This window comes from Treponema brennaborense DSM 12168, from assembly GCF_000212415.1.
Classification (GTDB): Bacteria; Spirochaetota; Spirochaetia; order Treponematales; family Treponemataceae; genus Treponema_F; species Treponema_F brennaborense.
The window spans coordinates 1903163-2018505 of the sequence record NC_015500.1; the positions used below are offsets into that span (position 1 = coordinate 1903163).

The 115343-nt window shown below is 50.6% G+C and carries 107 protein-coding genes (1 of these 107 cut by a window edge); 31 read left to right on the plus strand and 76 right to left on the minus strand.

Annotation, left to right across the window (positions count from 1 at the left end; genetic code table 11):
• The 3 genes from TREBR_RS08285 to TREBR_RS08295 all read left to right on the plus strand — a co-directional run.
• A protein-coding gene (locus tag TREBR_RS08285; RefSeq protein WP_013758737.1) for a class I SAM-dependent methyltransferase crosses the window boundary here: on the plus strand, positions 1–754 show its 3' portion. The gene continues 326 nt to the left of window position 1, outside the view; 754 of the gene's 1080 nt are visible here — the last part of the coding sequence; its start codon lies off the left edge, out of view; its stop codon occupies positions 752–754.
• A gap of 48 nt (positions 755–802) precedes the next feature.
• A complete protein-coding gene (locus TREBR_RS08290; RefSeq protein WP_013758738.1) occupies positions 803–1834 on the plus strand; it encodes an MBL fold metallo-hydrolase in 1032 nt (343 codons plus the stop codon).
• Between the two features lie 199 nt (positions 1835–2033).
• Positions 2034–2429, plus strand: coding sequence for a DUF3276 family protein (locus TREBR_RS08295; RefSeq protein WP_013758739.1), 396 nt, complete (start codon positions 2034–2036; stop codon positions 2427–2429).
• Between the two features lie 225 nt (positions 2430–2654).
• Here TREBR_RS08295 and TREBR_RS08300 read toward each other — a convergent pair whose 3' ends face one another.
• The 5 genes from TREBR_RS08300 to TREBR_RS08320 are packed head-to-tail and all read right to left on the minus strand — an operon-like array spanning position 2655 to position 8422.
• Complete coding sequence (locus TREBR_RS08300) at positions 2655–3248, minus strand: ribonuclease HII (protein ID WP_013758740.1); 594 nt, start codon at positions 3246–3248, stop codon at positions 2655–2657.
• The gene (locus TREBR_RS08305) at positions 3248–4531 is read right to left on the minus strand and encodes a hypothetical protein (protein WP_013758741.1); all 1284 of its coding nucleotides are present in this window, start codon (positions 4529–4531) and stop codon (positions 3248–3250) included. Before TREBR_RS08305 ends, TREBR_RS08300 begins: the two co-directional genes overlap by 1 nt.
• A 1-nt stretch (position 4532) precedes the next feature.
• Positions 4533–5573 (minus strand): hypothetical protein, encoded by a 1041-nt coding sequence (locus TREBR_RS08310; protein ID WP_013758742.1) that lies wholly within the window; start codon positions 5571–5573, stop codon positions 4533–4535.
• Positions 5570–7804 carry a chitobiase/beta-hexosaminidase C-terminal domain-containing protein gene (locus TREBR_RS08315; protein WP_013758743.1) on the minus strand — a complete coding sequence of 745 codons (2235 nt, stop codon included), beginning with the start codon at positions 7802–7804 and terminating at the stop codon, positions 5570–5572. The genes TREBR_RS08310 and TREBR_RS08315 overlap by 4 nt, the downstream gene beginning before the upstream one ends.
• Positions 7805–7819: 15 nt before the next feature.
• Complete coding sequence (locus TREBR_RS08320) at positions 7820–8422, minus strand: phosphoribosyltransferase (RefSeq protein WP_013758744.1); 603 nt, start codon at positions 8420–8422, stop codon at positions 7820–7822.
• Between the two features lie 129 nt (positions 8423–8551).
• On the opposite strand from TREBR_RS08320, the gene TREBR_RS08325 reads away from it, so the two are divergent.
• Complete coding sequence (locus tag TREBR_RS08325; RefSeq protein WP_013758745.1) at positions 8552–9010, plus strand: hypothetical protein; 459 nt, start codon at positions 8552–8554, stop codon at positions 9008–9010.
• Positions 9011–9092: 82 nt separating this feature from the next.
• Here the strand turns inward: TREBR_RS08325 and TREBR_RS08330 are convergent, their stop codons facing one another.
• The 4 genes from TREBR_RS08330 to kduI are packed head-to-tail and all read right to left on the minus strand — an operon-like array spanning position 9093 to position 12853.
• A complete protein-coding gene (locus TREBR_RS08330) occupies positions 9093–9734 on the minus strand; it encodes a DUF6062 family protein (RefSeq protein WP_052296169.1) in 642 nt (213 codons plus the stop codon).
• A 54-nt stretch (positions 9735–9788) separates the two neighbouring features.
• Positions 9789–11231 carry a sensor histidine kinase gene (locus TREBR_RS13690; protein WP_013758747.1) on the minus strand — a complete coding sequence of 481 codons (1443 nt, stop codon included), beginning with the start codon at positions 11229–11231 and terminating at the stop codon, positions 9789–9791.
• Positions 11228–11962 carry a response regulator transcription factor gene (locus tag TREBR_RS08340; RefSeq protein WP_013758748.1) on the minus strand — a complete coding sequence of 245 codons (735 nt, stop codon included), beginning with the start codon at positions 11960–11962 and terminating at the stop codon, positions 11228–11230. Before TREBR_RS08340 ends, TREBR_RS13690 begins: the two co-directional genes overlap by 4 nt.
• A 48-nt stretch (positions 11963–12010) precedes the next feature.
• The gene (gene kduI, locus TREBR_RS08345) at positions 12011–12853 is read right to left on the minus strand and encodes a 5-dehydro-4-deoxy-D-glucuronate isomerase (protein ID WP_013758749.1); all 843 of its coding nucleotides are present in this window, start codon (positions 12851–12853) and stop codon (positions 12011–12013) included.
• 249 nt (positions 12854–13102) lie between these two features.
• On the opposite strand from kduI, the gene TREBR_RS08350 reads away from it, so the two are divergent.
• From TREBR_RS08350 to trpA, 5 genes are all read left to right on the plus strand, one after another.
• A complete protein-coding gene (locus TREBR_RS08350; protein ID WP_013758750.1) occupies positions 13103–14617 on the plus strand; it encodes an anthranilate synthase component I in 1515 nt (504 codons plus the stop codon).
• A gap of 184 nt (positions 14618–14801) precedes the next feature.
• Positions 14802–16409, plus strand: a complete 1608-nt coding sequence (locus TREBR_RS08355; RefSeq protein ID WP_013758751.1) for a bifunctional anthranilate synthase component II/anthranilate phosphoribosyltransferase — start codon at positions 14802–14804, stop codon at positions 16407–16409.
• Complete coding sequence (gene trpF / locus TREBR_RS08360; RefSeq protein ID WP_013758752.1) at positions 16402–17994, plus strand: bifunctional indole-3-glycerol phosphate synthase/phosphoribosylanthranilate isomerase; 1593 nt, start codon at positions 16402–16404, stop codon at positions 17992–17994. Before TREBR_RS08355 ends, trpF begins: the two co-directional genes overlap by 8 nt.
• An 18-nt stretch (positions 17995–18012) precedes the next feature.
• Positions 18013–19419 carry a tryptophan synthase subunit beta gene (gene trpB, locus TREBR_RS08365; RefSeq protein ID WP_013758753.1) on the plus strand — a complete coding sequence of 469 codons (1407 nt, stop codon included), beginning with the start codon at positions 18013–18015 and terminating at the stop codon, positions 19417–19419.
• A gap of 24 nt (positions 19420–19443) precedes the next feature.
• Entirely contained in the window at positions 19444–20265 is an 822-nt protein-coding gene (trpA, locus tag TREBR_RS08370) for a tryptophan synthase subunit alpha (protein WP_013758754.1), read from the plus strand.
• Between the two features lie 86 nt (positions 20266–20351).
• Here the strand turns inward: trpA and TREBR_RS08375 are convergent, their stop codons facing one another.
• The gene (locus TREBR_RS08375) at positions 20352–21908 is read right to left on the minus strand and encodes a beta-N-acetylhexosaminidase (protein WP_013758755.1); all 1557 of its coding nucleotides are present in this window, start codon (positions 21906–21908) and stop codon (positions 20352–20354) included.
• A 217-nt stretch (positions 21909–22125) separates the two neighbouring features.
• Between TREBR_RS08375 and TREBR_RS08380 the strand changes: the two genes are divergently transcribed.
• Complete coding sequence (locus TREBR_RS08380; protein WP_041610385.1) at positions 22126–24375, plus strand: hypothetical protein; 2250 nt, start codon at positions 22126–22128, stop codon at positions 24373–24375.
• Positions 24376–24617: 242 nt separating this feature from the next.
• Positions 24618–26231 carry a hypothetical protein gene (locus TREBR_RS08385; protein WP_041610386.1) on the plus strand — a complete coding sequence of 538 codons (1614 nt, stop codon included), beginning with the start codon at positions 24618–24620 and terminating at the stop codon, positions 26229–26231.
• Positions 26232–26571: 340 nt separating this feature from the next.
• Here the strand turns inward: TREBR_RS08385 and TREBR_RS08390 are convergent, their stop codons facing one another.
• The 17 genes from TREBR_RS08390 to TREBR_RS08470 all read right to left on the minus strand — a co-directional run bounded on the left by TREBR_RS08390 (position 26572) and on the right by TREBR_RS08470 (position 42898).
• Complete coding sequence (locus TREBR_RS08390) at positions 26572–27162, minus strand: DNA-3-methyladenine glycosylase I (RefSeq protein WP_013758758.1); 591 nt, start codon at positions 27160–27162, stop codon at positions 26572–26574.
• A gap of 88 nt (positions 27163–27250) precedes the next feature.
• Positions 27251–28456, minus strand: a complete 1206-nt coding sequence (locus tag TREBR_RS08395; protein ID WP_013758759.1) for a UDP-N-acetylglucosamine 4,6-dehydratase — start codon at positions 28454–28456, stop codon at positions 27251–27253.
• Positions 28457–28541: 85 nt separating this feature from the next.
• The gene (locus tag TREBR_RS08400) at positions 28542–29207 is read right to left on the minus strand and encodes a sugar transferase (protein ID WP_013758760.1); all 666 of its coding nucleotides are present in this window, start codon (positions 29205–29207) and stop codon (positions 28542–28544) included.
• Positions 29204–29578, minus strand: a complete 375-nt coding sequence (locus TREBR_RS08405) for a hypothetical protein (RefSeq protein ID WP_156786637.1) — start codon at positions 29576–29578, stop codon at positions 29204–29206. Before TREBR_RS08405 ends, TREBR_RS08400 begins: the two co-directional genes overlap by 4 nt.
• Positions 29499–30326, minus strand: a complete 828-nt coding sequence (locus TREBR_RS08410) for a glycosyltransferase family 2 protein (RefSeq protein WP_013758762.1) — start codon at positions 30324–30326, stop codon at positions 29499–29501. Before TREBR_RS08410 ends, TREBR_RS08405 begins: the two co-directional genes overlap by 80 nt.
• Positions 30327–30345: 19 nt before the next feature.
• Positions 30346–31491 carry an acyltransferase family protein gene (locus tag TREBR_RS08415; RefSeq protein WP_013758763.1) on the minus strand — a complete coding sequence of 382 codons (1146 nt, stop codon included), beginning with the start codon at positions 31489–31491 and terminating at the stop codon, positions 30346–30348.
• A gap of 2 nt (positions 31492–31493) precedes the next feature.
• On the minus strand, positions 31494–31922 hold the full coding sequence (gene rpiB, locus TREBR_RS08420; RefSeq protein WP_013758764.1) for a ribose 5-phosphate isomerase B: 429 nt from the start codon (positions 31920–31922) through the stop codon (positions 31494–31496).
• The gene (locus TREBR_RS08425; RefSeq protein ID WP_013758765.1) at positions 31919–32632 is read right to left on the minus strand and encodes an IspD/TarI family cytidylyltransferase; all 714 of its coding nucleotides are present in this window, start codon (positions 32630–32632) and stop codon (positions 31919–31921) included. Before TREBR_RS08425 ends, rpiB begins: the two co-directional genes overlap by 4 nt.
• Before the next feature lies 1 nt (position 32633).
• Positions 32634–33695: a pyridoxal phosphate-dependent aminotransferase gene (locus TREBR_RS08430; protein ID WP_013758766.1), complete on the minus strand. Its 1062-nt coding sequence runs from the start codon at positions 33693–33695 to the stop codon at positions 32634–32636.
• Between the two features lie 106 nt (positions 33696–33801).
• On the minus strand, positions 33802–34959 hold the full coding sequence (locus TREBR_RS08435) for a CDP-glycerol--poly(glycerophosphate) glycerophosphotransferase (protein WP_013758767.1): 1158 nt from the start codon (positions 34957–34959) through the stop codon (positions 33802–33804).
• Between the two features lie 13 nt (positions 34960–34972).
• On the minus strand, positions 34973–36097 hold the full coding sequence (locus TREBR_RS08440; RefSeq protein WP_156786638.1) for a polysialyltransferase family glycosyltransferase: 1125 nt from the start codon (positions 36095–36097) through the stop codon (positions 34973–34975).
• The gene (wzy, locus tag TREBR_RS08445) at positions 36078–37502 is read right to left on the minus strand and encodes an O-antigen polysaccharide polymerase Wzy (RefSeq protein WP_013758769.1); all 1425 of its coding nucleotides are present in this window, start codon (positions 37500–37502) and stop codon (positions 36078–36080) included. Before wzy ends, TREBR_RS08440 begins: the two co-directional genes overlap by 20 nt.
• Positions 37499–38653 (minus strand): acylneuraminate cytidylyltransferase, encoded by a 1155-nt coding sequence (locus TREBR_RS08450; RefSeq protein ID WP_013758770.1) that lies wholly within the window; start codon positions 38651–38653, stop codon positions 37499–37501. Before TREBR_RS08450 ends, wzy begins: the two co-directional genes overlap by 4 nt.
• Positions 38654–38661: 8 nt before the next feature.
• Positions 38662–39537, minus strand: a complete 876-nt coding sequence (locus TREBR_RS08455) for an N-acetylneuraminate synthase family protein (RefSeq protein ID WP_013758771.1) — start codon at positions 39535–39537, stop codon at positions 38662–38664.
• Between the two features lie 3 nt (positions 39538–39540).
• Complete coding sequence (locus tag TREBR_RS08460; protein WP_013758772.1) at positions 39541–40998, minus strand: flippase; 1458 nt, start codon at positions 40996–40998, stop codon at positions 39541–39543.
• Between the two features lie 596 nt (positions 40999–41594).
• The gene (gene nusG / locus TREBR_RS08465) at positions 41595–42122 is read right to left on the minus strand and encodes a transcription termination/antitermination protein NusG (protein ID WP_013758773.1); all 528 of its coding nucleotides are present in this window, start codon (positions 42120–42122) and stop codon (positions 41595–41597) included.
• A gap of 53 nt (positions 42123–42175) precedes the next feature.
• Entirely contained in the window at positions 42176–42898 is a 723-nt protein-coding gene (locus TREBR_RS08470) for a hypothetical protein (RefSeq protein WP_013758774.1), read from the minus strand.
• Positions 42899–43012: 114 nt separating this feature from the next.
• On the opposite strand from TREBR_RS08470, the gene TREBR_RS08475 reads away from it, so the two are divergent.
• Both TREBR_RS08475 and TREBR_RS13695 read left to right on the plus strand, forming a co-directional pair.
• Positions 43013–43339 (plus strand): helix-turn-helix domain-containing protein, encoded by a 327-nt coding sequence (locus TREBR_RS08475; RefSeq protein ID WP_013758775.1) that lies wholly within the window; start codon positions 43013–43015, stop codon positions 43337–43339.
• Positions 43340–43658: 319 nt separating this feature from the next.
• Complete coding sequence (locus tag TREBR_RS13695; RefSeq protein ID WP_013758776.1) at positions 43659–44594, plus strand: Rpn family recombination-promoting nuclease/putative transposase; 936 nt, start codon at positions 43659–43661, stop codon at positions 44592–44594.
• 72 nt (positions 44595–44666) lie between these two features.
• On the opposite strand, the gene TREBR_RS13700 is transcribed toward TREBR_RS13695, so the two are convergent.
• The 12 genes from TREBR_RS13700 to TREBR_RS08535 all read right to left on the minus strand — a co-directional run bounded on the left by TREBR_RS13700 (position 44667) and on the right by TREBR_RS08535 (position 55676).
• Positions 44667–45395, minus strand: coding sequence for a glycosyltransferase family 4 protein (locus TREBR_RS13700; protein WP_052296170.1), 729 nt, complete (start codon positions 45393–45395; stop codon positions 44667–44669).
• Positions 45370–45840 (minus strand): glycosyltransferase, encoded by a 471-nt coding sequence (locus TREBR_RS13705; protein ID WP_052296171.1) that lies wholly within the window; start codon positions 45838–45840, stop codon positions 45370–45372. The genes TREBR_RS13700 and TREBR_RS13705 overlap by 26 nt, the downstream gene beginning before the upstream one ends.
• Complete coding sequence (locus tag TREBR_RS08490) at positions 45837–47060, minus strand: glycosyltransferase family 4 protein (RefSeq protein ID WP_013758777.1); 1224 nt, start codon at positions 47058–47060, stop codon at positions 45837–45839. Before TREBR_RS08490 ends, TREBR_RS13705 begins: the two co-directional genes overlap by 4 nt.
• Positions 47057–48025: a glycosyltransferase family 2 protein gene (locus TREBR_RS08495; RefSeq protein WP_169310633.1), complete on the minus strand. Its 969-nt coding sequence runs from the start codon at positions 48023–48025 to the stop codon at positions 47057–47059. Before TREBR_RS08495 ends, TREBR_RS08490 begins: the two co-directional genes overlap by 4 nt.
• Entirely contained in the window at positions 48015–49205 is a 1191-nt protein-coding gene (locus TREBR_RS08500; protein ID WP_013758779.1) for an EpsG family protein, read from the minus strand. Before TREBR_RS08500 ends, TREBR_RS08495 begins: the two co-directional genes overlap by 11 nt.
• Entirely contained in the window at positions 49202–50371 is a 1170-nt protein-coding gene (locus TREBR_RS13710; protein WP_013758780.1) for a glycosyltransferase, read from the minus strand. The genes TREBR_RS08500 and TREBR_RS13710 overlap by 4 nt, the downstream gene beginning before the upstream one ends.
• 44 nt (positions 50372–50415) lie before the next feature.
• The gene (locus TREBR_RS13715; RefSeq protein WP_013758781.1) at positions 50416–51462 is read right to left on the minus strand and encodes a polysaccharide pyruvyl transferase family protein; all 1047 of its coding nucleotides are present in this window, start codon (positions 51460–51462) and stop codon (positions 50416–50418) included.
• Between the two features lie 178 nt (positions 51463–51640).
• The gene (locus tag TREBR_RS08515; RefSeq protein WP_041610389.1) at positions 51641–51826 is read right to left on the minus strand and encodes a type II toxin-antitoxin system RelE/ParE family toxin; all 186 of its coding nucleotides are present in this window, start codon (positions 51824–51826) and stop codon (positions 51641–51643) included.
• On the minus strand, positions 51816–52028 hold the full coding sequence (locus TREBR_RS08520) for a hypothetical protein (RefSeq protein ID WP_013758783.1): 213 nt from the start codon (positions 52026–52028) through the stop codon (positions 51816–51818). Before TREBR_RS08520 ends, TREBR_RS08515 begins: the two co-directional genes overlap by 11 nt.
• Positions 52029–52073: 45 nt before the next feature.
• The gene (locus tag TREBR_RS08525) at positions 52074–53309 is read right to left on the minus strand and encodes a Coenzyme F420 hydrogenase/dehydrogenase, beta subunit C-terminal domain (RefSeq protein WP_013758784.1); all 1236 of its coding nucleotides are present in this window, start codon (positions 53307–53309) and stop codon (positions 52074–52076) included.
• On the minus strand, positions 53299–54849 hold the full coding sequence (locus tag TREBR_RS08530) for a lipopolysaccharide biosynthesis protein (RefSeq protein WP_013758785.1): 1551 nt from the start codon (positions 54847–54849) through the stop codon (positions 53299–53301). Before TREBR_RS08530 ends, TREBR_RS08525 begins: the two co-directional genes overlap by 11 nt.
• Positions 54846–55676, minus strand: a complete 831-nt coding sequence (locus tag TREBR_RS08535; RefSeq protein WP_041610390.1) for a hypothetical protein — start codon at positions 55674–55676, stop codon at positions 54846–54848. Before TREBR_RS08535 ends, TREBR_RS08530 begins: the two co-directional genes overlap by 4 nt.
• Before the next feature lie 133 nt (positions 55677–55809).
• Between TREBR_RS08535 and TREBR_RS14110 the strand changes: the two genes are divergently transcribed.
• The 3 genes from TREBR_RS14110 (at position 55810) to TREBR_RS08550 (ending at position 59932) form a co-directional block, all read left to right on the plus strand.
• Positions 55810–56130, plus strand: a complete 321-nt coding sequence (locus tag TREBR_RS14110; protein WP_013758787.1) for a helix-turn-helix domain-containing protein — start codon at positions 55810–55812, stop codon at positions 56128–56130.
• Between the two features lie 209 nt (positions 56131–56339).
• Positions 56340–57296, plus strand: coding sequence for a ribosome small subunit-dependent GTPase A (gene rsgA, locus TREBR_RS08545; protein ID WP_013758788.1), 957 nt, complete (start codon positions 56340–56342; stop codon positions 57294–57296).
• A gap of 23 nt (positions 57297–57319) precedes the next feature.
• A complete protein-coding gene (locus TREBR_RS08550; RefSeq protein ID WP_013758789.1) occupies positions 57320–59932 on the plus strand; it encodes an endonuclease MutS2 in 2613 nt (870 codons plus the stop codon).
• A gap of 100 nt (positions 59933–60032) precedes the next feature.
• Here TREBR_RS08550 and TREBR_RS08555 read toward each other — a convergent pair whose 3' ends face one another.
• Together TREBR_RS08555 and TREBR_RS08560 are read right to left on the minus strand one after the other, a co-directional pair.
• Positions 60033–60683, minus strand: a complete 651-nt coding sequence (locus tag TREBR_RS08555) for a PTS sugar transporter subunit IIA (protein WP_013758790.1) — start codon at positions 60681–60683, stop codon at positions 60033–60035.
• An 84-nt stretch (positions 60684–60767) separates the two neighbouring features.
• Entirely contained in the window at positions 60768–61175 is a 408-nt protein-coding gene (locus tag TREBR_RS08560) for a cytidine deaminase (RefSeq protein ID WP_013758791.1), read from the minus strand.
• Positions 61176–61295: 120 nt separating this feature from the next.
• Between TREBR_RS08560 and TREBR_RS13725 the strand changes: the two genes are divergently transcribed.
• Entirely contained in the window at positions 61296–62378 is a 1083-nt protein-coding gene (locus TREBR_RS13725; RefSeq protein WP_013758792.1) for a hypothetical protein, read from the plus strand.
• A gap of 25 nt (positions 62379–62403) precedes the next feature.
• Positions 62404–63279 carry a M23 family metallopeptidase gene (locus tag TREBR_RS08570; protein ID WP_013758793.1) on the plus strand — a complete coding sequence of 292 codons (876 nt, stop codon included), beginning with the start codon at positions 62404–62406 and terminating at the stop codon, positions 63277–63279.
• Between the two features lie 116 nt (positions 63280–63395).
• Here TREBR_RS08570 and TREBR_RS08575 read toward each other — a convergent pair whose 3' ends face one another.
• From TREBR_RS08575 to TREBR_RS08590, 4 genes are all read right to left on the minus strand, one after another.
• Complete coding sequence (locus tag TREBR_RS08575) at positions 63396–63992, minus strand: iron-sulfur cluster assembly scaffold protein (RefSeq protein ID WP_013758794.1); 597 nt, start codon at positions 63990–63992, stop codon at positions 63396–63398.
• Between the two features lie 23 nt (positions 63993–64015).
• Entirely contained in the window at positions 64016–65182 is a 1167-nt protein-coding gene (locus TREBR_RS08580; protein ID WP_013758795.1) for a cysteine desulfurase family protein, read from the minus strand.
• 4 nt (positions 65183–65186) lie between these two features.
• The gene (locus tag TREBR_RS08585; RefSeq protein WP_013758796.1) at positions 65187–66545 is read right to left on the minus strand and encodes an MnmA/TRMU family protein; all 1359 of its coding nucleotides are present in this window, start codon (positions 66543–66545) and stop codon (positions 65187–65189) included.
• Positions 66546–66698: 153 nt separating this feature from the next.
• Positions 66699–67562 (minus strand): pyridoxamine kinase, encoded by an 864-nt coding sequence (locus tag TREBR_RS08590; protein ID WP_245523709.1) that lies wholly within the window; start codon positions 67560–67562, stop codon positions 66699–66701.
• A 101-nt stretch (positions 67563–67663) separates the two neighbouring features.
• Between TREBR_RS08590 and pdxR the strand changes: the two genes are divergently transcribed.
• Entirely contained in the window at positions 67664–69193 is a 1530-nt protein-coding gene (gene pdxR, locus TREBR_RS08595) for a MocR-like pyridoxine biosynthesis transcription factor PdxR (protein ID WP_013758798.1), read from the plus strand.
• 126 nt (positions 69194–69319) lie between these two features.
• On the opposite strand, the gene TREBR_RS08600 is transcribed toward pdxR, so the two are convergent.
• The gene (locus TREBR_RS08600) at positions 69320–70807 is read right to left on the minus strand and encodes a CapA family protein (protein ID WP_052296174.1); all 1488 of its coding nucleotides are present in this window, start codon (positions 70805–70807) and stop codon (positions 69320–69322) included.
• A 119-nt stretch (positions 70808–70926) separates the two neighbouring features.
• On the opposite strand from TREBR_RS08600, the gene TREBR_RS08605 reads away from it, so the two are divergent.
• Positions 70927–72585 carry a Na/Pi cotransporter family protein gene (locus tag TREBR_RS08605; protein ID WP_013758800.1) on the plus strand — a complete coding sequence of 553 codons (1659 nt, stop codon included), beginning with the start codon at positions 70927–70929 and terminating at the stop codon, positions 72583–72585.
• A 66-nt stretch (positions 72586–72651) separates the two neighbouring features.
• Here TREBR_RS08605 and TREBR_RS08610 read toward each other — a convergent pair whose 3' ends face one another.
• On the minus strand, positions 72652–74076 hold the full coding sequence (locus TREBR_RS08610; RefSeq protein ID WP_013758801.1) for a lyase family protein: 1425 nt from the start codon (positions 74074–74076) through the stop codon (positions 72652–72654).
• Positions 74077–74220: 144 nt separating this feature from the next.
• Between TREBR_RS08610 and TREBR_RS08615 the strand changes: the two genes are divergently transcribed.
• From TREBR_RS08615 to TREBR_RS08635, 5 genes are all read left to right on the plus strand, one after another.
• A complete protein-coding gene (locus tag TREBR_RS08615; protein WP_156786643.1) occupies positions 74221–75444 on the plus strand; it encodes a sensor histidine kinase in 1224 nt (407 codons plus the stop codon).
• Positions 75437–76129 carry a response regulator transcription factor gene (locus TREBR_RS08620; protein WP_013758803.1) on the plus strand — a complete coding sequence of 231 codons (693 nt, stop codon included), beginning with the start codon at positions 75437–75439 and terminating at the stop codon, positions 76127–76129. The genes TREBR_RS08615 and TREBR_RS08620 overlap by 8 nt, the downstream gene beginning before the upstream one ends.
• A 249-nt stretch (positions 76130–76378) precedes the next feature.
• Positions 76379–77617, plus strand: coding sequence for an ABC transporter substrate-binding protein (locus TREBR_RS08625; protein WP_013758804.1), 1239 nt, complete (start codon positions 76379–76381; stop codon positions 77615–77617).
• 197 nt (positions 77618–77814) lie between these two features.
• Entirely contained in the window at positions 77815–78732 is a 918-nt protein-coding gene (locus TREBR_RS08630; RefSeq protein ID WP_013758805.1) for a carbohydrate ABC transporter permease, read from the plus strand.
• Positions 78733–78736: 4 nt separating this feature from the next.
• Positions 78737–79570: a carbohydrate ABC transporter permease gene (locus TREBR_RS08635; protein WP_013758806.1), complete on the plus strand. Its 834-nt coding sequence runs from the start codon at positions 78737–78739 to the stop codon at positions 79568–79570.
• A gap of 49 nt (positions 79571–79619) precedes the next feature.
• Here TREBR_RS08635 and TREBR_RS14415 read toward each other — a convergent pair whose 3' ends face one another.
• The 4 genes from TREBR_RS14415 to TREBR_RS08655 are packed head-to-tail and all read right to left on the minus strand — an operon-like array spanning position 79620 to position 83271.
• On the minus strand, positions 79620–79850 hold the full coding sequence (locus TREBR_RS14415; protein ID WP_041610391.1) for a hypothetical protein: 231 nt from the start codon (positions 79848–79850) through the stop codon (positions 79620–79622).
• A complete protein-coding gene (locus TREBR_RS08645; protein WP_013758808.1) occupies positions 79835–80596 on the minus strand; it encodes an ABC transporter ATP-binding protein in 762 nt (253 codons plus the stop codon). Before TREBR_RS08645 ends, TREBR_RS14415 begins: the two co-directional genes overlap by 16 nt.
• Positions 80586–82241: an ABC transporter permease gene (locus TREBR_RS08650; protein ID WP_013758809.1), complete on the minus strand. Its 1656-nt coding sequence runs from the start codon at positions 82239–82241 to the stop codon at positions 80586–80588. Before TREBR_RS08650 ends, TREBR_RS08645 begins: the two co-directional genes overlap by 11 nt.
• Positions 82242–82254: 13 nt before the next feature.
• Positions 82255–83271, minus strand: a complete 1017-nt coding sequence (locus tag TREBR_RS08655; RefSeq protein WP_013758810.1) for a thiamine ABC transporter substrate-binding protein — start codon at positions 83269–83271, stop codon at positions 82255–82257.
• A 297-nt stretch (positions 83272–83568) separates the two neighbouring features.
• Between TREBR_RS08655 and TREBR_RS13730 the strand changes: the two genes are divergently transcribed.
• Together TREBR_RS13730 and TREBR_RS08670 are read left to right on the plus strand one after the other, a co-directional pair.
• Positions 83569–84165 (plus strand): TetR/AcrR family transcriptional regulator, encoded by a 597-nt coding sequence (locus tag TREBR_RS13730; RefSeq protein WP_013758811.1) that lies wholly within the window; start codon positions 83569–83571, stop codon positions 84163–84165.
• 9 nt (positions 84166–84174) lie between these two features.
• Positions 84175–85575 (plus strand): alpha-amylase family glycosyl hydrolase, encoded by a 1401-nt coding sequence (locus tag TREBR_RS08670; RefSeq protein WP_013758812.1) that lies wholly within the window; start codon positions 84175–84177, stop codon positions 85573–85575.
• A 153-nt stretch (positions 85576–85728) separates the two neighbouring features.
• On the opposite strand, the gene TREBR_RS08675 is transcribed toward TREBR_RS08670, so the two are convergent.
• From TREBR_RS08675 to tpiA, 22 genes are all read right to left on the minus strand, one after another.
• Complete coding sequence (locus tag TREBR_RS08675) at positions 85729–87114, minus strand: sodium ion-translocating decarboxylase subunit beta (RefSeq protein ID WP_013758813.1); 1386 nt, start codon at positions 87112–87114, stop codon at positions 85729–85731.
• Positions 87115–87128: 14 nt separating this feature from the next.
• Complete coding sequence (oadA, locus tag TREBR_RS08680) at positions 87129–89195, minus strand: sodium-extruding oxaloacetate decarboxylase subunit alpha (RefSeq protein ID WP_013758814.1); 2067 nt, start codon at positions 89193–89195, stop codon at positions 87129–87131.
• Positions 89196–89212: 17 nt separating this feature from the next.
• Positions 89213–89455 (minus strand): OadG family protein, encoded by a 243-nt coding sequence (locus TREBR_RS08685; protein ID WP_013758815.1) that lies wholly within the window; start codon positions 89453–89455, stop codon positions 89213–89215.
• A 160-nt stretch (positions 89456–89615) separates the two neighbouring features.
• Entirely contained in the window at positions 89616–90395 is a 780-nt protein-coding gene (gene dapB / locus TREBR_RS08690; RefSeq protein ID WP_013758816.1) for a 4-hydroxy-tetrahydrodipicolinate reductase, read from the minus strand.
• Positions 90392–91738 carry an aspartate kinase gene (locus TREBR_RS08695; protein ID WP_013758817.1) on the minus strand — a complete coding sequence of 449 codons (1347 nt, stop codon included), beginning with the start codon at positions 91736–91738 and terminating at the stop codon, positions 90392–90394. The genes dapB and TREBR_RS08695 overlap by 4 nt, the downstream gene beginning before the upstream one ends.
• Before the next feature lie 90 nt (positions 91739–91828).
• Positions 91829–93310, minus strand: a complete 1482-nt coding sequence (locus TREBR_RS08700) for a Do family serine endopeptidase (RefSeq protein ID WP_013758818.1) — start codon at positions 93308–93310, stop codon at positions 91829–91831.
• 137 nt (positions 93311–93447) lie between these two features.
• On the minus strand, positions 93448–94197 hold the full coding sequence (map, locus tag TREBR_RS08705) for a type I methionyl aminopeptidase (protein ID WP_013758819.1): 750 nt from the start codon (positions 94195–94197) through the stop codon (positions 93448–93450).
• A 1-nt stretch (position 94198) separates the two neighbouring features.
• Complete coding sequence (locus tag TREBR_RS08710) at positions 94199–95023, minus strand: J domain-containing protein (RefSeq protein ID WP_013758820.1); 825 nt, start codon at positions 95021–95023, stop codon at positions 94199–94201.
• A gap of 23 nt (positions 95024–95046) precedes the next feature.
• Positions 95047–95457 carry a hypothetical protein gene (locus TREBR_RS08715; RefSeq protein WP_013758821.1) on the minus strand — a complete coding sequence of 137 codons (411 nt, stop codon included), beginning with the start codon at positions 95455–95457 and terminating at the stop codon, positions 95047–95049.
• A 14-nt stretch (positions 95458–95471) separates the two neighbouring features.
• On the minus strand, positions 95472–95972 hold the full coding sequence (locus TREBR_RS08720) for a universal stress protein (protein ID WP_013758822.1): 501 nt from the start codon (positions 95970–95972) through the stop codon (positions 95472–95474).
• Positions 95973–95982: 10 nt separating this feature from the next.
• A complete protein-coding gene (locus TREBR_RS08725; protein ID WP_013758823.1) occupies positions 95983–96606 on the minus strand; it encodes a V-type ATP synthase subunit D in 624 nt (207 codons plus the stop codon).
• Positions 96607–96617: 11 nt separating this feature from the next.
• Positions 96618–98015, minus strand: coding sequence for a V-type ATP synthase subunit B (locus tag TREBR_RS08730; protein ID WP_013758824.1), 1398 nt, complete (start codon positions 98013–98015; stop codon positions 96618–96620).
• The gene (locus tag TREBR_RS08735; protein ID WP_013758825.1) at positions 98012–99778 is read right to left on the minus strand and encodes a V-type ATP synthase subunit A; all 1767 of its coding nucleotides are present in this window, start codon (positions 99776–99778) and stop codon (positions 98012–98014) included. The genes TREBR_RS08730 and TREBR_RS08735 overlap by 4 nt, the downstream gene beginning before the upstream one ends.
• Entirely contained in the window at positions 99775–100416 is a 642-nt protein-coding gene (locus TREBR_RS08740; RefSeq protein ID WP_013758826.1) for a V-type ATP synthase subunit E family protein, read from the minus strand. Before TREBR_RS08740 ends, TREBR_RS08735 begins: the two co-directional genes overlap by 4 nt.
• 18 nt (positions 100417–100434) lie before the next feature.
• Positions 100435–100773: a V-type ATP synthase subunit F gene (locus tag TREBR_RS08745; RefSeq protein WP_013758827.1), complete on the minus strand. Its 339-nt coding sequence runs from the start codon at positions 100771–100773 to the stop codon at positions 100435–100437.
• A 23-nt stretch (positions 100774–100796) separates the two neighbouring features.
• Complete coding sequence (locus tag TREBR_RS08750) at positions 100797–101108, minus strand: ATP synthase subunit C (RefSeq protein ID WP_041610769.1); 312 nt, start codon at positions 101106–101108, stop codon at positions 100797–100799.
• Between the two features lie 43 nt (positions 101109–101151).
• The gene (locus tag TREBR_RS08755; protein ID WP_013758829.1) at positions 101152–103128 is read right to left on the minus strand and encodes a V-type ATP synthase subunit I; all 1977 of its coding nucleotides are present in this window, start codon (positions 103126–103128) and stop codon (positions 101152–101154) included.
• 15 nt (positions 103129–103143) lie between these two features.
• On the minus strand, positions 103144–104193 hold the full coding sequence (locus TREBR_RS08760; RefSeq protein WP_041610393.1) for a V0D/AC39 family V-type ATPase subunit: 1050 nt from the start codon (positions 104191–104193) through the stop codon (positions 103144–103146).
• Positions 104194–104212: 19 nt separating this feature from the next.
• Complete coding sequence (locus TREBR_RS08765) at positions 104213–104518, minus strand: hypothetical protein (protein ID WP_013758831.1); 306 nt, start codon at positions 104516–104518, stop codon at positions 104213–104215.
• 42 nt (positions 104519–104560) lie between these two features.
• On the minus strand, positions 104561–105034 hold the full coding sequence (locus TREBR_RS08770) for a PTS sugar transporter subunit IIA (protein ID WP_013758832.1): 474 nt from the start codon (positions 105032–105034) through the stop codon (positions 104561–104563).
• Between the two features lie 20 nt (positions 105035–105054).
• Entirely contained in the window at positions 105055–105411 is a 357-nt protein-coding gene (gene secG / locus TREBR_RS08775) for a preprotein translocase subunit SecG (protein WP_013758833.1), read from the minus strand.
• A gap of 141 nt (positions 105412–105552) precedes the next feature.
• Entirely contained in the window at positions 105553–106302 is a 750-nt protein-coding gene (gene tpiA / locus TREBR_RS08780; RefSeq protein WP_013758834.1) for a triose-phosphate isomerase, read from the minus strand.
• A gap of 159 nt (positions 106303–106461) precedes the next feature.
• On the opposite strand from tpiA, the gene TREBR_RS08785 reads away from it, so the two are divergent.
• A complete protein-coding gene (locus TREBR_RS08785; protein WP_052296175.1) occupies positions 106462–107589 on the plus strand; it encodes an FIST signal transduction protein in 1128 nt (375 codons plus the stop codon).
• A gap of 15 nt (positions 107590–107604) precedes the next feature.
• Positions 107605–110196 (plus strand): EAL domain-containing protein, encoded by a 2592-nt coding sequence (locus tag TREBR_RS13735; protein ID WP_013758836.1) that lies wholly within the window; start codon positions 107605–107607, stop codon positions 110194–110196.
• A gap of 64 nt (positions 110197–110260) precedes the next feature.
• Here TREBR_RS13735 and TREBR_RS08800 read toward each other — a convergent pair whose 3' ends face one another.
• Positions 110261–111010 (minus strand): pseudouridine synthase, encoded by a 750-nt coding sequence (locus TREBR_RS08800; protein WP_013758837.1) that lies wholly within the window; start codon positions 111008–111010, stop codon positions 110261–110263.
• Positions 111011–111083: 73 nt separating this feature from the next.
• On the opposite strand from TREBR_RS08800, the gene TREBR_RS08805 reads away from it, so the two are divergent.
• Positions 111084–111887, plus strand: coding sequence for an IclR family transcriptional regulator (locus TREBR_RS08805; RefSeq protein ID WP_013758838.1), 804 nt, complete (start codon positions 111084–111086; stop codon positions 111885–111887).
• A gap of 44 nt (positions 111888–111931) precedes the next feature.
• Here the strand turns inward: TREBR_RS08805 and TREBR_RS08810 are convergent, their stop codons facing one another.
• Both TREBR_RS08810 and TREBR_RS08815 read right to left on the minus strand, forming a co-directional pair.
• A complete protein-coding gene (locus TREBR_RS08810) occupies positions 111932–113290 on the minus strand; it encodes a citrate/2-methylcitrate synthase (RefSeq protein ID WP_013758839.1) in 1359 nt (452 codons plus the stop codon).
• An 83-nt stretch (positions 113291–113373) separates the two neighbouring features.
• Positions 113374–114066 carry an RluA family pseudouridine synthase gene (locus tag TREBR_RS08815; RefSeq protein ID WP_041610772.1) on the minus strand — a complete coding sequence of 231 codons (693 nt, stop codon included), beginning with the start codon at positions 114064–114066 and terminating at the stop codon, positions 113374–113376.
• A 60-nt stretch (positions 114067–114126) separates the two neighbouring features.
• Here TREBR_RS08815 and TREBR_RS08820 point away from each other — a divergent pair, with 60 nt between their 5' ends.
• Positions 114127–115299, plus strand: a complete 1173-nt coding sequence (locus TREBR_RS08820; RefSeq protein WP_013758841.1) for a hypothetical protein — start codon at positions 114127–114129, stop codon at positions 115297–115299.
• Positions 115300–115343: the final 44 nt, after the last annotated feature.

Here is a 115343-nt window from a genome sequence, read left to right on the forward strand (position 1 = left end):
CGCGATGGCGGACGCGGCGGCTTCGGTGCTCGGTCTTGCACGGAACCGGATTATCGTCAAAACGAGGAGACGGCAGCGCGGCACCGATTCGCAATATGAAAAACGTGAAGCGGAAACGAGCGTAACGGGCACCGTTCTGGAACAGGGGCAGCTTTTTTACGTAAACCTGACCGATTATCTCGATACGGGGCTGTTCTTCGACCACCGGCCGCTGCGCAAAACGGTGCGCGACACGGCGGACGGCAAGCGGGTGCTCAATCTGTTCTGCTATACCGGCTCTTTTTCCGTGTACGCGGCGCAGGGAGGAGCGGCTTCGGTGGATTCCGTCGACCTTTCAAACACGTACCTCGGCTGGGCGCGGCGGAATATGGAACTGAACGAATTTACCGACCAGGCGCGCTACCGGTTCGTCAGAGCCGACGCGGCGTCCTTTTTGAAGACGGCGAAAGAAAAGTGGGACATCATTATCCTCGATCCGCCGACGTTTTCAAATTCCAAAAAAACCGAAACGGAACTCGACGTAAACCGGGACTGGGCGGCGCTGGCAACGGATTGTCTGAATTTGCTGAGCGGCGGCGGCGTATTGTATTTTTCGACGAACAGCCGGAAACTGGTCTTCGACGCGGCGGCGCTCCCGTCCGTAACCGAACAGCGTAAAATAATCCAAATCACGGATATCACCGAGCAAACGATTCCGGAAGATTACCGCAATACGAAAATTCACCGGTGCTGGAAACTCGCGATCGGCCGGTAAAAGATTCGCTTTTATTTACACGCAAAGTATTCTGTTGTATAGTACGGTATGGACATCTCAAACAAACAGCCCGTGCCGTTGTGCGCCGGCGTGCACGTGATCACCGGCGTTACCAATATCGGCGTTATCGCCGATTATCCGGCGGAACCGGCCGACGGCGGAAAATCAGCGGCTGTTCCCGATTTATATCTGATAGACAGCGGCGCGGACGGCGACGCGGCGAAAAAAATATATAAAACGCTTGAATCGCTCTATCCCGAAGGGTTTACGCTGAAAGCCGTGATTTGCACGCATTCAAACGCCGACCATATCGGCGGCAACGACTGGTTTCAAAAGCACACCGGCTGCGGCGTCTGGGCGAGTTTGGGCGAACGCGGTTCCATCGAGCATACCGTTATTGAAGCGGCAATTATCTGGGGCGGTTATCCGTTTGCGGAAATTACCGGCAAACGGTACGTGGCCCGGCCGTCGCGGGTAACGCGCGTTATCGGCTGCGGTGAAACGGTGCGGCTTGCAGGCGGCGCGGAAATTTCGTTTATTTCCCTGCCCGGCCACTATCTTGACATGATAGGCGTTTTATACACCGCAGGTGCGCCGATTACCGGAGCGCAGACGGATAACGAGCCGCCGCGCCGGGTTCTGTTTTTGGGCGACTGCATATTCGGCCGCCACGTGATAAAAAAATACTGGATACCGTTTTTGTTCGACGTCGGACAGTTCAAACGGACGCTGGATACGATTAAAACCGTTCCCGCCGATGCGTACGTTCCCAGCCACGGAGACGTTCTCGATTCGGCCGATTCGCTGGAAGCGCTTGCGGAACTGAATATGATCGCCATCATGGAAACCGAAGTGAGTATTCTTGCGGTTTTGAAAGAAGAAAAAACGGCCGAAGAACTGCTGCAGGCGGTAGCCGATTTAAACCGAATCGAACTGGCCGACGGGCAGTACGTTCTGATAGGCTGTACGCTGCGTTCGTATCTGTCGTATTTGCACGGTCAGAAAAAAATCGGCCATTACATTCGCGGTAACAAAATGTACTGGAAGCGGCTCGAATCAAACGGGTCTGAAAACGACTAGCCCGGATGCGCAGGGCGGAACCCGGTAAAAAAGCCCCGCGCGGGCTTTTTTACGGAGGCGAGAGCCGAACCCCGGAGCAAGCCGGTCAGCGGTACGGTGTGCTCCGCAGGAACCGTCCATCGGTATCTTGCATAATACCGCAATATATGGTACTGTTTGCGCACAGGCATTCTGCACTTGCAGATTAAGGAAGGATAACATGGGCGCACGCGGCGAACTCTTTACCACTCAGGTTATGTTGGAAAACAGATCGTATTTTTTCAACGTAAAAGAAAACAGGACCGGCGATGTGTTTTTGCAGGTTGTAGAAAGCAAAAGCAAAAACGGTGAAGATTTTGACCGGCACGCGATCGTCGTATTTGCCGACGACATGCAGAAATTCTTCAAGGGCCTTGACGAATCGCTCACGTTCATTGAAAAAGACCGAAAAGAACGCTCGAAAGCGGCGGCCGAACGGAAAGCGGCAAAAAGTGCTGCCGGCGGAAAACGCATATACAAAAAACCCGCCGACGATCAGGAGCGCAAAAGCGACGGCATCAAGCGAACGGGAAAAGTGCACGTCGTTTCAAAACGCCAGAAATCGAAAGAAGAATAAACGTACCGCAGGTCGCGTTACCGCGCCCGCGAAACGGAACGCACTGCCGGTTTTCGGCGGTGCGTTTTTTTTACGGCCGAGAGGAACGCCCCGGTGCCGGGGGCACGGCGGATATCGTCGGATATCGTTGGGAGCACGCAGCGGGAACGTCCGGCGGATGACTGGTGCTCGGCAGATGTCGCCGGATATCGTCGGGGGCGTGGCAGATGCCGAAAATTGCGCGGTTCAGTAGTGAAACGTCAGCCGCTGAATAGGCGACGGGCCGAGCAGTTTGCACAGTTCGCGATGCGCTTTCGTCGGATAGCCTTTATGTTTTTCATAGCCGTACTGCGGATAGAGCTGTCCGTACGCGATCATGACGCGATCCCGTTCCGTTTTTGCCAGAATGGAAGCGGCCATAACGGCGCTTTCCGTCGCGTCGGCTTTCGGGCGGGCGACGCAGGGGACGCGGATGTCCGGGCAGAACGTGCCGTCGGCGATTGCCGAAACGAGCGGCTGCGCGCAGCTGCCGAACCGGGAGGCGCAGAACGCGGGTAATTTTTGCCGCATCTGATCGAAAGCCAGTTTCATGGCAAGCAGGCTTGCCTGCAAAATGTTTATTTCATCGATAACCGTATGATCTACGAGCGCAACGCCCCAGCACGCGCGTTCTTTTATGAGAGATTCAAGAACGGCGCGGCGTTTTTCACTCAGTTTTTTTGAATCGTTCAAAAGCTCGACCGGGAAGTCCGGCGGCAGAATAACGGCGCCCGCCGAAACGGGACCGGCGAGCGGACCCCGGCCGGCTTCGTCAAGGCCGCATATCAGCGGAATTTGCATCACGGGGCCTTTTTGACTTGGAAATACGCAGGCACTTCCGGCAAATCCGCCGCCGCGGTATCTTCGGCTGTTGAAGCCGGAACGTTGTTCATAAAACCTGCGCACACATAATACATTTCCGCGTCGGAAAGATGCATCGTAATCTGCGGACGGTCCGCGACGTAATCGAGACTGACCGAACGCATCTCGCCCGTTCCGATAAACACGGCGACAAACGCGGTGTCTTTTATCCAGGCACCGTCGGCACTGCACAGGCCGAATGTATACACGCCCTGCTCTGCCGGAGAAAAAACAATCAGCGGCGAAAAAACGCCCCGATCGAATCGGCGCACGCCGTCGGTTTCCGTATACGTAAAGTCGCCGGGCACGGGCTGCGGCGGTTCCGCCGAAATCAAACCGTTCAGTTTGGCCGTAATGCCGGCGAGTACGGCGGAATCGGGCATAAACGATTCGTGCAGCGCCAGATCGAATCCGGCGACAGGCTGCGCGGCGGTTCCGTGTACAGAGGGAAACTCCGGTGAGGCGGCGGTTCCAGGCGCCACCGTGTCAGCAAAGTTCGAGCCGGCGGTTCCGGGCGCCGCCGTGTCAGCAAAGTTCGAGCCGGCGGTTCCGGGCGCCGCCGTGTCAGCAAAGTTCGAGCCGGCGGTTCCGGGCGCCGCCGTGTCAGCAAAGTTCGAACCGGCGGTTCCTGAGGCGGCGGTTTCCGCATCGGAAAGTCCAAAATACGCCGCATACCAGCCGCCCGCGGCGGCTTCAAACACGTACGAAGCGCCGTCCGCGTACGCCGCGCCGGCCGGATAGACGGGACACGCCGCTTCCCGGACGAGAACGCCGGTAACGAGGTCGAGACAAACGAGCGTACGGGAAGCGTCGATAAACACCACCGCATCGGCGAACGCACCGGGTTTGCTGACGATCGGATACCGATTCCCGTACGACCAGCCGTTTTCCGAACTGCGCAGAACGTAGCCGTCCGCGCTGATAGTAAAACCGGCGGCGGTTCCGGATGCCGCCGTATCAGCGAAGTTCGGCACGGCAGAAGCGGCGAACGACGGTACCAAAGCGGCTATACGGGCGCCGGCCGGTTCCGAGGGAACGTCGGCGGCGGAACTTTCAGACACGGCGACAGAATTCCGTGAAATGAAGGGAAACAGCGAATCGACCGCCGCGTTGAACGCCGGAAAAGATTCCGCCGCATATAAAACGGCGCACAATGCAGCGATAAAAATCAAAACCAGCACGCACACGGCGATGATGCCGGCGAGACGTTTTTTTCGGGCCATATCAGTTTTCCTCCGTTCCGGCCGGCCGGTACAGCAGCGCCGTAAAACGATTCAGATAAAGCGGAACGGCGTCCGAAAGCCACGCAAGATCTGAAACGAACAGCGACGCGTCGCGGGCCGGAATATAATACGGCGCGAACTCGTCCTGCGCCGTGAGTTCGGCGATTCCGGCCGAATACGGCGGCAATACGGAAGCGGGTACAAACCCGTACGCAACGCCGAGTGCTCTGAACCGTTCAAAAAGCGCTTCCGGCTCAGCTACGGCTATTTCCGCGGCGAGCGGCTCCCCCGCTTCGGAGACAGCCGCTTCGGAACGCAGCAGCGCGCGGTATACCGGTGCGGCCGATTCCGAACGGCGCAGCACGTAGCGCAGCGCCCCTTCCGAAAAAACGGCCGAAACCTCGGCGGGTTCCAAAACGGCGGTTTCGATATCGTCGTATCGGGCAGAAACCGATTCGCACAGCCGTTCGAGTTTTACCTGCGCGCGGTACAGCGCGACTTTGCGCGCTTCCGCGGACGGTTTTGCAAAACCGCCCGCCGCGTCGAAAACAGGCATGGCGGGAACCGGAGCGGCGGCGGCGGGCCGGGGACGAGCCGCGGCAAGCCATGAAAAAAAGGCGTACGCGGAGTCCGACTGAACGTGCGCAGATACGGTGCCGGAACCGACGGCGAAGATAAAATCGGAAACCGCCGTCTCAAGCGTGCGCCGCAGTTCGGAAGCGGCTTCATCGGGAGAAAGGGACGGCTGCACGAAACACGCGTACCACAGGCATTCGGCCAGCGCGTACGGCTGGGCGTCGGAAGCCGCGGCGGCGGCAAGATACGACGTAAACAGTTCCACGTATTCGTCGCCGTTCAGCTGTGAGAGCCGCTTCCAGTCTTCGATCGAAGCGGCCGGTAATGCGTCGGAATCAGCCGGCAAAGCCGTTTTGCCGGCGGTTTGCACGGGAGCGCCCGTTTTCCGTACTGCAGACTGCGCAAACGACGGCGGCACCGTACTCAGCGCCGCACACAGACAAATACACACACACACCTTTTTCAAAACAGTCCTCCGGGAAATCCTGAAACGGTATTGCCGTCGTCCGCCGTCAGCTTCGAGCGGCCGTCGTACCATACCGGAGAAACGCGGGCGGCAGCGGCGGAGTTGCCGTGCAGCTCGGCCGCAAACGCATTACGCTTGAGCGTCGCGGTAACGCCGGTCAGTTCGGCGATGCGTCCAAGATCGGCGATCACCTTGCAGCCGCTGCCTGTCAAATCGAATATACCGGCGGACAGTGAAAATAAAACCGCAGTGGGCGCTACCGCCGTAAAGCGGCCGCCCGTAACGGAAACGTTTGATCTGACGCCGGAAAAAAGCGCGGCGTACCGTCCGCTCGTAACCGTAACACCGCAATTGTCGAGCAGTACGCTCGCCGAATCCGCGGTAAAAACGGAGCCGCTGGAACCGAAGCCGGCGACCAGTTCGCAGTTGGTAAACGAGACGGCGGCGTTCCGCACCGCGACGAGCGGTTTTCCTGCGGCTGCAGCTGCGGCGGCGGAACGGTTCGCTTCGGCTGCCGCCGGCTGCCGTTTTTCAAACACGCAATTGTTCACGTACAGCCGCGCGGCGTCCTGTACGGAAAAAGACGCGCCTTCGGCTAAGATGAACCCCGAATCGTCGCCGGCGCCGTTGATTTCACACGTACCGGTAACGGTCACCGTCTCCGGCACGGCGATCATGCCGTTCACGTGCAGCCGGGTAAACGACGCGTCGTTGATAACGGAATACGCCTGTTCGATACGGAAAAAAGGACGCGCCAAACTGCCGTCGGGACGGTCGGAAACGGCGTCCGCCGCAAGATAATAATTGAATTCGTCTATAATCACGCGAAACACGGCGGGATCGCTCACGTTTCCGGCGGCGTCCCGGCCGTACGCCGTAACCGTGTACAGGGACGCGCTACCGCTGCGCGACGGCAGACTGACGCGCGTTCCGTCGTAGACGGTAAACGAAGGCGACAGCGGTGCGGCCGGAATCGAGGCGGCGTCGAGTGAAAGCTCGTTAAAACCGGTCGCCGCCTCCGAAGTCAGTTCGACGGCGTACACGATATCCGCGTCCGCGCTTTCGGCGAACGAAAACGACACGGGGCGGCGGCTGTAAAACGAATCTCCGTCGGAAACGAAACGCGGCACCGCGGGCGGACGCTTATCGATCGCGACGGTATACGCCAGCGAACCGTGCCGCACGCCGCCGTAATACGCGTCGAACTCAACCGAAACACACAGTTCTTCACCGTAGAACGCGTCGACGGTAATCGCCGGTTCGGGCGGCAGCGCCGAGCCGCGCGGCGACAGCAGATACCCGTTTTCCGCCGCCAATACGACGGGAGTATTGCCCGCTTTTGCGGAATTCGGGGACGGCAGCGGTTTCGGCGGCAGTTCGGCCGTATAAACGGGATTCGACGGATCGTACGCGACGCTCTGCCATGAAATGCGATGCGGAATCGAACGGTCGAGCAGGAAACTTCCCGAAGCGGCGGCCCAGTCGCCGCCGTCGAGCGAATAAATGAGTTTTTTCCGGGTAAACGTAACGGTCGTCCAATCTGTAACGGTAAACGGCGGTTCCGCGTTCGGATCCGCCGGAGCGGAAATACCCGCCGAGCCGGCAATATCCGCCGGAGCGGCGGTGCGCGAATCAGGCGAGTTTATTCCCGTATCCGCCCGCACGGTACCGTCGGGAACGATCACGAATCGCCAATACAGCGAGCCGTCGGTTACCGTGCACGGAACGAAGCGAGCGGGAAACGCTCCGGCTTCCAGTGAAAGGGAACGGTTTGAAATAAAAGGAGACGGCTCGATTCCGAGCGCGTAAGAAAACGACGAGGGAAAAACGATCGTGTCGCCGGGATGATACTTTACGAACGGCGATTCGTCCGAAACCGGCGGCTGCCACGCGCCGCTCCGTTCCGAAACCGTAAACGGAATCCGCCGTTCACTCGTACCGCCGTCGGGCGACACGGTCACGATCCGAAGCGGAACCGAACCGGTCGCGTCCAAAAGCACGGGACCGTCGTACGCAAAGCCGAAATCCCGCGGATCGGAACCGGTGAACGAATAATACGCTTCGCACCCTTCCGGTACTTCAAGAATCAAAGCCTGTTTGTTCGCCCACGTTCCTTCCGCAGGGCTTACGACGCGCGCGCCGGCAGACAACGGGGAAGTTTGCGCATACAATCCGCAAACTCCGCATAAAAGAATCACCGACAGCTGTATATACCGGAATCGATCTCGCATAATACATCCTCAAAGCTAGAAAAGAGAATCGAAAACTTCCCTGAGTTCGGGATCCTCTTTATAGTAGTATTCTTCAAGCTCTTCTTTCGACAACCCGATCAATTCATGACTCATGTAATGAATCCATCGATCTTCTTCAGGTTTGGTGATCGTAAACTTACGGCACCAGTAATCGGGCTGGATCGGAAGCTGCTCGTCGTGAAAAGTAAAATATTTATAATCGTGAACGGCCACTTTTATGTCTTTGCGCGGAATGCCTTTTTCAAGCAGGACTTCGACCAGATAATTGATCGTCTTGCCGGTATCGAAAATATCGTCCACCAGCAGGATTTTGTCACCGGGGCGCAGATGTTCGGGAGAATACGTCCAACCGTCGACCATAACGCGGTCCCGTTGCCGGATATCCGAATACGAGCGGGCGACAACGGCCGCATACAATACGGGGTGCACGTCTTTACGTGCGATTTTGAAATATTCGCTTACGACGTTCGCAACGTACGCACCGCCGCGCAGGGAAACGTAAATGACGTCGGGAACAAAGCCTTCTTTATGAATCCGATGCGCCATTTTAAGCGAATTGTTGCGTACTTTATCATAAGTCAAAAATTCTTTGATCATATAAAAACCTCTGTAATCGTATCATACCGCATATTTTGCGATAAGACAACCGGCGGCCGTTGAAATCACTTTCGGGAGAAATCGATTCCGGGACTTGTCCGAACGGCTGCGGCGGAGTATACTGCAAAAATGAAACAAGCGGATAAAACGGCATTTTTAGAAGAATTCGAGCAGGCGACCGGAGACACCGTGCAAACGATGGTGATGGCGCGCCTGTACAGCAGTGCGGTTACCGTCCGGCGCGCGGGGCTTGAATTTCCGCCGGGGCAAACCTTTTTATGGGGCCTGCTCATATTTGGAACGCAGGACGTACATTTTTTCGTGCATCCGTCGCAGCACGCGTTGCTCGCGCTGTTCAACGCCGGTTCGCCGTCGAAAACGCAGCAGATACGGATTGAGCGCCGCATGCTGACGCGGATAATGCCGCCGGAACAGGCAAAAAACAGATTCGCCGCGCTGTTTTCGTCCAAACCGAAAACGCTCTCCATTACGTACGAGGCGGCGGACGGAAAACCGATAACGCTTGACTTTGAAGTGCTCGCGAATAATCAGGATATCGCCGGCGCGATCGAACGGTACGGCGTGTAAAGCAGCGGCCGTGCTACTTCGCGGCTGAGCTGAGCTCAGCTCAGAACTCTCCGCGCTACCTCGCTGCTCCGCTCCGCTCAGCTCAGAACTCTCCGCGAAGCGACGCGGCGAGTTCTTTCCACACGACTTTATCCGCTTCCGGCAAAGCGGCGAATTCTTTCTGTTTACCCCAGGCCGAACAGTCTATGAACCGCTTCGTCCGTTCATATAACGAGGAAAAACGGGCCTCTTGAAATTCGGAAAGCCATTCGGGAATTCTGCGTCCTGAAAGCCGCACCAACCGGGCATAATGGGAAACGCACAACCCGTCCGAGCGACAGAAAAAGGCGTGCAAATCCGCGTCCGCCGCCGCGTCGTCGTGCGCTTCGGCTATAAACGACAGAAACTCTTTTTCAATACGGGTACGCTCCGCGCAGGCGGGACACGGTTTTTTGTAAACGCGCATTTTCCGTTTTTTAAAATCTTCAATATAACCGCCGAGCGTTTCGTTGCCGAGGATCGCGACGGCAAGTCCGTCCCGGTACGTAAGCAGTTTTTTCGCGTGATCGGCGCAGAATCCGCCGGCTTCACGGTACTGAGCCCGGAACGTCCGATCGGAAATATGCTCGAACAGCATACCGTCTATGTACCGGTCTATGCGTTCTTCGATAATACGGCACAGCGGACAGCCGTCTTTTTCACAAGCCTTTTCGAGGGCAAAATAATTCACATGTTTTTCAGCCATAGAAAAAGTGTACGGGCACGAGCCGTGAAAGTCAAGCAAAAACGACGTTCCGGACTATTTTAAACGAAGCGTAAATTCGATCCAGCGGCCTTTTTTGCCGTCGACGGTGATGCATCCGTTATGCGCTTCAGCGATCGATTCCGCGATGGGAAGCCCCAGTCCGCAGCCGCCCGTTTCGCGCGTACGGGACGCGTCGCTGCGGTAAAAGCGGCGGAATATTTTTTTCATCTCGGCGCGGTCAAGTCCTTCGCCCTCGTTGAAAACGGAAACAGAAATCGGCTGACAGCGTGCACCCGTTTTTCCCCGGGAACGGCCGGATTCGGTTCGCAGTGAAACGCGGATGAGCGCGCCCGGCGACGCGTTTTTAACCGCGTTATCGATGAGCACGACGACGGCCTGTATAATATGGCGTTCGTCGCCCGTATACCGGATACCGTCGGGAATCCGCAGTTCCAATTTTTGACCGTGTTCGTAGACGATGCTTTCAAAAGGAAGCACGGCGGCGGTAACCGCACGGCTCGCGTCGAATTCGGAATGAACGAACGGTTCGCGGCCGGCGTCGCTTTTAGCCAAATACAGCAGGTCTTTGACCAGTTCGCCCATTCGGATATTTTCAGACACAATGTATCCGAGCCATTTGTTTTCACCGATTTCCCCGGCGAGCGCGTCCGCATTCGCGCCGATAACGGCGATGGGCGTTTTCAATTCGTGGCCGGCGTCGGCAATGAAGCGTTTCTGATTTTCAAAAGCGTCCCGCACCGGACGAACCGCGCGGTCTGCAAAAAAAGCAGCGGCGGCGAACGAAACGAACATGGCGAGCGCGTAAATTCCGGCCGACGCGACGAGCAAACGCCTGCGCACGGCGAATTCGTCGGAGCAGTCGCTGAACACGACGAGCGCGCCGTACGGCCGCGCTTCTTTCAGGTAGCGGAACGCACCCTGTACGCCGAAGACGGGCCCGTCTGCAGGCGCGGCTGCTGACGGCGTTATGCTTGAAACGAGCGCGGCGATTTCGCTTTCCGTGTATCTGAGCGGAAATCGGGAAACGATTGCGCTGAACGTACCGTTCTCTTTCAGTTTTACCCCGAACACGTTCCGCTCCGAATGAGTTACACCGGCGCCCGGTAATACCGTTCCGCTCAGAAAATGCCAGAAACGGGATGGTTCTTCCGGCGGCGGTGAAACGGATTCAGCCGGCGAGGCGGCAGGTTCCGGCGGCTCAGCGGCAATCTCCGTCCGCATATCGGGTTCAGGCGGCTCAGCGGCGGCGTTCCGTTCCCGGCTTGTCAGCCGGCCGGTTTCAATACGATCGGGGGGACTGATTTTCCGCCCCTGCCGTTCATACGCCGCGAAATCTTTCATCAGCCGAACGGACTGCATTTTGCCGCCCCGATATACGGTGAGATTCAGTGCGATCAGGACGACGGCGAAAACGACCGCCAAAATGGCGACGACGGTCACGATCAATTTACGTTTCAGCCGGGCGATTACGTTCATACCAACGAATATCCTATGCCGCGGCTCGTTTTGATTTCGGCTTTGGATCCGATAAACCGCATTTTTTTTCTCAGAAACGAAATGAATACTTCCAGATTATTGTATTCGGCATCGGAATCGCCGCCCCATACTTTTTCGAGAATACGTTCTTTCGTCAAAATCTGATTCGGGTTCTGGACGAGCATTTCCATGATGCGGTATTCTTTCAGTGAAAGTTTTATTTTTCCGCCGGAAGGAATCTGGCAGTCGTCCCGCGCATCTATACCACTCCGCCGCGCATCTATACCACTCCGCCGCGCATCCGTGCACAACTCGCACGTTTTGGGATCGAGCGCCAAATCGCCGTATTCCAGGCAGCCGGTGATTACTTCGCCCCGGCGCCGGGTAAGCGCCCGAATGCGGGCAAGCAATTCATCGGTGGAAAACGGTTTGGTCATATAGTCGTCCGCTCCGTGGTCGAGACCGGAAACTTTATCCGCTATTTCATCCTTTGCAGTAAGCAGCAGAACGGGTACGTTGTTTTTAGCCGCCCGCAATTCACGCAGAACGGACAAACCGTCCAGTCCCGGCATCATGATATCGAGAATAACGGCATCGTACACGCCGGACGCGATATACGCCAGCGCGCTTTTTCCGTCATACACCGCGTCGACGTCGTACGTGTGCTTTGAAAGGATTTCGCACAACGCGCAGGAAAGCCTTTTTTCATCTTCCGCAAGTAACAATCGCATACCGACAGTATACCACGGTTTATTAAAATAATCTTAAAATGAAACCGTTCAGCGCAGATCTTCCGTCTTGATCCAATCCTGATCGTCGTACGCACGGTTTTCACCGGCCATCGACCAAATGAACGTATAATTACACGTTCCGCAGCCGGAATGAATTGACCAACTGGGATTCAGCACGGCTTGTTCGTTGTGCATAACGACGTGCCGAGTCTCGTTCGGTTCGCCCATATAATGGAACACGACGTTGTCTTTTTTGATATCGAAATAAAAATACACTTCCATGCGGCGTTCGTGCGTGTGCACGGGCATCGTGTTCCAGACGGAACCTTCGGCGAGCGCCGTGCAGCCCATGGAAAGCTGGCACGTTTCCAAAACGTCGGGATGAATGAACTGATATATCGTGCGTTCGTTTGAAGTGGCGAGTGCGCCCAATTTTACCACTTTGCAGGTGTCTTTGGTGATCAGTTTTGCCGGGCACGGTTTATGCGCGGGAGTGGAACACATATAAAACTTTGCCGGGGCCGAAGCGTCGCCGCTGGCAAATTCGACGTTTTTAGTGCCCATCGGCAGATATAATCCGTTCAGATTCGCCAGTTCGTATTCGGTACCGTCCGCATATACGGTTCCGCGGCCGCCGATGTTGATGATGCCCAATTCGCGGCGCTCCATAAAAAAATGCACGCCGAAATTTTTCCACGGATCGATATTCTTTTCTATATTTATTTTTCCGGTTACCGGCATCGCGCCGAGCACGACGATGCGGTCGATATGGGAATAGACGACGGAAACGTCGTCCGCACGGAAAATATCCTGAATCAGAAATTCATTGCGGATTTCATCGGTATTGTACCGCTGAAAATCTTTTTGATTTGCCGAATAACGCGTATCCATATAAAAACCTCCATAAATACGAACATTATGATGTATCAAACGGAATATATTGTCAAACGGAAACGCGCGTAAAACCATTTTTGAACAAAATGACGACGGAAAAGGACAAAACGCCGATTCGGCCGTGCTCGCGAAAAAACCGCACAAAATTAAAAAAAACACAAAATTACTATTGACAGAAACACAATTACTATATACAGTAACATTAAAACAAACTGATACTATAAAAAGAAACAAAGGAGATAAAATATGGCACACCGAAGCGACGCGCTGTACCTGTCCGTACCCGGCGACCGCTACACGCCGTTTTCACTCGCAAAAAAACTCGGCGCGCGGGCGATTCTGGAATCCGCAAGTTTTTCGCACGGAAAAGAACGGTATTCGATACTGCTGACCGAAGAGGCCTTCCGCATCGTACAGGACGATAAAGGAATCGCGTTCATCGTAAACGGCGAACGGAAAGCGTTCGGAACGCCGAACGCAGCGGCGGCTTCGGATTCGTGTAACCGATCGGACGCGCTTAGCGGCTTGAACACGTGCGACGGCGCGCCCGCACGGCAGAGACCGGCCGGCAGACAGCCGGACATACTCGACGCGCTCGAATACGTCGCGTCCCAAAACGCGGCCGTGCCGGGCGACGTTCCGCTCCCCGCCGCGGGAATCGGCTACCTCGGCTACGAATTCTGCGCGCGCTGCGATACCGTCGCGCTCGCTCCGCAGACGGACGAACTCGCCATCCCCGAATCCGAGTTCATCGTCGGCCACGTGTATATCGTTTTCGACCATTTTACCGAGCGGCTGCACATCTGCGCGCTCAATTATGCGGAACACGAAATCGATCTGCAAAAGGCGACCGATACGCTGCAAAAAAGGCTTTCCGATCTCGATTTTTCGTATCTTGCCGAGCCGGAAACGCCGGCGCCGTGCACGACCGTAACGGATCTTGCCGAATCGCGCGCCGCGTATATTGAAAAAGTGAACGCCCTGAAAAAACACATCGTCGCCGGCGACCTTTTGCAGGCAGTGCCGTCGCGCAGGCTCCGACTGGAATGTGAAACGGGCGCGCTCGAAATATACCGCCGCCTGCGCTCGGTAAATCCTTCGCCGTATTTGCTGTACCTCGATTTCGGCACGCATCAGCTGGTCGGCTCCTCGCCGGAAAGCCTCGTCCGCGTACGCAGCCGAACGGCGTCTATCAGGCCGATCGCCGGCACGAGGCGCCGAGGCAAAAACGCTGCGGAAGATGAAAAACTCAAACGGGAACTGCTCGACGATCCAAAAGAACGGGCGGAACATCTGATGCTGGTCGATCTTGCCCGAAACGATTTGGGGCGCGTCTGCGAAGCCGGTTCCGTCGCGGTCACGCGTTTTATGGAATGCGAACCGTTCAGCCACGTCATGCATTTGGTGTCCGACGTTGAAGGAACGGTCGCCGGCACGGGTGCGGACGGCGTTTCAGCCGTGCAAGTGCTCCGCTCGGCGTTTCCCGCGGGAACCGTGAGCGGCGCTCCGAAAATCCGCGCGATGGAAATTCTTTCCGGACTCGAAAAAACGAAGCGGAATTTTTACGCGGGAGCCGTCGGCTATATCGACGCAAAAGGCGGCCTCGATTTCTGCATCGCAATCAGATGCGCCCTGAAACAGGGAGCGCGCTGGACGCTGCAAGCCGGCGGCGGTATCGTGTACGACTCGGTTCCCGAACGCGAATGGGAAGAAACGAATGAAAAACTGGGCGCCATGCTCGCCGTGCTGCGCAACGCATAAAAGAGTGTAAGATAAAAACCGCCCACACTATCGTCGGTTTTTATCTTTTATAAGTTTGTGTTTTTATAAGTTTGCGTTGCAAACTTTCTTATCAAGTGCAGCTTCTCACTTTGCTGCGAAGCTGCGTAAAAAGCCAAGTCGGAAATTGACAGTTCCTCCGTGACTTTTTATGGGAGAAATCGACATGATTGCAGTAATCGATAATTACGATTCGTTCACGTACAATATCGTACAAGTGATTTCACGGCTGAGCGGCGAACAGGTCGCCGTGTTCCGCAGCAGAGAATGCACGCTCCAAGATATAGAAAACGTGCACCCGTCCGGCCTGATAGTGTCGCCCGGCCCGGGAAATCCGGCCGATGCGGGAATCAGCGTGGACGCAATCCGCCGATACGCGGGAAAAATCCCGATTTTGGGGATATGTTTGGGACATCAGGCGATCGCTTACGCGTTCGGAGCCGATATCGTCGGTGCAAAGCGGATAAGACACGGCTCGGCGGAAAAGATCGCGCTCGACGGCAAAGGACTGTTCCGTTCCATCGGAACTGAAAGAACGTTCACCCGATATCACAGCCTCGCCGTAGATGAAAAAACGCTCCCCGCCGATTTTGAAATCACCGCCCGCTCCGACGACGGCGATATCATGGGAATCCGCCATAAAACGTACGTACTGGAAGGAGTGCAGTTTCATCCCGAATCGATCGCATCCGACGGCTGCGACGCGTTTTTTACGTCGTTTCTGAACTATCGGCGCGAAAATCTTCCGGCAGCGGCCATTTTGGGCACGCTCGCGAACGGGAAAAATCTCACGCAGGAAGCCGCCGAACTTTTTATGGAAGACCTGACGGACGGCTTTCAGGATCCGCGCCAGACGGCGGCCATACTGAGCGCGCTCGCCGTCAAAGGTCCCTCCGCAGCCGAAATCGCCGGCTGCGCCGCCGTACTGTGCCGGAAGAAAAAAACGCTTCCGCTCGCCGGCGGCGTCGAACTCACCGATATAGTCGGAACCGGCGGCGACGGCAAAGGCAGTTTCAACATCAGTTCCTTTGCGGCGCTGATCGCGGCGGCCTGCGGTCTGCCGGTCGCAAAACACGGAAACCGCGCCGTTTCAAGCAAATCAGGTTCCGCCGATTTTTACGAATCGCTCGGCATCAAAATCGACAATCTGCCGGAAAAAACCGCCGCCGTTATCGAACAGTCGAACTTCGGCTTTTTATACGCGCCGGTCTATCATCGCGCGATGCGCCACGCGGCTCCGGTCAGAAAATCGCTCGGTATCAAAACGATTATGAATCTGATAGGACCGCTCTCGAATCCTGCCGGCGCGCGCTGTCAAATGCTCGGCGTGTACGACGAATCGCTGCTCGACCCCGTTGCCGAAGCGTCGAAACTGCTCGGTTCCAAACGAGTCATGACCGTGTGCAGCGAAGACGGCTTCGATGAACTGTCTCCGTGCGCGCCCACGCACGTTACCGAAATCGACGAAGACGGCGTAAAGCGTTCGTACACGGTCGTTCCGGAAGAGTTCGGCATTTCAGGCTGCACTCCGGACGGTCTTGCCGGAGGAACCGGCGCGGAAAACGCGCGGATTGCCCTCGACCTGCTGGCCGCTCCGGAAACGTCCGCACGCACAACGGTAGCCGAAGCGTGCTGTCTGAACGCGGGAGCCGCGCTCTACATCGGCGGCAGAAGCGCCTCCATCAGGGACGGATACGCGCAAGCAAAAGCCGCGCTGAAAAACGGACTGGTCGCGCAAAAACTTGCACAAGTACGGGAGCTGAGCAATGCCTGACATTTTAGCCGAAATCGTCGCACGGCGAGCGCGCGACCTTGAAACGCTCGGCGCAACCTTCGGAAGTACGATTCCCGAATGCCGGCAGCGGCCGATCGTACCGTTTCTGGCGCGGCCGGGAACGATTCTCGAAATAAAAAGGGCTTCTCCTTCCAAAGGAAACATCGCGCCGGAGCTGAACGCAGCGGAAACGGCGAGGCTGTATGCGGATGCGGGAACGCAGGCGATTTCGGTACTGACCGAACGGAACTTTTTCGGCGGTTCGCTTGCCGACCTGACGGACGCCGCACGGGCCGCTCCGCGGACAGCGATTCTCCGCAAGGATTTCATTCTGCGCAAAGACGAAATCGGCGTTTCGTTCCGAGCCGGAGCGGATGCCGTGCTGCTCATTGCGCGGATACTGAGTGCGGAAAAACTCCGCGAGTTCGCACTCGAATGCCGTTCGTTCGGCATAACGCCGTTTATCGAAATACGCGGCGAACACGATATCGAAAAATTCAGGGAAGCGTTCCGTGCGTGTTCCGAACGGGACGGAAACGCACAGACGGAACGGGACGGCGCGACGCCCCACCCCGTTCCCGTTGCAGGCGTGAACGCACGGGATCTTGCAACGTTCGCGACAGATCCGCTCGTACCGCCGTCTTTTACCGAACTCGCCCCGTACAAAGTCGTCTTCGAGTCGGGAATCCGTCATCCGGCAGCGGCGGCGTTCGCGGGAAGCATGGGTTTCGACGGGATTCTGGTGGGAGAAGCCGCGGCACGCAGCCCGGAAACGGTCGACGCCATAGTAAAAGCTTTTACGCTTCAGGCTGAAGCGGCGGCTGAAGTAAAGGCAAAAACGAAAGGTGAGCACGGCCGAACGCAGCGGTTCCTATCAGAAAACGCCGCGTTCTGGGAACGGATCGCCGTAAAACTCCGCACGGAAAAAAGGCGGCCGCTGATAAAAATCTGCGGACTGACGAACGAAGCCGACGCGAAATACGCAGCGCACTCCGGAGCGGATATGCTCGGCTTCGTATTCACACCGGAAAGTCCGCGAAACGTGAGCGCGGAACGGGTGCGCGCGATACGTGAAGCACTGTGCGCCGCCGGATTGCGCCCGCCGTGTATCGGCGTGATAACCGATCCCGATTCAGCCGAAGCGGCGGAAGCGGCAAAGCTCGTACGGGAAGGCGTGCTCGACGCGCTCCAATTTCACGGCTGCAGCGTACCCGACCCTGCTTCCGAAACCGCCCGGCGGATCGCCTGTTACGGCGCGGTGCGCCCCGAATCCGTGTCTGGCTTGGGCGAACTCGAAACCCTTTTGGAACACGGACAGCCGCGCGTACTGCTTGACGCGTTTCATCGGAATCTGAACGGCGGAACGGGAACGCAGGCGGCACCGGCTATCGTACGTGCGGCGGCAAAAATGACGCCGCTTTGGCTTGCCGGCGGCATTACGCCTGAAAATGTTTCTTCTATTATAAAGGAATACGATCCGGAATTGATCGACGTTTCGAGCGGAACGGAACTGTCGCCCGGAAAAAAAGATTACGCGAAAATAGACGCACTGATGAATACTATCCGCCGAAATACGGCGGAATAGCAAACGAAAGGAGCATACATGAACGATTACCGTAACGACGGATATTTCGGCAGATTCGGCGGAAAATACGTTGCCGAAGTACTGCGCCGGCCGCTCGATGAACTTGAAACGGCGTTTTATGAAGCGATGAACGACGAAGCGTTCCGTGCCGAACTCGACGAATTGCGCCGCGACTATATCGGACGGGAAACACCGCTTCTGTTCGCGGAAAACGCCACGCGCGAACTCGGCGGCGGCCGCATTTACATAAAAATGGAAGGACTTGCACACACCGGCGCGCACAAAATCAACAACGCGCTCGCGCAGGCACTCCTTGCCAAACGGATGGGAAAAACGCGCATCATAGCGGAAACCGGCGCCGGACAGCACGGGCTCGCCACGGCCGCCGCCTGTGCGAAACTCGGGCTCGCGTGCACCGTGTATATGGGAGAAGTCGACGTCAGACGGCAGCAACCGAACGTCGCCGCCATGGAATTGTACGGCGCAGAAGTGCGCCCGGTTGCTTCGGGTTCGCGCACGCTGAAAGACGCTATCAACGAGGCGATGCGCGACTGGGCGGCGCATTTCGAGACGACTCATTACCTGATCGGTTCCGCGCTCGGCCCGGCGCCGTTTCCCGATATCGTGCGCACGTTCCAATCGGTCATCGGTGAAGAAGTCAAAAAACAGGCGGCCGAACGGCATATCGACATTGCAGCGTTGTGCGCATGCGTCGGCGGCGGCTCGAACGCGATCGGCTTTTTTGCACCCTTTATCGGCGGAGAATCGGCCGCACGGCTGAATCCCGCATCCGCACGAACGGTTTCCACTGCCGAATCGTTATCCGGTGAAAACCCGCTGCACCCGAACGCACTGCCCCGGCTGCTCGCCGCGGAAGCGGGCGGCATCGGTTCCGGTATCGGCGAAAACGCCGTACGCATGAGCGGAAACGCCGCGCGCGACGGAATCGTGCACGGCTACAAAAGCCGGTTTCTGCTGACGCCGGACGGGCAAGTTGCCCAAACGCGCTCAATCTCGGCAGGGCTCGACTATCCGGGAATCGGTCCGCAGCTCGCCGCGCTCGGAACTTCCGGCAGAATCGAATTTTCGGCAGTCCGGGACGATGAAGCGCTCGCCGCGCTTGCGTTTTTTGCAAAACACGAAGGCGTTCTGTTCGCGCTTGAAAGCGCGCACGCAGGAGCGCTCGCGATGCGGATTGCACAAGAAATTCCGCGCGATAAAGCGATCATCATAAACATGTCCGGACGCGGCGACAAGGACATTTTCATCACGTCGCCGGTGTTCCGCCCCGCCGAATGGCGACGTTTTTTGAAGAGCGAACTCGCGCGGCTCGAAAGCGGAACGGATATTCATCAGGCCGAATCGCCGGCCGATTCGTGCGAACGGGCGGCAGCGGATACTGCGGACCGCCCGGTGCGGCAGTAATTTTTTTACAAACGGAAGGATACTATGGAAACGATACGAAATATAAAAATACCGGCGCGCGCACCGATCACGTTGATGGCACACCTCGTCGCAGGATATCCGACGGACGACGCGGCGTTTGAAGCGGCGCGGGCACTCGTACGGGGCGGCGCTTCGATTCTCGAAATACAGCTGCCGTTCAGCGACCCGTCTGCAGACGGGCCGGCAATCCAGAGCACCTGCGCTTCGGTGCTGCGGCGCGGCTACAAAACGGCGGACGGATTCAAACTGATCGATCGGATACGGACGGCGTTTCCCGACGTTCCGGTTTTCGTAATGACGTACGCGTCCCTCGCCTACGCGCCCGGAATCGAAACGTTCGTCCGACGCGCGGCGGAAGCGGGAGTCGCGGGGATAATCGTCCCCGATCTGCCGTTCGACGCCGACGAGGGACTCGCCGAAGCCTGCCGGAGAAACGGCCTGCATATGATTCCCGTCGCCGCTCCGTCGATGAGTCCGCACCGGCTTTCACAGCTTGCACGTGCGGGTTTCCCGTACCTGTACGCCGCACTCCGCGCCGGCATCACCGGAGAAAAAACGGTTATCGGCAGCGGCACCGTCGATTTCATCAGGAACGTGTCGGCGGGAGGATCCGCCGTATTCGGCGGCTTCGGTATTGAAACCGGCGAACAGGCGGCGGCGCTCGCACCGACGGTAGCCGCGGTCGTCGCCGGTTCCGTGTTCGTGCGAACGATAGCCGCCTGCACCGCTTCCGGCGGTACGGACGCTATGGCCGCGCTGAATGCGGCGGTTTCGGCCAAAGCCCGCGAACTATCGGGTCAGGCGCCGGAACACAAGCGGCAGTAAGCGGCAACCGACGGGCGCCGGAAAGCGGGCGCCAGCGGCAGCACTCGCCTCGGCAGTCTCTTGTCCGGGGGAGGAAGCAAAAACTGCTACCGCAGTTTGCCCCGATAATACCGCAAGTCGAGCGTCTCAAGCCGCTTTTTGTGGCAGTCGAGCCGTCCGGCGAAACCGTCGAAATCTTTTTCCCGTTCGGGAAGCCACAAACATTCGGCCAGCGCGCACAGCCGCGGAAACATCATATATTCCGCGATACGGGACGCGTACACGACTTCCGTCCACAAATTGCCCTGCCCGCCGAGCACGAACGACGCGTCTATGCCGCTGCCTTCCGGTATCGGTGAAAACCCGTAAGACGTTTCGGCGGTGGCCGAATTGATCCAGCCGGGTTCGCTGTCGTCGTCGTAATTTTTGTAATCGAGGTAGCAGCCGTTCGTCTGCGGAGACATGATCACTTTGTGTCCGAGCTTAGATGCTTTCACCCCGCCCTGAATGCCCCGCCACGACTGCACGATCATGGATTCGGGCAAACCGAGCCGTTCGGTTCCGTCGAGAACTTCGTCCCAACCTACCGGAATTTTACCGCGTTTTTCAAGCATCGAGGCAAAACGGACGGTCATCCAGCTTTGGATTTCATCTTCATTCCGCAAGCCTTCGGCTTTCATGCGCGCCTGACATTTCGGGCACGTTTTCCAATTGGTGCGCGGGCACTCGTCGCCGCCGATATGCACGTACGGCCCCGGAAACAGGCGGCACACCGTGTCGAACACGGCGTCGTACAGTTTGAAAACGTCGTCGTTTCCGGCACATAAAACGTCGTCGAACACGCCGAATCGCTGTTCAACCTGATACGGGCCGCCCGTACAGCCCAGTCCCGGATAGGCCGCAAGTACGGACGACGAATGTCCGGGAGTTTCGATTTCGGGCACTACGATGATATTGCGCAGGCGCGCATATTCGACGATCTCCGAAACCTCCGCATCGGTATAAAAACCGCCGGTTTTGCCGACCCATTTCGCACGGAAATCGCCGCGAAACCCGCCGATCCCGGTCAGCAGCGGATATTCGGGTACGTACAAGCGCCAGCCTTGGTCGTCGGTCAAATGCCAATGAAAGCGGTTCAGTTTGTGAAAAGCAAGCGCATCGATAACCTTTTTGATAAACGACGCGGGATAAAAATTTCGGCTCGTGTCGAGCATAAAGCCGCGCCATTCGTACGCCGGTTCGTCCGCAATGCGGCAGCACGGCAGCCGAACGGGAACCGGGTTCTCCGCAGGACGTCCGTTCCCCTCCGCCGCGCATCCATACCATTCCGCCGCGCTCATAACCAGCTGACGCAGCGTTTGAAACGCGTAAAAAACGCCCGCGGTCCGGGACGCACGGATCGTAATACCGTCAGATGCAACGACGAGGACGTATCCTTCACCGTGAGCAACGCCCGCGTCTTCACATATACGGATGTTCGCCGTTCCGGTTCCGTTCGCGCCGGACGCGCACGCAAGACCTGCTTCCGTCAGCTGAGCCGCGCATACCGCCGCGGTTTCGCCGAACTCGGCAGCACACTCGATAAAAGCAGCAGAAACTGCAAAAAAACCGTCCGCAGCGGTCACAGACCGGGGGCGCGGAACCAACCCGTAATAATTATCCATAATTTCGGATTATACTCCAGTTCGTACAGAAATGCAACAATAGAAAAACCGCTGAAACAACGAAAAAAAACTGGTATACTACTTGCCTTTTCCTGCCGGATTGCTTATTATTAAACTGGTTAAGTATAACCGTTTCACAAGAGTGTCTATGACTTTTTTAAAGAAAACCATATTAATTTTAATATTTGGAGTATTTTTCAGCGCATGCTCGAATCAGATGCAGGCTCCGCCGGCTGCGGAAAGCGGGCCGATAACGATGTTTACGCAGGAACAACTTGCGGCGCTGAGCGCTTATTTCGGCATTTCGCTGCGTACACCCGCGTCCGCGGAACAGACGAAAATCGTTCCGGGTGCGGCGAAAAACGGCATACAAGTAACGGCAGCGTCCGTTCTTTCATACGCCGACACGAAAGGAACGGAAAGAGCCGGCAATATCACTGCCCGCCTTTCGGGAACGTACGACGGACGGCAGTTTCAAAACGTACAAGCCGTATTCACCGGGTTTGAGGACGTGTACGGCAGCAACGTCCGGAAAAATCGGGGAACACTGAAATTGAACGCGAAATCGCTGCTCGCCCAATCGAAGAGTATCGACGAGTTCATCGCTGCGGCAAAAGCCTCCCCCGCGACGTACTTGGATACGTTTACGTTCATTCTTGAAAACGGCACGAATATCAACGCGCTCGACATGGGTATCCGCAGTTACACCGTGGAAAACATTCTGTTTGAAAAAACGGACGACGCCGTTCCGTCAGTAAAAGTGAGCGCTCAGTACAAAGTACACTATTTCAGCCGGGAACGGGATAAAGACGAAAGGGCGGAAACCGTAGATAAAGACAGTTTCATTATGAAAATCGCGTATGCCGCGGAAAACCCGAAGTCCGGTGACGAAACACCGCCCGCTGCGCCCGAAATCGTACCGGGAGCAGAATCGCCCGCTGCGCCCGAAATCGTACTGCCCGCTGCTCCGGGAACCGAACCGATAACGGCGTTCACGCAGGAACAGCTTGCGGCGCTGAGCGTCTATTTCGGCATTGCGGTGCGTACCCCCGCGTCCGCGGAACAGACGAAAATCGTTCCGGGTGCGGCGAAAAACGGCATACAGGTAACGGCGGCGACCGTTCTTTCATACGCCGACGCAAAAGGAACGGAAAGAGCCGGCAGTATCACGGCCCGCCTTTCGGGAACGTACGACGGCCGCCCGTTTGAAAGCGTTCAGGCAGTTTTCACCGGGTTTAAGGACGCGTACGGCAGCAACGTACAAAGCAAAAATGCTTTTAAACTGGATTTTACTTCCGCAATAAAAAACGCGCAAAGCATAGACGACTATATTGCCGCAGCGAACGCACGGATCAAAGACTACGTGCAGGAGTTCAGTTTCGGACTGTACAACGGTACGCAGATCGACGCGCTTGCCATAGGCAACCGCAGTTACAGTGTGGAAAACATGCGGCTGACCAAATCTGCGGATACGATTCCCCAGATAAAAATCAGCGCTCAGTATAGCGTGCATTATTTCAGCCGGGAACAGGGCGAAGCGGAAGTAAAAGAGACGGTATCGAAAGATTTTGTCTATTACGATATCAAAACGGAATTTTACGCCAAAAAAGACGTTTTCAACTATATAATAGAAGACGCCGATTTACTGCTGCCCGATTCGTCACTCTATTCCGACAAATACGCGTCGGAATTGTACGCCCGTCACACGTTCGACAAGCAAGCTGTGTGGGATCTTATGTTCAGCAGCGAGACGATAGACAAGTACCGTTCTTTATATCCGGCGTATAAAACGATTATCGTGGCGATACGGGATTTGGGTGCGAACGACATTACGGGAGAACTGCACGTTACGTATTACATTGCGGCAAAAGAAGATATCGACGCCGAAAATTACACCGACGTAAGCGCTGCAAAAACCCGGACGTTTACCGGATTCAAGAAAATCGACAAAACGGCACTTGAAAAAAACCTGTTGCCGGTAGTCTTGCCGGCAGATTTCGATTCAACGAAAAAACTGTTCGCCTACTACGACGCTAAGTTCAAAAAGGGTTTGGAGAACGGTACGTACACGGACGCCGACGCGACGTACGACCTCGGTACAAAGGACCGTTCCGCACCGTATCCCGTTCTCAGGGAAATAAATCAGGGGCTCCAGATAGGCGACGGCGGCGGTACTAAAGACGGCTTTTCAAATAACACGCGAAAAATCACTTTCCGCGGAAAATCGGTTTTTGAAACATTCTCGTCCAATCCGCCGTTTTTGACAAACGGTGAACAGTATATCAGCTACGTCCAAGTACGGCCGGTATCGGTCACGGTCAATCCGACGGTAAAAGCACGCAACCGTAAAGATTATCTGTATCTGTACAATTACGAAGTATCGTTCGATATTCCGGCGGCGCAGTCACCCGGTTCATCCGAAACGGCAACGATAACGCTCGACACGGCGATGCGCAGCGACTGGTAATCGGCTTCTCAAAATCGTACGGCGAAAGGGCTGTCCGCGGGCAGCCCTTTTTTTGACCGTTTTTTTATCTCCGCGCATCCGAGCTTCCGCGTCCCCAGGTTTCTTGCACATTTGTCCGGCTAAATGTAGTATACCACTTGACATATATGACGAATTAAAGTAGTAATAAGTAATAAAACTTAACATAATCTTTTTTGGAGACATCTGTGACTTTTTTAAAGAAAACTATGCTAATTTTAACTATGTGTGTTTTGAGTGCGTGTTCAAACGAAACGCAGTCCTCACCGACGGTTCCGGTAACCGAAAAGGCGGCTGTGAATAAACCGGCTGCCGGCAGCAATACGCCTGCCGCTCCGAAAGCCAATGGCAAACCGTTAACCGCCTTTACCCCGGAACAGACCACCGAATTAGCGGCATATTTCGGCATTTCGCTGAGCGGCATAGCGTCCGCCGAACAAACGAAAATCGTCCCGGGCGCGGTGAAGAACGGCATACAGGTAACGGCGGCGGACGTCCTTTCATACGCCGACACAAAGGGAACGGAAAAAACCGGCAGCGTTACGGCACGGCTTTCCGGAACGTACGGCGGACAGACGTTTGAAAACGTCGAGGTCAGTTTTACCGGTTTTATGGATTTATACGGCAGCAGCGTGCAAAGCGCCGGCAAGTTTACCCTCGATTTTGCCGACGCAATACAATCTGCACAGAATATCGACGCGTATATCACCGCGGCAAACGAACAGCCGCAGAAATATATAAAAGAGTTTTCGTTCGGCTTGGAAAACGGAACGCTGGTCGACGTGCTCGACACAAACAACCGCAGTTACAGTGTGGAAAATATTCAGCTGAAAAAAGCAGCGGATGCGACGCGGATACAGGTCGACGCGCAGTTTCAGGTTCACTATTTCAGCCGCGAACCGGGGAAAGACGAAGCAAAAGAAACAGTTCCGTATGGTTGGCGGTACAGACTTCCAATTGAAACGCCGTATTATACGAAAACGGACGTCCTTAACTACATATTGCAGGATCCTTGGCTGATTCCCGAAAGCGGAAACACGAATTCCCATTATGCATCGGAACTTTACGCCAAGCATAGTTTTGGGAAAACGCTCGGTTGGGGACAGCTGTTTAACAGTGATACAGTTGAATTGTACCAAAAATTATATCCGGCATACGGGAAGCTTTTCGTAGCAATACAGGATATCAGTGCGAACGATCTGACGGGCGAACTGCACGTTACCTACTGCGTCGCCTCGCATGAAGATTCCGAAACACACGGATACCGGGATAGCAGCCAATACGAAACTCGGACTTTTACCGGATTTAAACAGGTTGATGAGAAGGTGCTTTTAGAAACGATTGCTCCGTATATCACGATTTATCCTGATGAGCAGAAAATACTGTACGAAAAATATGACAAAAAATTCAAAGCGGGCATTAAAGCCGGTAACTACCAGATTACCGATACCCAATATAAGCTGGACACCATTATAAATCCGCAACCGGTCGCGCTCGTTCGTGACATAGAAAACGGCATTTTGGTAGGCGACGGCAAAAACAAAGACAATTTTTCAAACAGTAAGCGAAAAATCATGTTCGGCAGCAATCAAAGTACGATTTTCGATATATTTGGTATAGAGCCGCCGTATCTTGCAAACAAAGAACTCTTTATCAATCAGGTCGAAATACAGCATATATCGGTCACTGTGAATCCGACAGAGAAGCGCAATGACGACGATGACTACGTATATCGGCATAACTACGAAGTGTCGTTCTATATTCAATCCTCCCAAACGGTAGGTTCTACACAAACGGACAAATTGACGATTCCGGTGTCCATACCAATCTGGAAATAAGAACAAAACCGGACCAGAAATCTTTTCCGGCAGGGAATCCTTCACACCCTGCCGGAAACTTCCCCCACTTTCGTTGAGAGTTTCTCCCTTACGGAAAGTCCCATCCCTTATGCGGAAAGGCGTTTACCGGTTCCGTGCATTGCAGCGGCCACAGTACTCGCGCCTTGCACGCACAAGCGACCGGGGCAGCCGTTTTTGCTGACCTTTTTTTATACAAAAACTGGTCCAATAGTCCGATTTGTGTGCATGTCCAGATAATCAAAGCAAAACTTATCATGCCCGTTCCTAATTGTGAAACAGTCTGACCGGTAAAAAGCAAAATAAAATTGATTTATTACTCTCAATCATCAATATATCTCACGTTTCCCATCCTAACCAGCTTATTATACATAAAGCAAGTAGGAGTATGATCATTGATAATTCCACACGCTTGAAGGTGAGCATAAACTGTAATTGAACCTAAGTATTTAAAACCACGTTTTTTCAAATCTATACTTATTTTATCCGATAAGTCATTCTTCGTTTCCGGCTGTCCTTGCTGATGTTTCAAATAGATCAAACTCTCATTATTTGAAAAAGACCAAATATAGTGATTAAAACTGCCATATTCCTGAATTATATTTCTAAAAGCAGCGGCATTTCCTATAATAGCTTCTATTTTTCGTCTTGATTTTATCATTCCATCGTGATTCAATATTTCAACAATATCACTTTCCGTATATTGAGAAATTTTTTCAAAATCGAAATCAGAAAAACACTTTTTAAATATTTCCCTTTTATTTAACATCATTGTCCAATTTAAACCGCATTGCATAACTTCCATAGATATAAACTCAAAATGTTTTCTATCATTATGTAAGGGCATTCCCCATTCTTCATCATGGTATTTTTGCACTATGCCATCGTCACAGCACCACTTACACCGCTCCATTTAGCACCTCTTCGCATTTTCCTTTAGTATATCCCGTGAAACAGGCTTTTACAAGTAAACGAAATCGGAACGGATTTATTCAGTTTTATCACATTCTGCCGTCAAGAAATTTGCCAGTTTCCTTGTGGTTAAAGTTCGGAATCATCTCGTTAAAAAGAGCGATAAGCTCGCCGCGCGTCCACTCGCCTTTTGCACGCATTGCTTTTATCATTTCGATGAATATCTCAAGTTTTTTCTGCTCAAAAACCGGCTCGTTCTTTATAACTCCAAGATTTTTAAAGCGATTCATATCAAGATTTTCTTTATCCGTAAAGAATTCTTCAAAATCTTTTTCGCCGGTAGTATCGCTTTTGAAAAAATACACCGGATAGTTTCCAACGGCTTTTAATTCGCTGACCTTAGCACGCGCCTCGTCCTCACTTTCGCACTCATAAGGCTTGTAACCGCGACTTTCAAGATATTTTACCGCTATCTGACTGAATGTAATAAGGTTTAAATCGTAATCAAGCTTAGGAAAGAACACGTCGCGGTTTTCACCGAGCAAACAGCTCATCAGACACAGCTCGCCGGATTCTTTCGGCGTAACAAAATAGCGGCGCACGTCATTCGGCGCCGAAAGAGGCTGATTCTTTTCCAGACGACGGTTGAAGCCGTACAAAAGCGAGCCGTCGCTGAACGCGACATTTGCAAAGCGAGCCGTTGAAACAGGCATCTCAAGAGAACGCCGCATCAAAAACATCTCCATGATACGCTTAGACGCACCCATCATGTTTACCGGATTGGCCGCCTTGTCGGTCGAAACGCAGAAATACTTTTTTGCCTGCATATTGCGTGCCTGACACATCGTTTTATCGGTATTGAATACATTTACATCTATCATCCGCATCAGGGTATACGGGTCTTTTTCCGAGCGTACGTGTTTCAAAGCGGAAAGGTTCAGGACATAGTCGTATCCGCCGTTTTTCTTAATCTGCGCCTGTATAAAGTCGTCGAATATGTCCGAGCCGCAGTCAATGGCGAACGTTGCAAACTCTCCGTCCGAATATCCCATAGACGAACGTATGTCGCGCACCAGCTCAACCATATTGTTCTCGCTTATATCAACCACGTGCAGAAGCCGGGGATTGCGCCTGAAAATCTCTCGGGTAACGGCAGAGCCAATCGAGCCGGCGCCGCCGATTACAAGAAATTTTGACGAAGAAATAATAGAAGAAAGTTCTGCTTCGTGTGCCGCGATGTCCTTTTCAAACAGGGGTGCAGTACGCCCGATAAGGGGAAGAATTGAGTCCATCATATTTGTCCTTAGATTGTGATATTTGATTAAGAATTATTTAGGAAATGATTTGAAAAGAATTGCCAAAAAGTGATTGTAAATGAAATTAAATATACTGCTCAAGTTCAGACGGAACAGGAGGCAAGTCCTTAAAAGCCGTCCGCCACTTTTTTGAAGATGGATTCAGTACAGCTTCTGCTGTCATAAAAATTAATTTGAGGTATAACCACAATGTTTTATGTTGAATATACCAAACCTCAAGTGCCGCTTTGTAAGGTGCAATACTATTCTGATGAAAAGATTTTTTATCTTCAAAGTTCTGTAGAATTTCTTCTTCATTCCTAAAAACAATTGAACCAATTCCAGACAATCCCGGTCTGGATTTTTCCAAAACAACTTTGCAGTTTTCAGGATATCCTTCAAAGTGTTCTCTTACTGTAGGACGATAGCCAATTATACTCATCTGTCCCGCAAAAATATTCAACAACTGAGGCAACTCGTTTATTTTAGTTTTTCGCAGGAATTTTCCCATCGGAAGCATACGTGGATCATTCTTACTGGTATATAAACCTCCGGCAAGATTGGGGGAATCACGAAGCATTGTAGCGAACTTCAACAACTTAAATTCTTTTCTCCCCTTTCCGATTCTTATTTGACTATAAAAAACATCATGCTCGCCGGTGAGTTTAAGCGCAATCATTATAGGAATCATGAATGGCAAAAGGATAATGATGGCAATACCCGAAAAGAGAATATCAAAGAAACGTGTCATGCCGCTCTCCTTCGAAAAAACGGTACAAAGCTTATATACTGTCTTCGCCAGTTTTCTAAACCCACAAATAATTGCAATTCTCCAGAGTCTTTAAGACTATAAAGTTTCACTTCTTCCGATGGAATTTCAATAATATTGTTAGAAACAAGGTTTGCTAAATCCAACTGCAATGCTTTTATCATGCTTATGCCGTTTTCTTCTACTTCTAACAAAGCTTCAAACAAATATCCATTTTTTATAAATATCTGTTCATCAATTTTTTTGTTTCCCATTTTACCCATACCGTTTAATTTAGAAATTTGATCCAGGGAAATTAAAGTCGAGAGCCTCGTCATTAATTCTTTTTCTTTCGGAATCAAAGAACCACCCATATTTGTTAAAATAATAAATTGCTGATTTTAATGTCTGTATGAACATTTTTTTTGACTTATGCGACTCTCTATTCCACTTATGAATAATTGAAACTTCTGGATACATCACCGTTTCATAACAAGATGCAACTCTCCTAGAGATATCTGCATCTTCCATATTCATGAAAATATTTTCATCAAATACCCCAACATTTTCAAAGACAGAAACCCTAAAAACCATGAAACATCCGCTTATATAGGGAACATGAATGACTCTATTGTATCCAGTTTTTCTTAATTCAAATCGTTCATTCATTTTTTCAGCTATCTTTGTCCTTGAAAGAAAGCCTCTTAAAAACATATTTGTAAGTGTTGGCAATAATTTACAAACATACTGTAAAGAACCATCTGTATTTAGAATTTGAGGCATCAATAAGCCAACTCTCACATTTGATTCCATGAAACAGACTATTTTATTTATTATTTCAGAATCAAATTCAATATCAGGGTTCAGAACAAAATGAAAATCTGACTTATTCGTCATAGCTTGTTTTATTGCAATATTATGCCCTGCGCCATAGCCTTTATTAGAATTTAGGAACATATAAAAAATATATTCATTTTCAGATATTTCTTTTGGCAAAGGAAGGGCCGCTGGTGAGTTATCTATAAGATATAATAGTTTATCTGCACTTGGGGCATATGATTTTATAGCGGTTACTAGTTCAGATATATTTGTTTTATAAAGGACGATGCTTGCAGTTATCATATTTATGATTTCTCCCCATCTAGAATTTAAATATTTTTCGTAATAATTTTACATGTCCTAATAGAATTGAAATTATAATTGGAATTGCAACACCAACCACCGTATAGGCAAAACACCAATACCATTCATTTTTCCAAACAGGAAACAATGAAAAAACAATGTGATCAGCAGAATAGATTTTCATTTGTACAAAAGTAATTATTTTAAAGCTTAATATATGCAATGCCAAAATCGGTATGGTATGAGAGCCAATATAAAGTAAAACTTGCACAAAAAATTTTGAGTACATAAGAATCACCTGACTCAAAGACCATAAAAATAGAAAACCAGTGAGAGAAGATACTATAAAAAATAGCGGATTTACAAGATTAACGCTCGCAATAGAAATTCTACCGTATCTAGTCAAAAATAAAAGGATAAAAAAAGTAATCCCCAAGAGAAGAAAAACATTTACTTTTTTCAACAGTTCTAAAAAATTATATTGTTTAATGTATACACCTGCAGCAAAGAGTACTTCAGTACACATTACAATCAAAATAGGCTTAAAAGAAGGATAATGATTTTTTATCAAAAAACCTGTAATTAAAAATAAAACAGAAAAAATAATATGAAATTTTTGAGAGTTTATTTTTTTTAGGAGCCAGTCGATACCTGCATAAAAAACAGTTACATAAAATAGTCCCCCCAAAAACCATAATGCCCCCATAAAAGGGCGCGAATGTATAAAAAAACACATCTTTAAAAGAATTGTCGCTGCTTGTTTTAGAGTTATTAATTTACAAAATCCATCTGGCAAAAGAGGATTTAGTTCAAAGTATAAATGATCATCAGTTAATACCCCCCCCCCTACAAATGCATTCTGTAAACATAAAAATACTATATTATACGCCATATAAGGAATCCATAAGGAATATATTCTTTTACGCATCAAAGTCAAAACGGATTTAAAGCTTTCAGAATATTTTTCGTTATAGCAAAAACCTGCTGCAATATAAAAAGCTGACACATGGAAAAGATAAACAAACTTATTACAAAATGGGTCGTAAGTATGTCCAAGAACTACAAAGATTATACTTATTGCTTTTATGATATCTATTTCTTTATAATGAGAAGGTAACGTACAACTTTTTTCAATTTTATTTTGAAAAACAAATCTTTCGTTCATTTTTAATTCTCCAACATATCAAGCCTAACTTTATGCTTTCCGCTAACAAAAGAATTAGATAAAAATGTTTTTACTATTTCACGAGCTGTTATAAATCCAATAATCTGAGCTCCCATACACAATACATTTGCATCATTATGCTGGCGAGTAAGTTCCGCAGATTTTATATCAGAGCAAGCAGCAGCACGAATCCCTTTTACTTTATTCGCGGCAATACTCATTCCTATTCCAGTTCCACATAGAAGGATTCCAAAATCAACTTCTTTTGAAACAACTTTATGACAAACTGCTTTCGCATAAATAGGGTAATCAACAGACTCCAATGAAAAGGCTCCTACATCTTCACATCCATACCCATGCTCAACAAGCCATACTTTTAACTTTTCTTTATATTCAAATCCTGCATGATCACAGCCTATTGCAACTTTCATGAATACAATTCCTCCTCTGAAAAAGTCATTAATGCTTTGCATAACGAGATATCTTCTTTTTTTGTAATTTTGATGTTATTAGTAAAACCTTTTGAAAAATATACAGTTTTTCCGTAATAAATTAGAACTAAATCCGCATAAATAAAATCATGCTTATTGTCGTTCTCTGCTTTTTCATATAAATTCAAAATATCATCATATTTATAAGTCTGTGGAGTTTGAATTCTCATGATGGAACTTCTATCCAGTTGTTTTTGACCAGATAATCCATCATCTGTATAAATGACAGTTTCATAGCAAGGGATAGCTAAAGAGGCATTTCCTTTTTCATGTGCAACTTTCAGCATGTCGTTAATTGCCGCCTGAGGTAAAATAGGCCGAGCTGCATCATGGATTACAATAAAATCCTCAGAACTAAGAATTGAATGCAGCGCAAAGATTCCATTTCTCGTAGAATCATGACCCGTTTCTCCTCCTTCAACAATGCCTATGATTTTTGAAATTTTATACTCCAAAAGTATTTCTTTGAGATGCGGAATCCAATCTTTAAGGCACACGATAATAATACCGTCGATATTCAGATTTCTTTCAAAATTTTCTAAAGTATGAATAATTACCGGTTTATCATTTACATATAGAAACTGCTTAGGCGTAGTTCCTCCTAATCGAGAACCTACGCCGCCGGCGAGAATAATCGCATAATTTTTCATATTAATTCTCTATATCAATTTCCAACAAAGTACTGATAAAAAGTTTCATATACTTTCTATCCCAAATTGTTACACGCAAAAAACCTGCACTATCACCCTTACCACAAAAAATAAGAATGTTTTGCTTTTTCAATTCTTCTGTAATATATTCAGCCGTTTTATGTTTTGGTCTTATACAAATAAAACAGCCTTCCGTAGGAATATACGAATATGCAGCCTCGTCCAAAGCTTTCAACAAAGCTTTTTTACCATCTTTAAATTTTTTCTGCAAATCGCCATATAATCTGTCAAAATTATCAACAATTGTTTCCCCAAATGTTAATGCAACATTATTAACAGTATAATGAGGCTTATAATTTTTAACATATTGAATATTTTTTTGGTTTGAAATAACTGCTCCCATCCTAAGGCCAGGAATTGAAAGAAATTTAGAAAAAGTACGAAGTATTATAAGATTATCATATCTATCGATTAAATTAATTGAGCTTTTTTCATAAAAATAATGGTATGCTTCATCTATTATAACCATAGCATTAACTTCTTTTGCTTTTTCTATTACACGAATAATATCCTCTTGTAGATAAACATTTCCAATCGGCATGTTTGGATTTACCAAAGAAATAAGACTAGTCCTTTCATCAATTCTTTTAATAAGTTCATCAATATTAAAAGTATAATCATCTTTGTAATGTACAAATTCAGTTTCCATTTGTTGCATATCGGCATACACTTTATACATTCCGAATGTCGGGGTTACACACAGCAGTTTTTTTCTAGATTCACCGAAAACTTTTACTACGTATCCCATTGCAACAACAGATCCATCTGTAAGTGTAATATTTTCATATTTAAGTCCAAGCAAATGCGCATATTTAGCTGTAAACTCTATTTCTTCTGGATACAGGGATAGATATGACGGGGTTATACGCTTTATTGCCTTTTTAAATAGCCATTTTGGAAGCCCATCCGGATTTTCATTTTGATCAAGTCGAATATAACCACCTCTATTTTCCGGTTGATTCGTCCGAATGAAATCTTTAATAACAGGATTGATATAATACATAATGTATTTACTCCTTGAATTTATAAAATTAGGGTTGATTAACAAAAACAGATACACGTTTATATTCATAAAATGAGAAAAAATTATAGCTAATCAAATTGAGATGTTATTTTATGATAGCGTTTTTTATTAGATTTATTGTAACTTCACATGCATGTCCTTCTTCAAAACTGCCGCATTCTTCATGATGAAGTTTTATATCTTTCTTGTATTTTTCATAATCAAAAGTTAATATCAAATTAACCATTTCATCGTTATTCCGAGCTATTGGATACGGCCATTTTTTACTTGGCATGTAAAATCCATGTTCTCTTTCATATTCATCAATATCATCAGCATAAAGAAAGCATGGTTTTTTAGTTAACGAATAATCCCACATCAAAGATGAATAATCGGTTATCAGAACATCTGCAGAATACAACAATTCTTGAATATCCGGATAGGCTGTAAGATTTATTACATTGCTTATATCTAATTCAACATCTTTTAATTTTGGATGCAGTCTAATACCAAATTGCCAATTATAATCTCCGAAACGCTTCTTTATCGCTTTTATAGTTCGTTCCATATCTAAATCGGAAACATGATATTTCTTTGAATCTGTAAAATCTTTTGGATCAGTTCTAAAAGTAGGAGCAAATAAGATAAGTTTTGAATTCAAATCAATGCTACAGTAATCAAATACCCTTTTTCTGATTGACACATCATTTTTGAAAAAAATATCATTACGCGGCATCCCCGATGAAATACAAGCAGCTTCATTAAACAACATTGCTTTTGCTTCTATATCTGTAAAATATTTACAACTAGAAAGAATAAACTTTGTATTCTTTCTGTGCATTCTCATTTCTTTTTCATACCATTTGTTATGGTACAATGCATTCCCAGTTTTTTTATACGGACCGCCACCGTGCCATGTACTAATTGCAAATTGCCCTCTTTTGAAGGGTAAATAAGAAATTCCACCAGCATTAGTGATAACAACAGAACTTGTCAAAATATAATAAAAAAATAAAAGAGTATTTTTCTTTACAGCAATACACCCCTCACCAACAGAGAAAGCTAATTCATGTACAGGAAAAATAACTTCATAATCATTAATTTTCTGATCACGAAGGTATTGATTAAGATATTTCATGCTATCACCATATGTATAGGACATATCATTAAGCAAAGTAATCCGATTTTTTTTTACGGGAAAAATCCAATATATATGCAAGATAAAATGAATTATTTGTTTTATTAAATAGTGGATAAAAGACATATAGAACCTCGATTTATGTTAAATATTTTTTTAGCTCCTCAAAAGTGTTTGGAAGCATATAAATATCTTTATGTGCAAGAAATATTTTTCGTTCAATAAAATCCAAAAGATACTTGTAATAATCGTTATAGAAACTTTTGTCATATAGATGAATTAATGAAATAACTTTATTTTTCAAACCAAAATATATGTAAGGACTTACAATAGCCGTTGAAAAAATACTTATTAAAACTTTATTATTTAATTGTTCCGGCTCTAAGCAATAAATTTCCCATGGTATAGAAAGATTTGTATTTATATGGTATCCGTTCTGTATGTAATATTCTATTGAGCTCCTTGGATGTACTTTCACTAATAAATTTTCTTTACCAACACATTCCGCAACTAATGCAAGCAGTTCTTTGTCATTTCCATACAGACCATCTGCATCACCAGCTCCATCAAAATAAATATATTTTTCTTTTATAAAATTATTTTCAGTACAACCAAATATCTGCTTAAAAAGCAAAGCATTATCAGAGTTGCTATTTAGTAATGATATTTGCTTTCTTGGGAATGGAACTTCATAATCTGCAATTTCAGGTCTATATAAATACTGGAAATTTACTTTATTAATTAAATAATTTATTCCAAAAAGTTCTTTTAATAATTGATTTGGATTTAACCGAAAAAGAACTTTCTGAAACCAATTTTTTTTCCAAAATAAACCATGCGTAGAATATGATGCAGTTCCTTCGTCTATCCATGCAAACTCACATTTCTTATTTTTACGAATTTGTTTAGCTACAAAATTATTGAGCCAATTTTTCCCCCCAAAAAAAATTCTGTCATATATTTTTTTTGTATCATATTGAGCTTTTAATCTTTTTCTATATTTATTTAATTCATATATTTTACATAATAAGTTCTTTTGTAGAAAAACAGTTGTTTTGTAATCCTCATTTACAAGATATACATTCTCAAAAAAATTAGATTTTCTTATATTTTCTATAAGTATTTCACAATTTCTTATTTCATCAGTAATCAGTAAATCTCTTTTTTCATTTTGATAGTCTGAAGAAATTACGTTTATCATATTAAGAAGCTGTAAAGGTGTATTACAAATACAAAGTATCCTTTTATTTTCCATTAATTTCATATCTCCAAATTTGTTTTGTATTTATCAATGGAATAAGCATACACAGAACAAAAAGTTTTACAAAATGAGCATCAAATATCGTAAACAAACGATTACGAGGAAGCATTGCAAAATTTAAAATCACTAAAAATAAAAACGGTATATATTTATTTCTTATGTTTAAATTTGTAAAATCACAAAATGCAATAAATATTGCCAATATAATCCCCCAAAAAATTATTCCAAAAAATCCACCGCAATCATATGCTTCTGCAATAAAAGCACCACCATAGCCTTTCCCAGCAAAATGTGCACTCGGCGAAATAGAATACATTACAACTTGTGAAATATCATTATATTTTTCAACAGAAACAACAGTTTGTCCTTTTGATGGATAAAGGAAATAATTTAAATATGAAAAAAAAGGGGAAAAAATAAAAGGATAGTTATGATATGGTAAATCACCTTCTATAATTTTCATAGGAACACACCGTGAAGTTGTTTGAGAATACAATACATCACTAACTAAATCCAAGACCCTCACATCAGAACTCGATACGTCCGAATTATGACCATATAAGTTCCGTATCGTTCCTAAAAGATATGTAAAAGAAATAATAAAAACAAAAAGAGAAATTAGAGTTCTTATTCTTATTTTTTTTGAGTACTTCTTGAAATACCAATATAGAAGCCCTACAAGCGGACCTAACACTATGCCTCGTTGACCTTTCATTCCACTAAAAATCATGATAAAGAAAACAAGAACTGAATAAATAATAAATTTATTTTTAGACGGATTTGAAGCAACAAAAAGACTATATCCAGTTATAAATAAGAGATTTGCCCCTGCTGTCCAAATCGGATATTTTATTAAACTCAAATCTCCCGTAAATACAGTAAGATATCCATATTTTTGAACATATATTAATTGTATATATAATTTTACAATACTTGGTAAAAGAAAAATAAGCATAATGCCTATACCTACTTTTTCATAATTCAGTTGATGTTTTACAATTTGTAAATCTTTTAACCGTTTTTTATTAATAAGACAATATGTAATATGCATTACATAAGTCAACAGAATACAACAAAAAATAAATTTTACTCCTACACTGATATCTATGAAATGCCGTATAGGAAAAGTCTGCATAAGGAAGTCCTTGCTTTTATCAAACAAAGAAAACCAAAAACAATTATATAAAAAAAAGGTACTTGTATATAAAAAAATTGAATATAACGACATTATTCCAAAATAACGTATTGCATACACAACCGTAATAGTAAATATAAAAAGAAAACCTGTCATTAAAGCGTAAATATTATCATCAAAGAATACATAAAAAAATAAACTTAGCAAAAAGATAATAGGCATTCCAACTAAATATAGTTGAAATGCTAAATTTTGATTTTTTTGCAATTTCATACCAATAGAAATCCTACTATTTCCCGAATTACACCCTCTCCACCCTTTGCAGAAAGCTCACATACACTACATACAGCCTTTACCGTTTCCGCCGCATCTGCCGGGCAAAAAGCAAAGCCAACATGCTCTAAAAGTTCAATATCGTTCACATCGTCACCAACAAACGCTACCTCAGAAAGACTTATTCCTAAATTCCGACAAATCTCTTGGGCAGCTTCAAGCTTTCCGCCGTTTCTTTTTCCCTGCTTCAGAAAATCTATATTCAGTTTTTTTGCCCGGTATTCCACCATTTTCGTATTCTCACTTGTAATTATGGCTGTCTTTATGCCATGTTCTCGCAAAAGTTGAAAAGCCATACCGTCACGAGTATTAAATTTTTTGAGTTCATCGCCATTTTCACTGTAATACATACCGCCATCTGTTAAAACTCCGTCCACATCGGAAATAAGAAGTTTTATTTTGGAGTAATCTGAAGTTTGCTTAACAAGTACATGTCGGCGCATAAGATTTTCCAACACAATCCAGTCATCCGGTTCATCAATTTCCGTTGCGGTGTATTCCGGCATTTCATAAATACCGATTTTCCCAGAAAGACGATTTCTAAATTTTTTAATATTTGCAACAGAATTGATGTAGAAAGCTCCATTTTCCATAAACATACCGTCAAAGTTTTGTCTTCTAGGACGATTCATATACTCATAATTCTTAGAAGTACCGTCATCATTCCAAAAAAAACGGTAGTTACGAATACATGTCAAAATCGAATCAAATTTGCGGGAATTATAAAGTTCCAAACCGCCTTCAAAATGCAGTGTTTCCGTAAGTGGAGAGGTTGCCTGCACAAGCATAAAAGTCGTGTCATCAGAAAGTGCAACAGCTTCAATATATTCAAGCATAACACTTTCTGTGCTTGCAGTGTCACAAGCATTTTCTGCTTTTCTGTCATAAAGTTCAACTTTTGAAAAACCGAAACTTGCGACTGATTCTTTTATCTGCAAAGAATCAGTTGCAACAACAATCTTGTTTACAGAAGATGTCGCTTGCAAAGCAGCCACATTCCAATATACCAAAGGCTTACCACAGAACAGTTTTATATTTTTTAACGGAATCGATTTACTACCGCCGCGAACCGGAATAAAAGCTATCGTCATTTATTATACTAATCCCATTTTATAGAGTTTTTCTTGAGTTTATTGCGCTGTGCTTTCTCAATCTCAAGCACATCTTCTTTCTTGTATGTCAGTGCTTTGTACACTGCACGACAGTCGCGAGCCAGTTTTCGGACACCATCTGGTTCAAGACTCGCTGCATGGTCTGTACCTTTCCATGTACGATCAAGGGTATAATGACGTTCAATATATTCTGCACCTAAAGCAATAGCAGCAGAATCAACGGCTATACCAAGATGATGACCGGAAAATCCTATCGCCTTTACCCGTTTTTCAAACTGCTGTCGTAGACGCGTAATTTCCAACAAACAAATATCTTCAAAAGGAACAGGATAACCTGATGTACAAGAATAAATAACTAAATCTTTTGCTCTCTTTTTATCCTCAAAAAACAGTACGATTTGTTCTTCTTCATCTTTTGAAGTCATCCCGAATGACAAATGAATCTCACCACCAAAATTATCACAAAGATATTCCAAAACAGGTTTATTCAAATTTATTGCCGATGGAATTTTTATAAGCTTTGGTTGCAAAGTTGTAATTTCTTTTGCACTAGTCAAATCCCACACTGATGTAGAATACTCAATTCCAAATTCATTGCACCATACCTTGAGCTGCTTATGCTGCTCAAGAGTAAACTCCAAAAATTCCCGATGTTCACCGTAGGCCTTACCGTAAGAATTTTCAGGATGGGGATGAGGCGCATTAAATTCTTCAGGTGTAAGCAATTCGCGGTTGCAACGTTTTTGAAATTTAACACAGTCTGCTTTACAATATGTAGCAGCTGTTACAATAAGCTCTTTGGCGATATCCATATCTCCTTTATGGTTACAGCCAATTTCAGCAATAATTTTTGGTTGATTCATTTGCTATCTCCTATTGATGTAAATTTTATTTTTAAGTTGCCTTGAAAGTTCCATAAAAGTCTTATCACGCATAAAAAAAAGTAACATGCCATAAATGCACATTCCGCTCAAGACAGCACAGAATGTTCTAATAATTAAATGAAACTTAATTGTGTTTATAAAAAATACAACAACAGTCATAATCAAAGATGCAAAAACATAATGCACAAGAGGTTTTATAGCAACTATAAAGATAGATTTTTTTATAGCTACAATTAAGTAAAAAATTGTAATTGAAGTTTCTGCAATTACACTGGCAACTGCCACTCCCAAAACTCCTAACTTCTTAATAAACATTACACTTAACACAATATTTACAGCAGCACCAACAAGCATTGCATATAACGAAATCTTTTCCTTTCCTAGTGGAAGAAAGATTTGATTACCAAAAAAGCTACTTAATGAAATTGCAAGTATTAAAAGAGACAAGACCTTCATTACGGGAACAGCTGGCAAAAAGAGATTGCCACTGATAAGCAATATGATATTTTCGCTCAAAACAAAAAGTCCTGCGGACATGGGGAACGCAAACATCATTGTTACTGCAAAACTTCTTCCGGATAAATCTTTAAAAGACTTAAAATCTTGTTTTTCTATGTAAAAAGAAAGCCGCGGCAACATAACCGCAGTAACACTAGTTATTAATGACACAACAATCCGTGTCATTTTATTTGCTGATTCATAATAACCGACCTGCCTATCATCTGTAAAAAAACCAAGAAGAGTTGTATCAATAGATACATATAAACTTGCTGCTATCCTCATTCCAAAAAGAATGAATACAGATTTTAAATGCTGTAATATTTCAAGTTTTACAGGAAACCGCCATAATACATATTTTCGGGAATGACACAAATTGCAGATATTCGCCCCAATATTTGCAAAGACACTTATTAGTGCATATTTTGCAGTATCACTAGGTTGCTTAACAAGAACAAACAGTAAGATAAGACTTATAAGCTGAAAAACAAATTGTCTTATTGTTATATATGCATATTGTTCCAAACCGCTATACAACCATTCAACGCCCAAAGTTGTAAATAGTATTGTAGCTGAATAAATTATAAGAAGTTCCCTATAGCTATTAAATTTTGGTATAAAAACAAAGGCAATTCCTAATAGTATATAAGCAATAACCGTTGGTATAAGATTCAGTAAAAAAAGCTCTTTAGTTACTTTTGCAAGTTTTTCTTCATTATCCCGTTTTTTTGCAGTTTCTCTAATTCCATAAGTTCCTATACCTAAGCCAGCAATCATAACAAAGTATGATATAATACTGGCTGAAAACTGGACCTTACCGATACCTTCCGGTTGTAAGATTCTGGTAGCATACGGAAATGTTATTAATGGAAATATTATTGACAATAATGTCCGTACCATATTTAGAAATGCATTGCGCTTTATAGAATTGTGAGTGATCATTGATTATTTAGTTATTCCATTATTTTATAGTTTGTAATCTATTAGGAAATAATTCATTATATTTAGTATTTGCCCTTTTTACGGCAGCATACGTTTCTTTTTTCTTCTTCGCAAGTTTCACTCGATCATACCGCAAACTTTACTTGCTATCCGCTTCAACTCGGAGACACGCTGCAACATAGTGGAACTGTATCACTCTCCGTTATAGACCATCTTATCACACCAGCCTATCAGAATCCTTCGGATAGGCTATTCAAAGGATTCCCTCTAGCCTATGCAGATATTTTTGTGTAGTTTTTACTAAAAAAATCACGCCGCGTTTTTTCACCGGCTTATGGAATTTCAGTTTCCTGTGACAACAGCGACACGCTTCCAACAGGACGTCCCCGCCCTCTAACAGGAATATGTTTTTTCTAACGACTATCGTTGTAACAGCTAGTCCGTTTTGCAAGTAAATTTGTAAGTAACCGCAAAAATCTCATTTAAAGACACCTTCTCCGTTGAAGACGAAACAGTCGTTCCGTCCTCCCTGAAAAAAGATGATCGCCGGCCGGTGTGCGTGCTTGAACCAAGCTCCGCTCCTGAACCAACTGTCTTTAAATGGTACCGTCCGGCTTCCGTACTTCCTCGTATGTAAGCCCGACGACCTTTACTCCGTTCATAAAGTCAATTTCTATATTAAGCCGCTTATTGCGGCGGTTTACCGCAACAACACGCCCGGAAAAATCCTTGAACGGAGCATTCATAATCACTATGCGGTCACCCTTATCAAACGTAACCGGAACGATTCCGACTGTGCTTCCAAACTGCAATATCTTCCGCACAATCTCGGAATCACTTTGCTCAAGCGGATGCACTTCGCTTGACGAAGGCAGAAACCGCAGGAATCCTTTTCCCGCAGAAAAACACCTGAGTTTCGCCGCGTCAGACTCCTCCGTTTCAAGGAATACATACCCCGGAAAAAAACTCTCGAAGTATTCCCTGCCGCTTTTAAGCCTCATACGCTTTTTCAGTATGTGAAGCCTGCCGCACAGAACGCGCTCATCGCCCTCAACAAAAGTCAGAACGCTCTGTCTGAACTTTTCCTCCATACCGGTACGCACGGATATGCAGTAGAACGTCATTCTCCGCCCTCCGCGCGTCCGTTCAGACCGGAACACCTGCACTTTCCGCCCATCTAGCTTCCCCGATTATGCTCCGCAAAAGAAACCGCCCGATACTCATGCACCACGCTGCACGCAAAGCGCGCGTTCCTGTCTGCCGCCGTAAAATCGAGCATCGTGTCTGCTGCGCCAAGCGATTCCGTAAAAGCCGCGGTGTACACACCGCTTCCGTCTGCTCCAAGAACAGGCCGCTCGCCGCCGATGCCCGCTGTGCACCCTGACAGCCACAGACTGCCTTTTATCCGGCCGAGCGCCTCATCGCCTAAAATGCGAGCAGCAGCAAGCAGCTGCCCGTTCGTACGGCAGACGCCCTCCGCGTTTATGGCGGAGACGGCCGCGTCTGCATCAAAATCAACCGCATCCCAAACCGGAGCTTCGGCAGCATCATCCGAAACCAAGTTTTCGCACGCATCGAATACGGCGACCTGATTTTCACATGTTTCTTCTATATATATGCGTTTAATCTCAGTAGCGCCGACGGTAAATCCGTCCGCGGTCAGCCGGTCGTGTCCGTTTCCGCAGAAATACAGGAACAGAAAATCCGTGCCGCTTTCGGCAATGCGGCGCAGAATCAGTTTGAGCATTGAAACATTGACGCCCGCAGGCAGTATGAAGATTTCCTTGTCTGCCCATGCGCCGCCGACAAAACTTTTGAGAAAGGTGTACATGTCGCATAGTGATTTCTGCCGGAAATCTTCTTTTTCACTGCAGCCGGCAAGAACGGCGTAACGTGTCAAAATACGATATAATCTCCCTTAAAATAACGTAATTACGATACAATGCATTTTATAATACATCGTAATAACGATAATGTCAATCAAACGGTATCGTAATTATGTTATCAATACTATATGAACAGTTTTGCAGAGCGTTTAAAATCTGAAATCGAATATTCGGGAATGCTTCAAAAAGAAATTGCTTACAAGGCAGGAATAAAAAAACGGGCGTTGGATATGTATATAGGTGCGCAGGAATCCATGCCTCCTGCTGATGTGGCGGTAAGGCTGGCGAAAGTACTTAATGTAACGGTGGAATATCTTGTTACAGGTGAAACGCATCCGCATCCTATCGTCACCAATTTTTCCCGTTTGGAAAAAGATTTGTCAGCCCTTTCTCCTGAAATAGCAGAATCAATAGAAAATCTGGTTCATAAAATTGCAGGAAAGCAGTTGATGTGATAAAACTGATTCCATATCAATACGATTCCTGTCGATTTTCCCTAAAAATACCGATTTTTTTCTGAAAACTCAGCCGATTCTTGCCTGAAAACTCAGCCGATTCGGCCAATCCGAGGCAAATTCGCGTCATTTTCTCCCATAATATATATGCCGAGTGAGCGGTACCGATTATCGGAAATCGCAGCTATTCGCAGAGCCTAGGCCAGTCGCTAAGCCGCGGCCGACGCTTTCGGCCGACACGGCCGGTTGCCAGAACTGCTGCCACCCACCGGCGGCAACCGGCACCGTCCGCTCGGAGCGGCTTTATACAGGAGAGACCATGAACGCAGATTTTCCCCGCTGGGAAGACGTTACCATCACCAACGACTTCTTCTTCGCCTACTCGATGCTTCACGACACCGAACTGTGCCGTCTCCTTCTGCGCACCCTGCTCAAGCTGGACGCAAAGGAAATCACCTACGTCAATACGCAGGAAACCCTCGCCGCCGCCCCCGGCTCCAAAAGCGTCCGCCTCGACGTGCTGCTCGAAACCACCGGTGAAATCGTCAACGTCGAAATGCAGACGACCTCCGAGCCGAACCTGTTCAAGCGGATCCGCTATTACCAAAGCTCCATCGACATCGGCACCGCCCAGAGGGGCGCCGATTACGACGATCTGAAAAAGCTGTACGTCCTGTTCATCTGCACGAAGGATCCGTTCGGCGAGGGTCTGCCGCGTTACACGCTCAGGACCGTCTGCGACGAGCACACTGCGCTCGACGTTCGGGACGAACGGTTTGCCGTCGTTTACAATGCCTCAGCGTATGAAAACGAGCTTGATTCTGAAACGGCGGCCATGTTACACTACATAGCGGAAGGCGGAACGGACACGGAGACGGCGAAGAGCTTTGCCGAGCGGGTGTTCAAGCTGAAAACCGACGGTGCCGCCAAGGGGGCGTTCATGAAGTACGAAATAGAAATCAAACGCATCCGTAAGGAAGGCTTCGCCGAGGGCGAATCCCTCGGTTTTGCAGCGGGCCGTAATGAGGGCTTTGCTGAAGGCGAATCGAGCGGTATTGCTAAGGGCGAAATACGCGGCATGGAGAAAGGCAGAATCAGCGGTATTGCGGAAGGTGAAACACGAGGCATGGAGAAAGAAAAATATGCTACGGCCGGCAATCTCCTGTCTATGGGCGTACTTACGCCGGAGCAGATTGCCGCCGCGACTGAACTTCCGCTGGAAACCGTGCAGGAACTTGCTTGCCGGGAAAGGTAGCCGCAGCTTTTACGAACTCTGCGTCCGTTTTCTAAACCCAGTGGCAGCAGGTTAATCTATTTATTCATGCAGTCAAAGAGTATTCTGCATTATTTTACGGTATAGATTCGCCATACGGGACACAGCCGTATCCACGGAAAATAATTTCGCCCGTTCTACGTTACGCAGCCCCATTTCTGTGCGCAGAACTGGATTTTTGTACAATGTGTACACAGCTTTCACAAAGCCGCTGCAATCACTAGGCTCAAACAAAAAGCCGTTCACGCAGTCTTCTACAACGTCCACGTGTCCGCGGATTTTTGAAGCAACGACCGGAAGCCCGGTTGCAATGGATTCAATCATAGAAAGCGGCAGCCCTTCCTGATGGCTCGGCATAACAAGTACATCGCTTGCCCGGCAATAATCCGCCACGCGCTTCGTGTAGCCGGTAAACGTTACGTAATCCATCCCGTGTTCAGAAGCAAGCTGCCGATACGGCTCCAAAAGTTCACCCTTGCCGCACAGAACAACTTTCAGCTCCGGGATTTTTAACTTTAATTCCGGAAGGATATCAAAAAGCAGCCGGTGATTCTTGCGCGGAATAAACTCCGCCGTATAAATTAAGATAAAATCTTCAGGAGAAAAGCCAAGTTCCTTGCGCAGCGTAGTTTTTTCTTCCGGCGACCGCACCGGGCGGAAGCGTTCAAGGTTCACGCCGACTCCGTCAATTTTGTAGATCTTCGCCCTTGCCGTGGTATTCACGGTACTTGCTATATTCCCGGTATTTCCACCGTTTTCAGAATGACTCTTTTGCTTTTTCATAATCTTCCTCGTTTATGGTTACAATTACGTCCGTGCAGCGCGCAAGGTATTTTTCCATCGGGTAATACAAAAGCCAGTTTATAAGCGGCGCGCCCTTATAAAAGTGGAAGCCGTGCGCAGTGTAAATCACCTTGATTTTGTGTTCTTTCCATAACTTTTTTGCCGCAAGCCGGCCGATGACGCCGCCCATCGGCGTGTGGCAGTGCAGGATGTCATACCGGTTCTCGGCAAGGAGCTTTTTCAGCTGGCGGTACGCCTTTAAATTCGCAGGCGAGAAGGGCGAACGCGCGATTGCGATTGTGTACTGATTGTCGCACTCGCTGATTGTTTCCTCACCGGCAGAAGCATAGTCAACCTGCCAGCCCTGCTCGCGGAACCAGCGCATATACGGCAAGTTGAACTTGGAAAAGTTTGCGGTGTTGGAAAGAAAAAGGATTTTGTTCATAGTGATGCTCCGATTTCTTTCATAAAAGATTCATAAAAATTATTCTTGCTGAACTTGACGGCAAAATCATGATTAAGTCTGCCAAGTTCTTTCCTCTCTTTCTGATTCTTATATAAATCTTCTATATTTTTAATTATTTCTCCTACAAGTTTCTCATTCCGATTAAGAAGAACTGAGCTTTTCGGATTTGAATACTCAGGAATTCCGCCGCTTACTGTTGAAATAACCGGCAAGGAAGAAACACAGGCTTCTATGTTTGTTAATAAAGCAGCCTCATTACAGACAGACGGAAGTACCGCAACATCAGAAATCGCATAGTATTTCCACATTTCAGAATAAGGAACGAATCCTGCAAACAGCACGTCATTTATCTTGTTTTCTATGATTTTTGCCAGCCATTTCTGAAATGTATTTTTTGCATTGCTTCCAAAAAAATTTGTGCCGACAATCATAAGCCTCGCATTTTGAATACTCAGTTCTGAAAATGCCCCACATAATTTGTCTATGCCTTTTTCCGCACTTAATCTTCCTGCAAAAATAATCAGAAAATCATCTTTCTTTATTCCCTGCAACTTTCTGAATTCCGTTCGCTCATCGTCAGTCAGTTTTTGTGAAAAAAGCTCCGTGTCAATTCCATTTCTTACAACTTTGTATTCCGCCTTACCGTGCGGATATTTTTTCTTATAGCATTTTGAAATAAAATCGCTGACGGTAAGAATTTTACTGCAATTTTCAATCTGTTTTCTGCATGTAAAATTACCGTTCGGTTCATTGTGAGCATGATAGAAAAATTTATCCGCATATTTTTCGTTAATCTTTTTATCTTTCATCACCAAAAACAACGAATGATGATTCTCTGCAACGACGCAATCAAAATCATTTTCAATCAATACTTTTTTTGTCGAATATATGTAATAAAGACGTGAAAAAATGCATCGAAAAGAATTTGACTTTCGCTTAAAGACAAGTTGCGCAGCAAAATAAACAATTTTATCCAGCAAAGTCATAACCGCCGGTATTCTTGAAAAATAAAATTTCGTCTGAGTATATCCCAAAGCGCGTTTTTCTGCCTCACTGTCATAAATTGATGTAACGGCAAACTCGGCATCCTTTTGCACTTCATTTTTTTGCAGAACTATATCAATTAAACATTCAACAGCTCCGCCCCTAACAGGAGGAACTGGCAATGTGCCTGCGGATAATATGCAGATTTTCTTCATTTTACTGCTCCGTCCTTCTTTAAAACTGTAAAAAAATAAAACCAAATAATTTTTAGCAATGCTTTAAGTTTGTTTTTTTCTTTATAGAATAAATATGATTTCGTTTTCTTGAAATTTTCAGATACGGTATTCAGCTCATACAAAAACTCGGTTTTATTTTCTGAGCTTATAATCCGTCGGAAAATATGAAAATTTACTCCTGCAGAATACTTCCAACAAGCTTTTTGCAGTTTAGGAAACATATCCGATATATTCTGAATCAACATTTGAGAATTTTTTATTGCATCCATTTGCATAGAAGAAAATGAACTGCTTGTAATTGAACTGGAATTACAAAGGTTATAAAAAAGAGTAATCTTATTAACTAAAACAAAATCACCGCAAGAACAAAACAAGCGAAACGCAATCTCAACATCTTCGTAAATACACGTGGCAAAACCGATGTTGTCAAAAACAGTCTTACGAAAAAGCTTATTCCATGCAAAGAAATATGGTTGCTGTGTATTCAAAGCATGAAAAAAAGCATCTTCCAATGAAATTGTTATACACTTTGAAGGTTCTGATTTCTTTCTAAGAGAAAAATTTTCATTTCGGACTGCACAATGCTGTCCTGTACAAACATTTTTGTCTCCAATATGTTTAACAAGAAGTTCCAGGGCATATTCTGTTACCCAATCATCACTATCAAGAAAAAATACAAACTCTCCGTCCGCTTCTTGCAACCCTTTGTTACGAGAAGCGGACGGACCGGAATTTTCTTGAGAAATAATTTTAAAGCGCCAATCTTTTTTACAAAACTCTTCACAGATTTCTAAAGACTTGTCAGTGGAACCGTCATTTATTATTAGACATTCAAAATTTTTATACGTCTGCTCCTGAACACTTGTTAGACATCGAAGAACATATTTCTCCGTATTATATACGGGAACAATTATCGTAACCAATCCGTCCATTTTATCTCCCATGTGTTTCATAATATCTGTTTAGTTGATGCTGAATTCGTAGAGATGAACTTGGCGGATTAAACAGGCTATAGTAAGGTTTATATCTTTTTGCTTCATCATCAGTTCTAAAAAAAATGAAATTTACAGGTCCTTGCACACTATAAAAAAGCAATACCAAAAAAATAATTAGAGTCTTGAAAAAACTGTTTGTTTTTATTATGAAAAAATCCCTTAGAAACAAAGTTATAGCTATAAATTCAAAACATAAAAAAAGGTAACTGAGCCGTCCTAATACAATCACAGGAAGACCGAAACATTCCAAAATAAGACCAATCCATGTAAGTTTGTATATAAGTATTTCAGTTTTGCTGTTTGTATGTGCAGAGAAAACCGCAATCCATACAACAATCCGTCTGGAAAACCAACCAACGCCATAAAACCCGGCATTTGAAGTCATGTTGGTAAGAGAAAAGTATATGTCTATCATTCTAATTATTTTTGAAGGAATAAAAGGAAGTTTTGCAATTAGAAGGAACAGAAACCTGAGTACCATCCAATTTCCTAAAAGGATATATGCAAGAAGCAAAATGAAAAACATCTTTTTCTTGTTCAATTCTGTAACTTTTATAAAGAACATGACAAAAAGCAGAAAAGACGAATAATGAAATAATGTTCCAACAAGTGTAAGTATAAAAGCACTTCGCTTTTTTTTATCTGCAAATTTCATTACTGCCAGCAATGAAAAAGCAATCGCGATTTCTTGTCGCACAAATCCCATTTGGAGAATATGATAGTAAAAGCAAGCATAACAAAAAATTGAAAGAGCTGGAAACGGCGAGAATTTTTTATAGCACTTAAAAATCACACTACAGCAGAACAATGAAACGAAAATTTGCATACCATAAAAATTCAGTCCAAAAAACTTGCAAATCGCATATAAAGCAATAAAAAAGGGTTCGCAATTATCTTTTAAAAGGCTCTTAGGAAAATCTTGATAATATAACTCGTAAGGAATCCAGTCATAGCCTGTCTTATAGCGAAACGCACAGACAAAGAAAAAAATCAAAAATAAAAAATAAAATAGTACTTTCTGAAGTTCTTTTTGAGAATGAAATAATACATTGCCATTATTTTTACAGGGAACATATATTTCAAAAAGAATCGGCAAAAAAAATGAAGAAAACAGCAATGCATACATCATAGAAGTGCTCCGTCAAACAGCTTTTCCCATTTTTCCGCTATTTTCGTTATTGAGAACCTCTGTATATGTTCATAACCTTCCTTGCGAATTTTCAATAGAGAGTCATCATCTAAATCGAAGGCCACACAGGCAGTATCCGCATATTGTGAGATATTATGAGGGTGTATAAGAAATCCGTTTTTTTCATTTTCAATGATTTCCTTTGCCGAACTATAGGAGTCAAAAGCAAAAGGAATGCAGCCATATTCCATAGCTTCCACAAGAACAAGTCCCCATCCCTCTTTTGAAGTCAGAAAAAGAAATGATGCCCTCTTGTAAAAATCCGCAACATTTTTTTGATTGCCTACAAGAAATACTTTTTTAAGATTCATACGGTGGATATCTTTTTCAAGCCGCTGTCTGTCTAAGCCGTCTCCCACGATACATAAGGAATAATCCGTTCTTCTTGATTCTATTTTTTTCCAGACTTTCAATAATTCCGGAATATTTTTATCATGATAATGAAGTCGTCCTACAAACAATACTAACTTCTCTTTTGGGTACATACAAAAAGTTTCTGTTGAAAAAACATGCGGATTTGTAAGTGATATTATTTTATGCTCATATTTTTTAAAACCGGGAAGTTTAAGGATGTCATTCTTAAAATATTGAGACAGCAAAATATACTTGTCAGAATATTTTACTCCAGTCCAAAACCCAATATATACGGAAAACAGAATATAAACAAAATAAATCGGGAACAAAGCGGCTTTTGCAAAATGCACAATTCCATGAGAAGTTAGTACAGAATACCAAGCTGCAGAAAGACAATACGAAAGGGTAGCAATTATAGCATGATGATGATGATAGAAGATTTTTACGTTTTTTATATTCATTTTCTTAACATTTTTTATAATATTTGCTCCAACATTCACATGGCAGACTAGGATTCTTACATTCATTTCTCTTATCATTTTTTCCAGCTGCTTTGCGAAATTATAAGGAGGAAGATAAAAATGTCTTTCTGATTTCTCTCCTACATCGAGTGACAGTGTATATACTTCATATTTTTCAGAATTATTAAGTGCATTTTTTAAGTTAAAAACGACTCTTTCAATTCCACCGGAAGTTGGCAGAGGAGCATATTGAGAAAGAAAAAAAATCACGGGTTTATCTTTTTCCCCCATTTCAATCCACCTTATAAACAGAAAATAGTATTGAAATTTTTGGATTAGACATTCAAAACCTCCGACAGGAACCTTTTTCCGCCGCTACAATGTGTTTTAAAATTTTCTTTAACTTCTGTTGAATATATTTCGCAGCCTGTAATTTTTTCAGGTATTTTTTCTACGTATCTTTCTTCAAGCTGTATTGAATTAAGCAAGTCCGTAATCCGCTCGGAACGAATCTCCAATTTTAGAACATAAAACGGGCGTTCAAATATTAAACTGAATGCGGTAGCATGGAAACTTGTAGTAATAACTAAATCAGCGTTTGCAACATAACCCAGAAATTCTTCTACAGAAATTCCTTTTACAAAATGCTGTTTTCTGCAAAATAGTTTTCTTAAAGATTTCAGATATACTATTTGAATTACTTTTTTTTCGAGACGTATTGCCGTTTTTTCAACTTCGCTGTCAAAGTTTAGATTATCAGCAATTTTATATGCAAGAATGTAGCCGTTTTGTTTTGGAGCTTTAGCAATTGCCAGCCAAGCATTCTTTGAAAGCAAAAACACAGGATCGCAAACAGCCTTTATGTCTTTTCGGGCTGTCATGCAGGAGATTTTCTCTGCAAGAGTTTTTTCCCTGCATGAAATGCCTTTGAACTTTAAAAGCAATTCTTTTATTTCTTGTTCTTTTATTTCACCGCCGTCGCTTGCGCCGTAGGCAATCTTTACGCCGTCAAAGCCATTGCCAAAATAGGATAGGTCGCCGGCCGTAAGCACGGGATTCCAAATCTGATCCGAGCCGTAAAAAATCATGTCGTATTTCGTGATGTCCGAAGAACCGAGCGAAAGAAAACGTTCCCTGAACTTTTTGAACTGATTCCGCTTCCCAAGGGCAGCCGGAATGTAAAGGAACTGAGTGATATTGGCTCTCAGTTTCTTTCTAATGGACAGGATCCTATACGATTTCTCAATTTCATTGTTTCTATAATCGGCCGCGCAGACTTCATCATTAGGGAACAGCTTTTTCAAACTTTCCTGCAATGCGTAGCACTGCAAAACCGCACCATAATTGTCCGCATTGTGAAAAGTGAGGATTCCGATTTTCATATCAAGCACACTCCTTAAAAGAAGTATGCCAATGAGCATAAACTGACCCAAAAATTTGGAATAATGCGCCGTGTGTTTTTCTTACAATTTTGAGAAAAGAATTATTAGTTGCTGCTCCAGCCATATGTTCTGGCTGAAAAGAGAAATGATTTTTGGCTAACGACGCGTACTGTGCTTCTTAAAACAACTCGCTGTGGGAGTTTATTCTAAATGCTGTCAGCAGAAGCGCATCTTTATATTTTGGCTCAAGAATTTCATCATTAGCAAGACGATTTATTATTGCCTTTGCCAGTTTTCTGTCCGGTGTTGATAGTTTTGCATAATCCTTGTCAAACCGTTTTGTCGCGGCAATTCTATAAACCATGGGCGACATCATACTCATCCATGGAAGCGAAAGTGTTTAGAGTCCCGTTGTGGAACTCCTCTAGAATTTCCGCCTTTAACTCATCTGCATGGGAACTCTGTTTTTTTATGGAAACTTTAGCTTCAGGATACAGCTTACATACGCTTTTCAAGGCAGAGACAAGAGCATTATCCGCATTTTGAATCGTCATATTCACAACCATAAAAAACCTCCGGCAAAATCTTACACAGCCTACATCAAAAATCAATTATCTTTCCAGCGCGCCCCCTTTCATCAGTTTTTTAAGTTTTATTGCCCGTTCCTTTCCGATTAGCAGAACAATAAGTTTCTTTATCTTTGCCCTTAATGTCCGTTCCGGCTTGAAGCAGTGCTTCTTCATGCTCCATTCCAGACCTTGCGTTGCGTAGTCATTGAAGAAGCTTTCTCTGTCGATTCTCGGGCGCGGATAACCGCGCAAAGGGAGGTTTCGTCCGGCGCAGTCGGAAAGCAGGATGTTTTTCACCGTCATAAACTTTCTTGCGTGTCCGAACATTTCCCGGCCTTTCTCCGTATTCACGAGGACAAGGCTTGTACCGCGATTCGAGTTGAACATATCCGGATGCACGTCCTCCGCTCCCCAAAAATCTCCTATTGAGATGTCTGCAACCCTCTCTTTTCCTGCATACTTGCATTCGTAGCAGGACGGCCGCAAAATGCAATCTGTTCCAAGGAACAGATTGTTGAACGCGTCAGTGTTCAACAATTCACCGCGACACGAACCGTCGGAATATGAAATCTTCCTGAACGGCGTTGTCCAGCCTTTTTCTTTTCCGCGGAATTCAAAATCGGTTATCTTCTTTCCGGCTTTTTTCTCGCATAGCCCTATATATTCTCTGAAAATCAGCGGCGGCGGCACTCCGTGGCATATTATCTCGAGCAGGAACAAGTTTACCGGCACTTTCCCGCCGAAAAAGTGCTTTACCGCATCAATCTGACACGGCGTACCGGACACAAGCACCGGCCGCTCAGTTTCCGTCTGCCGTTTTATTTCCGCGTAGGCATTTCCCATGTCGCTCTGCACATACTTCGAGCCGCGGAACAAGTCACGCCTGTCCTTGGAGTCAGCTGCATCGCATATCACATTGAAATCCTTGTCATAGCGATGACCGAATACAACGCCGTTGTTTCCCAAAATACAGTCGGAAATATGGGTGAACATACCGCCGCTCGCGGAGTTTTCAAGGACATCAGCTGAATTCGAGAACGCTGCGCAGAACTGTCCTTCGTCGGCAATCGGCAGCAATGCGCCGCCGGGAACAGAACTTCTGTCCGAAGCCGGGCAGACTTTTCGGCACTGTCCGCAATCTATGCATTTATTGCCGTCAATAATGGGATACCAGAATCCTTCCTCATCAGATTCAAAACTAATGGCATTCGTTTTGCAGACTGACGCACATACCTTGCAGCCGCAGCAGCCCGACTTTACTCCGTCATCAAGAAACACGGCGGAACCTCCCCTTTACTTTCAGCAGCAGGTTCTTCCGCTCGTCCCTGCCCATCCCGACGAGCAGGACGAATATTCCGGAGGACGCGACAGCAGAGAGAACAACCGCAAGAAATTCGACAACCGGATTTGAAACCAGCATCTTCAGCACCACGGGAACGACAGCCGAAAGCAAGGCGACCGAAACGACAGGAACGACAACACTGGCGCCAAATGCCCGCAGGGAAAATGCGGTCAGCCTTTTTACTATCAGGAGACGGACAACAAAGGCAGCAAAAGTTATACAGATTGAAACTACCATTACGGAAACTGCAGGACATCCTGTTTTCAACGCGATATATGAGACCGGTAGATTCAAAAGAAGGATTCCGCCCACGACGCCCTGATACAGCTTTATCTTACCCGTTGCCTGCGCAAGCGTCATAATCGAATAACTTATGGAGTCTATCAACGCATCGATTAAGGCAAGCTGCGTAAAAACCACTGCTAATTCCGGCGGATTCTTGAGCCAGATTTTAAGCACGAAATCCATTTCCAATACAAGCGGAAGCGAGAAAATATACATCAGGAAAAAGGTAATTTTGCACCCATAAAACACAAGGCTGTTGCATTCGTTTTTTTTATTTGAGGCATAACTCTTTATAATCTGCGGGCGCACCGCCGTACTGAAATTCTGGCTGAAACTTGCTACGGCGCTATTCACCTGAGAAGCGATTGCCCTCGCCGCGTTCACTACGGGGGTAAAGAACAGGTTCAAAAGAATGTTCGTAATCTGGTTCTTGAAGACGCCGACCATCGAGCCGAACAGGTTCCATCCCGAATATCCGACGATTTCCCGGAACAGCGCGCCGTCCCGGACAAACCGCACACGGCACTCATCGTAATGGCGGAGGCAGTAAAATCGGTATATCCCCGTATTTATAAATGCAACTGCCGCTAAAAGAACGCCGTAGAGGGAAAGTTTGTCAAACGGCAGAAATTTTAGCAGAAACACAATTCCGAGCTTGAGCGCTGCCTCCGCGATGCTTGCGTAGGCGTAGACGCTCATGTTCTCGTGGGCGATTATTGAAGCCATATACGGGGTTGTAATCAAAGTTAAAAGGAACGAGACGATTGATGCCTGAAAAATCCAGTTTGCCGCAGCCAGCCTCTCCGACGGAATGACCAGCTTGTTGTTCATAAACCACAGCCCCGCCGTCTCCGCCAAGACGATGACAGCAAGCGCAATCAGGACGTAAATCTGTAAGGTAACGGAAAACGTCGTCTTTAAATGTTCCGTGTCGCCCTTTCCTAAGTCGAATGAGAAATACCGCTGGCTTGCGGTCGCCATCGCGCCGCTCAAAAAGCCGAACATCGTGACCACTCCCGCCACGACGTTGTATATCCCGTAGTCCTCCGCGCCGAGCACGTCCAAAACCACGCGCACGGTGTACAAACTCACCAGCATTATAAGTATCTGCCGGAAGTAGAGGAAAAGCGTGTTGCGCGCTATGCGCGAGGTGCTGCTTGCGGTCCCGCCCTCGGTACGGAATGATGTCATCTGCAATCCATTCTCCCCCGCGTGTTAGCGTATTCGGCGGCGCAGACGTTCGCCGCTTTTGAGTGCGCGGTCTGGCAACCGTCAGCAGAAGCTGCTTTTTCCGTGTCGGTTGCGCTCCCCCGCGCAATAGCCGCTTCCCGCTGTGCTTCCGCCGCCGCCCTTGCCACGGCGCACGCAAAACGCGCGCTTCTGTCCGCCGTTCTAAAATCGAGCATAGAGTCCGCCGCGGCAAGCGATTCTACCAATGCCGCGGTGTACACGCCACAGCCGTCAACGCGGAGCACCGGCCGTTCGCCCTCCGTGCACCCTGACAGCCACAAACCGCCGTCCACCGCACAAAGCGCTTCATCACCCAATATGCGTGCCATTGCAAGCTGCCGCTCGTCTGCACCGTCGCCGGTGTCCGCGCAGCACGCGGTTGCACCGTCGTCAGCGTTCCAAATCTCCGCACCGTCATCGTCCGCACCGTCATCGTCCGCCGGAACAAGCGCCGCGCACGTGTCGAACACCGTAACCTGTTTTTTGCATGTTTCTTCTATATAACTACGCTTAATTTCCGTGCCGCCGACGGAGAAGCCGTCCCCTGTCAGCCCGTCGTGCTCGTTTCCGCAGAAATACAGGAACAGAAAATCAGTTCCGCATTCCGCAGCACGCCGCAGAATGAATTTCAGCAGGGGAACGTCAACGCCTTCGGGAAGAATCAAAATCTCCCTGTCCGCCCAAGCGCCGCCGGCCGTACTTTTGAGAAAATCGTATATGCTGCAAATTGATTTCTGCTGGAATCCCGCTTTAGAGGAAGTTCCGGCAAGAACGGCGTAACGAATCAAAGATATCTCCCAAATTTCCAAAACAATAAAATCATAGTATAATAGGCACATCATTTTATGCTTTACCTACATTCTACACTAATTTAGTGTACTTGTAAATAAATAAAGCACAAATTTTTAGTATTCTATTTCTATGGATTTTCGTTCTAGATTAAGAGAAGAAATTGAATATTCAGGGATGCTCTATAAGGAAGTTGCAGCAAAAGCAGGAATTACAAAGCGAACGATGGACAGTTATGTAGGAGCACGAGGGTGTATGCCGTCTGCAGATATTGCCGTTAAAATTGCACAAGTTCTTGGCGTAAGCGTGGAATATCTTGTAACGGGGAATGAAGCAGAAAACTCAATTTCAAAAAAGGATTATCATATTATCACATGCCTGAAAAAACTTCCTGATTATGAACGCAATGCGCTTGAACAATATATAGAAACAATAGCAAAGTCACAAAACTAAAAACATTGTTTTTTCCGGATAATCCGAGACTGTCCGCCGGCTCGTCCGAAATGGCATAAACATTTATAAGCAACGCAGCGTGCGGCGTTTCACCTCACCCGTATCGTTGTCATAAATACAGTCTATAAACAATTACCGTGCGTCACCACTCTCCCTTGCAGAGAGTCTCCTCCCTTGCAGGGAGGGGGTTGTTCTGATATACTGGTTCCATGCAGGGAACCGTTTTAAACGGCAGCAACAACGTATTTGCCGTAGAATGCGACGACGGAGTCATCCGCCACTGTTCGATAAAAGGAAAAAAGCTTAAAGATTCTCAAGGATATTACAACCCGTTGGCCCCCGGCGACCGTGCGGAAATTCAGCCCGATGAACTGGACGAAGAATCGGGGCAGATTCTCTCACTCGTTCCGCGCAAAAACGAATTCGTCCGATGGAACGTAAAAGGTCGCGCACCGCAGCTGCTTGCGGCGAATTTGGACTACCTGCTGATCGTTACCACCCCCGACGAGCCGCCCTTTCGTCCCCGTTTTATCGATCGTGCGCTTGCGCAGGCCGAATACGCGGGCATAACGCCGGTCATCATCTGCAACAAATATGATCTGAAACCTGACACAGACGTGGAATACAGACTGAACAATTGGGAACAAATCGGTTATACCGTTCTCCGCGTATCCGCCAGAACGGGCGAAGGACTGCCGGCGCTCGCTGCTTTAATGGAAAACGCCTTATGCGCGCTGGTCGGCCAATCGGGCGTCGGCAAATCGAGTCTGATAAACGTCCTCGATTCGACCTGCGTGCTTAAAACCGGCAGCCTTTCCGAAAAATACGGGCGCGGCACGCACACGACGACGAAAGGTTCCCTCCTGCATATCACGCTGAACGAGTCGCTCGTCGGCGGCAGAAAAAACGCCGCCGCGTCCATCATCGACACGCCCGGAGTACGGCGCTTCGTACTGCACGACATTGAAGCGTGCGACCTCGCGCTGTATTTCAGGGAAATGAAGCCGCTGCTGGGAAAATGTTCGTTCGGGATGTCATGCGCGCACCGAAGTGAACCTGGCTGTAAAATACAGGAAGCGGTTTACGCGGGCGTTATCAGCGAAGAACGCTTTGAAAGCTGGGAACGCATCTGCGCGGAAATCAGCAGCGGCAGCTGGGAAGATTAGCGCATCACTGAGGCAAAAAGAGTATGAGCAATTCACCTGATACACGCGAAACGAATTTCGAGCCGAAAACGCTCGCACAGCTTGATTATTACCGCATCAGAAACGACGTTGCAGGCTGCTGCGTCAGCCAGGACGGTAAAACGGAACTGGAACAGCGGGACCCCCTTACCGACCGGGAAGAAATCGCGCGGCTGAAAGCGGAAGCGGCGGAATGGACCGTTTACTTGAATTCGGCCCGTGCGAGCGCACTTTCGTCGTGGGAACCGGTGCTCCGCCTGACCGATATGCTCGCGGTGGAAGGAGCCGCGCTTGAACTGGACGACGTACGCATGTTGAATACGTTCTGCACCGTTACCCTGCACGCGGCGCAGACCATCGCGCGCGCGGCCAAGGAACTGCCGCTGCCGCTGCTTGCGGACTTGGCTGCCCGGATTCCGGATACGGGACAACCCGCACAATTGATCGGCAGAATCATAGATCCCGCGGGGCAGCTGCGCGATCTGCCGGAACTGCGCGCAATCCGCGAACACATCGGCCGATTGCGGCGTGAAATAGATTCCCTCATCAGAAATTACACCGCGGATACCGCGCTCCGCGACACGCTGCAGTCCGACGTTCCCGTTCTGCGAGCCGACAGGCAAGTTCTCGCAGTTCGGGCCGGCAGCAAAAACAAAATCCGCGGCATCATTCACGAAGTTTCCCAAACCGGCCAAACCGTTTATATCGAACCGGACGACGTCGTCCGCAAAAACAACGACCTCGTTCAGGAACAATTCAAATTGGACGCGGAAATCAGACGGATTCTGCGCGACTTGACCGCGCAGCTGTCTCCGTTCAAAGACGATATCGTAAACGCACGACAGTGCATGATCCGGCTCGACGTAACGCACGCAGCCGCCCGCTGGGGAATCGAGCAGAAAGCCGTATTCGCAGCGGATACCGAAGCGCAGCCGGTGTTGGTACAGGCGCGGCATCCGCTGCTGGGAGCAAAAGCGGTGCCGATAGACCTCGCCTTTCCGAAAGACTGCCGCGTGCTGATCATCACCGGACCGAACACCGGCGGAAAAACGGTAACGCTCAAGACTGTCGCGCTGTTCACCCTGCTCAATCAAAGCGGATTTCCCGTTCCCGCAAAAGAAGGAACGCGGCTGCCGGTCCGCACCGGCGTGTTCGCCGACATCGGCGACGAACAGTCGCTCGATCAATCGCTTTCGACTTTTTCCGGTCACATGAAGAACATCGCGGACACGCTCACCCGCGCAGATTCCGACAGCCTCGTACTGCTCGACGAACTGGGCAGCGGCACCGATCCGCAGGAAGGCGGCGCTATAGCGATGGCGGTGCTCGACGCGCTCATAGAAAAACGTTCGTTCGTACTGGTAACGACCCACCACGGCGTGCTGAAAAACTACGGCTACACGCACCGCGCGTGCGTCAACGCTTCGGCGGAATTCGACGAAACGACGCTCGCGCCGACGTACCGTATCAGAACCGGTATTCCCGGCGAAAGCCGCGCGCTCGATATCGCACGCCGGAACGGATTGCCGCCGGAGGTTGTAGATAAAGCCGCTTCATACCTGATCAGCGAACAGGCCGACGTTTCGGCGATGATCCGCGGACTGACGGCGAAACACGAAGCCGCCGATCTGCTCGAAAAACAGCTGCGCCAGGACCAGCAGCGGCTCCGGGAACAGCGCCGCGCCGCCGATCTGAAATCCCTCCGCCTGAAACAGACCGAATGGGAACTCGCACACGAAGGCAATCGCGAAACGCGCCGGTTTCTGGAAGAAAGCCGCAAAATGCTTGAAAATCTGGTGCGGGAACTGCGTGAAGGCGAAATTACCCGCGAAAAGACCCGCGCGGTAAAGCGGTTCATTACCGAACTGGCGCAGAACGTTCAGGAGCGCGGCGACTTGCTCGACGAACAGGAAGAATCGCTCGCACGCGAACAGGCGGCGTTTACCGAACGGGAAAAACAGTATGAAACGGCAGCCGCAAAACCGCCGCATACGGCGAAAAAAAGACTGAAAAACGCCGACGCGTTCGCCGCCGCAAAATCCGCCGCTCAGGACGGGCAAGCGTTCGGTACCCGAACGGACGACAGCCGGAGCCTTCCCGGCTTTGAAGCGGGAACGGAAGTGCTGACCGGATCGGCGAACCGCCGCGGCACGCTGCTGCGGAAATCGGGTAAAAACAGCTGGATTGTCCAAGTAGGCAGTATGAAACTGACGCTTAAAGAAAAAGATTTGACGCCGGTCGCACCGCATGCCGCAGAAAAACCGTCGGTTACCGTCGATTTTGCTGCGGAAACCTCATCAGGATACGGTGAAACCGGAAAAGCGGAGGACGACGCGGGCCGGGATGCACGGAACCGAAACGACGCAGTGCCTGCGTTTGAATTGCGGCTGCTTGGAATGCGGTATGAAGAAGCGGTTAAAGCGCTCGAAAGGCAGCTCGATCTTGCAAGCATACGGGGACTGCACGATTTTTCGATTATTCACGGAAAAGGAAGCGGCGTGCTGCAGCAAGCCGTACAGGATTATCTTGCCCATTATCCGGGCGTCGCGGAATTTCATTTTGCCCGGCCGGAAGACGGCGGTACCGGTAAAACGTACGTGCACTTGGATACGAACTGAAAGTTTCCGCAAAAAAAAACCGCCTGTTCTCAAAACGGGCGGCTTCAATATTACGCGATTACGGCCGGACTCACCGTCCGGCGGCAAACCGCGTAACCGTTTATTCTTTTATCAGTAAATTATACGCTTCCATCGGCGTTTTTACGGCGAGCAATGCGTCGCGCAGTTCGCGGTTTTTCAGTTTCGAGCTGAAAAACGACAACGTCTGCAGATAATACGAATGCTGATTATACGCGGCGGCAATCATGAACAGCAGCCGAACCGGCGTGTCGTCAATCGTCTGAAAATCGATGATATCGGTTTTGCTGATACCTACGGACATGACCAAATCGGTAACCGAAGACAGGCGCACGTGCGGAATCGCAATACCGCTGCCGATCGCAGTAGACATCAAATCTTCACGTTTCAGTATTTCGACCGCCAATTCCTGCGCGTATTTTACCTGCGGCGCAGTGCTCAAATTATTTGCCAGTTCAACCAGCGCGTCGTGTTTCGTCGAATGATTCAGGAAAACAATGCGGTCGGGCGACAATATATTTTTGACCTGAACGGCCGTGCTGTGCGATACGGGCTTCGTTCCCGAAGACAAACGGTCGTTCACCCATTTTTCGATTTCGGATTTTTTAAATCGCCATACGGTACCGATCTTACCGGAAGGGATTTCCCCTTTCTGAGCCCAGTCATATACGGTGCGTTCCGAAACACGCAAATATTTAGCAACTTCTTCTATTGTAAGTATATCGTCGTCCACGACTTTCTCCTTATGCAGTAAAACAGTACCGTTTACGTTCTTATTTTGCATTGTTTACGCTTTTATGTCAAGGCTTACGCCGCGTTATTGAACCAATTCGTGCAGGGAATCGTACGGGTACAAAGCGCCGAGCGTCGTGGAAACGAGTTCGTCTTCATTACTGCCGAAAAAAACCGGCGTTTCAGGCGGCGCGAATTCGGTGAGCACCTGCCGGCAAGCGCCGCACGGACCGACCGGATAATCGGAACGGGGCGTAGCGATAGCCAGCGCTTTAAATGTCGTATGACCGGCGGCAATCGCCGTAAACACCGCCGTCCGTTCGGCACAGTTGGTAAGACCGAACGAGCGGTTTTCTATATTGGCACCGGTAACGACGGTTCCGTCGCTCAGCAATAAGGCGGCTCCCACCGGAAAATGCGAATACGGCGAATATGATTTTTCAGCAGCCCGGAGCGCAGCCCGATAAAACGCGCGTATCTGATCTTTTTCCATAATTACTCCCATAACAATACACAGCCCGAATCGCCGTGAAGCGCGGCATGACAGCCGGAAGGCGGCAGCGGAACAAGGCGACCTCTTTACAAATACCTTTCATTATTATACCATAAATATATGAAATTTAAAGGAAGTGTCCGTTTTTTTATTATCACCGGATGTATTTTTTTGCTCGTATATATGGTCGCGGCAGTCAGACCGCTCGGCTCGGAACTGCAGTTGATTCCCTGCTGGACGATATCCGTTACCGAACATGTTCCGGTACCGGACGCACCGCCGCTACCGGCGGAAACTGCGCTCATACCGTTTAAGCTCGGCCAAAACATGGGATATTTTACACCGGACGGAACCGTTGCCGTTCTGGAAAGTTTTCCGTTTAAAGCAGCAATCTCACCGGTATACCGGGCGGCGTACGGTCCGGACGCGGTGAACATTCCGTTTTACACGCCTGACCGGCTTGAACCGGCTGCAGTTATCGGCGGAAGCGGCTTTCCCTTTTTCGATGAGGAGCGAATTTTCCTTTTCATGCCGGGCGGAGCTTCGCTCGCGCAGTACGACGCCTCCGGCGCCAAAAAGTGGCAGTTTGAAGGATACGTGCCTATCGTTGCGTTCGCCTCATCCGCCGCCGGCTGCGCCGCAGGATACGCGGACGGAACGGTAATCGTATTCGACGCGGACGGAACGGTCAAACAGACGTTCGTTCCCGGCGGCAGCGACTATCCGATCATTCTGGGCGTCGACATTACCGAATCGGGCACACAGATCGCCTGCGTTTCGGGAATAGACCGGCAGCGCTTCGTTTTGACGCAGGAAAAGGACGGCATCAGCAAGATCGTGTTTCATACGTATCTGAACGGCAATATGCGCAGTCCGGCGCTCGTCCGATTCAACAAAGCCGGCAGCACCGTGTTTTACGCTTGCACGGACGGGCTCGGCATCGTCGACTGCGCAACGTTCAAAAATAAAATCATTGCGCTCCCCGGAACGATTCTTGCCGTTGAAGAAACGCAGATTCCCGGCGTAGTCTGCGTACTGGCAAAGGAAAAATCGACATATTCGGTTTATATTGTCGAACAGTTCGGCAATCTGATCGGACACTTTTCGTTTACGGCCGACTATGCGTTTATCGATACCGACGCGGATTCCCTGTACGTGGGCAGAAACGACACGATTTCACGAATCAGACTGGAACGAAAATGAACCGACGCGCGAAGAGGAGTTTGACATGAAAAAATTTTACCGGACAATCCGGCTTTTTACCGTTCTGAGCGGCGTTTTGCTGAGTATACACGCCGCTGCCGCTTTCGACTGGCCGCAAACGCCGGTATACGCCGATTCGTTTTATTCGCTATTCGGACAGCTGCGCGGAACGGTGTTCGGCACGTCGCTCATCTTTACCGAACCGGAAGAAATTACCGCTGCGGGCGACGGAATCGTGCTCGTTGAAATCGGCGGCGAATCGGGTGAGATGGGCTGGTTCGATTCACCGCTCGGAAACACAGTGATCGTCGCGCACAACGATAAACTGCTGAGCGTATACGCGAATCTCGAAACGGTTGCGCTCGACGATCAGGCGGAACAGGTGTCGATCGGCACGCCGCTCGGAAAAAGCGGCAGTTCCGGCTGGCAGCAGGGAAAAAGCAGTCTCGAATTTCAAATCGTAGATACTAAAAACAAAACGGTTATAAATCCGCGGATGCTCATGCCGCATATGGAAGCGGAACAGCCGCTCAGATTGGCGGGCATCACGGCGGTCAGCAAGCAGGGTGAGGTGTTCGACCTGCGGGTCAGACGTACGCTCCCGTCCGGAGTTTACCTGCTCTATAGGGAACGGCCGAATACCGTCATGCCGTACAAAACGATCGTTTCGGTCAACGGCGCGGCCGTGGAAACGATCACGTTCGACATGCTGAACCGGAACGGAAACCGGATCGGCGTCATGGGCAAAAAAAATTACCCGGTGGAAGCGGTTTATCCCGACAACACCCGGCAGCTGCTGGCGGAAGTGACGTTTTCCCGCGGAAAAAACACGCTGACCGTAACGGCGGCGGACATAAACGGAACGGAATATCCGCTGACGTACATCCTCGACATAAAATAAAACCGCCGCCGACCGATGCCGCCGAAAAGCGGTTTCAGTACGAGCGGCGATGCAACGGTGCGGACGCTACCGGAGCTGCCGAAAAGCCCGGCGCGTTTGCGCCGATCTCAATCCGGTCATTTACCGTATAAATGTTCAAATTCGTGCATTTTTTCCATCGCGCGTTTTTTACACTGACCGCAGCCGGTGCCGATTTTCGTACGGGACTGCAAGTCTTCCCAAGTACGGTCGCCGGCTTTATACGCTTCTTCAAGATCGCGATCCGTTACGTTCAGACACGTACAGATAACTTCAACCTGTTCCTGGCCGGATAAAGACGGTTTTCCGTTCTTCGACAGATAATCGTCGATCGCCGAACGAAGCGCTTTGTCGCCCAGAACCGAGCAGTGTATCTTATTCGGCGGCAAACCGCCCAGCCGCGCCACGATATCCTGCGGCCGCAGTTTGTACGCTTCCTGAATCTTCATGCCTTTAACGGCCTCGGACAGAATCGAAGTCGACGCGATCGCACTCGCGCAGCCGTACGTCTTCCATCTGATATCCTGAATCACATCGTCTTTTATCCGCAGCAGAATCAGCATCTGATCTCCGCACTGTATGTTGCCGACGATTCCGCGGCCGTCGCACGGCCATTCGGATTCTTCGCCCATCAGCACGTTTTTGGGATTCATAAAATGTTCTTTAACCACATCGGAATACAACCATTCGTCCATATATGCTCCTATTTACGCAACTGTTACTTACCGTACGACACGGTGGACATTTTCCGCAGTTTTTCAATAACCGGCGGGAATGTCTTCAAAATATATTCGATATGAGATTCCGTACTGTATTTGCCGAAACTGAACCGGATCGAACCGTGTGCCAGTTCCGGGCCGAGTCCCGTCGCCAGCAGAACGTGCGACGGTTCGAGACTCGCCGACGCGCACGCGGATCCCGTTGAAGCCGAAACGCCCAGCAGATCCAGATGCAGCAGAATCGCCTCGCCTTCCGCACCGGGGAACGACACGTCGAGCGTGTTCGGCAACACCTTTTCCGGATGACCGTTTATTTTTATACCGGGCACGGAAGCAAGCAGTCCGTCGCGGAATTTATCGCGGAGCGCGCGGGTGTGCCGGCCGTATTCGTCAAGTTCCGCAAGCGCGAGTTCCGCCGCGAAGCCGTACGCCGCGATCGCCGGGCCGTTGTACGTTCCGGCGCGCAGACCGTGTTCCTGATGCCCGCCGCGGATAAGCGGTTCTATCGGACAGCCCCTTTTGACAAACAGCGCGCCGATTCCTTTCGGCGCGTAAATTTTATGTCCGGAAAACGTCGCGTAATCGACGTCCCAGTCTTTGACGTCCACGGGAATTTTTCCCGCAGCCTGCACCGCGTCCGTATGGAACAGCGCCCCCGCTTCGTGCGCACGGCGGCATAACGTTTTGATATCCTGAATCGTACCGATTTCATTGTTCGCCGTCATGACGGAGACGAGCAGCGGTTTTTTCGCGAGCGCGGCTTCATACGCATCCGCTTTTACGATTCCGTCGCCGTCGACGGGCAAATAGATCACTTCCATACCGAACTGTTCGGCAAGCCGTTTTGACGATTCAAGCACGCACGGGTGTTCGATGGTCGTCGTAACGACGACGTTTCTGCCACGCTTTTTACCGAGCTGCACCATCGTATTGAACACGGTGTTGTTCGACTCGGATCCGCCGGACGTAAAAATGATTTCAGCCGCATCGGCGTGTATCAAAGCGGCTACCTGCGCGCGGGCTTTTTCAATGTCGTGCGCGACGACCCGTCCGTCTTCATGCAGACTGGAACCGTTCGCATATTTATTCAATTCCGCGACGTAAAAATCACGCACTTCATGCGAAAGCGGCGTGGTCGCGTTATAATCAAGATAGATACGTTCCATGTGTTTATATCCCCCGGGAAATGATCCCGCCTCCCACGATTACTCCATTTAAATATACTACCGCCGATTGTCCGGGGGCAACAGCCCGCTGCGGATTTTTGAACGTAATTTTGAAAACGCCGGACGGTTCGCGTGCTGCATCCGAATCTCGTGCGGCATCCGAATCGCCCGTACCAGCGGCGCACGCGGTAGTATGCACGCCGGCGTACGGCTCGACGACCGCTTCGACAGGTTTCGAGGCGAGCCTGATTTTCACTTCGCCGGTAAACGGCAGCGCGGGAACGTAATTTCCGGCCCACACCCAGTCGTCGGCAAGCAGCGCGCCGCACAGCAAATCGTCGTTTTCGGCAAGCACGACCCGATTGTGCACCGCATCGATCGAATGAACGTACAGCGGACGAGTGGAACTGACGCCCAAACCGCGGCGCTGCCCCACCGTATAATGTTCGATACCGCGATGCCTGCCGATCACTTTTCCGTCCAGATTCACGATATCACCGGGAACGGACGGTTTGTCGGAAAAGATAACGTCGAAATACGCTTCGGGAACGAAGTCCTGACTTTCACTGCGCGACGCGGCGGCGAGACGGCGTTCCTGCGCCATTGCGAATACTTCTTTTTTGGTAAAACCGGCGAGCGGAAAACGCACTTTTTCGAGAACGTGCGACGGAACGCGACATAAAAAATAAGTCTGATCCTTCGTCGAATCGGACGCGTACGCGATCATGACCGGGCGTTCCGACACGGGCAGCGCGGAAGTGTCCGGTACCGCGGAGACAGTCGACGGCGGTTCCACCCCGGCTTCCGCTGAACGGAATTCCGCCGGCACGGCGTCGAAGCCCGGCGCGGCGGCAAAGCCAGGCACGACATGTTCGCGGTACAAATCAGCCACGGAAGTCTCCGGACGCACGAGGCGCGCGTAATGACCGGTGCAGAAATAGTCGAACCGGATACCGAGCGCAGTGATGCCTTCAAGCAGCGCGCCGAATTTGACCCGCGGATTGCAGCGGATACACGGATTAGGCGTGCGCCCGGCACGATATTCGGCCTTAAAATAATCGAGAACTTCTTTCCGGTACGTTTCGCGCACGTCGATAACGTGATATTCGATATCGTGTTCTTTGCAAAAAGACTCGCACTGCGCTATATCGACCTGTTCGTCGGGACCGTAGCACGACGAACGGACGCCGTCCGCCGAATGAGGCAACGGCATGTCGTCGTTCCAACTCGACATCGTAACGCCGATCACGTTGCAGCCGCGTTCTTTGAGCAATATCGCAACCAAAGTCGAATCAACCCCGCCGGACATGCCGACCGCGACGGTCGTTCCGGGTTCGGGTAATGGTAAATCTGTAAATCTCACGTTTTCAATATACCGTTTTTCGGCAAAAAATGGAAGCGCTTTTACGTCTTTTTCCTACCAAATCTATATGAAAACACGGATAAAAACGCCCCCCTAAAACGCCGAACGCGGAGCGCCCTATAAGCCGACCGATGTATCAGCCGGTCACATAGATCAGCCGTTCAGTCGGGAAATCAGGTACGGCAGCGCTTTTTCAAATTTAACGCCGTATCGATGCGATTCGTCACCAATCGTCGCTTTCATGCATTCGACGACGAAATCGGCCGCAAGCGCCGCCGCTGCGGGAACGCTCCAGCCGCGGCACAGCGCGCCGGTAAAGGAAGAGGCGTATACGTCGCCCGTTCCGTGCACCGCAGCGTCGATCCGGTCGTTAAAATAGTACGTGATTTCATGCCCGTCGAAACACGCGCAGCCCAATTTATCGGGCGCAAAACTCACGCCCGTAAGCACGACGTGCTTCGCCCCGAGCGCGCGCAGCCGCTTCAGAACGGACGAAATATACGCTTCATCGTAGTCCGTTCCGTTCCGGTTGTCTCCCGCGTACGGAATTCCGAGCAGGAACGCCGCTTCGGTCAGATTCGGCAGGATAACGTCCGCACCGCTGCACAAACGCGCCATTTCGGCGGGGAAATCGTCGTCGAAACCGGGATACAGTTTTCCGTTATCCGCCATCACCGGATCGATTATCCGCAGAGCCGTCGTACCGTCAGGCCGCGTACGCGCAGTCCGTTCCATAATCGCCTGAATGTGCGGAATCTGCGCCTTGCTCACGTAGCCGGTATAAAACGCGTCGAACGTGATTCCTTCTTTATTCCAATGAGCCAATATCGGTTCCATGTCGTCGGTTAAATCACGAAAGGTATAACCGCTGAACCCGGACGTATGCGTCGACAACACCGAACTGGGCAGCACGGCCGTTTCTATGCCGCACGCGGAAATGACCGGCAGCGCTACCGTAAGGGAACACTGGCCGACGCATGAAATATCCTGAATGGTCAAAATTCTCGTATCCATCATACACCCCCAAAGTATGTACACGATACACGCAATCTGGTATTATGAATATATCCATTTTACATATATTTCTATATAATCAGAAAAGCGGATCGGAACGTTTTATGCTGACAATCGATTTTTCACGTAGAGGCGCTAAGTCTTTTACTGAATGTATTTATGAAGACCTCAAAGACCGGATCGGACGGGGTGCGATTCTCGCCGATGAAAAACTGCCGTCAAAACGGGCGCTCGCAGATCATTTGGGCGTCAGCGTCATAACCGTGCAGAACGCGTACGAACAGCTGATCGCCGAGGGCTACGTCTATTCCCGCGAAAAAAAAGGATATTTCGCAACCCCGCTCGAATCCGATTCGATGCACTCAGGCGAACCGCTGCCGCGGCAGCAGTCGGAAGCGAGACTTCCGCATGCCGCGCCGCAGGGAGCGCAGGGTGCAGCAAAGAATGCGCCGCAGGGAGCGCAGGGTGCAGCAAAGAATGCGCCGCAGGGAGCGCAGGGAGCGCGTTTCTCCGAAGCGCGCCGCGCCGGCGACAGCGTGGATTTACGCAGCAATTCGACCAGCAGCGAAAAATTTCCGTTTACGCTTTGGGCAAAACTGCTGCGCGCCGTGCTGAACGGACCGCAGGAACGGCTGCTGCAGCCGATTCCGCCGCAGGGACTTGAAGAACTGCGCGGCGCGATAGCCGAATACGTCGAACGTTTCCGCAACATGAGCGTATCAGCCGATCAGATCGTTATCGGCGCCGGAACGGAATATCTGTACGGTCTGATCGTACAGCTTTTAGGACGCGGAAAAACGTACGCGGTGGAAAATCCCGGCTACACCAAAACGGCGGCGATTCTTTCGGCAAACGGCGCGGCGTGCGTTCCCGTCGGCATGGACGACGCCGGAATAACGGAAGAAAATCTGCTGAGTACCCGCGCCGACGTGGCGCACGTATCGCCGGCTCACCATTTTCCGACCGGAATCGTCATGCCCGTCAAGCGGCGGCAGGAACTGCTCGTCTGGGCGGCGCGCGGCGGACATTATATTATAGAAGACGATTACGACAGCGAATTCCGTTTTACCGGCAGACCGATCGCAACGCTGCAAAGCGCGGACAGCGGCGGACGGGTGATCTATATGAATACGTTTTCCAAAACGCTCGCGCCGTCGTTCCGTATCAGTTACATGATACTGCCGAAGCAGCTCAGCCGGCGCTTCCAGACGGAATTCGGGTTTTATTCGTGTACGGTTTCCAGTTTTGAACAGCTCGCGCTCGCCCAATTTATCCGGCAGGGATTTTATGAAAAGCATCTTATCAGAATGAAAAACTATTACCGAAATTTGCGCAACGACCTGATTTCCGCACTGGAACGCAGCGCGCTCCGGCCGCTTATGGAAATACAGGAAAAAAACGCGGGACTGCATTTTCTGCTCAAGATTGACACGGATAAAACAGACGCGCAGCTTAAAACGCAGGCTGAACGGAACGGACTCGCCGTTTCGTTCCTGTCCGATTATCTGTACGCCGGCACCGCGCCTGATTTTCCGGCAGACGGAACGCGCACGCTCGTCGTCAACTATTCGGGCATCAGAAAAGAACAGATACCGCAGATTATCGCGCGTTTGAACAAGGCGGTGGCCGGCTGAAAACGGCGGCAGCGGCTTTCAGCCGAAGATATCCGCCGCTTTACCGGTCTTTCGCGGCTTTCAGCTGAGGGAATCCGCCGCATTTACCGGTCTTTCGCGGCTTTCAGCTGAGGGAATCCGCCGCATTTACCGGTCTTTTTTGAGGGAAACGGAAGTTCCCGACAGCGCGGCCAGATACGTTTCCGTATATCTGATTCTGCCGTTGTACACGCCGAGCCGCACGACGAGGCTGTCGGTAGCGCCGCGCATACCTTCCATTCCGGGAAACACGAAATTTCCCAGAGAATACGCGATCAGCGAACTGCCGTACCGTTCGACCGGCTGCAGAACGTGCGGATGGGAACCGAACACAACGTCCGCGCCGGCATCGCACAAACCCGTATAAAACGTTTTCTGAGCGGCGGACGGCGTAAACACGTACTCTTCTCCGCCGTGTACGTTGACGATTACGAAAAACCCTTTTTCCTTTTCGGCGCGCACCAAATCGAACACGTCGTCCGACTGCCACAAAATGCCCGCGCGGTCTGCACGTGCGGCCGCGTCGCGCTGACCGCTGAACCCGGATCGTTCCACCGGATACGCACCGCACGATAAAATCGCGACGGGCAGTCCGCGCACCGTCGTATGATAAAACCGCCGCGCTTCGTCCGCCGAGCTGCCGGCACCGGATGTCGGAATGCCGTATTCGGCAAGCGCGGCGAGCGTATCGGTAAAACCCTGCAAACCGTAATCGAACGAATGGTTGTTCGTAACCATAAGATACGTAAAGCCCGCTTCCCGTAAGGCAGGCAGTATTTTTTTATTGAATTTAAACGTATACGTTTTAACCGCTTTCGCAGTGCCACCCGTTACCGCACCTTCAAGATTTCCGATCAGAATGTCGTTCGCGCGCAGCACCGGAAGCGTATCCGTAAACACTTTTTCAACGCCGCCGTCCTTGAGCAGCAGCGCCTCCACGCCGCGGCCAGCCATGATATCACCTACGGCTGCGATGAACGCCGTTTCCGGACGGGCAGGCTGCGCGTCCGCCGCCGCAAAAACCGCGTCGAGCCAGTGCGTCAGCGGAATTTTCAGTTTTTCCGGCAGCGGCAGACAATACGTTCCTTCGGCGTACGTAACGGAAACGGCGGGATACGATTCGTCTCCCGCGTATTTCCAATCCATCGGCAGCGCGGCCGCCCCGTCGGGAACGGCGGATTCCGCATACAGGGAAACGCTTTCCCGCCCGTCCGCGCCGCGTTCCACAATCGGAAACAGCGGCTCTTCACTCAGCGTATACCGGAAGCGCAAGCCATCTTCCGGAACCGGATCGGTACGGGAGGCGGAAACTCCGAGCCCGCCCGTCTCCGTCCGCACGTCTATCCGGAGCGCGACGGGAAACGTCCCGTTCGTTCCGTTCGCCCCTTTCAGCCCCTTCGCCCCGGAACCGTCGGGCGAATCCACCCGGACGAACCGTTCGGGCAAAGAGACGGTTCCGCACCGCTCCGTCAGCAGCGGATCGATATACACCCCGTACACAGCGCGCGCGTTTTTATACGCGAACGCAAAGCAGACAAAAGCCGCTCCGACGGCAAAGCCAGCGGCCGCCGGAAGCATCCGTTTCAGCATATTCATGCAGCCAGTATACCACGGAGCGGCGGCGTTGTCATGGGGCCGCATGATTTAACGGAAAATTAACATTCGGACGGACTTTTCCCATTGAAAGCCACGCGCCGTATCTGGTACCCTATCGTGTGAACGTCATATCTATCATTTTTCAATTAATCGGAAGTATCGGATTCCTCTTATACGGCATGAAGCTGATGAGCGACGGAATCCAGAAAAGCGCGGGCGAAAGTCTGCACCGCGTGCTGGGTCTTATGACAGGGAACAGATTCTTCGCCGTACTGACGGGGCTGTTCATTACGATGATCATCCAGTCGTCGAGCGCCACCACCGTAATGGTCGTTTCGTTCGTCAACGCCGGATTGCTTTCGCTGACGCAGTCGGTCGGCGTGATTTTCGGCGCGAATATCGGAACTACCGTAACCGCCTGGATCGTGTCGTTTTTCGGCTTCAACTTCAATATCACGCTGTTCGCAGTTCCGATGTTCGGTATCGGCTACATACTGACACTCATGAAAAAGCTGCACAAACACGCCATCGGTGAAGCGCTCATGGGATTCGGCCTGCTGTTTCTCGGGCTGAGTCTGCTGTCGTCGGCAATGCCGTCGCTCGACGCGGACAACGTCGGTTTTCTGGCCGCTCTGACCGGAAAAGGCGAACTGAGCATCCTGCTGGGAATAGCCGCCGGTCTTGCCGTTACGGTCATCATACATTCGTCGAGCGCGGCGACCGCGATCATTCTCACGATGTCGTACAACGGCCTTCTGCCGTGGGAATTCGCGGCGGCGATGGTGCTGGGAAGCAACATCGGAACCACGATCGACGCGGTACTCGCTTCGATCGGAACGAAAGTAAACGCACGGCGCGCGGCGCTCGTTCACGTACTGTTCAACGTTTCGGGAACCGTGCTCGCCGTCATATTTTTCCATCCGTTGCTGACGCTGGTAGATCTGCTCGTTCCCGGACCGGTGCAGGAATCGATCACCATGCACATCGCCATGCTGCACACGGTGTTCAACGTTGTCAACACGCTGCTGTTCCTGCCGTTTACCACACAGATAGCGCGGCTGACCGAACGGCTCATAAAACCCAAAAAAGACGAAATGCCCGACGTGTACCGGCTTGAGATTGCACCTGCAGGGGTTAAGGAAAACGCGGCGGCGGCAGTCGTCAGGGCCGAAAAAGAAATCGCGGACATGAGCGACGTCGTTATCCGCATGTTCGACCGCATTACCGGCGGCTTCGCCGACCGCAGCAAAACGTTCATCGCGGCAAACATGCAGCCGCTTGAAGCGGATGAAACGTACGCGGACCAGATGCAGGAAGAACTTTCAAAATATCTGGTTCACTGCCTCGACTTGCCGGTAACCGACAATCAGCGCAACAACATTTCGCAAATGCTCCGCATCGTAGACGAACTGGAAACAATGACCGACGACTGTTTTACAATCGCCCTGCTTCTGCAGCGGAGTATCGAAAAAAACATGAACTTTGCCCCGGAAGATATGGAACGGTTCGAGCCGTACGTCCGGCTCGTCAATCAGTTCGTCCGTCTGATCCGAGGCAACATCAACCACCACCTGACCGCGGAAAAAATGACGGAGGCGCAGGTTCTCGAAGATCAGATAGACCTGTTCCGCAAAAACCTGAAAAAAGTCGCCCGCAAGCGGCTCGAAAACGGCGCCGACGTCAAGTCGGAACTGCTGTACATCGATCTGGTGCGCAATCTCGAAAAAATCGGCGACCGCGCGTTCAGCATTTCGGAAGCGCTCAACCAGACAGTTTAAACCTGCCGTCCAAACCTGCCGTTCTGACAGGCTTTTCGAGCGGCGGTTCGAGTGTGCTTTTTTGGGTTACTTTTTCATCAGTTCGGCGTATTTCGCCGAAAGCCGTTTCGCCTTTTCCGCAGCAAGACCGCGGTAGCGCGACGGGTCCGCAAAAAATCCTGCCGGATCAGCCACACCGAGTTTCTCGAGCTGAGCGGTAATTTTTGCGTACGCGTCGGCGTGCTTTACCAGCGCTTCGTAGAACGACGAACCGGTCCGTTCGGCTTCAAGCGTGATTTTACGGATAACTTCGTGCCCGTCGGAAACGCCCGCTTCGGCAAGCAGAATGTAGGCAGGTTCGGCGAGCACGCCGCCCTTCACTTTTCCGCCGGCACTCGACAGATTGCGCGACATGTTTTCGTGATCGGCCTGCAATCCGGAAACGACGCTTTTCATGCGGGCTACCGCCATCGCAAAACCCGCCAAATAGTCGGCAACGAACCGCTGACTCGCCGAGTTCGACAAGTCGCGCTGATGTTCGGAAATCTGATCCATATAGAACGTAATGACGCGCGGCGAAAACGCCTTCCACAGCGACTTCACGTGTTCGCTGTTCCAGGGATTGCGTTTCTGCGGCATGGTCGAAGAACCGACCTGAGTCGCACTGAAATATTCAAACACTTCGCCGATTTCGGAACGCTGCAAGTTGCGCAGATCGTCGGCCAAGTTCGCAATAATACCGAACGCCACGTTGCATTCCAAAAGCAGCCGCAAAAGATATTCGGGTTCCACCAGCTGCGTCGAATGTTCCGACGGTTCCAGTCCCAAATAACCCAGATAGCGGCGTTCCAGGTCTTCGGGATCTTTGACGATCATCGACGGACCGTTGTACGCGCCGACGGGTCCCGCCAGTTTTCCTTTAAGACCGTCGGAACGCGCTTCGATTTCCAAAATCGATTTTCCCAAGCGCGAAACGTATTCGGCGACGGCGAAGCCGAACGTAATCGGCACGGCGTGCTGGCCGTGCGTACGGCCGACCTGCGGAGTTTCCGCGTCGCGCGCGGCGATTTCACATAATTTGATTTCAAGTTCTTTGAGGAGCGGCAGCAGCACCTGCTGCACGCAGTCGCGCACGCGCACCGAAAGCGCCGTATCCAGAATGTCGACGCTGGTCGCACCCAAATGCACCAGCGGCGCGACTTCTTCGGGAACGAGCGTCTTCATGACGTTCACCAGCGCGCGGATATTATGCTTCGTTTTTTCTTCTTCAGCGTAAACGGCGGCGGGATCGATCGTATCGGCAACCGTGTCGAGCCGCTTTTCCATATCGGCGCAAAGCGTTCCGCGCACGGACAAGTGCGCTTTAACCAGGGCAATCTCCGCGCGCGCACACGAAAGAATCGCTGCCTGCTCCGAAATGTGAGCCGAAAGCGAATCGAACACGGCGGCTTCCGAAAGCGAATACCGGTGATCCAACGGCGATATGTTCAAAAAAATGTTACGGGTTTCCATATATGCAGTATATAGAAAAAACGGGAGCGCTGCAAGGTGGCCCGCCGTATCGCAGACTCGCCGCTACGGCACCGCTGCACCGCGGCCGCATTTTGCCCGCCGTATTCGGTTGCTCCGGTGAAAATTCCGTGCTATTATGGATATATGATCAGGAAACGATTTCTTATCACCGCCGCCGTAGTCGCGCTGTCGCTCGTAATGCTGACGCCGGCGGTATTGTATACGAAAACGATCATTCCTCGCATAGACAACCTCATATTCAGCACGACATATCAGGTATACATTTTACTGCTCATAGATTTGGGCGTTACGCTGCTGTTTCTTTTTCAGAATTCGATTTGTACGGCGATCACCCTTACCGTAAAAACGGCGATTCTCATTTTCACCTGCCAAGCAATCGGCAGCACCGCCGAGATTTATCAGTACGTGTATGTTTCGCTGCTGCTTGAAACCGTTTTCCTCGTGTCCATACCGGTAAGCACTATCGTAAGCGCGGGAATCACGGCAATCATGCTGTTTTCACTCCTGCCGCACACGACGTTCTTTACGCATATCGGCGGGCTCTCCCAAGCGCAGACGCTGCACGCGATTCTCTACGGCGTCGTGCTCATCGCCGCGGGAACGCTGGTCAGCTGGTACAGAAACCGATGCAGGCAGCTTCAGCAGGAAATGTACCGGCTTGAAGACGTCATCAACCGCATTTCAAATACGAACCTTGCGTACCAAAATTACGCAGCCATTTCCGAAAGCAAAGCGATCGAAAAAGAGCGGAACCGCATTTCACGCGAAATCCACGACATCATCGGATACACGATGACCAACATTCTGATGCTCATACAAGCGGCCCTGCACACGGAGGACGAAGCGAAACGCACCGAACTGCTTGAAACCGCCATCACGCATTTGAATTCGGGCGTCGACGACGCGCGGCTGGCGCTCAGAAGGCTGCGCGAGCGCGACATAGAATCGGCGCACGGGCCGAACCTGTTTCTGCAATTGACCCGAACGTTCGCCGCGCTTACCGGCATCGCGATCGCCGTCGATTTCGGCAATACGCCCAAAGTATTCAACAGCAAAGTCGAAAAAACCATATTCCGCATGATACAGGAAAGCATGACCAATTCGTTCAAGCACGGAAAAGCGACCAAAATCGCCATATCGTTTTCATACGAAAACGACTGGATAACGGTTCGCATTCACGACAACGGGCAAGGCGGCTATTTTTCCGGTGAAAGAGTCAAAGAAGGGATCGGCATACGGGGTATGCGCGAGCGGATATCCGCAGCCGGCGGTTTTTTCTCCGCCGTATTCGCAATAGACGGATTTATCGTACAAGCGGTAATACCGATGGAGCAGGAAGATGAGTGAACAGAAAAACACGGGCATACGGTTGTTGATCGTCGACGATCAAATTCTTTTTCTTGAAAGTCTGAAGCTCGTCATAGAAAGTATCGCGCAGGATATAACCATCGTAGCCACCGCGACGAACGGAGAAGAAGCCGTGAACCGCTTGAAAGAACACCCCGTCGACGCGATTCTGATGGACGTGCGTATGCCCGTTATGGACGGAGTAACCGCAGCCAAAATCATACACGAAACCTGGCCGGCGATCGCAATCATCATGCTTACCACCTTCGACGACGACGGCTACGTTCGCGAAGCCATGAACAACGGGGCATCCGGTTATCTTTTAAAAAACATCGCACCCAAAATGCTCGTTTCGGCGGTACGCGCCGTGTGCGACGGCTCCATTCTGATGGATCCGAATATCGCCGGAACACTCATGCAGCATCTGTATTCAAATAAAAGCAACGCCGAGCGCATCACCGGCGAAAAACTGCCCGAATGGTTCTTCGATTTAAGCCCCAAAGAGCGGACGATCATCAAACACATGCTGCAGGGAAAAAGCAACAAGGAAATCGCGGCGGACGCGAACATCGGAGAACAGACGGTACGCAATTACATTTCCGCAATCTACGCAAAACTGGGCACTTCCGACAGGCGGACGCTTCTTGCGAAAGCGCGCGAAATTCCGCCGGCATATTTTTCCTGACGCTCCGCGGTGCCGCCAGAACGCCGCGCGGCACCGGAGACCAAAAGCTCCGCGGTGCAGTCCGCGCACACGCTGAACACCGGACACAAAACGCGTACTCCCGCCGAAAGTACGGAAACAGTACATTTTCCAGTACATTTGTAACTACCCCGAATCCGATTTTCCCCTCATACTTAAAACAGATGTTTGAACCGGAAAACTCGGAAAAATTCAACCGGTTTGAAAGTATTGCAAATGGAGGAGAAATCTATGAAAAAGCTGACAGCATTCGTATGTATGCTCGTTCTGGCCGCAGCGGCGCTGCCCGTTTTTGCCAACGGAACAAAAGATTCCGGAAAAACGGACAAAGTCGTACTCACCATGGGTTCCTGGCGCGCCGACGACGTGGCGCAGATGAACAAACTTCTTGCCGAATACAAGAAAGTCGCCCCGAACGTTGAAATCCAATTTAAACCGACCAACCCGTCCGATTACAACGCGACGCTCCGGCTTCAGCTTGACAGCGGAACCGGCCCCGACCTGATGTACGCACGCTCTTACGCAACGGGACAGGAACTGTTCAACGCCGGCTACTTTGCCGACTGCACCGATATCCCCGGATTGATGACGAATTTCACCGCGTCGAATCTGGCTCCGTGGCAAATGCCCAACGGTAAAATGTTCGCCGTTCCGTTCGCCGCCGTATCTCACGCAGTATACTACAACAAAGACATCTTCAAAAAAGAAGGATTGGCGATCCCCGCAACTTGGGAAGAATTCCTTGCCGTATGCGACACCCTGCAGAAAAAAGGCTATACGCCGCTTGCGAACGGCCTTGCCGACGAATGGGACATTCTCGAATGCTTCTTCCTCGGACTGGTGCCGAACTACGTCGGCGGAGCTTCGGAACGCGTAAAATATGAAGCCGGCAGCAAAAAACTGAACGACGCAAATTTCGTCGCCGCGTATCAGGCGATGGCGGACGTCGCGAAATACTGCCCCAAAGGCTTTGAAGCGGTAACCTACAACGACAGTCAGGTTCTGTTCAACACGCAGAAAGCGGTTATGTTCATCGACGGTTCCTGGACCGCAGGCGTGTACGCCGACGCAACGTTCAACTGGGGCGTGTTCGCCGTTCCCGCACCCGCCGGAAAGAAAACCGCCGTTACGTTCCATCCCGATATGGCGATCACGATGAACGCGCACTCGAAACACCCCGCGGAAGCCAAAGCGTTCCTCGCCTGGCTGTGCACCAAAGAAGGAGCCACGACCGCTTCACAGAACCTGCCGGTCGGCTATTTCCCGATGATCAATTTCCCGATCCAATTGTCCGACCCGCACGCGAACGAATTTCTCGCACTGAATCAGGGCAAGGAAACGGACGCCCGCTTCGTATGGCCCGCGCTCATGGATCTGTACGCACCGATGAATCAGGCCGTCATTGCCGTCATGAAGGGACAGCAGACGCCGAAACAGGCTGCCGACGCGGTTGCCGCATTGAAAAAATAGTTTTTAACAGGTAAAACGGATAAGGCTGTTTCCGGAATTTGTTTCTTGCTGGTATAAAAAAAGAAGCAATGCACACACACGGAAACAGCCTTTATTATGGACTTTTCAGTATGCTGTAAAAGATTTTGCAGACGGGACGTCCGGCGGCTATTCGCGACGAAACTTCGAGCGGCGCCGAATTTGTATTAGGAGAACATATGATAAAACATAAAGGCAGTATGACTCCGCCGACATGGTATTGGCTGCTTTATTTGCTTCCGGCGGTACTCATATACGTTGTGTTCATGGCATATCCGCTGCTCGATTCGCTGCGGCTCAGTTTTTTCAGCGGAAACCCGACGGGACCCAAAACCTTCGTCGGATTCGACAATTTTATCAAACTGTTTACCGTTCCCGAAAACGCGGCGCGGTATTGGGGAGCGTTCAAAAATACCTGGGTATTTTTCGGCATCCACATGATCGTACAGAACTGCCTCGGCATTTTATTCGCCGTGCTGCTGACGAATAAGACGATGAAAGGAGTAAACTGCTACCGCACCGTCATATTCGTTCCGGCAACGCTTGCGGTGCTGATAACGGGATATTTATGGAAACTGATTCTGAATCCGATTTGGTCCGAATCGCTTCTTTCAAAAATAGGACTTGAGTTTCTGGCACAGCCGTGGCTCGGACAGGAAAACACCGCGCTGCTGTTCGTTGCGCTCGTTTCGTGCTGGCAGTGGGTCGGCATTCCGACGATGATGTTCACCGCCGCGCTGCAGAACATTCCCGAAGACCTGATCGAAGCCGGTCACGTTGAAGGAGCGAGCGCCTGGATCATCTTCTGGAAGATAAAACTGCCGATGATTCTGCCGGTAGTCGGCATGGTCGCGATTCTGACGTTCGTAAACAACTTCAACGCGTTCGACGTCGTGTACGCGATGGAAACGGCGAACGGTGCGCCCGGATACGCAACCGACATCATCGGAACGCTGTTCTACCGCGTCGGTATCGCGGGACAACACCCGATCGGCATTCCGGACACGGGTATGGGAGCCGCGATCGCAACGATCACGTTCTTCGTTCTTGCCGCCGGCGTCATTCCGATCCTGCGCGCGACGCAGACAAAGGAGTAGCAACATGGCATCGCTTAAAACGCAAAACAAACACATAGGTTCCCATATCGTTCTGCTCGCCTGGTCGGCTCTGGTACTGTTTCCGCTGTGGGTTATGGTCATAAACTCGTTCAAAACGAGGCTGACCATATACGAAAACCCGTTCGGACTGCCGGTGAAATGGAATTTTTCAAACTACGCGATGGTGTTTCAGGACGGAGATTTTCTCAATTATTTCAAGAACAGTTTTATCGTCGTATCGCTGTCGATCGTCTTGGTACTCGGTATCGGCGCGCTCGCCAGCTACGCGTTCGCGAACTGGAAAGGCAAATTTTCTCACGGCATGTTTTTGTTCATGATCGCGGGAATGATGCTTCCCATCAAAATCGCGTCCATCAAACTGCTTGAAATGGTGCGCAATATGGGACTGCTCAACACGATTTGGTCTCTCGTGCCGATTTACATCGCGATGGGCGTTCCGATATCGATCTTCGTACTGACCGAATTCATTCGGGAAATTCCGTACGAACTGACGGAAGCCGGTATCATAGACGGCGCGGGCAGATTCAAGATATTTACGCTGATCATCGTGCCGCTGCTCCGCCCGGCGCTCGCAACGGTCGGAATCTACAATCTGGTGCCGTTCTGGAACGACCTGTGGTTTCCGCTCATCTTCATCAACGACGAGCGCGCAAAAACGCTGCTTTTGGGCGTTACCCGTCTGTTCGGGCAGTATCAGACCGACTGGTCCAAGGTACTCGCCGTGCTGACGCTGTCGGCCATACCGGTCATACTGCTCTATCTTGCGATGTCCAAACAGTTTATCAAGGGTCTTACCGCCGGCGCGGTAAAGGGCTAAACCGGCATCGGTGCCCCGAACGCCGCACCGTCTGCGGTACGGGGAACCGTTAGGCCGATACGGAGAACCGTCCCGAACGCACGCCGCTTTCGGGGCGGAAGCCCTTATCGGGTAACAGGCGGCCCTTATCAGGTAACAGGCGGCGCACGGCGCTTTCGGGGCGGAAGCCTTTATCGGGTAACAGGCGGCCTTCATCGGGTAACAGGCGGCGCACGGCGCTGCAATTCCTTGCCGCATGTTTTGGGCAAAAGATGCGCATGTTTTTTATTTTCTTCCGCATGTTTTGCCGCCGCTCGCGTCATAGTCCGAAGCGGCGCAGTCCTCCGCGACACGCCCCTGCTCCATCGTAATGATCCTGTCGGCAACCGTTTTCGCCTCGTTCAAGTCGTGCGTAACGAATATCCCCGTAAAGCCGGTTTCCTTTTGCATACGGCAGATATCTTCGGCAAGCTTGCGGCGAAGCGGCGCATCCAACGCGGAAAGCGGTTCGTCGAACAGCACCAATTCGGGACGCACGATGAGCGTCCGCGCGAGCGACACCCGCTGGGTCTCTCCGCCGGAAAGCGATTCGGGTTTCCGCCGCGCAAAGCCCGCAAGTCCCACCAGCTCAAGAAATTCACACGCACGGCGGCGGCTTTCGCTGCGGCTCATTCCGCGGCAGCGCAGCCCGTACGCAACGTTGTCGTCCGTCCTCATATGGGCGAACAGCGCGTGATTCTGAAACACCATGCCGACGCCCCGCTTTCCCGGAGCGACGTGCAGGATGTCCTTTCCGCCCAACGTCAGCGACGGGCGCGCTTCGGCACCGGCTGCAGCTTCAGTCTCACCGGCGGCTTCGTCGCACGCCAGCAGTCCGGCGATCAGACGCAGAACGGTCGATTTGCCGCATCCCGACGGGCCGACGACGGCGGTCATGGACCCTTGAGCGGCCTGCAGCGAAAAGTCGACGCAAACCGGCTTCGAGCCGGAGGAGCGCCAGGTTTTCCGCAGCCGGCGGGCATCAAAAAAAGCCGAATCAGTTGTCATCAGTGTTTCTCCTATCAGACCGGTACGCGCTGAGCGCAAACACCGGCACCGTAATCAGCGCCAGCACGACTCCGCACGCGCACGCTTCCTGAAACCGGTACGATCCGGCGAGTTTATACGTATACAAGGCGAGCGTTTCAAAGCGGGGAACGGCCAAAATCAGCGGCAGACTCGCGTCGCCGCAGCTGACGGCAAAACAGAAACCGAACGCCGACACGATACTGCGCGCGCTCATCGGCAGATACAGCCGGAACACGGTGTCGAGCCGGTTCGGCGACAGCACGGCCGCAGCGTCGAGCGCCGCCTGCGGAATCCGGTCCATTGCCGCGGATATCTGGCGCAGCGCGAACGGCCAGGTTAAAGCGGCCTGAGCCAGTACCAAAACCGGCGCGGAGCCGCGGCGTACGAGCAGCGTCATGCCGAAGCCGAGTACTACCGACGAAACGGCCATCGGCAGAAGCGGCACCGTTCTGAGCGCGACGCGCGTACGTCCGGGATCGAACGAGCGGAGCAGGCTGGCAAAAAACAGCGCCGCAGTTACCGAAAGCGACGACGACGCACAGGCCGTCGCAACGGTGTTTCCGAACGCCGTGCGGAACGACGCTTTGGCTGCCAGATTGTACAGATTCTTAAACGAAAAAACGGCGGCGCCCGTGCCGCCGTGATATCCGGCCGCCTTTTCTGCGAACGCGTTCACCGCAATACTCACGAACGGGCCGATAAAAAACAGCAGTACGGCCGAAACGCACGCGACGGCGGCGCCCAGTTCCGCGGCACCCCGGATCTTTTTCCGTCCGGCGCGATCGAACGAAAGACCGCGGCTTTCGGCGCTCCGACGTTCCAAAAATCCGTACGCAAAAACGACGGTGAACGCGATACCCGTTTCCACCACGGAGAGCGCCGCCGCCGACTTGAAATCGAGCTGCGCGCGCGCGGCCTGATAGATTTCCACTTCCAGCGTGGAAGTTCCCACGCCGCCGAACAGCAGCACGATCACGAAACTGAAAAAGCAGTACAGGAAAACGATCATACCGGACGACGCGATCGCCGGCAGCAGCTGAACGAGCGTAATCGTCCTGAATACGCGGAATTTACCCGCGCCGAGCAAAGCCGCCGCGTCGCGTTCCGCCGACGGCAGGCGCTCCCAGGCGTCTGAACAGGTTTTCATCACCAACGGAAAATTATAAAAGCCGTGAGCGATCACGATTCCCCAAAAAGAATACAGAAACGTAACGGGAGGATTCTGCAAACCGAACGTCTGCATTAAAAACCGGTTGCACACGCCCTGCATTCCGTAGAACAGAACGAAGCCGAGTGCAACGAGCAGCGGCGGAACGCACAGCGGCACCGCCGACAACGACAGCAGCACGCGTCTGCCGGGAAAATCCCTGCGTGCCGTAAAAAATGCCGCCGAAACGCCGACTCCCAACGCAAGCAGCATGGAACAAAGTGCCTGTTTTAACGTGAAAGCGGCGGCTTTCCAAATCCGTGCGGACGCAAACAGCGAAGCCGCGCCAACTTCGCCGTCAGCCGCCCACAGCGGACTGAAAGAAGCACCCAACGGCAGTAAAAACGCCAGACACAGAGCGGCGAACACGACGGCGGCGCCGCCGGTAAAAACCGATTCAGCAAGTTTTACTTTCATAGGGCGCGGACGGTCAGCGGGCCAGCAGCGCGGTTACCGCGTCTACCGCTTCCGAAAGCGTTTCATTGGAAACGGTTACCGTCTTTGCCGCTTTCGGCGCCGCCGCGTAAGACGCCGGCAGCTCGACAGCGGGATTGACCGGATACATCCACTGGGTCAGCGGAATCACCCGCTGGGCTTCTTCTGAAATCAGAAAATCTATGAACAGTTCCGCGCCGCTCTTATTCGGCGCACCTTTTACGATTGCGGCGGCTTCTATTTGGATCGGATGGCCTTCGTCGAACAGCACCGCTTGAAAACGCGCTCCTTCGCCGTATTCCACGTGATAGGCGGGGCTGGTCGTGTAACTTATGACCAGCGGCGCTTCGCCGGACGTAAACAGACCGTAACCGGTGCTCCATCCGGGCGCCATGGTCAGCACGTTCGGTTTCAGCGCTTTCCAATAATCAAGGTACGAATCGCCGAACACGGCGGCTGTCCAGGCTACGAACCCCAGACCGGGCGTACTGGTGCGCGGGTCCATCAGAATGATTTTTTTTGCATATTCCGGTTTCGTCAAATCCGCAAGCGACGTCGGAGCGGGAACGTTCGAGGCCGTATCGTAGATCATCGCGAAATAGCTCCAATCGTACGGAATTAAAAGCCAATCGTCGCTCAGGCGCAGTTCCGCCGGAACGGCCGTATCCGCGTGAGCGGGCTTGTACGGAACGAGCACCTCCGCTTTGCGCGCGGCCTGCACTTGATTGTTGTCGATTCCGATAACGACGTCGGCCTGCGGAGCTTTCTTTTCGAGCATCGCGCGGGACAAAATCTGGGCACCGTCGCCCGCATCGATCATCGTACATTTCAAACCGGTTTTCGCTTCAAACAGTTTGACGAGTTCCGGGCCGGGCCCCCACTCGCTGATAAACGAATCGTACGTATACACGACCACTTCGTGCTGACGGGCGGCATCGTCCCGGGCGCCGTTCGCAGCCAGGGACACAACGATAGAACATAAAAGGATAACGGTAAAAAGACGAGTCTTCATACTTCCTCCGCCGGTATTATCCGGATCAGGTTGCGGCAGCCGTGCAGCTGCCATACGGGTATAATCTCAGAGTATGCAGAGCCGAACGAACGTCCGGCCGGCGCGCATACACACCCCGGTGATGCACACATACTACAGTCTTTTGCGGATTTAGGCAAGAGCCGGCAGTTTTCGGCGCAACTTTTGCCGCAGCACTCCGCAACTTTTGCCGCAGCACTCCGCAACTTTTGCCGCAGCGTCCCGCGATATCGTTGAGACTTCTTGACATTTATATACCTATCGGTATATAAATAACATATGGCACACGAAAACAGTAAATATACGATCATGAAAGCGGCGCTTCGTCTTTTTATGGAAAAAGGATACGCAGGAACGGGCGTAACCGAGATCGTTCAGCGAGCGGGTATCACCAAACCGGTGCTGTACTATTTTTTCCGGAGCAAAGAAGGTTTGTTTGCGGCGATTCTCGAAACGTATTACACCGAGCTGCTCGGAAGAATCACCGACGCGGCCGCGTACGAGGCGCATCCGGCCGAATATGATCGGGACGTGTTTCCCGTACTTTGCGCAGTCGCTCAAGCGTATTTCGGATTCGCACAGGAGTATTCCGATTTTTATTTGCTCTCCCTGTCCATGACGTACGCCCATCCCGACGCGCAGATGACCGAGCGCATAAAAGAATACCAGATTCGGGAACGGCTCATATTGAAAAACATGTTCGCTTCCATGTCCGCGTATCACGGAAACATGAAGCGGAAAGAAGAATTGCTTGCAGTCAATTATCTTGCGCTGATACACTCGGCAGTCGGGTTATGGCATAACGGGCACTATCCGCTTGACCGGCAGCGCGCGGAGCAAACGGTAAAACTGTTCATGCACGGCATATTTTCATAAGGAGTGCTCATGCATTTTGAAGAATCCATCATATATCAGTTTTATCCGCTCGGCACGTGCGGTGCCTCCGAATACAACCGCTGGGACAATGCAAATACCTGGAACGGTGCGGCACGTCCCGATGAAAACAGGATCGGACGGCTTGCCGGCTGGATTCCGCACCTCAAAAAACTCGGCGTAACCGCCGTTTACTTTTCTCCGGTATTCCAATCCGATGCGCACGGATACGACACGCGCGATTATTACACGATAGACGGCAGGCTCGGCTCGAACGAAGATTTTGCCGCAGTCTGCCGATCGCTGCACGAACAGCATATCGCCGTCATTCTCGACGGCGTGTTCAACCACACCGGGCGCGGCTTTTGGGCGTTCCGCGACATTCAGCGGAACAAACGACGTTCGCCGTACGCCGATTGGTATACTATCGACTGGAACGGCAATTCACCGTTTAACGACGGCTTCGCTTACGAGGGGTGGGAAGGCTGTATGGATTTGGTGAAGCTGAATTTGCAGAATCCGGCAGTTATTGAGCACATCTTCGGTGCGATACGTAAATGGTCGGAGCTTTTCGGTATAGACGGTTTAAGACTGGACGTTGCGTACAGCCTCGATCCTTCTTTTTTGCGGAAGCTGAACCGATTCTGCAAAACGCTGCCGTCGATCTTCGGAGACGGGAGTTTCGCACTCATCGGCGAAACGATCCACAGCAGCGACTACGCACTGGTACGGAACGACGGATGCGACAGCTGTACCAATTACGAATTATATAAAGGTGTATACTCAAGTCTGAACGACGTAAATCTGTTTGAACTCGCCCATTCGCTGAACCGGCAATTCGGCAGCGACGGGGTGTTTCGGGATAAAAATTTGGTTACGTTCACCGACAATCACGACGTGTCACGGTTTGCCTCTATCATCAATGAAAAACGCCGGATTGCCGCAGGCTACGCGCTGCTGTTCACCATGCCGGGCATTCCGTGCCTGTATTACGGAAGCGAATGGGGTGTAACCGGCGACAAGAAAAACGGTGACCGCACGCTGCGCCCCGCCCTTTCTGTTCCGGAATGGAACGGGCTCACCGACTTGATTGCAAAACTGATCCGCATACGGCGGGCACACGCGGCGTTCACGTACGGTTCGTACCGAACCCTGTGTGTTACGAACGGGCAGCTTGTCTTTGAGCGGGTTCACGAGTGCCCGTTTTCCGGCAAAACGGAGCGCATCGTTACTGCTGTCAACATCACCGATACGGACGTGCCGCTTCCCGTAAAAAGCGGCAGTCCCGGCGCTCACGGTGTGTTTGAAGGGCTATACGGCACGTTCACCGACTTATCAACCGGCGCCCCGATACACGGCAGCGGTCCCGTACAGATTCCGGCATTCGGTTTTTTTATCCTGAAGCAGTCCTAAAACGTATCACGAGAAGAAACAGTGAAACCGGCCGCCCGTTCGCTGTCCGGCAGCAGTCCTAAAGCGCCGCTGTATAATAAAAAAACGGGACGCCGCAAAGGTGTGAACTTTTGCGGCGTCCCGTCGGTGTCTTTTACACAGTCAGCGAATGCATCAGCTCGCGTAAGTCGCGATAAACACACCCGCCGCGATTGCCGTACCGATAACACCGGCTACGTTCGGACCCATGGCGTGCATGAGCAGGAAGTTCGACGGATCGTATTCCATACCGACCTTGTTTGAAACGCGGGCGGCCATCGGAACTGCGGAAACACCGGCGGAACCGATGAGCGGATTGATTTTTTCTTTCAGGAACAGGTTCATCAGTTTTGCCATCATAACGCCGCCGGCGGTAGCGATAGCGAACGCGACCAATCCCAAAATGATGATACCGACCGCGTTCGGGTTCAGTATCTTATCGGGAGTCATCTGAGAACCGACGCCCAAAGACAACAGAATGGAAACGATGTTCAGCATTTCATTTTCCATCGTCTTCGACAACCGGTCCACGACGCCGCACTGTTTGACGAAGTTACCGAACGCAAGCATGCCGATAAGCGGCGCGGCGGTCGGAATGAACATAATCGAAAGCACGAGCAGCAGAATCGGGAACAACACCTTTTCCGTCTTGGAAACGTGGCGCAGCTGCTTCATCTTGATATGGCGTTCCTTGTCGGTCGTCAGCAGCTTCATGATCGGCGGCTGAATCATCGGCACGAGCGCCATGTACGAATACGCGGCGACGGCGATAACGGCCATCATGTGCGGAGCGAGCTTACCCGAAACGTAAATCGACGTCGGACCGTCGGCACCGCCGATGATCGCGATAGCACACGCTTCAAACATGTTGTAGTCGACGCCGGGAATCAGGTTCATCAGCGCGACGCCGAACAGCGTGATGAACACGCCCAGCTGGGCGGCTCCGCCGAGCAGCGCCGTTTTGGGATTCGCGAGCAGCGGTCCGAAGTCCGTCATCGCACCGATACCCATGAATATCAGCATCGGGAAGAATTCGTTTCCGACACCGGCGTCGTAGATTATCTTCAGCATACCGGAGTGTTCCGCGTACATGCCGCCGAACGGAATGTTTACGAACACCGTACCGAATCCGATCGGAATCAGGAGCAGCGGTTCAAAACCTTTCGCCGCGCCCAGATAAATGATGAGAAAACCGATCGCAATCAGCACGAGCCGCTGCCATCCGGGAACGGCAGTCGTTTTTGCAGGATCGACGAGATCCGGCACCTGCTCGACGCCGGTAGCGATAGCGTTCAAACCGGTATTTTCTACCGTATTCGACAAGAACTCGGAAACGGAAATGGAAGGTACGTTTTCGGAGCCCTTGATGATCGCCGTTCCCATCGTTCTGAACGAAGCGACTTCATCGTTGTTATTCGAGGCAAACGCAGTACTGAAGATTGACAACACCATGGCGATTCCCATGATAATCAGCGTCGCGTTCAATACTTGCTTTTTGCAGTTGTTCTTAGTGCCAAGCATAGTTATTCCTTTACTTATTTAATTTCGGCAAGCGGCTGACCGGCAGAAATCTGCGATCCGGCAGAGGCAAGGAAGTGTACGGTTCCGTTTGAGGCGGCCTTGACTTCCAGTTCCATTTTCATCGATTCGATCATGATGATCGTATCACCGGATTTGACGGCCGAACCTTCAGCAACAACATTTTTGAGCAGCGTTCCGGCAACCGGAGCCGCAATGACCGCGCCGGTACCGGACGGAGCCGCAGCGGGTGCGGGTGCTGCGGGAGCCGCAGCAGGCGCTGCCTGAACGGGAGCTGCAACGGGAGCGCCGCCGCCGATATTGGCGATGACCTGACCCGCGGCGATTTGAGAGCCGGGCTGAACGGCATACGTAATCGGGCCGTCAACGGTTGCTTTAACTTCCAGTTCCATCTTCATGGATTCGACCATGATAACGGTGTCGCCTTTTTTGACCATCGAACCGGCGGGAACGACGTGCTTGAGCAATGTTCCTGCAACCGGAGCGGTAATGGTTGCGCCGCCGGAAACGGCTGCGGCGGGAGCTGCGGACGCGGCAGCTGCGGCAGAGAACGCAACGTTGTACGCGGTACCGTTAACCGTAACGCTCATCGCGTCGCCCGCGGGGCCTGCGGTAACGTTGTACGAAGTACCGTTGACGTTTACCGTATAGGAACCGCCGTTCGACGATGCTGCGGAAGCGGCGGGTTTTACCGCGAAAGATTCGGATTTGACCGGACCGTTTGCGCGTTCTTTGAAGAATTTGGGAGCGACTTTCGGGAACATCGCGTAGGTCAGCGTGTCTTCTTCACTGCCGTCGCCGCCGTTAGTCTTCGATTCTTCAACCATTTTATCCCATTCCATCGGAATGAGGTCGGCCGGGCGGCAGGTAACGGGAGCGTCCATATTGTTCTGTTTGAGCGCTTCTTTCAGCAGATCCGCGTTGACGGCGGCGGGTGTTTTTCCGTATTTGCCGGTTACCAAATCGCGCGTTTCCTGCGTCAGTTTGGCGTAGCGGCCGAACAGGACGTTGAATACGGCCTGCGTACCGACAATCTGGCTGGTCGGCGTAACGAGCGGAATATAGCCGCAGTCTTTCTGCACGATCTGGATTTCTTTCAGTACGTCGTCGATTTTGTCCGACGCGCCCTGTTCTTTCAGCTGATTTTCGAGGTTTGAAAGCATACCGCCGGGAACCTGGGACGCAAGAATGCGCGTATCGGCGCCGAGGAAGCTCGATTCAAATTTTGCGTACTTTTTGCGCACGTCGCGGAAATAGGCGGCAATCTCAAGCAGCGTATTCAGGTCGAGACCGGTATCCAGTTCGGTACCTTTGAGCATTTCAACGACCGTTTCCGTCGGGCTATGGGAAGTTCCCATCGACATGGAAGAAATGGCCGTATCTAAAATATCCGCACCGGCTTCAGCCGCTTTGAGCAGCGTCGCAACGGAAAGACCGGTCGTCGCGTGCGTATGGATTTCAACGGGCAGATCGACTTTCGCTTTGATCGCCTTTACCAAATCGTACGCTTCGTACGGTTTGAGCAGACCGGACATATCTTTGATGCAGATCGAATCCGCACCGAAATCCGCATAGGACTTAGCCAGGTCGGCGTAGATTTCTTTCGTGTGGTACGGAGTGGTCGCGTATGAAATCGCCATTTGTACGTGTTTGCCCGTTTTTTTTGCAGCGTCGGTTGCACGCTTCAGGTTGCGCGGATCGTTGCACGCATCGAAAATGCGGAATACGCCGATACCGTTGCGGGCGGCCGCTTCGACGAATTTATCAACGACGTCATCCGCGTAATGGCGGTAACCGAGCAGGTTCTGTCCGCGCAGCAGCATCATGATCGGCGTATTGGGCAGCGCTTTGTGCAGTTTGCGCAGGCGTTCCCACGGATCTTCATTCAAAAAGCGGATGCAGGAATCGAACGTAGCGCCGCCCCATCCTTCCAAACTCCAATAACCGATTTTATCGAGTTTTTCGCAAATCGGAAGCATATCGGCAGTCGTCATGCGCGTCGCGTGAAGCGACTGATGCGCATCGCGCAGTACCAAATCAGAAATTTTAACTTTGTTAGCCATTTGTAGTTCTCCTCGTCTTAATTACTCTGCTTTTCACGCACGGCTGCGGCAATAGCCGCGATCACCGCATTGTCCTGTGATCTTCCGGCTGCAGCAGCAGGAGCCGCCGATTCCGCAACATCCTTATCAAGCTTCAATGCGTGAATGATCTTGTGAGCGACCGTCATGCAAATGATGAGAATAATAAGGAAGGAAAAAACGACACCCATTCCCAGCAAAGTCAGCGTAAGACTTTGACCGAGCATATCAACTATTGTCATATGTCCTCCAAAAAAATAACCTGTATATTATTTAAGTATATAAGAAAGAAATGTTTTATTCAAGATATGAATACGGAGCTAAAACGTTATTATATAAAAAAGCGGACGGTCTCCGTCATTCATCGGAAAACGGTCCGCAATTTTGTGCCGAACGCTCTTTTCAGAATAAATCGTTCATGCCGTAGAGCACGCCGGACGCGAGGGAACCGTTTTCGAGCGCCAGAGAAAGCCGCTCCAGCGCGTGCACCGCGCCGTACGCGAAACCTTCGCGGGAACGCGCGGTATGCGTCAGTTCTATCGTATCGGCGGCGGAATCGAAAAACACCGTATGCGTACCCGGCACCGAGCCGACCCGCGTACTCGACACGTGCAATTGCCCGGCCTGCGGTTTTTCGTGGAACGCGTCCGTTACGATCTCCGTTTTGTGCGGATCGGCTTTCATCACGCGGCGCGCTATTTCGAGCGCCGTTCCGGACGGACTGTCCGCCTTGCGGATATGATGCGCTTCCCAAATCGCCGTATCGTATTCGTCGAACCGGGAAAAAAGCCGGGCGGCTTCTTCCACGATCCGATAAAACAGATTCACGCCGACGGAGAAATTCGCCGACGTCATCAGCGTGCCGCCGCATTCTGCCGCCAGAGAACGGATCTCATCTTCCTGATCCGACCACCCGGTCGTTCCCACGACGAGCGGCAACTTGAGCGGCAGCAGCGCCGTAATATTGCCGACGACGGCGCTCGGATGCGAAAACTCGATAACGCCGTCCGCCCCGCTTTCCCGTACCGCGGCTGCAAGCGCGGCGCCGTTTCCGGCGGGAATCCGCACCGAAGCGTCGGCGGCGAACGGGTCAACCGTTAAAACGACTTCGTGTCCCGCTTTTTTAGCACAAGCTTCAATCATGTGCCCCATCTGACCGTATCCGACAAGCGCCATTTTCATTTCGCAGTATCTCCGTTTTTCCCGAAATACGCCGCGTGCAGCGTGCGTACCACCGTATCGGCTTCGGAATCGTCGCAAATCATGCTGATATTCACTTTTGAAGCCCCTTTGCTTATCATCTGCACGTTGATACGTTCACGGGCAAGAGCCGCGAACCCGTCGGCAATAATCGAACTGGCGCGGGCGGTGTCGCAGATAACCGTTACGATCGCCTTTCCCGTTTTGCATTCGGTCGCCGCCACTTTCTGCACGTCGGCAAGCAAGCCCGACAAATCCGCTTTCGTGTTCACGGTCAGGGAAACGGACACTTCGCTCGTCGCAATCACGTCGATGCTGATGTTCCACTTGAGAAACTGATTGAATATATGCGCCAAAAAGCCGGACGCGCCCAGCATACGGGTAGAAACGATATCTATCAGCGTTACGTGTTTAACTGCGGTAATCGCCCGGACGGCGGCCACCGGCCCTGCGTGATTTTCTACGATGATCGAGCCGGGCGAAGTCATATTATACGAATTTTTAACGCGGACGGGCGTTCCCGACTTGCGGCACGGCATCATTGAACGCGGATGCAGCACCTGCGCGCCGAAATACGCCAATTCGGCCGCTTCTTCATACGTTACTTCAGGAACCGGATGCGCGTCTGAAACTACGCGCGGATCGGCCGTTAAAATGCCGTCGACGTCTTTCCAAGTCTGCACTTCTTCGGCAGCCATCGCGGCGCCGATCACGGTCGCCGTCAGATCGCTGCCGCCGCGGCCGAGCGTCGTAATATAGCCGGACGGATCTTTGGCAATGAAGCCGGTTACCACGGGAATTTCGGAAACGGAGCCGTTCCTGTATCCGTTCAGCGCGGCGGGAATGGTCTGCCACACGTCGTCGAGCAGTTCGGCAGCCATAAAATTGGAATCGGAAACGATGCCGACGTCCCAGGCGTCGTAAAAACGGGCGGGAAGGCCTATGGTATTCAAATACGCCGCCGCCATACGCACGGAAAGCCGTTCGCCGAACGACACCAAATAATCGCGGGTACGTTTGGTCAATTCGCGCAGCATTGAAATGCCGGTAAGTACCATTTTCAACTCGCCGAGCAGCGCCGCCGCATCCGTAAACGGAATTTCCAATGCTTCAGCCGTATCCTTGTGAAGCTTTTCGATACGGCTGATGTCGACTTTTCCCGTTACCGCAAGATCCGCCGCTTCAAGCAAATGGTCCGTCGTATCTCCCATTGCGGAAAGGACGACGACAGGTTTTTTGTCGGCATATGTCTTTATGATAGACGCAACGTGCCGTATCCGTTCTGCATCGGCAACGGACGATCCGCCGAATTTCATTACAATCATGCGCGTATTGTAGCAAAATAAGGCACCCGTTGCAATATACAACGGGTGCGGACGGGTACGTGCACGGCGGACGCTCCGCGCGGTAAAACGTTACAGCTTATACCGTCCCGTTGAAATAGTATGGCCGTCGCTGTAAACGTCGAACCAGATTTCCTTGTTTCCGCTCAAATCGAGCGCACTGTAAAACTCGGACAGATTCGTTACCTTTTTGCCGTTTACCGCAGTAACGACGTCGCCGTTCTGAAGACGCAGCGCGGCGGCCGGAGATTTCGCCATCAAATTGGTTACGACGACACCCTCCACGTTCTTTTCGATTTTAAGCTGCTCACGCAGCGAATCGTCTATCGGATACGCGATAAAACCGGGCCACAGCTTCGTGTTGTTTGAAGCGATTTCGTTATCACGACCTTCGATCTTGACTTTAAGCTGCATTTCCTTGCCGCCGCGCAGGACCGTGAACTGGGCGGTTTCACCCACGTTCAAGTCGCCTACTTCGCGCACGAGCTGATCGACGGTTTTAACGTCCTTACCGTTCAAGTTTATGACGAAGTCGCCGGCCTGCATTCCGGCTTTCTGCGCCGGAGAACCGATGAACACCTGGGAGGCGAACGCGCCGTTCCGTTTTCCGACGCCGAGCGATTCTTTATACGTATCGGTGATTTCCACGAGCGACACGCCGATCCAGCCGTACGTCACTTTTCCCGAATCGATAAAATCGTCGATCGCCTTTTTCACGTTGTTGATCGGAATGGCAAAGCCCAATCCCTGCGAGCCGCCGGACTGAGAGGCGATCCAGGTATTGATGCCGATAACTTCACCGTAGATGTTCACCAGCGCGCCGCCGGAATTGCCCTGATTGATCGCGGCGTCGGTTTGAATGAAATCGCTGATATTGCCGATACCGTTGCCGGAACGGCCGGTCGCACTGATAATTCCCTGCGTAACCGACGAATAATAGCCGAGCGGAGTTCCCATTGCAAAACAGATGTCGCCGGGCTGCACCGTGTCTGAATCGCCGAGAACCGCAACGGCAATGTCGCCGTCTTTCGTTTCAAAGGAAACGAGCGCGATGTCTTTGCGTTCGTCGGCGCCGACCAATTTACCGGAAAAACTGCGGCCGTCGTTCAGCTTTACCGATATTTCGTTCGCCGAGCCTGCAACGTGATTGTTCGTCAGAACGTAATACGTGTCGCCGGTTTTGCGGACGATCACGCCGGAACCGAGTCCGGACTGTTCGTATTCGCGCGTTTCACCGTCGGATCCGTCCTGCGGTCCGAAAAAGAAATTGAACGGGAAACCGTCGAACGACGGCGTCTGCACGGTCTTTTTTTCAACGACGTCAATTTCAACGATACTCGGCAGCACACCGGAGGAAATTGCCCGGAATACGCTTTGTACGGCTTCCGTAACGGCGAGTGCGTCGGACGGAATCGAAACCGCGGAACCCGTATCGGCAAAAGCGGTGTTTGCCGATTTTGCAGAATCGGATGAGTTACATGAAAAAGAAAACAGTACGAATGAAACCAGAACCGCAGCGGCGGCCCCCGCAACGTACTTTGACCATCCTTTCATAAGATAAACCTCCAAACAATATGCAACTGCAGTTGAAATGATTGCACTCTCTCTTACATAAAATAATACAATCTGTTATATAATACAAATTCAGAGAAAGGTTCGTTACAGCAGTCGGTATGAAAAATCTGTTATATTTAACCGCGCAGCGTCAAAATTTCCGTATGATCGCGGAATACGGCGACCGTATGCTCTTCATGAGCGGAAACTTTGCCGTCCGCGCTCAGCACGGTCCAGCCGTCGTCGGCAAGTTCGACGTCCGCGCAGCCGAGGTTTATCATCGGTTCGATCGCGAGCACCATTCCCGGCTGGATACGGGGATTCGGGCCGCGCGACACGACGTTCGGAATGGACGGATCTTCGTGCACGTCGAGTCCGACGCCGTGCCCGCAGTATTCGTACACGACGCCGTAACCGGCGGCGTCGGCTACGGCGAACACCGCTTTCGATATGTCGCTGATGCGGTTGCCGGCCTTACACGCGGCGATCCCCGCGGCGAGACATTCGCGCGTTACTTCAACCAGCCGGCGGTACTCGGGTTTTACGTTTCCGACCATCACGGTAACCGCCGAATCGCTTATATATCCGTCCAAATCTATTCCCACGTCGAGCGACACCAAATCGCCGTCGTGAATTTTCCGTTTACGGGACGGAATACCGTGAATAACTTCATCGTTTATCGAAATACACGCCGCACCCGGAAAATCTTCACGGTACCAGGCGGGAGTACCGCCGTGCCGCGTGATAAATTCAGCGCACAAATCGTCCACGTCCTTCGTAGAGATGCCGGCGGCAACCTGCGGAATAACGGACGTATACATATCGGCCAGCAGACGGCAGGATTTGCGGATTCCCGCAATCTGAACGTCGTTTTTCAAACGGATCATATCAATACCTCACTTCCATATCGTTCACACTGAAACGGCTGTGCAGCACGGACGGAATTTTGACCGCACGGTCGAGTTTAACGGCTTCTTCCAAACAGATGCGGGCGGTATACGCGTCGTCCATGCGGATATACGCACCGGCCATTTTAACCAAAAGCGCGGCGTCGTCGCTGCTGCCCAAATCGAGTTCAAGCGCACGCTCCCACGCGTCGAGCGCCAGTTCGTCGGAAACCGCCCCTTCCAGTTTGTTCAGCAGTACACTGCGCGCGAGCAGCACCACTTCCGGAAAAAAATGCTTGAAATATGAAAAACGGTATTCCATCTCGACGATCTGTATCAAAAGCACCGCCGCGTCGTAATATTGTGCGCGCATGACCAATTCTTCACATAAAATAAAACCGAAATCCATAAAATCTTCGCGCGTCAGCCACTTTGCAAGTGAAAAATCCGCGTGTTCACTTGACATCCGCACGAATTCGGCGACGGCGTCGTCTTCGCGCAAGTGCAGCAAATCGAACAATATCAGTTTAGCGCGGCTTTCTTCATCCGGCCGGGCCGAAAGCCATTCACGGTAATCGAACGAATGTTCGCTGCGGAACGGATTCGCCGCCCTGCGGTGCGTGAACGACGAGTCGAAAATGGAACGCTGATGTGCGTCCGACAGTATTTCATACGCCCGCACGAGCCGGCGGAATTCTTCCGTTACCGATTCGGAAGACCGGGACGTGTCAGGATGCAGTTCTTTCGCTTTCTTGCGGTACGCGCGTTTTATTTCCGACGCGGAAGCCGAAGGCAGCACTCCGAGTATTTTATAGAAATCTTCCAAATTAATTACCGGAAAAGCTGGTATCAGCCGATTTTTTTGCCGACGTACGCAGCGTGATCGGCATTTTCAATAACGTCGAAGTAATCGATGACCATGCCTTCTTTTTCCATGGCGCGCATCAGATTTCGGCTCGTTTTCTGCGCCGAAAGACCCGATTTTACGACCAAAGCGCAGCCTTTTTTGCCGCTTACCGAACCGCTGTTTTCAAGCACCTCGGAAACTTTCGCAGATATTTTTCCGCCGATGATTCCCGTGCACGGGCAGACGACGGCGACGTATTCGTACGGCGTGATGCGGAACGAATCCGTATCGCGCGTACCGCTTACGACGTCTACCTGATGACCGTTTTTTGACGCCGCGTCGCTCAGTTTTTTCAAAATAGAAGAATGCTTTCCGTTTTCCGCAGAAAGGAAATGCAGTAATACCACTCTCATCTTACGCTCCTCAACTAGGCAAGTTTATACAGCTGTTCTATCATTTTTTCACGGACGACGAGTACGGAACAATGCGCGTTCGTAATAATCGCGAAGTTTGAGCTGGAAACGGCGTCGTGCTTTTCAATCGGAGCCGAATTCATATCGGACTTGTAACCGCCCAGCAAAATCAGGTTGGCTTTCATTTCATCCGCAGCCATAATGACTTCCGACCAGACCGCTCCCGTGCGCAGTTCCGTTTCGATTCTGACGCCTTTCGCTTTTCCCAAATTCGCAATATATTCCAAATACCGATTGCCGTCGGAACGCAGATTATCTTCGTACATGCGCCCCTCGTCCTGAACGAAAAACTTACCCAACGTAAGCTGTTTGATAGTGGCCGTGTCGACGACGTATACCGCTTTCAAATTACAGCGGTACAGTTTTGCCATAAGAATACCGTACTGAGCCGCATGTATGGAAGCTTCAGAACCGTTTATTACGATAATAACATTCTGAAAAAGCGGTTTTATCATTCTCTATCTCCTATTGCTGCGCCTGCCGCGCTTTTAAGGCTTTCAGGACGAACACGTTTTCGCGCTCGCGTTCTTCAAGAACGCCTTCGATATAGGTTTTCGTTTCCCTCGTCTGCGGAATGACCATTTTATCGAGCGCGTTTACGCGGCGCTGCGTTTTACGGACTTCGGTGGCAAGCCGCCATACGATGGTACGGATGGAAGCCATTTCGGTAAGCAGTCTGAGCAGTTCAAAAAAATCCACCATAACTTTATCCAAATCGGCGAACGATCCCAAAAACGAATAGAACAGTTCACGCGAAGGCAATTCAACGTTTATCGAGGAAAACCCCATACCTGCAATTGTAACAGGTTTTTCCGTAATTGTAAAATCATATTTTACCGCGTGCGAAATCCGTTCGACGCGGTCGCCGCCGACGGCCATCAGCATGTTTTTGAGCGCAGGATATGCGGACTGAATCGTCTTATCGATGTCGCGTTCAAGCAGCTTGACTTTTTCGACCATGCGCATCAATTCCATAACGAGAATCTCGCGTTTCTGTTCGAGCAGGTCGTACCCGTCTTCCGAAACGGCGAGCTGCTCTTTAACCATGAGCAGGTTCGATTTTGTCGGTGCGATATTCAGCTTGGCCATACGGACGCCCTCTACGCTTCAGCAGGAACGGCGGCGGCCTTTCCCAGATATTTGTCGATCATTTCAGGCTTGATGCGGTACAAGTCGCCGCGCGGCAAAAGCGCCAGCATTTTCCAGCCGATATCGAGTGTCTGTTCGATAGAACGGTTTTCAAACTCGTTCTGCGTCAAAAATTCGTTCTCAAAACGTTCGCCGAACTTCAGATACTGCTTGTCGGTATCGGACAATTCTTCTTCGCCGATAATGGCCGCCAAGTTTCGGATGCTCTTCACTTTGGAATACGCGGCGAACAGCTGACTTGAAACGTCTTTGTGATCCTCGCGCGTCATACCTTCACCGATACCGTCTTTCATCAGGCGCGACAAACTCGGCAGCCCCGCAACCGGCGGATACATACCTTTCTGCGACATTTCACGGTCGAGAACGATTTGTCCTTCCGTAATGTAACCGGTCAAGTCGGGAATCGGATGCGAAATATCGTCGTTCGGCATCGTCAGAATCGGAATCTGCGTGATCGAACCTTTGGAACCTTTGATTTTTCCGGCCCGTTCGTACAATTCGGCCAAGTCGGAATACAGATATCCCGGATACCCTTTGCGGCCGGGCACTTCGCCGCGCGTAGTGGATATTTCACGGAGCGCTTCGCAGTAGTTCGTCATATCGGTCAGCACGACCAGAACGTGCATACCTTTTTCATACGCAAGATATTCGGCGGCAGTCAGCGCGCAGCGCGGCGTAATGATACGCTCGATAGACGGCGCGTCGGCCAGCGACTGGAACATGACGACGCGCGACAGAACGCCGGATTCCTCGAACGTATTGATAAAAAACTGCGCGACGTCGTATTTGATGCCCATTCCGGCGAACACCATAACGAACTGTTCGTCCGCGTTCAGGATTTTCGCCTGACGGATAATCTGGGCTGCCAGACGGTTGTGCGGCAGGCCGTTTCCGGAAAAAATCGGCAGTTTCTGACCGCGGATCAGCGTGTTCATACCGTCTATGGAGCTGACGCCCGTTTGAATGAAGTCGCGCGGATAGACGCGCGCATACGGGTTGATCGGGTTTCCGTTAACGTTGATTTTCTTTGAAGACACGATATCGGGATACCCGTCGATCGGCTTGCCCAATCCGTTGAAAATACGGCCGAGCAGACCTTCGCCGACGCGCAGTTCCATCGGCGTATCCAGGAATTCCACGCGAGTCTGATCGAGGTCGATTCCGGTCGTAGAACCGAAAATCTGAACCACCGCGTATTCTTCCGAAATATCTATAACGCGGCCGGTCCGTTTGTCTCCGCTGCGGCTGCGGACGGCGACGATTTCACCGTAAAACACGTTTTCGCTGCGGCGGACAATGATAATAGGACCGTCGACCGACCGTACGCCTTTATATTCTACACCTCTCATGCGGTTGCCACCTTTCGATACATTCTTTCAACGTTTCCCAACTGTTCGTCGAGATGACTTTCAATTACTGAAATCATATCGAGTTTATCGTTCGGAACGGACGTTTTGATACGGACGATCTCTTCGCGAACCGGCAGCGACGTTACTTTTATAAGCGGAGCGCCGGCTTTTACCGCCGCGAGCGATTTCCGGTAATACGTCATCATCAGCTGTAAAATCAATATCTGTTTTTCCGGAACCGAGTACACGTCGATTTCGTCGAATGCGTTCTGCTGGAGAAAACCGTTTTTGATCATTTCGGCAACCGTCAGGATGAGCCGTTCGCTGTCAGGCAGCGCGTCGGGACCGATCAGGCGCACGATCTGCTGCAACCGCTGTTCGCGCTTGAGCAATTCGAGCGCTTCAAGGCGGATGCTCGCCCAGCGCGGATCGAGTTTGTCCCACCAGGCTTTCACTTCTTCGGCATACTCGGAATACGACTCTATCCAGCCGATAGCCGGATAATGGCGCGCATTGGCCAGCTCACGGTCGAGCGCCCAAAAGCAGCGAATAAACCGCTTCGTGTGCTGGGTAACCGGTTCAGAAAAGTCGCCGCCGGGCGGAGAAACCGCACCGATAACGGAAACGGACCCTTCTTTGCCGCACAGCGAATTGACGCGGCCGGCGCGTTCGTAAAACTCGGCGAGCCGGGTCGGCAGATACGCGGGAAACCCTTCTTCCGCGGGCATTTCTTCCATACGGCCGGAAAGTTCGCGCAGCGCTTCCGCCCAGCGGCTCGTGGAGTCCGCCATGATCGCGACGGCCATGCCCATGTCGCGGTAATATTCGGCGAGCGTGATGCCCGAATACAGCGAAACTTCGCGCGCTGCAACCGGCATGTTCGACGTATTTGCAATCAAAATAGTGCGTTCCATCAGCGAACGCCCGGTGCGCGGGTCGATCAAAGACGGGAATTCGGTGAGAACGTCGGTCATTTCGTTGCCGCGCTCGCCGCAGCCGATGTACACGATCAAATCGGCGTCGCACCATTTGGCAACGGCGTGCTGGGTCATCGTTTTACCCGTACCGAATCCGCCGGGAATCGCCGCCGTGCCGCCTTTGGAAAGCGGAAAAAACACGTCGATAACGCGCTGCCCGGTAACCAGCGGTTCGGTTACCGTCATTTTTTGCGCGTACGGGCGCGGTTTCCGCACCGGCCAGTACTGGGAAAAATATATTTTTTCACCGAGTTCGGTCTGAGCCGCTTCATCGTCGACGGTATATTCGCCCGCCGGAACGATCGATTTCAAAACCCGTCCGCGGACGGTCGGCGGCACCATTATGCGGTGCGTAATCGACGACGTTTCCTTGACCGTTCCCAGCACCATACCCGGAGCGATCGCGGCGCCCGCGGCGAGTACCGGCTCGAATTTCCATTTTTTGTGCGTATCGAGCGGTTCGGTCCGCTGACCGGGCAGCAAAAATGCGCCGCCTTCGCTGAACATGGCGGCAAGCGGACGCTGTATACCGTCGTAAATGGTGCCGACCAAGCCCGGTCCCAAACGGACGGAAAGCGGGCGCTGATTGCAGACGACTTTCTCACCGACATGCATACCGGTGTCGTCTTCATATACCTGAATGGTCGCGACGCCCTCTTTCTGGCGGATAATTTCACCGATCAGTTTCGCTTCACCGACGTCGACCACATCGTACAAACCGCAGCCTTCAAGTCCCTGCGCGTATACGATGGGACCTGAAATACGGGTTATTTTACCTTCTATCATTGGGGAAGCCTCCCGCAAAACAACGTTTCGGCAAGTTCAAAACTATGCGTATCAAGAATTTCCTCAACAAGTTCGTTGAGCGTTACCCGGCACCGGATCGTTTTATCTTCGGTTTCCAAAACGATACCTTCGTGAATCTCCAGTCCGGCGACCGAATCGAGCGCGGTTTCTTCAAACGGAACCGCCTTACAGCCGAGAATTGCATCCGTTCCGAATTCAGCCGCGAGCAGCGTACGCGCGGCGGCTTCTTTCATCCCGAAAACGGAAGCGTTCAAACGCGTGCCGGCGACCACCGGCTTAAAACGTTTGAGCAGTTTTCCGATCAAATACAGCCGTTTATCCTCGGATAAATTCCGCAAATACGCGTTGATCGCGGAAACGACGGATTTACCTTCAAAAGATACCAGAAAACGTTCTTTTTCAAGCGGAACGGATGAATCGGCATCCTTTCTGACTGCGGCGAGTTTGTCCGCGTACACAGTCTTTTTTTCCTGTGTTACCGCGGCAATACGGACTGCAACGTCATCAAGTATCTTTTGACACTCGGCGTCGGTATTCGCGAGGATACGCTCGGCCTTTTTGCGGGCGTCTTCGTGTATCTCTTTATCGAGGATTTCTGTAGAACGCAATTCTTCCATAAAAACTACACCTTTATTTTAGACATGAATACCGATCGCTTCACGGATAGCGTCGGTGAGCGTTTTTTTACCTTCAAGATGACCCTGAATACCGGGTATTTCGACGATAAGCGGATACGATCCGCTCATCTGCCATTCCAGAATTTCATCTTCCAGCATGACCGACACTTCTTCCGTCAAAATGAGAACTTTCGGTCTTTCGGTAACGACGGACTCGCTCACGGTGTCTCCGCCGCGGCCGGTAACCCGGTTGAACGCTTCAAGCGCCTCCTCCCGGTTTACCGCGACGCTTCCGGCAACGCCGACGAGACCGAAAGCGAGAACGAGTTCCCGCTCCGCTATCACATAATATTTCACGGTATATCCGAACCTTGAAAGAATTACAGAATGATGATCAGCAGTGCGACCAGAAAGCCCCACAGACAGATACCTTCCGCAAGACCGACGAACGGAAGCGCTTTACCGGAAAGTTCGGCGTTTTCACTCATCGCGCCCATTGCCGCGGCGCCGATTTTACCGACCGCCATACCGCCCGCGATACACGCAAGCCCGACGGCAAGACCGGCGGCGATATATTTTACCGCAGACGTATCAGCCGTACCCGCAGCTGCCGCATCACCGGAAGAAGCGAAAACACCTGCGGCGGCAAAACACAGCATGGCCGCGGCAATAACCAAAAATTTTCTGTTCATTTTCATACGAAACCTCAACTTTTCCGACTTAACGGATAACAGTCTATTTATCTGCTTTATACCTGAAAGAGAACGGCTGGAATTCCCGTCCCGTTTCGGTAAAAAACTTCGAGAAAAACTCGTAATACTGCAAGCGGATGACCTGTATCGCAACGATCATTCCTTCAAGCACGATAACGATCACGTTGCCGAACAGCGAAACCGCAAATCCGCCGGCTCCGCCGATCAGATCGGTCATCGTAAATATGATAAACCCGAGAACGGCGTGAGCGAGCGCAAACGCGCCGACACGCAAAAAACTGACCGAATTGGAAAGATAACTGGAAATTACTTCAAGAATCTCCACCGCACCTTCGATAACGCTGATGCCGAATCCGTTTTCAAAAACGGGGCGTTCGCCTTCTATCAGCCGTTCAAGCGGCGTCGCCATAAACACGCCGAACAGCGTTACGCCGATCACCGTCCAATCTGCCCAAAACGGCGGAATCTTGAACGCCGCAATGCGAACTGCCATAAAAACGACGTACCAGAAAAACAACGCGCCGCTCAATCCCGTTTTGCCGAACAGCGCCTTACCGGGACGTTTGAGCGTAAACTGGTTGACGATATTGATGATAAGCCCTATCGAGTTGATAATGAAACCGACGGCGAGCGTGAACGCAAAAAACATGAACAATTTATCTATCGCGCCGGAACTCGGCATCAGATGCAGAATGTGATCGCGCGGCTCGCCGAACAAACCGGACAGAAACCGGCTGAGCGGCACCAGCACTTCGCCGTTGCCGAAAAACTCGCCGTTCAAAACGCCCATCACCGTACTGCTGCACCCGATCGCGACAAAAATGAGACCAAATTTATTCCAGGCGGGAAACCATTTGATAACGTTCGCCGTCAGCAAAATGCCGATCAGCACGAACACCAATCCCTGCCCCGCGTCACCGAACATGATACCGAACAGCAGCGTAAAAAAGAACGCGACCAGCGGCGTCGGGTCAATCGTGCCGTACAGCGGCGAACCGTAACTGAACACGAGCCGCTCGAAACTGCTCACGAATTTACCGTGTTTGAGTTTAACGGGAACCTGTTCGCGCCCGTCGCGGATGGAAGGTACTTCACCGGGCTGATACAGCCGGATGGCGATGCGGCCTTCGGTCAAATCGTCCAAGTCTTTCATCATCTGCCGGGAATCGGCCGCCGGTATCCACCCGGTGATCCGATACACCAGCTGCGTGGCTTCAAGTTTATCCTGCACTTGCTGCACCTGCATACCGATCGAAAAACATCCGAGCAGCCGGCGCAGCTGCGTACAGTGCGTTTCCGCGTAATTTTTGCGTTCGGCGACGATATCGGCGAGCAATTTTTTCGTTTCTCCGCTCTGCACTTTCAGACTCGCGAGCACGTCGTCGGGAATCCCCTTAAAATCCTTGGCAACTTCAAGCGGTACGAAACCGTATTTTTTGAGTTCCGTGTCGAGTGCGAACCGTCCTTTTTTGGAAGTAGCCGCCATGATACGGGTTTTGTCTTCTCCGAGCGGTACGACCACCGCGCGGCCGCCGACGTCGAATATCAGTTCGTCAACCACGGCCGGATCTATTTTACCGATACGCAGACTCAAAAACGACAAATGATCGAGTTCCGCGTACGGCACTTTCAAATTGGAAAACGCGAGCGCTTCCGAATAGGCGTCGCCCACCCGTTTTGCGTTTTCAGAAGCGGCCGCTTCACGCTGGCGCAGCGCGTCGATACCGGCAAGCAATTTTCCGGCGGCTTCAAAATCGTCGTTTGAAGGCAGTCCCGCGTCGGGAGCGTAGGATTCGTTATCGGGAAGTCCAAGATACGTACGGGCAAGCTGCAGTTTGTCGAACAGTTCTTTGGAAGGATTCGCCGAATTCGCACTGCCTTCGCCCATGTGCGATTGGAACTGAAAATTTCCCTTTTTTCCCAGAAATTCAATAACGCGGCTGATATCTTCTTTGAGAATCATCAATTCTATAAGCCGCATTTCCGTCGTACGTGCCATATATCCCCCAAACGATTAGGACTGCGCGTCCGCAACTCCGGCAAAATGCTTCACCTGATCTTGAGACACGTTCAGGCGAAGTCCTTCGGCCGCAGTACGGATACAGTCGAGTTCGTACTGTTTTATCTTAAACCAGGACACCAGCACGCACGCCGTAAACGGATGCTGATGAAACTGGCGCAACGCTTTTCTATTGAGCGCGGTCTTCGCGGATTGCTGTATCCAGCGGGGATCGGCTTCCCAGACGACGCCTTCTTCATGCAGATTCAAAAAACCGGCGTATTTCCAGTTTTCCCATTCCGCGTATGAATCGACCGCAAAATCGAGCATTTTCACCGCAGGACCGGAAAGCGGATCCTGCGCCAAGCTGCGCGCCGTTTCGGCTCCTCCGGCCGAAGCGAGCCGGTCGAGAATGCGTTCGTTCGACATACCGTAATACACTTTCAGGCGCAGCGCCCAGATAATGTTGTACATGACGATTTCGTCTTTTATCAGGGATTCCACCGGACGGCGTTCGGCTGCCGGAAGTTTCCGGATACTCGCCCACAGCCGCCGGATATACTGCAAGTCGAGCTTCGTGTCCAATTCCTGCTGCCGGCTGAATTCGGGAACCGAATCGTACCAGGAAACGGGAGAACCGGCGGTAATCGCCGCGATATCGGGCCATTTCGTATAATCGAACATGCTGAATTCGCCGATGTCGGCGAGCTGCGGCATAGTCTGAGCGTGAGAAGAAGATTTATTGACGCTTAAAAACGCCGCGATGTCTTTCAGATTGTCGTAGTCGTAAAACCGCACCAATTCGACCAACACGCTGTCGGGTTTTGAATAATTGCGGAGCAAAGACGTATAATCGCACAGAAAGCGGCTTTCGGCTTCCTGTTCTATTTTTTTTGCGAGGAGCACTTCGGGAACCATCGGGACTTCGGTTTTAAAAACCAGCGTCCATAATTCCGGCAAAGAACGGACTTCAAACAACTTTGCCGCGCGGGTGCCGATGAACGATTTTGCAAGCATACCGCTTGCCTTTGCATATATGAAAGCAGCTGCTCCGGAATGATCCATACGTTACTTCCCGTACCGGTTATTCGGTAAACAGCAGCGAATCGAGCAGCGCGCCGAACGAAACGGGATCCGTTTCCGTTGCGTCTACGGTGTTGCGATATTCGTGCATGATACCGGAATGATTTTTTTCGATTTCCGCAGCGGCGGCCGCGTATTCGGCTTCAAGCCGGCGGATAAGCTGTTCGTATTGCGTTTTATATTCGGCGTCGGCTTTGGCGCGCGCTTCGGTGAGACGCCGGTCGGCTTCGGTCTGCGTATCGAGCAGCAACTCCGCTGCCTGATGTTCTATATTGAGCAGATGTCCTATTACATCGGTTTCTGCCATAGCAACCTCCATACGCAGCAGTATTTTGCGGCAAACGCTTTGTTATACTGCTGCCGTTACCGCATCTTCAAAACGGACGAGCGTATCGTACACGTCCTGCGGTGTAGTTTTAGAAAGAATTATATCGACGAAAGACGGGTCTTCCAAAATCTGTGCAAGGCGTTTAATGACTTGCAAATGATATTCGCATTCATCCCGTCCCGAAAGCAACATGAAAATGATCCGGACGGGAGCTTTATCCAAAGAATCGTATTCGATTCCGCCGCGCGAAATACCGATGGCACCCTTTACTCCGGAAACACCGGAACAGATACCGTGCGGAACCGCTACGCCCCTGCCGATTCCCGTACTGAGCTTAGCTTCGCGTTCCTGAACGGCTGCGAGTGCTTCTGCACGGTTCAAGCCGGGCTGAACGGCAACGAGCGATTCGACAAGTTCTTCAAAGACCTCGTCCTTGTCAGTACTTTCCAAACTGATGTTTACGGATTTCGGATCAAAAACTTGTCCAAGAATCATCACACACCTCTATGCACTGCTTATTCGGCAGGAGAAATTTCAGCAGGCGCCGTACCGGAAGCAGCGGCTTCGTCCAGCCAGAAACCTTCCGAAGCGGAACCGGCCTGTTCCTGCTGTACGGCAGAATCAAGCGATTTTACGGACGGTGCTTTATTGATCAGCGCCAAACCGAAACTCGAAAGGAAAAATAACGTAACGAGGATGTACGTCGTTTTGGTCAACACGTTGCCGGAGCGGGAACCGAACGCAGCCGAATTTCCGCCGCCGAAAAGACCGCCCATACCGCCGCCTTCTTCGTTCTGAACGAGAACGATACAAACCAGCAGAATACAAATTATTACAAACGCAACCAAAAGGATAATACCGATAGCACCCATTGCAGATTACTCCATTTAAAACAAGATAACGAATCAGAATACTACTCTAAATAATACTTTTATGCAAGTGCGTTGAAGTACAAGAGTATAGTAGATTCCGCAAAAAAAACGGTCCGTTCCGCGGAATCTACGGTGCAAAAACTAGTACGTTTTGCAGATGGGTTCAAACGTTTCGACTTTCAGCGCGGCACCGCCGATCAGTCCGCCGTCGACGTCGGGCTGCGCGAGCAGCGCGGCTGCGTTGGAAGCGTTCATCGAACCGCCGTACTGAATGATGGTCGCTTCGGCAACCGATTTACCGAACATGTCGGCAAGCACGCCGCGCGTAAACTTATGGATAGCCTGCGCGTCGTCGGGAGTAGCGGTTTTACCGGTACCGATAGCCCAAACGGGTTCGTACGCGACCGTGATTTTTTTCATCTGTTCCGCGCTGACGCCCGCGAGCCCTTTGCGGGTCTGTGCTTCACAAACGGCTTCCGCTTTACCGGCTTCACGTTCTTCCAACAGTTCGCCGATACACAGCACGACGTCGAGGCCCTGTTCAAGCGCCAGTTTAACTTTCTTATTGATCATCGCGTCATCTTCTTTATAAATATGGCGGCGTTCCGAATGGCCGAGAATAACGACCTGAACGCCCAAATCTTTGAGCATAAGAGCGGAAACTTCACCGGTATGCGCACCGGACAATTCCGTCGACATATTCTGAGCACCGAGCAGAATATTTGAACCCTTCACAACCTGCGCAACCGCATCGAGATTAGTGAACGACGGAGCGATCATGTATTTATTTTTTCCGTCTTTTAAAGCTGAAACAAGACCAGTTGCAAGCTCTACCGCTTCGCCCTTGATTTTGTTCATTTTCCAGTTACCAGCAATATAATATTGTCTCATAGCAGAACTCCTATTAATACAGTATAGCTGATTTTCAGTATTGATTGCAAGCTTCTTCAAATCTGCCGTTTTTCTTGACAACGGCTAACTACTCATATATTATTATATATATTCTGATTTCAGCCGGCGCTTTCCGCGGAATTACGCGCTGCGGCGCCTATGGATAAGGATTTTATGGATTATACGATCGGGATAAGCTCAAAAAAGGATCCTGAACAGGCTGTTGCAGAGGCAGTATCGGGATTCAAAAGCCCAAAACTTATCATCTTTTTTTCGCCGGTTTCATCTTTTAAGACGGCAGCGGCAGCGTTGTCTGCCCGTTTTCCGTCTGCGGAAATAGTCGGAACCACTTCCCATTATACCTACGGCAACGATTGCGTGCATACGGATTCGCTGTGCGCGTATGCGTTCAACGACGGCATAGTCTGCAAAGGCGGCGTATTGGAAGAGATCAAAAGATTTCCGCTCAAATACGCCCAGCGCGTGGAAGACTGCATTTTAGCGCTCCCGTCCATACGGAATTGTATCTGCCTGGAATTTACCAGCGCTTTTTCTTTAAGCGAAGAATTGGCACTCGCCGCGTACGATTCGATATGCAGCAGATACGGAATACAGGTTGCCGGCGGAACGGCGGGAATGAGCTGGGAAGAAGCCGCCGCTGCCGGGGTATCCTACGTATCGTACAACGGCGCCGTCTACACGGACGCAAGCGTGTTCGTCTGCATCCATAACGAAGGCGGCAAAATAGCCGTGTTCAAAGAAAATATTTTTTTGCCGGCGAACCGCCGGTTTACGGCAACGTCCGTAGACGTAAAAAACAGAATCGTCAGGGAATTCGATCACAGACCCGCTGCAGACGTACTGGCGGAGGAACTTAATTGTACGATCCAGCAACTGCCGGACAGGCTGACCGCGCGCCAGATCGGACGGGTGGTCAACCACGACGTTTTCATCACTGCGTTCGATCGGGTCTATCAGGATAAATCAGTTTCATGGAGCGCGCGCATTTACAATCACACCACGATGCAGCTGCTGCAGTCCGGAAATTATGAAGTGATCACCGACGATACGATCCGTGCCATTAAGGAGGCAATTCCCGCGCCGTCGTTCGTTTTCCTGATACATTGTCTGGCGCGAACGATTTTTTACGAACAGGAACGGTATTTGGAGCGATTTAACTCGAAATTCAGCACCGCGTTTTCCCCGATCGCCGGATATTCATCTCTCGGCGAACAACTCGGGAAAATTCATCTGAATCAGACGCTGCTGGCGCTCGTTTTCGAGTAAGGTTGCTCAGCCGGTATGGATCATATAAAAACGAACGTCATTTTTACCAACGACCGCTGTATCGGCTGCAACCGCTGCATATCGGGCTGCCCGATTCCCGGTGCGAATATCGCACATTACGAAGACGGCGTAAACCGTATCGTCGTGGACGACGGCAAATGCATCCATTGCGGCAACTGTCTCGCGACTTGTACGCACGGCGCGCGCGAATACATCGACGATACGGATTTTTTCTTTTCCGACCTCAAAGAAGGCAAAAACATATCGGTCGCCGTCGCGCCTGCGTTTTATATCGATTATCCGGAACTCGCACCGCAAATACTCGGGTATCTGAAATCTATCGGCGTGCGCAGTATATGCAACGTGAGCGCGGGTGCGGATATCGCGACCTGGACGTACGTTCGGTATCTGACCGAACATCCCCGCACCGGCGGCATAACGCAGCCGTGCGCCGCACTCGTAAACTATATGGAAAAGCAGCGTCCCGATTTGCTGCCCCGGCTGCTGCCCGTGCACTCCCCGCTGATGTGCCTTGCGATTTACGTACGCACCTACCTCGGCAATACAGACAGTATCGCGTTCATCAGCCCGTGCATCGCCAAAAAAGACGAAATAGATTCGCCTGAAACCGGCGGGCTCGTCCAATACAACGTAACGTTTGCCCATCTGCTCGCAAAACTGGCGCAGACGGATCTCAGCGGATACCATGCGGAACCGGACGTAAAAGATTCCGGAGGCGGAACGATATACCCGCTTCCCGGCGGCCTCAAGGAAAATTTGGAACAGTTTCTTACCGACGGTTATCTCATACTGCCGCAGTCGAATCTGAAACAGCTTTTGCCCGGGGCCGAATCGCCGGCCGAACTGCTTGAAGACTCGCAGAATCCGGTTATTCTCGAAATCATGCAATGCGCTCACGGCTGCCTGTTGGGAACCGGTGTTGAAAAAGACGGCTGCACGCTCGCCGCGATACTGCGGCAAACGGAAAAACTGCGGCACCGATACGCGCAGTCAGATTCGGCGAACGGTGCGTTCGACCGGAACCTTTCGCGCGCGCAGCGCCTTGAAAACCTGAACGCACGGTACCGTAACTTGGACGTCCGGCTTTTTATGCGCACGTATGCGGAGCGCTACGAACAGCCGTTTGAAATTCCGGAAGACACGATCGAAGAAATTTTTACGCAGATGCATAAAAACACACCGGAATCCCGAAACCGCAACTGTCAGTCCTGCGGCTACGATACCTGCCGGCAAATGGCGGAAGCGGTTGCCTGCGGCTACAACACGATCAGGAACTGCGTGCAATACGAAAAAGACGAAAATCTCCGGCTCTACACGACCGATCCCATAACGGGTCTGCCGAACAAATACCTGATGCACAAAGAAACCGACACGCTCATCCGCGAAAACAGGCTGAGCGCGTATTCATTCGCATACTTCAACATAAAAGACTTCGTACTCATCAACAACAGGATCGGCTTCGACGGCGGCAACAAAGTGCTCGCTGAATTTGCACGAAAAGCGGGGCTGCTGCTTGAACCGGAAGAAAGGCTCTTTCATACCGGTGCGGATAATTTTATCGCCATCCTGAAAAAAGAACGGGTCAATTTCGTCATATTTTCGCTGAATCACATACAGCTTGAAACCGCATGTGCGGAAGAAGAACGGCAAATTGCGCTGCATATCCGCTGCGGTATTTACAAACCGGACGGAACGGAACAGCGAACGGAAACGATCGTAAACCGGCTCATTTCGGCGTTCATGCTCACCAAAACGAATAAAAATCAGGATGTCGCGCAATACGACGAAACGGTCAGTACGGACGTCGTGCATACGATGCTGATGTCGCAGCAGATACCGCAGGCGCTCGCCGACAACGAATTTTTCGTCGTATATCAGCCGAAAGTAAAATTGGAAAGCCGGACGTTGACCGGCGCGGAAGCGCTGATCAGGTGGAACCGCGGCGGACGGATCATTTCTCCCACCCAATTTATCCCGATCAGCGAAAAAACGGGTATCGTGCGGCGGCTGGACTTTTTCGTCCTGAACCACGTGTGCAGTAAATTGGATCAGTGGCTCAAAGCCGGCGTGCAGCCGGTAAAAATATCGGTTAATTTTTCAAAACTGCATTTTTCACAGCCGGACATCGCGCAACGCATCTGCAACGTTATCGATACGTGGCAAATACCGCACGATTTGATCGAAATTGAATTTACGGAAACGCTGTATACGGACGCGCAGCAGAATCTCAAAGAAACCATGCAGCTTTTGAAACGGGCCGGCATATCGTCGTCGATAGACGATTTCGGGAGCGGCTATTCTTCGCTCAGTCTGCTGCAGAATCTGAACTTTGACGTACTGAAACTCGATAAATCGCTGATAGACACCATATTGCCGAACACGCAGGCCAAAACGGTAGTGACCAACGTCATCCGCATGGCGAAAGATTTGCACATGGACGTAGTCGCCGAAGGCGTCGAAACTCGGGAAACGGTTTCCCTTCTGACTGAATTGAATTGCGACATCATTCAGGGATTCTTTTTCGATAAGCCGCTGCCCGAACCGGAATTTGAAAAACGGCTCAAACAGAAGCACTATCCGCACTAGCCGTACAAACCGCGCTAGCCGCATAAATCACGCTAGCCGTACAAACCGCGCCGCCCGTGCCGGCTCAAATCAAACCCGCGTTTTCCAATTCCCGAAGCGACAATTCCCGGTACGCGCCGTTTTCAAGCGCCGGATCGAGCAGCAGCGCGCCGATTGCAATGCGCTTCAAATACACCACTTCGTTGCCGGCCGCGGCTATCATACGCTTCACCTGATGGAACCGGCCTTCCGTAATTACCAAAGAACATTCGGTGCCGCTGAACCAATGCAGATCGGCGGGTTTGCAGTCGTATTCGCCGTCGTCTCCGTCCGGCGCGATGTGAATACCGTCCGAAAACCGGCGCGTAATGAGCGGCTGCGCTTCGTCGGGAACGCAGTTTTTGAGCCGGATCGTATACGTTTTGGTTACGTGCGTTTTCGGAGAAGTCAGCCGGTGCGTCAGCGTTCCGTCCGTCGTCAAAAGCAGCAGTCCTTCCGTATCGATATCGAGACGGCCGACCATATGCAGGCTGCCGCCCAAAAATTCCTGCCGGTACGAATCGTCCAGCAAATCGAACACGGTCCGGTGCAGGCCGTCTCTGGCCGAACACACGACGCCGGCGCACTTATTCATCATAATATAGATATGGCGGCGCATCGGCACTGAAGAACCGTCAACCGTCAATTCGTCGGCGTCGGGATCGACGTGAACGTCGGGACTGACGCAGACGGTTCCGTTGACCGCCACGGAACCCGCATGCAGCAGTTTTCTGACGTCCTTTCGGGATCCGAATCCGTGATGCGACAATATTTTATCCAAACGCTCGGTTTTCATGCATACCTCTTTTCAAAACATCTTTTTTCTTATACACTTATGGAACATCATTCCATTTCAAGGTATATATCGTATGTCAGACCACAAAAACCAGTCCGGCCAGGAACCGTCCGTATCGGCGGCGGAACGGACGATGCTCATACTGGAAACCATAGCCGGTTCCAACAGATGTAATCTGGAAGAACTTTCCGCTAAATGCGCGCTGCCCAAGGCAACAGTGTACCGTTTTTTGCAGACCCTTGCAATGCTCGGCTACGTCCGCCGCGATGAATACGACCGGTATTCGCTCACGCTGAAAATGTTCAGCGTCGGTTCGCAGGGACTTGAACAGACAGATCTCGTCAGCGCGGCAAAGAGCGCCGCCCGGCAATTATCCGAGTTTACCGGCGAAACGGTTCACGTTGCAAAACAGGAAGGAAACAGCGCCGTATATATTCTGAAAATGGAATCGAAGCACACTATCCGAATGTATTCGCGGGTCGGCAAACATATTCCCCTTCACTGCACGGCGATGGGAAAACTGTTTCTCGCCTACATGCCGCAGGAAGAACGCGATATGCGTCTGGAGCAAATCACCGATGAAACTACCGGACAATTCACCCGCTACACGCCTCGGACGCTTTGCACGCAAAACGAATTGCGCGCGGAACTCGAACACATCAGGATACGGGGAATTGCGCGGGACAAAGAGGAACACGAAGAAGGCATTACCTGCATTGCGGCGCCCGTTTTCGAGCACGGCGGACAGATCACCGCAGCCGTTTCGGTTTCCTTTCCGCTGTTCAGATTCGATGAAAACCGGTTGGCAGAATATACCGGTGCGGTAAAAAAAGCGGCGGAAGAAATTTCCCGGAACTGCGGATATACCAAGCGGTAAAACCGATATATCCGCACGGGCGGACTCTACACGTCGGCCTGAAACTACACGCGATCTTCCATCGGAACGAACGCGCGCTCCTGCGCGACGTTTTTATACGCGGGGCGGTAGATCCGTCCGCCGGCGATCACTTCTTCAATACGATGGGCCGCCCAGCCGGCTATCCGCGATATGGCGAAAATCGGCGTGTACAGTTCGCGCGGAATGTTCAGCATCGAATACACGAATCCGGAGAAAAAGTCCACGTTCGTACAAATCTTTTTATCGCCTTTTTTTTCTTCGGCAAGCACTTCCGGCGCAAGCTGCTCGATAGCGCAGTACAAACGGTATTCGTTCAGACAGTTCTTTTCCGCAGCCAATTCGGCGGCTTTATCACGCAGCAGAATCGCGCGGGGATCGGAAACGGTGTAGACGGCGTGTCCCTGCCCGTATATCAGACCGGTACGGTCGAACGCTTCCTTGCGGACGATTTTCCGCAGATATTCACGGACTTCTTCCGTATCGGCCCAGTCTTTTACGTTCGCTTTGATGTCGTCCATCATTTCCATTACTTTCATATTCGCGCCGCCGTGCCGGCCGCCTTTCAGGGAACCGACCGCCGCCGCAACCGCCGAATACGTGTCGGTATCGGTGGAAGACACCACGTGAATGGAAAAAGTCGAATTGTTTCCGCCACCGTGCTCCGCATGCAGAATCAGCGCCAAATCGAGCACGTCGGCTTCAAGGCGCGAATACTTCTTGTCTGGCCGTATCAGGCGCAAAAAGTTTTCGGCAGTGGAAAGCTCCGGCACCGGGTTATGAATGTACATGCTTTTACCGTCGTAATAACGGCTTTTCGCCTGATACGCGTACGCGGCGAACGTTGAAAAGCGCGCGATCAGTTCGATACACTGCCGCAGGATGTTCGCGATCGACCGGTCTTCCGCCGACGGATCGTACGAATAACTGGCCAGCACGCTGCGCGCGAGTTTGTTCATGATATCGGGAGACGGCGCTTTCATGATCATGTCTTCGGTAAAGTTGTCGGGAAGCGCCCGCTTTGATCCCAAAAACGTCCGGAATTCCGTCAGTTTTTCACGGGTAGGCAGCTCGCCGAACAGCAACAGATAGACCGTCTGTTCAAAACCGAAATCATCGTGGGCAACGGTGTCCCGTATCAGATCTTCGACGTTATATCCGCGGTAAATCAGCTTTCCGGGAACGGCAACCTTTTCTCCGTCCACAACGTCGTAGCCGACGACGTCGCCGATTTGGGTAAGGCCGACAAGTACGCCGCGGCCGTCGGAATACCGAAGTCCGCGTTTTACGTCAAACTGCTGGTACAGTTCCGGATCAATCGGATCGTTAAGTTCCGCCAGCAACGACAATTTCTGTACGGTCAAATGTTCAAAGCAGTCGGACAAGACGGCCTCCCCTCGTGTCGATGTATAATTATACACCAATAGTGTTTAAGATTTCATAATTATACAATAAATGCAAAACAACATCAAGTGGCAGCGGAATCGAACAGCAAACCGCACGCATTTCGCAAATGCTCAGGCAAATCTATTTCAAAAACGTTTTTATTTCCGGCAAGCGGGATCGTCAGTTTTACCGCGGCAAGCTGCAATTTTCTGATTCCCCTGCCGGAACGGAACAGCTTGTTCAGCCGAAAATCGCCGTATTTGTCGTCGGCAACGATCGGACAGCCGGCCTGGGCAAGATGGATGCGGATCTGATGCATCCGGCCCGTACCGAGTGTCAATCGCAGCAAGGAAACCGGAACCGTCTGCACTCCGTCAAGACCGGGTGCGTCGGGGAACACGGTTTCGGCCGTTCGGCACACGACGTAATCTGTCACGGCGCTTTTCCGTTCGCCCTTGGTTTCTATGGGCGCCGTAAACGTCCCTTTTTTGCCCGGCGGAATGCCGGCACACAACGCCGCGTATTCCTTACGAACCTCGCCCGACGCGATCAGATTCGTCCAAACGGCCGCGGCCGCAGCCGTCTTTGCCAGAACGAGCAGACCGGCAGTATCCTTATCCAGGCGGTGAACGGGATACACTTTATACCCGACCTGTTCGGACAGCAGCCGATCGAGCGAAAAACGGATGCCGGCGCCGCCTTGAACGGCGAGTCCGCACTTTTTATTTACAATGATAATTTCCCCGTTTTCAAATACGACCGGTAGCATATTCATGCGCAAAAGTATAAACTGGAACATCGGAAAAGGCAAGCGATTCCGGTTGCAGGAGCACGCATGAAAAAGCATTTTTTACGGTATATAATCGCGTTCATACTGGCCGCCGCGGCGCCGTGCGGCGCGTACGCGGAATTGTTGTACTCGCCCACGTACGGATATTCGATCGATTTGCCCGAAGCGTTCGCACTTTCGGACGCGACGCAGGACGGAACCGGCTATCTGTTCGATCATACGATCGTACAGGTGCAGGTGACGCTCCGCATCTACCCCGCCGCAGCGTACGATAACGCGAACCAGACGCTTTCCGCCGTTTTCAAGAAATTGTCCGCTCAAGGAGAAATAACGCCGGTTTCGTGGCGGAACGCGGACTGCGTGCTGGCAAAGTTCACGATGCGGCTCTCACCGCAAAAAACCTCCGCAGGCTGGGCCGTATGCGCGGCGCTCCCCGAATCGAAAGGGTATCTTACGCTGCTCGCATATGCCGAAGACGAGGCCGCCTACGAACAGTTCATTTTATCCGTCGTAGATTCAATTTATATAGACCGCGGAAGTTATTACGAATGCGGCCCGGTTACCGCGTTCGCCTTTCCGGGCAGTTCGCCACAGGAAATCACCATGACCGTTGAAGGCACGCCGATACGCGCGGTCATCGACGCCGAAGACGCGGAAGCAAATAAATTCGTCATCGACCGGGAATACGGAGTACTGAGCTTATACGCCGATTCCGAATACCGTTTTGAAGCGCGGGACCGCTATTACCGGCAAATTTACCGCGACGCGTATAAACGGCTTAAAAAACCCGCGTTCGCGCTGTACGCGGCGCTCAGCGAAAACGCCGCCCGGCAGAACCAAGCCCAGCCGGAAGCCGCGCTCGCACAGACGCTGCTAAGCTGGGTCCAGACGTTTCCGTACGACCGGGATTTTGCCGGAAGCGATTTTTCGCCGCTGCCGGCCGTGCTTGCAGGCAGCACAAGTTCGGATTGCGACAGCAGAGCCCTGCTGCTTGCCGTTCTGCTGCGGCACATGAATTACGATACCGTCATGTTCGTTTCCGACGCGTACCGGCACGCGGTGCTCGGAATCGCACTGGATCTGCCGGGAGCAAAAATAACGGTGGGCGAAAGGCCGTATCTGCTGGCGGAAACGACGGCGCCGGTCTCGCTCGGACTTATCGCGCAGGATATGGCTCAAACGGAGCAGTGGCGCCCCGTTACGTTCGACCGATATTAGCAGCGGAACGTCCGGCCGGCGGACGGTGCAACGGCATGCCTAAA

Excerpts from the sequence above, each read along its gene's own strand:
- TREBR_RS08290 (WP_013758738.1), top strand. The coding sequence starts at position 803 with ATGGACATCTCAAACAAACAGCCCGTGCCGTTGTGCGCCGGCGTGCAC.
- TREBR_RS08295 (WP_013758739.1), top strand. The coding sequence starts at position 2,034 with ATGGGCGCACGCGGCGAACTCTTTACCACTCAGGTTATGTTGGAAAAC.
- TREBR_RS08300 (WP_013758740.1), bottom strand. The coding sequence starts at position 3,248 with ATGCAAATTCCGCTGATATGCGGCCTTGACGAAGCCGGCCGGGGTCCG.
- TREBR_RS08305 (WP_013758741.1), bottom strand. The coding sequence starts at position 4,531 with ATGGCCCGAAAAAAACGTCTCGCCGGCATCATCGCCGTGTGCGTGCTG.
- TREBR_RS08315 (WP_013758743.1), bottom strand. The coding sequence starts at position 7,804 with ATGCGAGATCGATTCCGGTATATACAGCTGTCGGTGATTCTTTTATGC.
- TREBR_RS08320 (WP_013758744.1), bottom strand. The coding sequence starts at position 8,422 with ATGATCAAAGAATTTTTGACTTATGATAAAGTACGCAACAATTCGCTT.
- TREBR_RS08325 (WP_013758745.1), top strand. The coding sequence starts at position 8,552 with ATGAAACAAGCGGATAAAACGGCATTTTTAGAAGAATTCGAGCAGGCG.
- TREBR_RS08330 (WP_052296169.1), bottom strand. The coding sequence starts at position 9,734 with ATGGCTGAAAAACATGTGAATTATTTTGCCCTCGAAAAGGCTTGTGAA.
- TREBR_RS13690 (WP_013758747.1), bottom strand. The coding sequence starts at position 11,231 with ATGAACGTAATCGCCCGGCTGAAACGTAAATTGATCGTGACCGTCGTC.
- TREBR_RS08340 (WP_013758748.1), bottom strand. The coding sequence starts at position 11,962 with ATGCGATTGTTACTTGCGGAAGATGAAAAAAGGCTTTCCTGCGCGTTG.
- kduI (WP_013758749.1), bottom strand. The coding sequence starts at position 12,853 with ATGGATACGCGTTATTCGGCAAATCAAAAAGATTTTCAGCGGTACAAT.
- TREBR_RS08350 (WP_013758750.1), top strand. The coding sequence starts at position 13,103 with ATGGCACACCGAAGCGACGCGCTGTACCTGTCCGTACCCGGCGACCGC.
- TREBR_RS08355 (WP_013758751.1), top strand. The coding sequence starts at position 14,802 with ATGATTGCAGTAATCGATAATTACGATTCGTTCACGTACAATATCGTA.
- trpF (WP_013758752.1), top strand. The coding sequence starts at position 16,402 with ATGCCTGACATTTTAGCCGAAATCGTCGCACGGCGAGCGCGCGACCTT.
- trpB (WP_013758753.1), top strand. The coding sequence starts at position 18,013 with ATGAACGATTACCGTAACGACGGATATTTCGGCAGATTCGGCGGAAAA.
- trpA (WP_013758754.1), top strand. The coding sequence starts at position 19,444 with ATGGAAACGATACGAAATATAAAAATACCGGCGCGCGCACCGATCACG.
- TREBR_RS08375 (WP_013758755.1), bottom strand. The coding sequence starts at position 21,908 with ATGGATAATTATTACGGGTTGGTTCCGCGCCCCCGGTCTGTGACCGCT.
- TREBR_RS08380 (WP_041610385.1), top strand. The coding sequence starts at position 22,126 with ATGCAGGCTCCGCCGGCTGCGGAAAGCGGGCCGATAACGATGTTTACG.
- TREBR_RS08385 (WP_041610386.1), top strand. The coding sequence starts at position 24,618 with ATGTGTGTTTTGAGTGCGTGTTCAAACGAAACGCAGTCCTCACCGACG.
- TREBR_RS08390 (WP_013758758.1), bottom strand. The coding sequence starts at position 27,162 with ATGGAGCGGTGTAAGTGGTGCTGTGACGATGGCATAGTGCAAAAATAC.
- TREBR_RS08395 (WP_013758759.1), bottom strand. The coding sequence starts at position 28,456 with ATGATGGACTCAATTCTTCCCCTTATCGGGCGTACTGCACCCCTGTTT.
- TREBR_RS08400 (WP_013758760.1), bottom strand. The coding sequence starts at position 29,207 with ATGACACGTTTCTTTGATATTCTCTTTTCGGGTATTGCCATCATTATC.
- TREBR_RS08405 (WP_156786637.1), bottom strand. The coding sequence starts at position 29,578 with ATGGGTGGTTCTTTGATTCCGAAAGAAAAAGAATTAATGACGAGGCTC.
- TREBR_RS08410 (WP_013758762.1), bottom strand. The coding sequence starts at position 30,326 with ATGATAACTGCAAGCATCGTCCTTTATAAAACAAATATATCTGAACTA.
- TREBR_RS08415 (WP_013758763.1), bottom strand. The coding sequence starts at position 31,491 with ATGAACGAAAGATTTGTTTTTCAAAATAAAATTGAAAAAAGTTGTACG.
- rpiB (WP_013758764.1), bottom strand. The coding sequence starts at position 31,922 with ATGAAAGTTGCAATAGGCTGTGATCATGCAGGATTTGAATATAAAGAA.
- TREBR_RS08425 (WP_013758765.1), bottom strand. The coding sequence starts at position 32,632 with ATGAAAAATTATGCGATTATTCTCGCCGGCGGCGTAGGTTCTCGATTA.
- TREBR_RS08430 (WP_013758766.1), bottom strand. The coding sequence starts at position 33,695 with ATGTATTATATCAATCCTGTTATTAAAGATTTCATTCGGACGAATCAA.
- TREBR_RS08435 (WP_013758767.1), bottom strand. The coding sequence starts at position 34,959 with ATGTCTTTTATCCACTATTTAATAAAACAAATAATTCATTTTATCTTG.
- TREBR_RS08440 (WP_156786638.1), bottom strand. The coding sequence starts at position 36,097 with ATGAAATTAATGGAAAATAAAAGGATACTTTGTATTTGTAATACACCT.
- wzy (WP_013758769.1), bottom strand. The coding sequence starts at position 37,502 with ATGAAATTGCAAAAAAATCAAAATTTAGCATTTCAACTATATTTAGTT.
- TREBR_RS08450 (WP_013758770.1), bottom strand. The coding sequence starts at position 38,653 with ATGACGATAGCTTTTATTCCGGTTCGCGGCGGTAGTAAATCGATTCCG.
- TREBR_RS08455 (WP_013758771.1), bottom strand. The coding sequence starts at position 39,537 with ATGAATCAACCAAAAATTATTGCTGAAATTGGCTGTAACCATAAAGGA.
- TREBR_RS08460 (WP_013758772.1), bottom strand. The coding sequence starts at position 40,998 with ATGATCACTCACAATTCTATAAAGCGCAATGCATTTCTAAATATGGTA.
- nusG (WP_013758773.1), bottom strand. The coding sequence starts at position 42,122 with ATGACGTTCTACTGCATATCCGTGCGTACCGGTATGGAGGAAAAGTTC.
- TREBR_RS08475 (WP_013758775.1), top strand. The coding sequence starts at position 43,013 with ATGAACAGTTTTGCAGAGCGTTTAAAATCTGAAATCGAATATTCGGGA.
- TREBR_RS13695 (WP_013758776.1), top strand. The coding sequence starts at position 43,659 with ATGAACGCAGATTTTCCCCGCTGGGAAGACGTTACCATCACCAACGAC.
- TREBR_RS13700 (WP_052296170.1), bottom strand. The coding sequence starts at position 45,395 with ATGAAAAAGCAAAAGAGTCATTCTGAAAACGGTGGAAATACCGGGAAT.
- TREBR_RS13705 (WP_052296171.1), bottom strand. The coding sequence starts at position 45,840 with ATGAACAAAATCCTTTTTCTTTCCAACACCGCAAACTTTTCCAAGTTC.
- TREBR_RS08490 (WP_013758777.1), bottom strand. The coding sequence starts at position 47,060 with ATGAAGAAAATCTGCATATTATCCGCAGGCACATTGCCAGTTCCTCCT.
- TREBR_RS08495 (WP_169310633.1), bottom strand. The coding sequence starts at position 48,025 with ATGGGAGATAAAATGGACGGATTGGTTACGATAATTGTTCCCGTATAT.
- TREBR_RS08500 (WP_013758779.1), bottom strand. The coding sequence starts at position 49,205 with ATGATGTATGCATTGCTGTTTTCTTCATTTTTTTTGCCGATTCTTTTT.
- TREBR_RS13710 (WP_013758780.1), bottom strand. The coding sequence starts at position 50,371 with ATGGGGGAAAAAGATAAACCCGTGATTTTTTTTCTTTCTCAATATGCT.
- TREBR_RS13715 (WP_013758781.1), bottom strand. The coding sequence starts at position 51,462 with ATGAAAATCGGAATCCTCACTTTTCACAATGCGGACAATTATGGTGCG.
- TREBR_RS08515 (WP_041610389.1), bottom strand. The coding sequence starts at position 51,826 with ATGGTTTATAGAATTGCCGCGACAAAACGGTTTGACAAGGATTATGCA.
- TREBR_RS08520 (WP_013758783.1), bottom strand. The coding sequence starts at position 52,028 with ATGGTTGTGAATATGACGATTCAAAATGCGGATAATGCTCTTGTCTCT.
- TREBR_RS08530 (WP_013758785.1), bottom strand. The coding sequence starts at position 54,849 with ATGACATCATTCCGTACCGAGGGCGGGACCGCAAGCAGCACCTCGCGC.
- TREBR_RS14110 (WP_013758787.1), top strand. The coding sequence starts at position 55,810 with ATGGATTTTCGTTCTAGATTAAGAGAAGAAATTGAATATTCAGGGATG.
- rsgA (WP_013758788.1), top strand. The coding sequence starts at position 56,340 with ATGCAGGGAACCGTTTTAAACGGCAGCAACAACGTATTTGCCGTAGAA.
- TREBR_RS08550 (WP_013758789.1), top strand. The coding sequence starts at position 57,320 with ATGAGCAATTCACCTGATACACGCGAAACGAATTTCGAGCCGAAAACG.
- TREBR_RS08560 (WP_013758791.1), bottom strand. The coding sequence starts at position 61,175 with ATGGAAAAAGATCAGATACGCGCGTTTTATCGGGCTGCGCTCCGGGCT.
- TREBR_RS13725 (WP_013758792.1), top strand. The coding sequence starts at position 61,296 with ATGAAATTTAAAGGAAGTGTCCGTTTTTTTATTATCACCGGATGTATT.
- TREBR_RS08570 (WP_013758793.1), top strand. The coding sequence starts at position 62,404 with ATGAAAAAATTTTACCGGACAATCCGGCTTTTTACCGTTCTGAGCGGC.
- TREBR_RS08575 (WP_013758794.1), bottom strand. The coding sequence starts at position 63,992 with ATGGACGAATGGTTGTATTCCGATGTGGTTAAAGAACATTTTATGAAT.
- TREBR_RS08580 (WP_013758795.1), bottom strand. The coding sequence starts at position 65,182 with ATGGAACGTATCTATCTTGATTATAACGCGACCACGCCGCTTTCGCAT.
- TREBR_RS08590 (WP_245523709.1), bottom strand. The coding sequence starts at position 67,562 with ATGATGGATACGAGAATTTTGACCATTCAGGATATTTCATGCGTCGGC.
- pdxR (WP_013758798.1), top strand. The coding sequence starts at position 67,664 with ATGCTGACAATCGATTTTTCACGTAGAGGCGCTAAGTCTTTTACTGAA.
- TREBR_RS08600 (WP_052296174.1), bottom strand. The coding sequence starts at position 70,807 with ATGAATATGCTGAAACGGATGCTTCCGGCGGCCGCTGGCTTTGCCGTC.
- TREBR_RS08610 (WP_013758801.1), bottom strand. The coding sequence starts at position 74,076 with ATGGAAACCCGTAACATTTTTTTGAACATATCGCCGTTGGATCACCGG.
- TREBR_RS08615 (WP_156786643.1), top strand. The coding sequence starts at position 74,221 with ATGATCAGGAAACGATTTCTTATCACCGCCGCCGTAGTCGCGCTGTCG.
- TREBR_RS08620 (WP_013758803.1), top strand. The coding sequence starts at position 75,437 with ATGAGTGAACAGAAAAACACGGGCATACGGTTGTTGATCGTCGACGAT.
- TREBR_RS08625 (WP_013758804.1), top strand. The coding sequence starts at position 76,379 with ATGAAAAAGCTGACAGCATTCGTATGTATGCTCGTTCTGGCCGCAGCG.
- TREBR_RS08630 (WP_013758805.1), top strand. The coding sequence starts at position 77,815 with ATGATAAAACATAAAGGCAGTATGACTCCGCCGACATGGTATTGGCTG.
- TREBR_RS08635 (WP_013758806.1), top strand. The coding sequence starts at position 78,737 with ATGGCATCGCTTAAAACGCAAAACAAACACATAGGTTCCCATATCGTT.
- TREBR_RS14415 (WP_041610391.1), bottom strand. The coding sequence starts at position 79,850 with ATGCGGAAGAAAATAAAAAACATGCGCATCTTTTGCCCAAAACATGCG.
- TREBR_RS08645 (WP_013758808.1), bottom strand. The coding sequence starts at position 80,596 with ATGACAACTGATTCGGCTTTTTTTGATGCCCGCCGGCTGCGGAAAACC.
- TREBR_RS08650 (WP_013758809.1), bottom strand. The coding sequence starts at position 82,241 with ATGAAAGTAAAACTTGCTGAATCGGTTTTTACCGGCGGCGCCGCCGTC.
- TREBR_RS08655 (WP_013758810.1), bottom strand. The coding sequence starts at position 83,271 with ATGAAGACTCGTCTTTTTACCGTTATCCTTTTATGTTCTATCGTTGTG.
- TREBR_RS13730 (WP_013758811.1), top strand. The coding sequence starts at position 83,569 with ATGGCACACGAAAACAGTAAATATACGATCATGAAAGCGGCGCTTCGT.
- TREBR_RS08670 (WP_013758812.1), top strand. The coding sequence starts at position 84,175 with ATGCATTTTGAAGAATCCATCATATATCAGTTTTATCCGCTCGGCACG.
- TREBR_RS08675 (WP_013758813.1), bottom strand. The coding sequence starts at position 87,114 with ATGCTTGGCACTAAGAACAACTGCAAAAAGCAAGTATTGAACGCGACG.
- oadA (WP_013758814.1), bottom strand. The coding sequence starts at position 89,195 with ATGGCTAACAAAGTTAAAATTTCTGATTTGGTACTGCGCGATGCGCAT.
- TREBR_RS08685 (WP_013758815.1), bottom strand. The coding sequence starts at position 89,455 with ATGACAATAGTTGATATGCTCGGTCAAAGTCTTACGCTGACTTTGCTG.
- dapB (WP_013758816.1), bottom strand. The coding sequence starts at position 90,395 with ATGAAAATGGCGCTTGTCGGATACGGTCAGATGGGGCACATGATTGAA.
- TREBR_RS08695 (WP_013758817.1), bottom strand. The coding sequence starts at position 91,738 with ATGATTGTAATGAAATTCGGCGGATCGTCCGTTGCCGATGCAGAACGG.
- TREBR_RS08700 (WP_013758818.1), bottom strand. The coding sequence starts at position 93,310 with ATGAAAGGATGGTCAAAGTACGTTGCGGGGGCCGCCGCTGCGGTTCTG.
- map (WP_013758819.1), bottom strand. The coding sequence starts at position 94,197 with ATGATCCGTTTGAAAAACGACGTTCAGATTGCGGGAATCCGCAAATCC.
- TREBR_RS08715 (WP_013758821.1), bottom strand. The coding sequence starts at position 95,457 with ATGAGAGTGGTATTACTGCATTTCCTTTCTGCGGAAAACGGAAAGCAT.
- TREBR_RS08720 (WP_013758822.1), bottom strand. The coding sequence starts at position 95,972 with ATGATAAAACCGCTTTTTCAGAATGTTATTATCGTAATAAACGGTTCT.
- TREBR_RS08725 (WP_013758823.1), bottom strand. The coding sequence starts at position 96,606 with ATGGCCAAGCTGAATATCGCACCGACAAAATCGAACCTGCTCATGGTT.
- TREBR_RS08730 (WP_013758824.1), bottom strand. The coding sequence starts at position 98,015 with ATGAGAGGTGTAGAATATAAAGGCGTACGGTCGGTCGACGGTCCTATT.
- TREBR_RS08735 (WP_013758825.1), bottom strand. The coding sequence starts at position 99,778 with ATGATAGAAGGTAAAATAACCCGTATTTCAGGTCCCATCGTATACGCG.
- TREBR_RS08740 (WP_013758826.1), bottom strand. The coding sequence starts at position 100,416 with ATGGAAGAATTGCGTTCTACAGAAATCCTCGATAAAGAGATACACGAA.
- TREBR_RS08750 (WP_041610769.1), bottom strand. The coding sequence starts at position 101,108 with ATGAACAGAAAATTTTTGGTTATTGCCGCGGCCATGCTGTGTTTTGCC.
- TREBR_RS08755 (WP_013758829.1), bottom strand. The coding sequence starts at position 103,128 with ATGGCACGTACGACGGAAATGCGGCTTATAGAATTGATGATTCTCAAA.
- TREBR_RS08760 (WP_041610393.1), bottom strand. The coding sequence starts at position 104,193 with ATGGATCATTCCGGAGCAGCTGCTTTCATATATGCAAAGGCAAGCGGT.
- TREBR_RS08765 (WP_013758831.1), bottom strand. The coding sequence starts at position 104,518 with ATGGCAGAAACCGATGTAATAGGACATCTGCTCAATATAGAACATCAG.
- TREBR_RS08770 (WP_013758832.1), bottom strand. The coding sequence starts at position 105,034 with ATGATTCTTGGACAAGTTTTTGATCCGAAATCCGTAAACATCAGTTTG.
- secG (WP_013758833.1), bottom strand. The coding sequence starts at position 105,411 with ATGGGTGCTATCGGTATTATCCTTTTGGTTGCGTTTGTAATAATTTGT.
- tpiA (WP_013758834.1), bottom strand. The coding sequence starts at position 106,302 with ATGAGACAATATTATATTGCTGGTAACTGGAAAATGAACAAAATCAAG.
- TREBR_RS08785 (WP_052296175.1), top strand. The coding sequence starts at position 106,462 with ATGGATAAGGATTTTATGGATTATACGATCGGGATAAGCTCAAAAAAG.
- TREBR_RS13735 (WP_013758836.1), top strand. The coding sequence starts at position 107,605 with ATGGATCATATAAAAACGAACGTCATTTTTACCAACGACCGCTGTATC.
- TREBR_RS08800 (WP_013758837.1), bottom strand. The coding sequence starts at position 111,010 with ATGAAAACCGAGCGTTTGGATAAAATATTGTCGCATCACGGATTCGGA.
- TREBR_RS08805 (WP_013758838.1), top strand. The coding sequence starts at position 111,084 with ATGTCAGACCACAAAAACCAGTCCGGCCAGGAACCGTCCGTATCGGCG.
- TREBR_RS08815 (WP_041610772.1), bottom strand. The coding sequence starts at position 114,066 with ATGAATATGCTACCGGTCGTATTTGAAAACGGGGAAATTATCATTGTA.
- TREBR_RS08820 (WP_013758841.1), top strand. The coding sequence starts at position 114,127 with ATGAAAAAGCATTTTTTACGGTATATAATCGCGTTCATACTGGCCGCC.